The organism is Anaerotruncus sp. AF02-27 (assembly GCF_003465835.1).
Classification (GTDB): domain Bacteria; phylum Bacillota; class Clostridia; order Oscillospirales; family Ruminococcaceae; genus Anaerotruncus; species Anaerotruncus rubiinfantis.
This window is the reverse complement of the sequence record NZ_QSBX01000004.1, coordinates 1-115,343: the sequence shown is the minus strand read 5'-3', so window position 1 is coordinate 115,343 and position 115,343 is coordinate 1. Positions and strand designations below refer to the sequence as shown.

Here is a 115,343-nt window from a genome sequence, read left to right as displayed (position 1 = left end):
TATTCGTTCGACGAGACGATCTATGAGCACACCGCCGAAATCGCGGAGGAGATCGACGCGCCGGAAGCATTTGCGACCGTCCGGCAGGGGATGGTCGCGGCGTCCGGTGTGGGCGGCACCGCGAGCGGTACTTTTGCGAACTATCCGATCCAGGTCGCGTCCAAGACCGGCACGCCGGAACGCGGAGATGGACTGTTCAACTCGGTATTTATTGCCTACGCGCCGGCCAACGATCCGAAAATCGCGGTTGCGGTGGTGGTTGAAAAGGGCTGGGAAGGCTTCCAGGTCGCGCCGGTGGCACGGGATATTTTTGATGCATATTTCTTCTCACAGAACAGCAAGTCGTCGGCGGAAGCGGATTACGGCGTGCTGCTGTCCTGATTTTATAAGGAGGGCCCTATGGCACAGATGATACTGGTGACCGCCGGACGCGGCGGCGTTGGAAAATCCACAGTGACCGCGCTTCTGGGCGGCGCGCTTGCGCGCGCCGGGAAAAGCGTGCTGCTGATCGAAGCTTCGCACCGTTCGCTCGACGTGATGTTCGATGTGGCGGACAAGGTGCTTTTTGATCTTTCGGATATTCTGGAGGGCAGGTGCGAGGTAGCTGAGGCGATGCTCCAGGTCGGCGCGACAGAACGGCTGCAACTCATCTGCGCGCCGATGGAACCGTTTGATGAGATCCCGCTGGCGGTTTGTGAGGAGCTGATGCGGGCGCTTGATACGCATTTTGATTTTATCCTGGTTGAAGCGGACGGACATGACCGGGAGCTGCTGATCGTGCTGACGGCGGTGATCGACCGCGCGATCATTGTGGCCACGGCAGATCCGGTGAGCGCCAGGGACGGGCGCTCGGTATCGGATCTGCTGGCCGCGGCGGGCGTGATAGATATCCGGCTGTGCGTCAATATGCTGCCGGGCGATTTTCTCAAACAGCGGGCAATCCCGGATCTGGACTGGCTGATCGATCAGATCTGCGCACAGCTCATTGCAGTGATCCCTTACGATAAATCGATGGCCGTGTTGCATGGTCTGTCACAATCGATCAATTTGTCCAATATATCCAAAATGGTATTTGATAATTTTGCACAAAGAATTCTTGGAAACTATATTGATTTATTGATCCAATAAGTGCTATAATATAATATGTAATTTTGTCTGGAATTTCGTGGAAAGGGACTCCGTTTCTGTGGCTTTCGTGGATCCGCGGCAAAATACTTGATTTTTTCCCAAGGTTTGGATAATATAGAGGAGGCAACGCCCATGAACATCGCACTGATCGCACACGACTCCAAAAAGGAGCTGATGGTGCAGTTTTGCATCGCCTATTGCGGCGTCTTCAGCCGCCATAGCCTTTGCGCCACCGGCACCACCGGAAAGATGGTGGCGGAGGCAACCGGACTGGAAGTGTTCCGTTTCCTCGGCGGATCGCAGGGCGGCGACCAGCAGATTGCGGCGCGTATCGCCTGCAATGAGATCGACCTGCTGCTCTATTTCCGGGACCCGATCCGGGCCAATCCCGGCGAACCGGATGACGCGGGGCTGCTGCGCCTTTGTGATGTACACAACATCCCGGTCGCGACCAACATCGCCACTGCTGAAGCGCTTATCCATGCGCTGGAGCGCGGCGACCTCGACTGGCGCAACATTGTAAATCCAAAGCGTTGACCCGTTTTTGATAAAGAGGAAAGGCGTCGATGCGGGAACAGTACCAACAGCATGCGGACAGAGAAGCCGGACCTGGCTGAGAGCCGGCATACGCGGGATGCTTTTGGGAAGGACACCTGTATAGCCTGCCGTGAGAACGGCACGTAAAGCCTGCGTTAAAGGCCTTGAGTGGGATGCGTTCAAAGCATCCAACAAGGGTGGCACCGCGTGGAAAAAACCTCGTCCCTTTGCAATGGCAGAGCTTTGCATCGAGACGGGGATTTTTGTTTTTTCTGCGGCCCCATAGGCAGGCGCCTTCCAGCGTACCATCCGGTGGGAATTTGCTTGGGGGTGAAAAGATTGGACAGGCTCACAAAGGACCTGCTTTCGCTGGCAGCTGTGAGCGCGGTGGTTTTTTATGGGCCGTGGATTGCGGCCAGGACGGCGGAGGGATTTTCGTACAGCTTTCTGTTTCCCATTTTCCATGCGGGGAACGTGCTGTTCGGGTATCCTATCTTCTGCCTCGTTGCCGGGATGCTCTGCAGCGGGCGGCACGGGTTTTCCTGGTTGCGGGCGCTTCTGCCCGCGCTTGTTTCGCTTCGTTTCTGGGAGATGTTCCCGCTTTATGCCCTGGCGGGGCTGCTGGGCGCCTGGATCGGCGGCAGGGGGCGTAAAAAAGGCCCCTGATACATTTAATTCCCGTTTCAAACAACATTTCAGATATAGGAGGAACCTTCATGGCATTACTCACAAGCGCCCCGCGCGGAACGCAGGACGTTATTCCGGCGCAGAGCCGGAAATGGCAGTATATCGAACAGACCGCGCTGGAAGTTGGCAGGCTGTTCGGCTTTTCGGAGATCCGCTTCCCGACCTTTGAGCACACCGAACTCTTCAACCGTTCGGTGGGCGATACGACCGACGTCGTCCAGAAGGAGATGTACACTTTCAATGACAAAGGCGGCCGTTCGATCACCCTGCGTCCGGAAGGCACCGCGGGTGTGATGCGCGCCGTGCTGCAAAACGGCCTGCTCAATGACGGCATCCCGCTCAAGGTGAGCTACCTGACCAGCTGCTTTCGGTATGAGAAACCGCAGGCGGGACGGCTGCGCGAATTTCACCAGTTTGGCGTGGAGATGGTCGGCTCCGCGAACGCCGCCGCCGACGCACAGGTCATTGGTGTGGCCAAAGCGATCTTTGACAAGCTCGGAATAAAGGATCTGCGGCTCGAGCTCAACTCGATCGGCTGTCCGGAATGCCGCGCGAAATACCACGCGGCGCTCAAGGACTACTTTACCGCGCATATCGATGAGCTCTGCGAAACCTGCCGCGGCCGGCTAGACAAGAATCCGATGCGCATCCTAGACTGCAAAAGCCCGGTTTGCGCGGAGATTGCGAAGGGCGCTCCAGTCGTGCTCGATTATATCTGTGACGATTGCCGTACGCACTTTGAAACACTCAAGGGCAATCTCGACGCAATGGGTATTTCCTACCAGGTGAACCCGACTATCGTGCGCGGGCTTGACTACTATACCCGCACGGTGTTTGAATTTGTCGCGACCGGCATCGGCGCACAGGGGACCGTCTGCGGCGGCGGGCGGTACGATGGACTGATCGAGCTGCTCGGCGGCGCCCCCACCCCTTCGGTTGGATTTGCGATGGGGCTGGAACGGCTGCTGCTCGTGATGGAACAGCAGGGGTGCGCATTCCCGGACGCCAAGCCCTGCATGCTTTATATCGGCAGTATGGGAGAACCCGCTTCCCGGAAAGCGGCGGAGCTCTGCGCCGCGCTGCGCGAGGAGGGCTTTTACGTCGACTGCGACACCGTGGGGCGCAGTATCAAGGCGCAGATGAAATATGCGGATAAGCTGCATGCAAAGTTTAGCTGTATCATCGGCGACAATGAGCTTGCCGAGGGCAGCGTGAAAATCAAGCGGATGGACAGCGGAGAAAGTGAAACAGTCTTTCTCGACCCGAACGACCTGACTCGTTACATCTATGGCGAAACACTGAGTGACCTGAATGAATTCACCGACGGCACCATGGGTTCCGTTTTGCGCTACTGAGTGCAAGCGCTGTCCGATGCTGGGGATTGAAGGAAAAACCGATTGAAAAATGCGCGTTGGGAGCGCAAAACGCCGGCTTCAGCCCTGAGCTGACCGTGTGTTGGGAGCGTTTGCGGCGCGAGTTTTGGCAAGGCGTCCGCCGGGATTTCGCAAGGGGTCGGCTAGTCCCCTTGCGCGAACTTTTGGTTACTTTTCGTTCGTCCGAAAAGTAACCCGTGGAGCGCGGCGCACCGCGCCGGTCAGGCCGCAATACAATCTAAATTTACAGAAAAGGGAGACTATAAAAAAATGGATACCATGCAGGGACTTAAACGAACCAAATACTGCGGACAGTTCACCGCGGACGATATCGGCAAAGAAGTGGTAGCCTGCGGGTGGGTGCAGAAAACCCGTGATCTTGGCAACCTCATTTTCATCGATCTGCGGGATCGAAGCGGTATTGTGCAGCTCGCCTTTGATGACGGCACCGCCCGCGATGTACACGAAAAAGCCGCTTCGGCGCGCGCGGAATACGTGCTGATGGTGAAAGGCGTGGTGCGCCGCCGCGAATCGGTGAACCATGAAATCCCCACTGGTGAAATTGAAATCTATGCAGGAGATCTGCGGGTGCTCGCCAAGGCGCAGACCCCGCCGTTTGAGATCACTGACCACACTAACGTCAAAGAGGAGCTGCGGCTCAAATACCGCTACCTCGACCTGCGGCGCGGCGAGATGCAGGTCGCTTTGATGATGCGCCACAAGATCGTCAAGATCGCCCGCGACTATTATGATGAGAACGGCTTCCTTGAGATCGAAACCCCAATGCTCATCAAGTCCACGCCGGAAGGCGCGCGCGACTATCTGGTGCCCTCCCGCGTGAAACCGGGCTGTTTTTATGCGCTGCCGCAGTCGCCCCAGCAGTACAAGCAGCTGCTGATGCTTTCCGGCTACGACCGCTATATGCAGATCGCGCGGTGCTTCCGTGACGAGGACCTGCGCGCTGACCGCCAGCCGGAGTTCACCCAGATCGATATGGAGATGTCCTTTGTCGAAGAAGAGGACGTTATGGCCGTCAACGAGGGTTTCATGGCCCGCGTTTTCCAGGACGTGCTGGGCATCGAGGTGCAGACGCCGTTTTTGCGGATGCCTTACCAGGAAGCGATGGACCGTTTCGGCTCGGATAAGCCGGACACCCGCTTCGGACTGGAACTCTGCGACCTGTCGGATCTGCTCGCGAACTGTGAATTCAAGGTGTTCAAAGGCGCGTTGGAGGCGGGCGGCAGCGTGCGCGCCATCAACGTGAAGGGCGCGGCGGCAAACCTCTCCCGCAAAGAGATCGACAAACTTACCGATTTTGTCAAAACTTACAGGGCCAAGGGTCTTGCCTTTACCCGGCTGACTGCGGACGCGGAATCCTCCTCATATGAAAAATTTCTCACCGAGGACGAGAAAAACGCCATCCGCGCGCGCATGGGAGCCCAGACCGGCGACGTGATCCTGGTGGTGGCCGACGGCAGCAGCCAGGTCGTTTATGACAGCCTGGGCGCGCTGCGCTGTGAACTGGCACGCCGGCTCGATCTGATCCAAAAGGACACTTTCAACTTCCTGTGGGTCACCAAATTCCCGCTTTTCGAATACAGCGAAGAGGAGGACCGGCTGGTCGCCAAGCACCATCCATTTACCCACCCGGCGCTCGAGGACCTCGACAAACTCGAAAGCGACCCGGCCCACTGCAACGCCCGCGCCTACGATATGGTCCTCAACGGCTGCGAAGTCGGCGGCGGTTCGATCCGTATCAACAATCCGGAGCTGCAGGATCGGATGTTCAAGGCGCTTGGATTCACCGAGGAGCGCGCGCACGCGCAGTTTGGCTATCTGATCGACGCGTTCAAGTACGGCGCGCCGCCGCATGGCGGCATGGCCTATGGCCTTGACCGTTTGGTGATGCTGATGCTCCAGAAGGATTCGATCCGCGATGTGATCGCCTTCCCGAAGGTGCAGAATGCGAGCGAACTGATGACTCAGTGCCCGGCTGAGGTGGACGAGCAGGCCCTCAAAGAGCTTTCGCTCAAGCTCGACATCCAGAAAGAAGAATAAACCCGAAGTATTTTGCAGGGGAAACTTCATCCGGAAGTTTCCCCTGTTTTGGAGGAAGCAGATGAAAGAACGCAATTTTCCGCAGGCGCAGATCACCCGAAAAGGCCAGAACGCCCTGGAAGGCGGGCATCCGTGGGTATATGACACGGAGGTCGCAAAGCTTTCCGGCCCGTATGAAAACGGCGGGCTTGTCGATGTGGTAAGCGACAAGGGCCGGTATCTGGGCACCGGGCTGCTCAGCGAAAAATCTAAGATCCGCATCCGGCTCATCTCCCGCAACGCGAACGACCGTTTCGACGAGGCCTTCTGGGAGCGCCGGTTCCATTACGCATGGGAATACCGCAAGGCGGTCATGGGGGAACAGGATCTCTCCTGCTGCCGGGTGATCTTTGGGGAAGCGGACCAGTTCCCTGGCCTCACCGTCGATCGATTCGGGGATGTGCTGGTCACCCAAACCCTTTCGCTCGGCATCGAGCGGCTGAAACCGGTGCTGTTTCCCGCCCTTTACCGGGTGCTCACAGCGGACGGGCAGGCGGTGCGCGGTATCTATGAGCGCAACGATGTGGCGATCCGGGAGCTTGAAGGGCTGGAGCAGAGCAAGGGCTGGTACCCGCTGCCCGGCGTGACGCCCCCGGAAAACACCGAAACGATCATCACCGAGAATGGAATCGAATACCTGGTGGACTTCGAGAACGGACAAAAGACCGGTTTTTTCCTTGACCAGAAATATAACCGGCAGGCGGTGGCAAAGCTTGCGAAAGGCAAACGGGTGCTCGACTGCTTCACCCACACCGGATCGTTTGCCCTGAACGCCGCGAAAGGCGGCGCGGGACATGTCACGGCGGTGGACATCTCGGAAGCGGCGGTAGCGCTCGCGCGGGAAAACGCGAAGCGAAACGGCCTTGACGGCCTTATGGACTTTCAGGCGGCAAATGTATTCGACCTGTTGCCCACCCTCGAAAACAGCCCCCAGAAATATGACTTTATCATCCTTGACCCGCCGGCTTTCACCAAAAGCCGCAAAACGGTCGAGTCCGCGTCGCGCGGCTACAAGGAGATCAACCTGCGCGCCATGAAACTGCTGCCGCGCGGCGGATATCTGGCCACCTGTTCCTGTTCGCACTTCATGACCGACGAGCTGTTTCGGAAGATGCTGCACGCCGCGGCGCGCGACGCGGCGGTGCAGCTGCGGCAGATCGAAGCGCGCCAGCAGGCTCCCGACCATCCGATCCTCTGGAATGTGCCGGAGACCGACTACCTGAAATTCTACCTGTTCCAGGTGGTCTGACGGCGCAGAAGCGGGATGCCTGTCCCACTTTTTGCATGTGGGTGGTTTCATTCGTAAGCAGTATTTGCGGAAAGGAGAATCTTCCGTTATGAAAAAAACATTTGCAGCGCTTCTATGTGCCCTGCTTCTGCTCGTGGGCTGCCAGTCCCAGGCCGGAGTGCCGGATACCTCCGTATCCTCCGCGCCGCCGGTCCCCGGCGTTTCGTCCATATCCGAACCCGAAGCTTCCGAAGCGGTAGAACCGGAAACCTCCGTGCCGGAGACTGAAAAGCCGCTCACAGCGACGGACTGCGCGCCGCGTTTTGTGCCGGACGGCTGGCAGGTCTTTGTGGTGCGCCTTGCGGTCTATGACCAAGCGGACCGCAAGGAGATCGGCTATAACGGGCTGGCACTCGCTGTTCCGGCAGGCTGGACGAACGGCTCGGAGCCGGACGAAAACGGTATGACCAGCTCGATCAGCTTTTCGGATGAAAATGGCAGGAAGATGCTCGATATCTTCGGCGGGCGGAATATGGAATGGGAGGGCTTCCCGGACGAAAAGAACATCAGCGATTCGCCCGAAATGACCCCGCGCACCGACCTTGTGATCGATAGCCGCCCGGCCGCGGCATATATTGGGGAACCGTCCGTGATGGATGGCGGCGGACCGGAAATCCGGGTCACGGTGCCGCGCGTCTACGAGATCCTTTCGGGCGATTACCGGATTGGAATGAATGCCTATCCGGACGAAAACGACCTGGCGGCGCAGAGCGCGGTGCTGGAGCAGATCCTCGCAAGCGCCGCGGTCACGCCCGGAAATTTTGAAAAAACGTGATTTGGGTTTTGAGCATACGAGAGAATAAAAGAGAAAACAGGCGAAAATGGGAGTATCCATTTTGTAAATTAAATTTTTCTGAAAAAAGTGTTGACATGCCGTGCCCGGCAGGTTATAATACAAACTGTCGTCTAATGGAATTAGAATAATACTGAAGAAATTTGGAGGAAACGGTATGTCTACTACAATGCCTAAAGCAGCCGAAATTACCCGCAAGTGGTATATTCTCGACGCTGCTGGAAAACCGCTTGGACGTACGGCGGCCACCGCTGCCAACATCCTGCGCGGCAAACATAAGCCCGACTTCGCCCCGAATGTTGACTGCGGTGATCACGTCATCATCATCAATGTCGAGAAAGCGGTTCTGACCGGCAAAAAGCTCGAGCAGAAAATGTACCGCCATCACAGCGGATGGGTCGGCGGCCTCAAAGAGGTTAAATACAGAATCTTTATGCAGGAATCCCCGGAGAAAGCGATGCTGCTGGCTGTGAAGGGCATGATCCCTGACACCACGATCGGCCGCAAAGCGCTCACCAGATGCCGCGTTTTCAAAGGCGCAGAGCATAACCATGCCGCGCAGAAACCGCAGGCATGGACACTGTAAGGAAGGGGGATAAAAAGAATGTACGAATCGAGACCTTATTTTTACGGCACCGGCAGAAGAAAACAGTCGGTTTCCCGTGTACGGCTGTATCCCGGCACCGGCTCCATCACCATCAATGGCCGTGACATCGACGATTATTTCGGCCTTGAAACCCTGAAACTGGTTGTCCGCCAGCCGCTGAACCTGACCGATACAGTCGGCAAGTTCGATGTCGTCTGCACCGTTACCGGCGGCGGCGTTTCCGGCCAGGCAGGCGCGATCCGCCATGGCATTTCCCGTGCGCTGCTCCAGTCGAGCGATGAGATGCGCCCCATCCTGAAGAAGGCCGGGTTCCTTACCCGTGATCCTCGTATGAAAGAGCGTAAGAAGTACGGACTCAAAGCGGCCCGCCGCGCTCCGCAGTTCTCCAAACGCTGATTTCAGTATATTGCTTGTCAAAGGGCCTCCCGTTTTTCGGGAGGCCCTTTTTCGTCTTCGCGTTTTCTTGTCGGCCGTGTTTTGCAAATATGCCTCGCAAATGAATGTTAGAGCAGGAAAAATTGTAGTAAAATTTTTGTGAATATTTACCGCAAGCCCGACTTTGGATTGTAGAAAATTTGTCCAGATTTGTCACAAAACATTTTAAAAAAACAGATAAAGCGCCATTTGGGCGAAGATATTGCACAACCGGAATTTGACAAAACTGTGGATATTGAATATAATGGCAACTGCTCTGCTATACTAAGCACAGGGTGATTTTTCCAACATCAATTGCGCAAATCCAACTGACAGAGTACACCCTATGTAGGTCTCCGCGGGCTTGCCTGCGGATGGAAAAGCGAGAAGGAGTAACTATGATAAACCTATGGAACAAAGTCCGCGCGCTGGGCAGATTTATGCGCAGCCGGGCCTTTGCGGTAAGCATGTTGTCGGTGGTGCTGGCCTTTGTGGTATTCCAGATCACCACCCGTACCAACGTTGTTTACTACATGGATCAGGATCAGCGTACGATCACTTTTACCATGGAAGATCAGCCGGAAAAAATTCTGCAGCAATTTGGGAGCGGAATGCTTTCGTCAAAGGACATCAATTTTTCCGGGATATCCGGACACTTTGCACAGATCAATGCGGACCACCTGCTGGAAGCCAGCATCACCGTTGACGGTGCGACCACCCTTTATCAGGTCAAACGTGGTACGACCGTGGGGGAACTTCTTTATCAGCAGGGCATCACCTACGACGGCAATGACCTGCTCAGCCCCGCGTCCGACAAACCGCTGGAACAAGGAGATAAAATCCAGCTGCAGCGGGTGGAATATGAGCGGTATACGGTGGACAAACCGATTCCCTATAAGACGGTGCATAAAAACACCTCTCTGCTGCGCGTGGGCGCGACCCGGACCATCCAGCCGGGCATCGATGGGATCAACACCCAAACCTATGTGCGGCGCACAGTAGATGGGGTGAAAGAGGACGTGCAGCTGCTTGGTGAGCATGTGACCAGACAGCCGGTGACTGAAACCATTTTAATCGGATCGGTGGCAGCGGTTTCACCCCTGGATTTCGATTTGGATGTGGATGAACATGGAAAGCCGATGGAATATGCCAGACTGCTGACCGAACAGATCGCTACCGGCTATAGCGCCCGCCCGGGCGCAAAGACTGCCAGCGGACGCTATGCGGTTCCGGGGCATGTGGCGGTGGACCCACGGGAAATCCCGTACGGTTCCAAACTCTATATCGTTTCGCGTGACAACAGCTTCATCTACGGCTGTGCGATCGCGGCCGATACCGGGACAGGCTTGATGCAGGGGATCGTGGATGTGGACCTGTTCTACGACACCTATGCGGAAAGCGCGCTCAACGGGCGCAAAATTCTGGATATCTATGTTTTGGAATGATTTTTTCCGGCCGCGTCAAAAATATGGCGCGGCCGGAAAAAATATAAAATAATACTTGACTTCGCTTGGTAAATATAGTATTATAGTAGGGCTGACGAAAGCTCCGTAAGGGCAGGCTGGACAGGCTTGTTATGAAGCGGAAGCGCTCTCGTCGGATGCCGTTCATAGATGCGCGTGTAGCTCAGCTGGATAGAGTGACTGGCTACGAACCAGTAGGTCAGGGGTTCGAGTCCCTTCACGCGCGCCAAATGTTTGGCGGACCGCCCACACCTTTTTGGTGTGGGCGGTCTTTTTGTATTTGCAGAGTGTGCAAAGCTGAAGCCATGTGGATTCCATTCATAAACGGGTGCAAAGCGGGAGGGGAAAACCTACCGGATCGTGGCTCGTTTCCAATTTTACATACAATTAATTGGCTGGGATGATGGACTCCACAGATGCAGCTCACAATGAAAAGTGCTCTGGAGAGGACGTTTCCGGACAAGGACATCTCTGACAAACCTGATTTTATATTTGTTAAGGCCTGCTCTATTGCAATTCTGTACAAAAGGATTTCGGAATCTTTGTAAAGTCGATGGAATTTCCTCGAATGGTATTGACATGCCTTTTGGGGGATGCTATCATCAAGTTAATAAAAATTGCATGCAAAAATCCATTATTTATCGTAAGAAACGTTAAATTTAAGAAAATTTTGCGAATTTTGTATACAACGAGGTGTACTTGTGAAATCTGGTGATCAATTAATCGTGACTTCGATCGTCGAAGTACTACGCAAAAAAATTATCAGCGGGGAACTCCCGCCGGGCAAAAAAATGCGGGAGGTGGAACTGTCAGCCGAATTTTGCGTCAGCCGTACCCCCATCCGGGAAGCATTCCGTGTCCTGCAGTCCGAAGGACTGCTCACATATATTCCGCGCTGCGGGGTGATGGTAGCCGACGGGCTCGATGATCTGAAAGTATTTGAGATGATCCAGGTGTGGGGGCTTCTCTCTACCGAAGCGTCCTTTCTGGCTGCCATGAACGCCACCGATTCGGAGAAGGCGGAACTTTTGCGCATCCAGGACATCATGGAGCGGGATCCTTTTGAGCCAAACAAGATGGGGAATCTGGATCATCGGCTGCATGGCGCCATTGCGAAAATCAGCCGGAACTCCGCACTTTACGATTATGTCTGCGATATCCAGAGCCATCTGGGAAGCCTGGCTTTTGCGACCCAATTCAATGAACGCAGGTATGTAAATTCAGTGATGGAACACAAGAACATGGTAGATGCCATTGTCAACGGCCATGCCGAACTAGCGCGCGCCTACACCCAGATCCATTTCCAGCTGTCCGCGGCTTTCCACCGTGGCAACGTCCAAGAGTTCAATCAACGCCTTTCCGGGAAAAAAGGCCCGTGAGATACTTTGAAATCACAGTAAAAAAGAGGCTGCTGCGGACTGGTCCTCCGCAACAGCCAGATGGTTAATTACACTTGGGGAAGCGTAGCTTAACCGTTTTCCAGTTTACGCTGTTTCCTGATTTCTGTCAATTGTTTTTTCTAATTGGCACGGGAAATGGGTACGAACAGGAAGCTTTGGTTGCTGCTGGTTTGCAGAGGATCTTTCCGGCCTTTTTCATAAATGTCCATATACAATTATGAAGGAGGTCTCACAAATGGCAAAGAAAGTATACGATCTGACACAGGAACTCTACATGGGTATGCCTATCTGGCCGGGACATGTGCGTACCGTGGTCTGGACCCACGATACCCATGAAGGCACCTTAAAGGAGCCGGGTGGGTATTCCTGGGAATCCCGCGGCATCATGGTCAGTGATCACGGCGGCACCCATGTGGATGCGGTCACCCATATGACTGACGATCCAGCCGCACCGTCGATTGAACAGATCCCGCTCGACAAGTTCTACGGGACGGCGGTCTGCCTGGATGTCTCCGAAACCGACCGCGATGGCTTCATCACACCTGAAATCCTCGACAGGGCGGAAGAGAAACTCAGAGCCGCAGGGCAGGAGATCCGGCCGGACGACATTGTTCTGCTCTTCACCGGCGCCTGGGCCTATCATCATGACGACAAGGACTTTTTAACCCGTTACGCCGGACTCGATGGCCCAGGAACCGAATGGCTGGTCAATAAGAAGGTCAAGAATTTCGGTATCGACGCCCCCAGCACCGACAATCCCAAAGCACCGTGGTTCCCTTCGCATCTTGTAACCAAGGAACATTGGCTGATCCACATCGAATACCTGGCGGATCTGCGCCCGGTTGTCAATAAACGTTTCATGTTCTACGGCTTCCCGCTCAAAGTCAGAGGCGGCACAGGGTCCCCGATCCGTGCGGTCGCTGAAGTGGATGAATAACCGATACGGTTCGTGTAACCGCCACAGGTCACTTTGAGAAGGAGGGTAAAGCATGGAAAATATCCGTCGGAAATTACTCAAAAATGCGCTCGTCATGACCCTGAACGAAAAGGACGAGATTCTCGAAAATGGTGATCTTTTGATCGAAGACGACTTGATCAGTGAAATCGGCCGTGGGCTGAATTCACAGCCGGGCGACCAGGTCATCGACTGTACCGGCAAACTGGTGATGCCAGGCCTTGTCAACGCACATCTGCACTCACAGGAAAACTTATTCAAGGGCTATCTGGACAATCTGCCGCTCGAAATATGGATGCTCTACACCTATCCGCCGCTTGCGTATGGGCCGATTTCCCATCGGCTGATCTATCTGCGCACGATGCTAGGTGCGATTGGCATGCTCAAAAGCGGGGTCACCTCGGTACAGGACGACTTCCATGAGATTCCGTTCGCAACGCTGGAAGGGGAGAGCGCCGCCATTCAGGCGTATGTTGACGCAGGGCTGCGCGCGAACGTTTCTATGACCGAGACGACAAAACACCTGTGCGATATGATCCCCTATCTGCGGGAGATCTTCCCCAAGGAGGTACAGGACAGCATTCCCAACTCGCGCGGTTCGGACGAAATTTACCATACCCAGGAGGAGATCATCCAGGCATGGAACGGCAAGGAAGACGTGAAGATTGTCGTTTCTACCGGCGCGCCGCAGCGGTGCGATATCGCGCATCTGCAGCGGATGTTCAGACTGGCGGAACAATACGATCTGCCGTACCATATCCACATCTGCGAAACCCGTGCGCAACGGGTCACCGGGCATGAATTTTATGGATCCACCATCGCGCAGTTCGCCGAATCTGTTGGGATTCTCGCACCGCGCACAACCATCGCTCACAACATTTGGGTGGATGAAAAGGATCTGGAAGTCTATGCCCGCACCGGCATCAACGCGGTGCATAATACGGTGAGCAACCTGAAGCTCTGCAGCGGCGTCATGCCGATCATCAAGCTGCGGGAAGCCGGGGTCAACGTCTGTCTCGGCACCGACGGCATGAGCAGCAACGACAGCTACAATATTTTCGAGGTGATCAAGACCACCGCGTTGCTGCATAAGGTCACCCAGCCGGATTTCACAAAAGCCCCCACCAGCGGGGAGGTCCTTCAGATGGCCACCAAAAATGCGGCCCGCAGCCTGATACGCTCGGACGAGATCGGATCGCTCGAGGAGGGCAAAAAGGCCGACCTGCTGATTTTGGACCTCACGACCGATGCGTTCGGGCCGCTGACTACCCCGGAGAATCTCAAAAACCATCTGGTCTATTGCGAAAACGGCACTTCAATTGAAAAATCCATCATCCGCGGAAAAATTGTCATCGACGGCCACAAGATCGTTTCCATCGACGAAAAAGCGTTGCTTGCGGAACTGCGGAGTCTGATGCCCGCTTTCTGGGAGGACTACAAAAAGACCAAAGCGGCCTCCGACAAGCTGGTTTCGTACCTTCGGGAAATGTATTGGAAGTGCATCAACCATCCCGATCCGATGTGGCGATTTACTGCGCCAAAGTCCGAGTACCTCTGAAGGGGTGGTTATCCGTCTGAGGCACCCGAACGATGGGAGGGACTATGATGAAAATATTGGTGATCAATCCAAATATTGTCCTGCCGATGACCCGCGATATCGAGGCGACTGCCCGTACAGCAGCCGGCCCTGGCGTGCAGGTCGACGCGGTCAGCCCGCGGATCGGGCCGTCGGCCATCGAATGCTACCTGGAATTCAACTATGCGTCGATCGGTGTGGTTGACACAATTGCCAGAACGGAAAAAGAGGGCGGCGCGGACGCCTATATCACCGCCTGTTTCTGTGACCCCGGACTCGAAGCGGGCCGGGAGATCACCGAAAAGCCAGTGGTCGGCATCTGTGAAGCGGCCGTGACCTACGCGCGGATGCTCGCCCCCAATTTTTCCATTGTTACCGTGCTGGATGCAACCAGGAGGCTTAACGAATTTCGGATGGTCTCCTACCACGCGGAAAAGCTCTGCAAATCAATCCGCCCGACCCATGTGGGCGTTTTGGAATTTCGAGAGAACCCGCAGTGCGGGCTCGACGCGCTTTTTGAACAGAGCCGACTTGCGGTGGAGGAGGACGGCGCTCGATGCATCCTGCTGGGATGTGCGGGTTTTGCGGCGGCCGCCCGTGAATTCACCGAAAAACTCGGCGTACCGGTGCTTGACGGGGTGACCCTGGCGGTACGGTTGGCGGAGAGCTTGGTACAGACTGGGCATAAAAATGTAGCAACGCTGAGCCGCGCGTACCTCGAGACAAAAACCATGAAGGGCTTCGACATAACCTTTTAAGATGGAGGAGGGACAACATGATTAATTTTGATATGCCCGAGAAATGCGACCTCATCAACGACGATACGAAACCTGTCAATTATGCCAAACGCCAGGTCGGCATGATCTCGCTGATCACCCTGTGGGTCGGCATGGAAGTGAACCTCGGCGCAATGATGATCGCCGGGCAGCTCTATCCGACCCTTTCGGTGGGGCAGGTCTATGTCATCATCGTGCTGGGCATGCTGACCATCGGTGTGATTCTGGGCTGTGTACAGGATATGGGGCTCAAGTACGGCATTCCCTTCATAGTGGCGATCAAGGCCTCCTTTGGATACCGCGGGGCTGCTATCGTGGGCTTCTTTGAATGTATCCCACTGGTCTTTTGGCTGGGTATTAACACCTGGGCCGGCGGCGAGGCGCTTTCAGAAATTTCCCGGATGCTCTTTGGCGTGTCGAATACGCTTATCGGTGTGCTGGTATTTATGGCCATCCAGATGTATCTTTGCTTTTATGGTATCAAGTTACTCAAATACTGTAGCTGGGTCGCCACACCAATTCTGCTTGTGATGTGCGGTTACGCTTACTATTCGCTCGTACAGCAGTCAGGCATGAGCTTTGGACAGATTCTCACGCAGGGCGGCACCGCGTTCACCTTTTCCAATTTTCCGATCTTTGCGGCGGCCTTTGTCGCGTATGTGGGCGCTTGGGTGGGCGTCATGGAAAAGATGCAGGACGTCACCCGCGACGTCTATACCAGCGACGCGGTCTCAAAAAGTTGGTGGAAGTCGAATTTTAAATATGTGATTGCACAGATCATCGGCCTTCTGCCGACAGGTATGTTGGTCAACGGCCTGGGCGTCATCTCGAACGCCACCACTGGAAATTGGAATCCGATCATCATGTTCAGCAATGTTTTTGGCGCGAAATCCACCGCCTTGGCGGTGGCGGCACAGATATTCATCGTTTTTGCGCTGCTCTCCACCAATCCGGTCGCGAATATGTATGGACCGGCTATCACCATCTCCAATTTCTCTAAGAAGCGGCTCAGTATCCGGCAAGCGGCGTTCATTTTCGGCATCATTGCCATCCTGATCCAGCCGTGGAGCCTCATCAACTATCTGAATAACATCATCACCTATTTCGGCAGCTTTATGGGTCCGATCTTTGCCATTTCGGTGGTCGACTATTTCATCATCCGTCACCGCGAGTATACGCTTGAGGACCTCTACTGGTCGAAAGGCAAATACCGTTATGACAAGGGATTCAGCCTCGCGGCCATCTATTCCATGCTCATCGGCTTTGGTGTGGGCTGTATTCTCAGCAGCTTCATGTATTTTGCCAGTATCCTTGGGGCGGGTATCGCCTACTATTTCCTGATGACCAAATGGTATCTGAAGAAGCATCCGGAAGTGGCCGACCTGCCGTTACCTTCCGTCGTTTGATCAGATCCGCACCGGCAAATGGGCGGCCTGCAAAATGATCCGTTTTGCAGGCCGCCCAAAGAAGGAGAAGAAGTTATGTATCATATGAATGAAGGCGGAGGGTGTTCTTCTATGGTTGCGCTGCCGGAAGCCACGGCGGACGGCAGCACTATCTTTGGCAAGAACAGTGACCGTCCTTTAAACGAATCACAGCCGTTCTGCTTTTATCCCGCGCGGGATTATCCAGAGAGGGCGCAGGTGGAATGCACCTATATCCGCATCCCGCAGGCCTCCCACACCTATGCCTGCTTCGGCTCGCGCCCCTACGCAATCTTCGGGTTTGAAATCGGGGTCAACGAGCGGGGCGTTGTCATTGGAAACGAAGCGGTCTATGGCAGGGAGATCCCCGAGCGGCGCTGGGGACTTTTGGGAATGGATATCCTGCGGCTGGCACTCGAGCGTGCCGACAACGCGGCGAACGCCGTGACAGTGATGGGGGAACTGCTGGAAACCTATGGAACCGGCGGTAATCCGGCGACGCGCGACCAACGCTTCAACGGCAACTATATCATCGCGGATGCGAAGGATGCCTACCGCTTTGAATCGATGCAGCGCTGCTGGGTGGCAAAAAAGATCGAACACGTTGGCTATCTCTCGAACTGCTATTCCATCCGGGATGACTACGACCGCATTGGGCGGGATACGCTGCGAACGGCTGCTGAAAAAGGCTGGACGCTGCCCGGGGAACGCATCGACGCGGCCAACTGCTTCACCCGCAGCGATCTTGTTTTTGCCGATGTAAAAAGCTTTCTGCGCTTTCCGCGCCTGCGGTACCTGATGGAGGGCCGGGAGCCCTTTACCCCCAAGATGATGATGCAAAATCTGCGTGACCACTATGAGGGCACCCCACAGGAAAGTCTCTTCTATGGGCGCGCCGCGGCCAAGGTGCCAGGCGTCTGTGGACATTCAGGCGGGCTCAGCGGCAGTACCTCGGCGGCAAGCGCGGTTGTGGTGATCCGGGCGGATGCGCCGGAACCGCTGCGTTTTACCTACTGGAACAGCATGTCTCCGCCCTGCTGTTCGGTGTTCCGACCGTTTTATAATATCCACTGGTTGCCGGAGGATCTCCAGCACGCGCACGCGCTGTTCGATGAGCGTGACCAGTGGTGGGTATTTATTGCGCTGGAGCGCTACATTGCGCTCAATTATGACCGGTTCGCACCTGTGGTACAGGAACGCTTTCAGGCGTTGGAGGACGATTTTCTGCAGGAAGCGGCTTCCCTGGAGAAGTTCTTCGACGGAAACGTCGAACCGCTGCGCGCCTTTTCGCTGCATGCCTCCTGCCAGAGCGTGCAACTTGCCAAGGACTGCCTAAATGAAATCAAATCCAAGCTGAAGACGACTGATATCGACCGCCTGCTGCTTGACTATTTCCAATTGTCGGCCGAGGGGTGCGGGATGCCTTACGACCAGCGGGTAATCCGTTAGAAGGGGGCTTTTGCAGTGGCCTGCCTTTCGGCGACAGGGCTTCCAAACAGAACAAGGCCCTCCGCAGGAAACTGCGGAGGGCCGTTTTTATCACATGATAAACAATACAAAATCAGCCGCCAGCTGGTCCGGTGGTCTTGCGCACGATGAGCTGGGGATCATAGATCACACACTCATTCGCGCTGGACGGCGCGGAGATTTTCTTATGCAGAAGCTCGGCGGCACGCCTGCCCATCTCGCCCGACTTCTGACGCATGGTGGTGAGGTCGATGCCTGCCACAGCGGAAAATGGGATATCATCAAAGCCGATAATCGACATCGTTTCCGGGATAGAAACCTGACGTTTGCGGCATTCGTCCAGAAAACCGATCGCCATCAGATCATTGCAGCAGATGAGCGCATGCGGCAGCTGGTCGAGCCGCGGCAGATAAGCCTGGGCGGATCGGCGACCGCATTCCATCGTCAGATCTCCGGGAATGAGATAATCGTCCCGATAAGGAAGATTATAATTTTTGAGCGCCTGCCGGTAAGCATCGTAGCGGGCAATCATGGCGGGGGAATCTGCCGGACCCATCAGGAAAGCGATGTGCCGGTGGCCGAGCTCGATGAGATGACGCGCTGCGGTATAGCCGGCCTGGAAGTTATCCTGGATAACGACGTTGCCGTCGAAATCGTTGAGATGACGGTTGAGCAGCAGCACCATTGGGCAGGAGAACAGACGGACCGCTTCCTTTGCCTGTTCGGGGTCGGCGGGCGGCATCATAAGGACCCCGCCGAAACTCGATGGCACATCGGTTTTTGCCAGCTCCTGCAATTCCTGCAGGGTGCCCTTGAACGGCATTGCGACGGGGATATACCCATTTTCAAGCAGGGCCTCCTGCGCATGATAGATGATATCCGCGTAGAAAGGATTGCGCACATCGCGGATAAAAATTGCGACAATATTTGAAGAACGGGCCCTTCTGTTTTCATAGGAGGAACCGCTCGGCGCATAACCGAGAGATCGGGCAATTTCTAGAATTTTTGCCCGTTTTTCCTGTCCAACTCCAGCTGTTCCATTCAACACGCGGGACACTGTGGCGGGGGAAACCCCAGCCAATTCGGCAATATCCCGGGCGGTATATTTTTCCACACGACCACCCCTATTTGGTATTATTATAAGCAATCCGTCGCAATTGCGCAAGCGGTTTGGAATGTTTTCTATTTATTGGATGAAAACAAGTTGATTTTCCTGCAATATTTCATAGGCCGCTTGCCAGATGCGGTGAAATCCACTAAAATAAGAGACGTTCAGATTTTGACAGGCTTATTGTAGGCTTTTAAAGATTGTGAGGGGTTCTGATGCAGAAGATCAGATGGTATGTACTGGTGTCCGGACGCGTACAAGATGTTGGATTTCGTTTTTTTTCGCGCTGTCTGGCGCTGTTGGGCGGATTGACGGGTTGGGTGCGAAACCGGCCGGACGGCAGGGTCGAATTGGAAATCCAGGGGCCGCAGGACCGTGTGAATACATTCCTTCGCCGGATGAAAAAAGGAACCCGGCGCGTCCAAGTGGAAACGGTGGAGACTGAACCGCGGGAAACTCTCCCAAATGAAAAGCATTTCATAGTCCGGTACGACGATATCTGAATCCGTGTGAAAAAGGAGATCCCCTGTATGGATGTACCATACGGGGGATCTCCTTATTTTTGTTTCCGATCCGCAGGAAGGACGCCGGTAGTCCGGCGCACAATCAGCTGGGAATCCAGGATTACATATTCATTGCCGCTTTCGGGGCGGCTGATCTTTTTATGCAGCAATTCCACCGCCTGGAAGCCCATTTCGGCGGTGGACTGGCGCATTGTGGTCAGTGCGATCCGCTCGAGCGAGGCGCTGGGGATGTCGTTAAAACCGATGACCGAAATTTCCTCTGGAATTTTGATGCCGTTATGTTCGCATTCGTCCAGAAAACCGATGGCCATCAGATCATTGCAGCAGATGAGTGCGGTCGGCAACTCACCTTTGGCGATGCAGGCAAGCGCAGTCTTTCGACCGCGTTCCAGCGTAAAATCCCCTGGATATACCATATCTTCCCGGAAGGGGATATTGTAGTACCCGAGTGCCTGCCGGTATCCCTGCAGGCGCGCGGCGCTTACCGCGGAGCGCTCCGGCCCGGTCAGGAAGGCGATCTTGGTGTGGCCGTACTCGATGAGGTGGCGGGTTGCGGTGTAACCCGATTGGAAGTCGTCCAGGATGACCACGCTGCAGCTCATCTCGCTGCCGACCGAATAGTTGAGCAGAAGCACCGTCGGGATGGTCAGGGACTTGAGCGAGTCGAGAAATTCGGGCGGTTCGTCGACAGATATGAGGATGAGTCCGCTCAGTCTCTGTGGGAGGCATGGGGTGCTGGAGCGGGCCTGCGGTTTCTGAAAATTGGAAAAAGGGAACAGGACGGGGAGATACCCGTATCGTTTCAGCCGTTTCTCCATATGATAAGCAATTTCCGCATAGAAAGGATTGCGCAGATCTCCGCCGATCACGATGCCGATTATCGAACCGCAGTCTCCGGTGGCGCGGTTCATTGCGATTTTGGGCGCATATCCAAGCGATTTTGCAACAGAAAGGATTTTTCGGCGGCTTTCGCCGCGCACGCCCGGGAAATTGTTCAGCGCGCGGGAAACGGTCGCCGGCGATACGCCGGCGATCTGGGCAATATCCTGAATGGTGTGTTTTTGCATTGAAACTCCCCCTCTGTACTGATTATAGCGCTTTCTCACCTTTGTTTCAATGAGTTTTTATGAATGCCTAATAAAAATGTGAAAAAATTTCAAAAATAATTTTTTATAAAAGAAATTTTAGTCGCAATTTGTTTATGCAAATTTGCTAAGATTTCTAAAAAAACTTTTTAAACTGTGGTTATTGCATAATTATAATATAAAAATTTTTACATTAATATTTAATTTGATTATTTAAAAAGTATTGAAATTACTAAACACAGGTAGTATGATTCAATTACAAGAGAAATATTTCTAAATATATTTCGTTTATCAGAGAAATGGATTACGAAACAATATGAAACAAATCAGAAAAACAAGGAAAGAAGGAGCCAGCATGAAAATTGGAGTTGTCGGGGCTGGGATGATGGGCTGCGGAATTGCGGAGACCGCTGCGCAGGCCGGCTTCACGGTAATCAATGTGGACACCTTTTCGTCCGCCTTGGAAAATGCGCAAAAATGTGTGCAAAAGGATATGGAAAAGCTGGTCGCCAAAGGCAAACACACCCGCGGGGAAGCCGACGCGGTGATCGCGCGAATTGCCTATGGCACAGATATGCGGATGCTGGCTGATTGCGATGCGGTGATCGAGGCCGTCCCGGAAAATCTGGAGCTCAAAGCGTCGATCTTCGCGCAGCTTGACGCGATTGTAAAGCCGGAGGCATTTCTGGCGAGCAACACCTCCGCCATCGCCATTTCGGCGCTCAGCGCCAAAATGACAAATCCGGCGCGCTGCGTGGGTATGCACTTTTTCTGTCCGGCGCCGGTCATGAAGCTGGTGGAGATCGTGGACGGCCTCTATACCGCGCCGGAGACCACCGGGCGCGCCGTCGAACTCGCAAAGGCGCTTGGCAAGACGCCCGCCAAAGCACCGGAGATGCCGGGCTTCCTGGTAAACCGAATGCTTGTTCCAATGCAAAACGAAGCCGCTTTCCTTGTCATGGAGGGGGCCGATCCGAAGGATGTTGACACGGCGATGAAGCTTGGCGCGAATTTTCCGATGGGTCCGCTGGAGCTCACCGATTTTGTCGGTGTGGACATCATGTACAACACGATGCTCACCCTTTATGAAAGCTTCCACGACAGCAAATACCGCCCCTGTCCGCTGCTTGCGAACATGATCGCGGCGGGAAGGCTCGGGCGCAAATCCGGCCGTGGATTTTATGAGTATGGATGACGGAACCTGGGCTGGAAAGGCCTGAAAATATAATCATCAAGGAATAAGGAGAGAAAACTGTATGGCAAAAAAGATTATCGGCGCGGGCAAATGGAAAGCAAAAGTCCTTTTCTGCGGGGATCATTCCACCTATAAGGCGAACCTCACGATCGAACACGATCCGGACCTCTATATCAAGCTGCCGTATCTCGCCTTCCTGCTCACAGACGGCGAGATGAACGTCCTCATCGACAACGGCATGAACGACCGCTTCATCATCGACGGCAAAGCCTGGGCGAACTGCCCGTGCAATTCCGGCGCGCAGTATTTCCTCGATTCGCTTGCGAAAGAGGGCCTCAAGCCGGACGACATCGACCTGATCCTCTACACCCACCTGCACAACGATCATGCCGGCAACTGTAATTTTTTCCCCAAGACCAAATCGATCGCGCAGTATGACGAGTGGCAGAACCTGCTTGATCCGAACTTTTCGGAACGCCGCAGAAGAGACTATGACCTGGATGTCATCCCCTACCTGCGCAACAACCCGAACTTCTATAAGATTGACGGCGACGCGGAGATTCTCGAAGGAATCAAGCTGATCAAAACCCCGGGACACACCCGCGGCAGCCAGTGCATCGTGGCCAACACCGTGAACGGCGTGCGTATCTTTGTGGGCGACCAGTTCCATATGGGATGCAGCTTTTATCCGTGGCTTGAGGAGATGCCGGATGTCGACGGCGTGTCGCATAAGATCACGGCGGAACACGAATGGCCGACCATCCCCTCCAGCCTGATTTACGACTACCCGTCCTATTATAAGAGTGTGGAAAAGGTCCGTGCGTATGTCCCGGACATCACCGACACCCAGTATGTCATGTGCGGGCATGACCCCGCCCTGCTTTTCAGAGAGATTTAAGCTCCTTTCTGTCCCCTCCGGCGTTCCGGAAGGCCGTCCGCCGGAGGGCCCCTGGTTTTAAAGGGTTCCATCCCATTCGGTTTCCCTGCCGAAAAATCCAGCAGCTGGTCGTCGTGACGAAATCGAAACGGCGGTTCGATGCGAAAGAAAGGAGATATGCAGATTGATCCGGAAGTTCGACGCTTTTATGAATAAGCTGGCGTCTTGGTCCAGCTTCATTGGGGCAATCTGGATTTTTATTATTATGATATTCATCTGTGTCGATGTCAGCGGGAGGCTGTTTTTGCACCGCCCGATCATCGGCACGCCGGAAATTGTCCAGAATTCGCTGGCCGCCATCGCTTTCCTGATGCTGCCCTGGGCGACCCATCTCGGACAGCATGTCCGCTCCACCATGATCAAGGATAAACTCCCGGAAAGGGGCGGCTATATCATAGAGATCTTCGCTTTCCTGATAGGCGCGCTCCTGTTTGCCTTCATCGTCTATGCGAGCTGGGAACCAATGGTCTTCGCAACGCAGATCAAGGACTTCCAGGGCGAAGGCCTGCGTGTCCCAATTTATCCCGTCTGGTGGGTGATCGTTTTCGGCGCGGTGCAGAGCTGCTATCAGTGTATTTCCAAAATCGTCCGCGCGGTGCTCCTGTTCAAAGGGAAGAAAGGCGTGGAGGACCTCAATGAGGAAGGAGGCATCCAGATATGAGCGCAATCACGGTTGCAGTCCTTTCGATCTTCGCGCTGCTGGTATTGGTTCTTTCGGGTGTGCATATCGGCTTTTCGCTGGCTGCTATGAGCTTTGTCGGCATCTGGATGATGACGGCGAACCATGTCACCGCGTTTTCCATTCTGGCGACCACCTCGTTTGAGGCGATCCGCGACTATTCCTTCGCGGTCATCCCCTTGTTTGTCCTGATGGGCTGCTTTATGAGCCGGTCGGGCGTGGCGCGGGATTTATTCGATGCGGCGAACTATTTTCTCAAGAAGCTGCCAGGCGGCATGGGCATCGCCACGGTTATTTCGAACGCGGTCTTTGCGGCCGTGACCGGCGTGAGCGTCGCGTCCGCTGCGGTTTTCAGCCGCATCTGTTTGCCGGAGATGGACCGCTTCCACTATAAGAAAAATTTTGCGCTGGGCGCGGTGGCGGGAAGCTCGGTGCTCGGGATGCTCATCCCGCCGAGCCTTCTGATGATCGTCTACGGTATGCTCAGTGAGACCTCGATCGGAAAATTGTTCGTGGCGGGCGTCGTCCCGGGGCTGGTGCTCGCGGGAATCTACTGTATCGGTATCATCATCATGGTCACCCGACGCCCGGAGCTTGCTGGACAGCGGCGCAACGAACATGGTAAAATCATGCCGGTGAAGGTCGATTCGGACAAGAATGAAAGCTTCCTGAAGGTCTTTTTCCGCGCACTGCCAATCTTTGGCGTGGTGGTGCTGGTGCTCGGCGGCATCTGGGGCGGGCTTTTCACCCCGACCGAAGCGAGCGCGGTAGGCGCGCTGGCTTGCTGCATCCTGAGCATCTGCAAGGGGATGCGGCTGCAGGAACTCAAAAGCGTTCTGCTCGAATCGGTCGGCACGACCGCTTCGATCCTATTTTTGCTCATCACCGCGCAGATGTATTCCCGGATGCTGGCGGTGAGCGGCATCACCGTCCTTTTGGGCAATGCCATCGTAAATTCCGGCCTCACTTCCGGGTGGGTGCTGCTGATTGTCTGCCTTGTGCTGATCGCGCTGGGCTGCGTGCTCGATTCCACCTCGATTTTGCTGCTCACCGTGCCGCTGATCCTGCCGATCGCGGACGCGTTTGGATGGGACCGCATCTGGCTCGGGATCGTGATGATTATCGTGGTCGAGATGGGGCTTCTGACCCCTCCGTTCGGCATGGTGGTATTCTCGATGAAGGCGACGGTCGACGACGACAGCGTTTCGGTCGAGAGCATTTTCCGCGGGGCAATGCCGTTTTTATTCATGATGGTGATTGCGGTGCTGCTCGTCATCTTTTTCCCATCGCTTGCCACCTGGCTTCCCAGCCTGCAATAGAAGCCTGTACGTTCTGAGACCGGCCTGACGGCGGGTTTGCCGCAGGCCAACATGAAATGGAGGAGCAAAATGAAAGGCATCAAGAATATCGTCAGCATCCTGTTGGTTATCTGCATCGCAATGGGCCTGCTTGCCGGATGCGGCGGCAGCGCCGCTCCAAGCGCGGCGGCTCCGGCATCCTCCGCAACAGCCTCCGGCGCTGCTTCCGCGCCCTCGGCCGACCGGCAGAAGATCACTTTAAAGATCGGCGGCGGCCATCCGTCAAACACAATGGCCTATACCGCGGTCTGTCAGGATTTTTTCCAGTCGGAAATTTCCCGGCGCTGCGCGGAGGAAACCAACTACGACATCGAATGGATCGAAGCCTACGGCGGGACCATCGCGAAGCTCGCGGAATGCCTGACCGCCTGCCAGCAGGGCCTGCTCGATGTCATGTGCAGTTCCTACTCCTTTGACAACAAGAAGCTGTTCCTTATGAACATGCCATATTATATCCCGTTCTCCTCTCCGGACCCGGTGACCGTAACCCAGGCCGCCCGCAAAACGGTCGACCAGTTCCCGGAAATCTATGAAAATCTTTGGAGCACCTACAACCAGAAATTTCTGGCGTTCGGCCCGACCGGCCGCTACGAGCTCATCACCAACTTCCCGGTCAATTCCCTCAGCGACCTGAGTGGGCATAAAATCGCGGCGGCGGGCGCGACCCTGCCGTGGCTGGACGCGGGCAACTCGATCCCAGTGCAGTCGAACCTCAACGAGGCGTATACCTCGATCCAGACCGGCGTTTATGAAGGCTGGGTCATGTGGCCGGATTCCTCCTATCGCTACAAGCTGCACGAGGTTGCGCCATATTACACCTTTGTGGGCTTTGGCGCAATGCCGATTCAGGGTATCTCGATCAACCTGGATGTTTGGAACAAGCTTGACCCGTCGGTTCAGAAGATCTTTACAGAAGTAGCCGCCGAGTATGAGGTCAAGTCCGCGGAAACCGCGAAACAGTGGGATGAAGAGGCAACCGAGGAAATGAAAGCCGCTGGCGTTACGGTCACCGACCTGCCCGCGGCGGATGTCGAAAAATGGATTGAAAGCCTGCCCAACATCCCGCAGGAAAAGGCGGATGAAGCGACCCAGATGGGTTATCCGGGCGTGGAGATCTTCAACGCCTATATCGCCGCGCAGAAGGAACTGGGCTATACCTACCCGCGCGAGTGGGTTATCGAGTAATCCCGCAGTGAATTGGGCGGTCTGGAAGCGGGCAAACACCCGCTTCCAGATCGTTTCGCCGCATCTGTAAGGATGCGGATAAATGCGAATAAAGGAGGCGGCGCAATGAGCGTCTATGGAACCAGCGAAACAATTTTCAGCGTCAGGGGGAGGAAAGCGCTTGTGACCGGTGGCACCAAAGGGCTGGGCAGGGAGATGGTGACCTGCCTTTTGGAAAATGGGTGTGATGTGTTTGCCGTGAGCCGGCACGTGGACGGGAACGATGATTTGAAGACGCTTGCAGAGGAAAACGGCTGCAAGATCCATTTTTACGCATGCGATGTGACCGTGACCGAAAAGGTTGTGGAAATGGCAGCAAAGGCCGTCCAAACCATGGGACGGATCGATATTCTCATCAATTCAGCCGGAATCAACATCATCAAATTCCTCACTGAAATGGATGACGAATCCTGGGACAAAGTCCTCAATCTCAACCTGCGCTCGGTCTTTATCGTCACCCGCGAGGTGGCCAAGGTGATGAAAGCGCAGAAATACGGCAGGATCATCAACCTCTCCTCAATGAAAAGTGTCTTTGGGACCTCTGAGCAGGGATATACCGCCTACTGTGCGTCCAAGGGCGCCATCAATATGCTTACCAAGCAGATCGCCTGCGAATTGGCGGCGGACAACATCACCGTCAACGCGATCGCCCCCACCTTTATCCGCACTGCCATCAACGCGCACCAGCTTGACAATCCGGATTTCCGAAAAGCGCTTGAAGCGCGCATCCCGGTCGGCAGGGTGGGGCAGTTTAAGGATTTGATGGGACTGCTTTTGCTGTTCGCATCCGACGCGTCCGAATTTATCACCGGGCAGACGGTGCTGCTCGACGGCGGGATTGCAGCCAGGCAGTAGGAAGGGGATTTGAGATGAAAAAGATGAAACAGATCGTACACACCTGGATGTTCGGGGATTCCCCGCTCGAAGAGAATACCGCCAGCCTTGCGCGCGTTGGCGCGGATGGCGCGGATCTGAGCATCACCTATGAAGGCAGGCACACCACCGAACAAGCGCTCCGAAAGCTGGATATCCAGCGGATCATGGCGGACAGCGGCCTTAAAGTGATGGCGGTGACCCCGCTGTATATGCATCCGGATCTGGAGCTCTGTCATCCGGATGAAAGAGTCCGGCAGATTGCGATTGATTTTTCCAAAGCGGGCGCGGACATCGCCGCGCAGGCGGGCTGCGACCGTATGCTCATTTCCCCGAGCTGGATCTCGGTGCGCCATCAATATTACCGCTGCTATGAGGACGACTGGAAGCAGGCGGTGGATTCGCTGCGCATAATCGCGGAATACGCGGGAAAGCAGGGCGTTTCGCTGATGATCGAACCGATCAACCGCTATCGGGTCAGCCTGGTACATACGGTGGAGGAGGGCCTGCGGATGATGCGCGAGGTGGATATGCCCAAGGTTGGTCTGGTGCCGGATATTTTCCATATGAACATGGAGGAGCCGCTCCCGCTCGCGCAGACCCTGAGAGAAGCGAATGGGCATCTGCTCTGTCTGCATATCGGGGACAACAACCGGAAAACTCCGGGCGGCGGCTACCTCGACTGGAAGCCCATCCTCCAGGCAATTTCCGATATGGACATGGAGATTCCACTCTCCCATGAGCCGGTATTTCTCTATTTCAGCGAGCAGAAGGTTGCGCAGGACCAGTCCTGCCGCAAATTCTTCGAGGATCACCTCGCAAACGGAATCCGTCATCTGAACGCCGTTATGGAGGCGTAAAAATTCCGCTTCAGCTTCAAGGAGGGGAGCCGTATGGCCTCGTGGGGAAAAAACTGGCCCGAAGAGATGGAAAAAGACCTTGCCGCGCGGGAAATTGGCGGCAGGCAGGTTGTCACCTTCCCGGGCCTGCCGCCGAGCATCTATCATGCGCTGTCCGCGTCCGCCGCGCGGAATCCGGACAAAACCGCGCTTGTGGACAACTGGGGCAGACCGTACTCCTATGCCATGCTGCTCCGCTTGACCAACCAGTTTGCGGGGCTGCTGCACCACAACTTTGGCGTTCGTAAGGGCGACCATATCGGGCTGATGCTCTATAATTCGGTGGAATTTTGTATCAGCTTCCTGGCGCTTTGCAAAATCGGGGCGGTCACCGTGCCGCTGCCGAGCAAATATAAGCAGCCCGAAGTGCTTTCCCTGGCGGAAAAGGCAGACGTCTGCGGCGTCATCTGTGACGCGGACTTCTACAACTGGTTTTTGCCATGCCTGGAGCAGGGGGTCTGGCTCATAAAATCCACGGAAGGCGCCCGGGGTTATGGATTCGCCTCTCTGTTCCCGGAGGAAGCCGCCTCGGTCAAAGCTGCCGGGGAACCTGCCGACCCGGTCATCCTGATGTTCACCTCCGGCACAACCTCCCGCAGCAAGGGCGCGCTTTTGCGCAACTATAATCTTATGCATGCAGTGGAAGCCTACCGCCGGACATTGAGGATCAGCGAAGAGGACCGGACGATGATCTCGGTCCCGATTTACCATATCACCGGTATGTCGGCGCTTTTAAGCCTGTTTCTTTATGTGGGCGGCACCATCTATCTGCAAAAAAAGGTGGACGGCCCCCGGATGCTCGCCTGTATCCGGGAAAATGAGATCACCTTTCTGCATGTTTCGCCCACCGTGCTTTACCTGCTGCTCGACTGTCAGGAACGTTTTCCGCATATCCCCAGTCTGCGCAAGATCGCCTGCGGCAGCAGCAACACGCCGCCGGAAATTATCCGCCGGTACCATTCCTGGATGCCGCTCATGGAGTTTCACACCGTTTACGGGCTCACCGAAACCACCTCGCCCGCCACCGTCTTTCCCTATGACGCGGCGCTCAGCCCCCACATCGGTTCGGATGGTTGGCCGATCCCCGGGCTTGAATGCATCATCGTGGATGAGAATGGGCAAGAGCTGCAGCAGGGGGCGGTGGGAGAGGTTGCGCTCAGAGGCGCCGTGATCCTGGAAAGCTATTATCACATGGAAAGCGGCGCGTTTTTGCCGGGCGGCTGGTTTCGTACCGGCGACCTTGGGTATTTCGACCCGCAGGGCTACCTGTTTATCGTCGACCGCAAAAAGGATATGATCAACCGCGGCGGCGAAAAGATCTGCAGCTTCGATGTGGAAAATGAACTGTATGCGCTGCCGGGCGTGGCGGAAGCCGCCGTAGTGGGCGTCCCGGACGAAAAATACGGGGAAATTCCGGCCGCCGCCGTGCGGCTGCAAAAGGGCGCGGAACTTACGGAAGCGGAAATTCGCGCGGCACTGGCAAAACGGCTGGCGAAATACCAGATCCCGCAGCGTTTCCTGTTCTTATCCGAGATTCCCAAAACCCCGAACACAAAGACGGACAAAAAGGCCATCCGCCTCCTGTTCACCGAACTCCCTAAGCAATTGACGGAGGATTATATATGTTAAAAACGACTTTTATCACCGCACAGCAGGCGGCCGGCATGATCCCGGATGAAAAGACGGTCTGCACCATCGGCATGACGCTGGTCAGCGCGAGCGAAAGCATCCTCAAGGCGCTGGAAACCCGTTTTTTGACGTCCGGCCATCCTGCAAACCTGACTTTGCTGCATTCCTGCGGGCAGAGCGACCGCGACCGGGGCATCCAGCATTTCGCGCACGAGGGGTTTATCAAGCGGATCATCGGTTCCCACTGGGGGCTGCAGCCGCGCTGGATGGATATGATCGCGCAGAACAAGGTGGAGGCCTACTGCCTGCCGCAGGGACAGATCGCGCAGCTCTACCGTTCGATGGCATGTGGCCTTCCTGGCAAGCTCTCGAAGGTCGGGCTCGGCACCTTTATTGACCCGCGCCTCGAGGGCGGCAAGATGAACGACCGTACCAAATCTCTGCCGGACATCGTGGACGTGGTGGAGCTCAAGGGCGAGGAATATATGCTCTATAACGCTGTCCCGCTCGACTACTGCATCATTCGCGGCACCGTCTGCGACGAGATGGGCAACCTCACCACCGACGACGAAGCGATGAAGCTGGAGGTGCTTCCGGCGGTGCTGGCGACAAAGCGGTTCGGCGGCAAGGTGATCGCGCAGGTGCGCGAGGTCGCCCAGACCGGCACCCTCAACCCCAAGAACGTCACGGTGCCCGGTGTGTTTATCGACGCGGTCGTCGTCTGCGAGAATCCCTTCGAGGACCACCGGCAGACCTCCTCCTGGTACTTTGATCCCTCCTACTGCGGCAAACTGCGCACCCCACGGGGCAGCATGGAGCCGGTGCCGTTTAACGAGCGCAAATTTATCGCGCGCCGCGCCACGATGGAGATCTGCCGCGGCAACGTCATCAACCTCGGCACCGGAATCCCCAACGACATGGTCGGCAAGGTCTGCAACGAGGAAGGGGTGGCGGACGACATCATGATCACCGTTGAGTCGGGCATTTACGGCGGTGTGCAGGCCGGCGGGATCGACTTCGGCATCGGCAAAAACCTCTATGCGATGATCGCCCACCACGAGCAGTTCGATTACTATAACGGGGCGGGCGTGGACGTGACCTTCATGGGCGCGGGCGAGCTCGACCAATGCGGGAATGTCAACGCTACCAAGATGGGACCGCGCTGTACCGGCGCCGGAGGCTTCATCGACATCACCCAGAACGCGAAGAAAGTGGTTTTCTGCGCGACCTTCACCGCTTCCGGCGCGAAATATGACTTTTCCGGCGGGAAGCTGCGGATTTTGCAGGAGGGCAAAGTGCGCAAGATGGTGAAGCAGGTGGCGCAGATCTCCTTCAACGGAAAGATCGCGCGCGAGAAGGGCCAGAAGGTGGTCTTTGTCACCGAACGATGTGTCTTCGAGCTGGTGCCAAACGGCGTGCTGCTCACTGAGATTGCGCCCGGCATCGATCTGCAAAAGGACATCCTGGCCAATATGGATTTCCAGCCGATCATCAGCAAAAATCTCAAAACCATGGAAGCTTCCCTTTTTAACCGGGATGGCCTTTTCGGCCTGCGCGAAATGATGCTTGGGAAAGCTTAGAAAGATAGGAGGCAGCCTTATGAACCAGAAGATTGTACTTGTGAGCGGATGCCGCACGGCGGTCGGGGAATTCCTCGGCGGGCTTTCCACCGTGAACCAGATCGACCTGGGCGGCATTGTGGTGAAGGAAGCGGTGAAGCGCGCGGGGATTGATCCGGCAATTGTGGATGAAGTGATTGTCGGGAATGTCGGCCAGATCGCGGAGAGCGGATTTATCGGCCGCGCGGTCATGCTGAAAGCGGGTCTGCCAAAAGAAACGACCGCTTACAGCGTCAACCGGCAGTGCGGCAGCGGCATGCAGGCGATTGTTGACGGCATGCTCGAGATTCTGACCGGCAACGCGGAGGTGGTCGTGGCCTGTGGGACTGAAAACATGTCGCAGGCGCCCTATTATATCAAAAATGCCCGCACAGGGCTGCGCATGGGCCATCAGCAGCTGGAGGACGGCCTCATCGACCTGCTGACCTGGCCGCTTGGTCCATACCACAATGGCATGACCGCCGAAGCGGTCGCGGAGAAATTTGGCGTCACCCGCGAGATGCAGGACCGGTTCGCGCTGGAGAGCCAGAACAAAATGATCGCCGCGATGGATGCGGGCAAATTCAAAGAGGAGATTGTCCCGGTGCAGGTGAAACAGAAAAAAGAAACGCTGACAATCGACACTGACGAGCATCCGCGCCGCGGGCTTACGCTTGAGAAGCTCGCACGGCTGCGTCCAGCTTTCAAGGAAGGCGGATCGGTCACGGCGGCGAATTCCTCGGGTATCAATGACGGCGCGGCTGCCGTGGTGATGATGACCGAAGAAAAAGCAAGGGCGCTCGGCTGCAGGCCGCTGATGGAATTCGTTGGATACGCGGTAGCGGGATATGAGGACATCCTCATGGGTTACGCCCCATATTTTTCGACCCGAAAGCTGCTCAAAAAGCTGGATATGAACCTTGATGAGATCGACCTGGTCGAGCTCAATGAAGCGTTTGCCTCTCAAAGCGTTGCGGTGATCCGGGATCTCGGGCTTAACCCGGCAAAAGTGAACGTCAACGGCGGGGCGATCGCCATGGGCCATCCGGTCGGCGCGACCGGATGCATCCTCCCGGTCAAAATGATGTATGAGATGAAGCGCACCGGCGCGAAAACCGGCCTCATTACCATGTGCATTGGCGGTGGGCAGGGCATCTCCGCTATCTTCCGAAACCTTCAATAAGCCTTTTCTTCATCACTTTCCATAAACCGCGGGGGCGGGCCGGGAAATTTACTCCCCGGCCCGCCCCCGCGGCTCAGCGTGAAAGGTTTGCGTCAGAATCGCTTTTTCACCGGCAATTGAACCATATGGTCATTTTTTTCCATCATCCGCTCAAATAAGGCGTATTATATAGGGATAAAGAAGGCGGTAGAAAGAGGTATCGACAGAACTTCGACAAATCGTCTTGAAAAAGACTTTTATACGCAGAAACAGGAAGGGGTAAAATTTTATGCACACAAAGTTTGCGAAACGTGTCGGTCAGATCAAGTCCTCGGAAATACGGGAGATCTTGAAGGTAACAGAGCGGCCGGAGGTCATCTCGTTTGCCGGGGGGCTTCCCGCCCCGGAACTGTTTCCAGTTGAGGAAATGAGAGCAGCCTGTGACGCCGTTTTGAAAGAGTCCGGCGAGCAGGCGCTCCAGTACGGCATCACCCAGGGAAAACCTGCGCTGCGGCAGTGGATTGCCGAACGCATGAACGGCAAAGGCATCAAAACCGACGCGGACGGCGTGATGGTCCTCACCGGCTCCCAGCAGGGGCTTGACCTGACCGGTAAGGTCTTTATCGATGAAGGAGACGTCATCCTCACCGAAAGCCCGACCTACCTGGCGGCAATCAATGCGTTCAAGGCATATTCCCCGCGCTTCGTCTCGGCCGAGATGGATGAGGAAGGCATGATCATGGAAAGCCTGGAGGAAGTGCTGAAAAAAGAACCGGTCAAGCTGATCTACACCGTTTCGGACTTCCAGAACCCGACCGGCCGGACTATGAGCCTGGAAAGAAGAAAGAAGATTGTGGAACTGGCCAACCGTTACAATGTGATCATTGTGGAGGATAACCCGTACGGCGAGCTGCGTTTTGCAGGAGAAGCGGTCCCGCCGATCAAATCTTTTGACACCGAGGGCCGTGTGATCTATCTGAGCACCTTCTCCAAGATTTTCGCTCCCGGCCTGCGGCTTGGATGGCTCTGCGCCAGCCCGGAAATCCTGCAGAAATATATTGTCTTTAAAGAAGGTTCCGATCTGCATACCGACACCTTCTCCCAGATGATCGCCGCCCGGTACCTGCAGGACTTTGATATCGAAAAGCACATCGAGGAAATCCGCAAGGTCTATGGCTCCCGCCGCAACCTGATGCTCAAAACGATGGAAGAAACCTTCCCGGAAGGTGTGAAATTCACCCATCCGGAAGGCGGCCTGTTCCTTTGGGTGGAGATGCCGGAAGGCATCAATTCCCGGGATGTCTTTGCCGAGTGCATGAAGGAAGACATCGCGTTTGTTCCCGGCGAGCCGTTCTTTACCAACGGCAAAGGCCAGAACACCTTCCGTCTCAATTTCTCCAACATGCCGGAAGAACGGATCGTCGAAGGCATCACCAAGATGGGAAAGGTTCTGACCCGTGTGATCAAGGGCTGATTTTGGCCTTTAAGAACGTATTTTGCCGTGCCGTATCCAGATGGATGCGGCACGGTGTTTTTGTCTCCCGCATCGGGCACACAACCTAAACGAGCCCCGCCGCCCGAAAATTTCCCGGGCGGCGGGGCTCGTTTTGAGGTCCTTTATTCTTCAAAAAGGGGCGTGCTGAAATACCGTTCGGCGGTGTCGGGCAGGATGGTGACCACCGTTTTGCCCGGGCCGAGCTTTTCGGCCAGCCTCAGCGCCGCAGCCACATTGGTGCCGCTTGAAATGCCGCACATCAGGCCCTCCAGCCTTGCGAGATTGCGCGCGGTTTCGATTGCCTCACCGTCGGTGACGATGTAAATGTCGTCATAAATTGCCTGGTTGAGATTATCCGGGATGAGCCCGTCGCCGATGCCCATCTGCAGATGGGTGCCGATGTTGCCGCCCGCGAGGATTGCGGCGTTTTCCGGTTCGACTGCCCAGATGGTCATAAGGGGATTTTCCGCTTTGAGCACCTCCCCGATGCCGGAGATGGTTCCGCCGGTGCCCACGCCGGAGCAGAAGCCGTCGATGGGGCCGTCCACATCCGCGAGGATTTCGAGCGCGGTCTGCTGTTTATGTACCATCGGGTTGGCGGGATTTGTGAACTGCTGCGGGACATAGACCCGCGGATCTTCCCGCGCCATACGCAGAGCGGTATTAAGGCACTCCTCAATGCAGGCGCCGATATCGCCGTCGTCATGGATAAGAACCACTTCAGCGCCATAATGCCGCACCAGCTTGCGGCGTTCCTCGCTCACTGAATCCGGCATAATGATGATGGTATGGTAGCCCTTCACCGCGCCGATGAGCGCGAGCCCGATGCCCTGGTTGCCGCTGGTCGGCTCGACGATGATGGTTTCCGGGCCGATAAGCCCCTTTTGTTCCGCATCGGAGATCATATTGAACGCGGTGCGCGTTTTGATTGACCCGCCGACATTGAGTCCTTCATATTTGACGAGCACCCGCGCCATCTGCGGCCCGGCCATGCGGGAAAGCTGGATGATGGGCGTGCGGCCCATCGCATCAAGTACATTTTGATAGATCACTGCATTATTACCGCCTTACCTTGCAAAATCATTATCAGAACACAATAATACATTATATACCGAAAACCGAATTTGGGAAAGCGGTCTTTTGAAAAAAACAAAAGGTTTTTCCAATGGTTTTGGAGGATAAACAAAAACGGGCTGCCCGGATATTTTCCGGACAGCCCGCAAAGAGCTTGCGACTGCGCTTACAGGAAATCCTTGCGCACCGGCGTGAACACGTCGAGCAGCACCGCGTCGGTGACCGGGTAGGCGTTATGCAGCGCGTCCGACGGGACAACGATGCTGTCGCCCTCCTCCAGCACAAACAGATCCTCGCCGATCGAGTATTCGACCCGGCCCTTCTTGACATAGCTGACCTGATTGTGGGGATGGCTGTGAGGCGCGGTTTTTATCCCCGCTTTGAAGGTGAACTCCACCAGCATAATGTCGTCGTCATAGGCAAGAACCCGCCGCTCCTGGCCGGGCTGCAGTTCCACCGCCTTGACGTCCTGATAATGTACGGCCATATAGAATCCTCCTGAATGAAAAAATTGATTTGTTTTAGTGGTTTGCCGCCTGGTAGACGGCAAGAATGCCATTGTAATCGAGCTTGCGGAAAGACCCGATGGTGCGCTTGCCGAAGAAGGTGCATTTGACGCTCAGCTCGTCGAGCTCCTCGCTGGTGAGCGTCCGCCCAACCAGTTCCCCGATACAGGTCGGCATGCCGAGCGAAGCGAAGAACTGCACGGTGCGCGCGATACCCTCCAGCGCTGCCGTATTGTCGTCCATTTCGGTTACGCCCCAGACATTGCGCGCGTAACGGGCAAAACGGGAGGGATTGTCTTTATAAACATGGTGTGCCCAAGCTCCCCACATGGCGGCCAGAGTGGCGCCGTGCGCCTTGCCGAACATGGAGGAAAGCTCGTGGCCAAGCTGATGGGTGGCCCAGTCGCCCGCGTTGCCGAGCCCGGTGAGATGGTTGTGGGAGATGCTGCCTGCCCACATCATTTCGGAAGCCGCCTGGTAATCCTGCGGGTTTTCGAGCTGGAGCGGTCCAAAATGGATGGCTGTGCGCAGGAGCCCTTCGGCGATCTGGTCGGTCAGCTCGTTGCCGGTGATGGGGGAGAAATAGCGTTCCAGCGTATGCATGACAATGTCGGTGGCGCCGCAGGCGATCTGGAACGCTGGGAGCGTATAGAGCAGCTCCGGATTCATGAAAGCGACGACCGGACGGTTGAGTTCGGTATTGAGGCCGCGCTTGAGCATACCGTCCTCATTGGTGATCACCATGCTGGTGCTCATTTCACTGCCGGCCGCGGCGATGGTCAGGACCGAACCGACCGGCAGATGTTTTTGTGGGACAGCTTTCTGTTCAAAAAAATCCCACGGGTCGACCTCCGGCGCGGGCGCGGCCAGCGCGATTGCCTTGGACGAGTCGATGACGCTGCCGCCGCCGACCGCGAGGATGAAATCGACCTGTTCCTCACAGCAGAGCGCTGCCCCGGTGCGCACAAGGCTGAGCACCGGGTTGGGCTGGACGCCGCCGAGCTCAGTGAACGCGATTTCTGCTTCGGAAAGGGAATCCTTGACCCGGCCGAGCAGCCCGGAACGGATTACGCTGCCGCCGCCGTAATGGAGCAGGACCTTTTTTGCCCCGCGTTTTTTGAGATCCGCGCCGACCTTGCTTTCCGCGCCTTTTCCAAAGTGCACGCAGGTGGGGGAATAAAACTCAAATGCCTGCATAAACATTCCTCCTGTATCTTGCGTCCAGCACCGGTTTTGCGCACCGGGCCGGCGTTATTTTTTACCAATTTGACAATAGCACGCCAGGGGCTTTCTGTCAAGAAAACCGTGCGGCGAAAAGGCGCGGCGGATTGCCGCAAAATAATTTTGAACAAGCCGTAAAACCGGCGCAAATGCTCTTGCGTGCGCGGCTGGGTTGTAGTAAACTAGGTTAGAATATAAACCGGAAAGACGGAGGAGGGCTCTGATTGAAACATCTGATCGAACCGAAGGACCTCACCGACCAGGAAGTGGACGGCATTCTCGACCTGGCCGACCGGATCATTGCGGATCCGAAAACCTATGCCCACAAATGTGACGGCAAAAAGCTCGCCACGCTGTTTTATGAGCCGAGCACCCGTACCCGCCTGAGTTTTGAAGCGGCCATGCTCGAACTTGGGGGGAGTGTCCTCGGCTTCTCGTCGGCGGATTCCTCATCGGCCGCGAAGGGTGAAAGCGTGGCTGACACCATCCGCACCGTCCAGTGCTATGCTGACATCGTCGCTATGCGCCATCCGAAAGAGGGCTCCGCGAAGGTTGCTTCGCTGCACGCGGATATCCCGGTCATCAATGCGGGCGACGGAGGCCACCAGCATCCCACCCAGACGCTCACCGACCTGCTTACGATACGCAGGCTCAAGGGAAGGCTCGACAACTTCACAATCGGGCTCTGCGGCGACCTCAAATTTGGACGCACGGTGCATTCGCTTATCCGCATGCTGCTGCGTTATCCGAATATTTCCTTTGTGCTGATCAGCCCGAATGAACTGCGGGTGCCGGACTACCTGCGCGAGGAGCTCGAAGCCAAACAGGCAAAATTTAAGGAGGTCGAGCGGCTCGAGGAGATCATCGGCGAACTGGATATCCTATATATGACCCGTGTCCAGCGGGAACGCTTCTTCAACGAGGAGGATTATGTCCGCCTGCGTGACAGCTATATCCTCGACATGGACAAGATGAAGATGGCAAAGGACGATATGATCGTGCTGCATCCGCTGCCGCGCGTCAATGAGATTTCGGTCGAAGTGGACAGCGACCCGCGCGCCTGCTATTTCAAACAGGCCCTCTGCGGCAAGTATGTCCGGATGGCGCTGATGCTCAAGATGCTTGGGCTCGACTAGGAAAGGGGTTTCATATGAACGTAGACAGCATTAAACGCGGCTTGGTCATCGACCACATCAAGGCCGGCAAAAGCATGGATATCTATAAGTTCCTGGAGCTGGACAAGCTCGACTGCAGCGTCGCGATCATTAAGAACGCCCGCAGCAAAAAGACCGGCAAAAAGGATATTATCAAGATCGAGGACAACATCGACATCGATCTTGACGTGCTCGGTTTTATCGATCCGGATATCACCGTCAACATCATCGACGATGGCCGCATCATTGAAAAGAAGAAGTTAACCCTGCCCGTTGAGGTCACAAACGTCGTGAAATGCAAGAATCCCCGCTGCATCACCTCGATCGAGCAGGAGCTGCCGCAGGTGTTCCGGCGGGTGACGGGCGGCTCCAAAGCGGTTTACCGTTGCATCTACTGCGAGCAGGAATACGACCCGCACAAATAAAACTTACAAAAGAAAGAGTGGAGATTTCTCATGGTAACGATCCAGATGGAAAACGGAAAAGAGATCAAGATCGAGCTTTATCCCAACGTCGCGCCGGTCACGGTAGAGAATTTCAAAAAGCTGGTACAGGAAGGCTTCTATGACGGGCTGATCTTTCACCGGGTCATCTCCGGCTTTATGATCCAGGGCGGCTGCCCGGAAGGCACCGGCATGGGCGGCCCGGGCTACCAGATCAAAGGCGAATTTGCCCAAAACGGCGTCAAAAATGACCTCAAGCACACCCGCGGCGTGATCTCGATGGCGCGTTCAGCGCGTCCGGATTCGGCGGGCAGCCAGTTCTTCATCATGCATGCGGACGCTCCGCATCTTGACGGGCAGTACGCTGCGTTCGGCAAGGTGGTAGAAGGCATGGACGTGGTGGATGAGATCGCCGCTGTGCCGGTCGATTACAGCGACCGGCCGCGCACTGAACAGAAGATGGCCAAGGTCACCTACACGGAAGATTAACCACAGTCTCTCAAAACCAGAAGAGAAGGAAGGCCGCCGGCTTTTGCCGGCGGCCTTCCTTGAATTTCACATTATTTCGTAAGCGTGCCGTAGGGCGTTTCGAGCAGGAGCAGGATCTGCTCTTCCGCGCCGTTTTGCGCGTTCACATAGATGAGCAGTTTTTCGCCGTCCGGCGCGGTGGTGAGAAATTCGTAGGTGAGCACCTCTCCCTTGCCGCTTGTGGGGATGAGCGCGAGCCGGTTTGACAGTACGGCGAGGTCGGGGTTTACCGACGCCTGTGCCTGCTCCGCCGTGAGGGCGGGCGGTGTGATGGCGCGGTCATAATGGTTATTGATATAACCGCGCGCGTCGAAAAAGACGGTCCCGCCGTCGTCAAGGGCGATGCCAACCTTGACAAGATCGGTGTAAAGGGTGATGTCACCGTTCATCGCGGCGTAATTGATCGTGCAGACGCCGTCGATGGTCTCGTAGTAGGTTGCCCGCAGATTCTGAAGACCCATGCGTTCGAGGTAACGCCCGGCGTTTTCAAAAATGGAAGCTTTGTTGATACGTTCCTCATTCACATCGCGGGAGTTGACCATGTAGGCGGTAAGTCCGCCTGCCTTTGTCACAGCGGCGTTGATGCTCCCTTTTTGGAAAGTATAACAGGGCATATTGGAATTTTCATCATCCGCGCGGGTCAGATCGCCGGGGTTGACCATGGCGGCGCGGGCGGCAATTTGCAGGGCCTGTTCAGGCGTGACCGCAGCCAGGCCGCGCGTGAGCTTCGGCCGCTGGGTCAGCAGATGGTCGGAGAACGGACCGTCATAAATGAGGGTGGGATAACCGGTCATCGTCTGTTCGATATCCTCAAAGCCGGCGGAGAGACTGCGCGGCATGGTGCCCTCGGTGCCGTCCCCCTGGCTGGTGCGCATGGCCGAAACTTCAATCGCGCCGTCGCGCACCCGCTGCTGGAGGATATCGATATATTCGGTCAGGCTGAGCGCATACCGGCGCAGCGCCTGTGCGTTTTCCTTTTCTTCCTCGCTGAGCGTCCCGCCGGAAGCCACCTTTTTCGAGAGCGCCATCGCATAATCCCCCACCTGAGAGAGGAATTTATAGGTGGCGTCCATATGCAGGTCGCTGACAGGCAGGGTGGAAAGGGCGGATTTTGCGCCGCCGCTCTCCCGCCAGATGCGCGCGGACATCTGTGCGAGCTGGCCGCCGGTGCCAATATACTGCCCCTTGTCCAGATCGGTGGAGATATTCGTCAGATAACTTGACAGTTCTCCAAGCGAACGTTCATAGGTGTTTTCGAGCTGACCGCGGTAGTCGGCCGCTGCGGCGTTTTGCTGCCAGGCAACGCCGCCAAGGGTGAGCATCCCAGCAGTGGTATAGCTGATGACGCGCACCAATACGCGCCGTTCAATAAAGAGTTCCATAGGGCACCTCCGGATAAAATTCCTGCAATTCGATGGAAACTGTTATACGTAAAGTTATTTTGTGAATAAATATTGAAAATATTATGATCCATATGGGCATTTGGTTGAAAAGAACGGCGAATTCATGTATAATATAACAGATAATGGGTTGATATGACCTTCGCCGATGGGGGAACGATCAAAAATGGAACAGAAAATGGCATATCTTGACAATGCCGCGACCACGCGCGTCTGCCAGGCTGCCGCTGAAGCCGCAGCGCGGATGATGCGGGAGTGCTTTGGCAACCCGTCCTCGCTGCACGCTTTGGGTGTTGCCTCTGCGCGTGAACTTATGAAATCGCGGGAAGCGGCTGCGGCGCTTTTGGGCTGTCAGGAGGAATGTGTGGTTTTCACCTCCGGAGGCAGCGAATCGAATAACCTCGCCATTTTCGGTGCGTCGCAGGCAAAAATCCGCCGCGGCAAAAAGATCGTAACCACCGCCGCCGAACATTCTTCGGTCGCGGCGGCGATGAAACGGCTTTCAGAGACCGGTTTTCAGGTGACTTATGTCGCGCCGGATGCGTCGGGCTGTGTCGATCCGCAGGCAATCGCGGACGCGGTGGACTCGGAAACGACCCTCGTGAGCATGATGCTTGTGAACAACGAGACCGGCGCGATTTTCCCGGTGCAGGAGACGGCGCAGCTGATCCGCCGCAAAAATCCCGAAACACTCATCCATTGCGACGGGGTGCAGGCATTTGGCAAGCTGCCGCTTCGGGTGAGCCGGATGGATGTCGATCTGATGAGTGTGAGCGGGCATAAAATTTGCGGCCCCAAGGGTTCCGGCGCGCTCTATGTGCGGCGCGGCGCGCGGATACTGCCGCTCATCTACGGCGGCGGTCAAGAGCGGGGGCTTCGCTCCGGCACCGAAAGCCTGCCGATGATCGCGGCTTTCGGCGCGGCCTGTGCGGAGCTTTCCGGCAAGGTTCCGGAAAATCTGAAACGGGTGCAGGCGCTAAGCGGCATGCTGCGGGAGAAGCTCGCCGCCATCGAGGGCGTGCGGATCAATTCGCCCGAAGATGCGTCGCCCTACATCCTCAACATTTCGGTGCCCGGCTATCGGTCGGAGACGATGCTGCATTTTCTTGAGAGCCGCGGCGTCTATGTTTCGAGCGGCTCGGCCTGTTCAAAGGGCGCGGCCAGCCCGGTGCTTGAGGCGATGGGGCTTTCACCCCGCCTGATCGACAGCGCGCTGCGCGTCAGCATGATCTACGACACCACCCAGGAGGAGCTTCTCCAGCTCGTGCAGGGACTGCGGGAAGGCATCTCTTCGGTCGCGCACCGATGAACAAGAAAATACACAGATTGAAAATAGATTGGTTGGGAAAGAAATGAAAGAACTCATCCTGCTCAAATGCGGCGAGCTGGCCCTCAAAGGCCTCAACCGCCACACCTTCGAGGACGCGCTCATCAAAAACTGCCGCAGACGGCTGGAAAGCCTGGGAAAATTCCGCATCTACAAGGCGCAGTCGACCATCTACGTCGAACCGCAGGCGGACAATATCGACCTGGATGAGGCGGTTGACCGCCTGCAAAAGGTGTTTGGCGTGGCGGCGCTGACCCGGGCGGGAATCGTCCCGAAGGATTTTCCACAGATCCGCGCGTTTGCGGTGGAATATCTCCGGCGGGAGCTCTCGCAGGCGCGCACCTTCAAGGTGGAGGCCAAGCGTTCGGATAAGGCGTTCCCGATGAAGTCGCCGGAGATCTGTATGGAAACCGGCGCTGCGCTGCTTGAAGCGTATCCGCACCTGAAGGTGGATGTGCACCATCCGGATGTGACTGTCTACGTTGAAATCCGCGAGGTGGCCGCCTATGTCCACGTCGACCAGCTGCCCGGCGCGGGCGGTCTGCCGGTTGGAACAAGCGGCTCAGCCGCGTTGCTCATCTCGGGCGGCATCGACAGCCCGGTGGCGGGATACATGATGGCCAAACGGGGCCTGCGGCTGATCGCGGTGCACTTCGTCAGTCCGCCGTACACCAGCGAACACGCGCTCGAAAAGGTAAAAACCCTTTGTAGAAAGCTGACTCCTTGGTGCGGACGGATCAGCCTGTTTGTTGTACCGTTTACCGAAATGCAGGAGGCGATCCGCGACCGCTGCCCAGAGGAATATTTCACGATCATCATGCGCCGCTGCATGATGAAAATTGCGGAGCGGATCGCGCTGGAAAACGGTTGCGAAGCGCTCATCACCGGCGAAAGCGTCGCGCAGGTCGCGTCCCAGACGGTGCAGGCGATCGCCTGTACCGATATTGCCTGTCAAATGCCGGTTTTACGGCCGGCCATCGGCATGGACAAGGACGAAATCGTGAGGATCGCGTATAAGATTGACACCTTTGACACCTCGATTCTTCCGTATGAGGACTGCTGTACCGTATTCACCCCGAAGCATCCAAAAACCAAACCGCGTCTGGAACAGGTGCTCCAGGCGGAAGAACACCTGGAACTTGACACGCTCCTGCAGAAATGCATCGACGGCACAGAATCGGAAATGATCGGCTGATGACCCGAAGCCGGATACAAGGAGGTGGGGTATTTGATCGCTGAGATCATCGGCGTGGGCGCGGGCCTGGCGGCGCCCGGCATGCTCGACGAAAATACCCGCTTGATCGCCCGGGAACTGGAAGCGTGTGAAATCCGCGTCAACCATTCGGTTCCGGTGGGCGTGAACGTCCCGCAGCTGCGGCGCGCGATTGCGCAGGCGCTCGGGCGCAGTGACGTTGTGATACTTTTGGGCGGGCTTTCGGCCGGTGCGGACGGGATCACCAAGGAGACCGTCTGCGAGGGTTTGGGCAAACGCCTTGTTTTACATGAGGACAGCCTGCGGCGTATCCGCGAGGCCTATCAGCGCGCCGGGCGGCAGATGCCGCAGCAGGTGGCGCGGCTTGCAATGCTGCCCGAACAGAGCGTGGTGTTCCCGGGTGTGCGGGGCATCACGCCCGGCTGCGCGCTTTCCGCGGGCAGCCAGTATATCATTATGATCCCCGACACGCCAAAGGAATTTGTTCCGATGCTGCAGAACAGCGTTATCCCGTATCTGGCGCGTTTTTCGGAGGCGGCGGTCGTCACCCGGACGGTCAACGTCTTTGGACTGGATGAAACGTCCGCGGCGGAGAAACTTGGGGAGCTTTTGCGGTCGGAAAACCCTGCGGTGACGATCCACCAGAACAAAGGCGAGCTGTTGGTGCGGATCACCGCGCGCGGAAAAAATAAGCGCGAAGCCACGGCTGTCAGTATGCCAATGCTTCAGAAGGTGGTAAATTTCCTGGGCGAAGCGGCTTACGGAACCGACCAGAAAAATCTGCAGAGCGCGGTGGCAAACCTGCTTTTGGAAAGCCGCATGCGCGTGTCCGCGGGGGAATCGGGAACAGGCGGGCTGCTGGCCGACTGGTTCACGGCGCTTTCGGGCGCGGAAGGAATTTTGCGTTTCGGCGTTTCAGCGAATACCGGAAAGCTCAAAGAAGAATCGCTGCACGTCCCGAAAAAACTCCTCAGGAAATTTGGTCCGGTCAGTGCGCAGACCGCAGCGGCAATGGCCGCGGGCGCGATGCAGGAGGGCCAGTCGGAGCTGGGGGTGGGGATTACAGCCGGCGTGGGTGAGGAACCCAAAAAGACCGGGCTCATCTATGTGGCGGTCTGCGACCGGGAGAATGTCTGGGTCCAAAAGCTTGATCTGCCGAAAAAATCCGAGCCGGATTATATCCGGTATATGGCCTGCATGGCGGCGCTCGACCTCTTGCGGCGGTACATAATGGCGCTGCCTGGAAGGATGGAAGGCGCGTCCAGCCGTAAAGCGGCCGCGGCGGGAAAACTCGCGGCAGTTTTGGAACGGGAATCGGGAGACGGCCAGAAAAAGCGCAAAAATGGGAAAAAACGCCCGTGGTATGCAAAGATATTCCCGGTAAAAGGGGACGACGGAGCAGAGATTGTGCGCAAGCTGATCCTGCTTCTCGCAGTGGCAATTTTTCTCACATCGATTGGGTATCTCGGGAATTTCCAACTCCAGTCGAAGCGCAACAAATCTCTGCAGAGCGACCTGGAAACGATGTATGTGGAGGGTATGAGCGAACAGGACGCGACCGAACTGGAGATCCCCGACAATTATCCGGAAGGCTACCAGAAAAAATTTGCAAATCTTTATAAGCTCAATGAGGACGTTGCGGGCTGGCTCAAAATTCCCGGTACCAACGTGAGTTATCCGGTCGTGCAGTATGAGGACAATGATTACTACATGCGCCGGGACTTTAACCGCAAGCCGAGCAAATACGGCGTCCCGTGGCTCGAAGCGGCGGACGAGATGAACCCGCAGAGCGCGAACTATGTCATTTACGGCCACAATATGACCGACGGGCAGATGTTCGGGGAGCTTATGAACTATAAAGGCCAGAACGGCCTTACCTTCCTGCAGGAGCATCCGATCGTAGAGTTCGACGATGTCTACCGCGACAATACCTATAAGATTTTCTCGGTCTTTATCACCAATGCAAAGTCGCAGTACGGGGAAGTATTCTATTATAATGAAGCAACCGATTTTGCGGATGACGCGGCATTTACCGCATTTGTGCAGGAGGTCAAAGACCGCTCCTACTACGATTCCAATGTGGATGTGCAGCCCGGTGACCATCTGATCACCCTGTCGACCTGTTCGTATGAATTCGGCCCGGTTTCCGATGACGCGCACGTGCGCACCGTCATTGTGGCCCGCAAGGTGCGCCCGGGTGAAAAGGACGATGGCAGCGATGTCTCTTATCAGTGGAACCCGGACTATAAACTTCCACCGGGCTTTGTAACAGGCGGCACGGCGGCGGTGCAGGCCGCCGCGCCCGCGAGCATGCCAGCATCGGCGTCATCGACTCCGGCATCGTCCGCGCCGGTGACGGTGAATACCCAGACCGCCGCCGCACAGGCGGAAGCTGCGAGCAAGGCGGCGTCCGACGCGGCGGCCAGCAAAGCGGCAGCGGAGGCCGCGAGTAAGGCGGCGTCTGACGCGGCGGCCAGTAAAGCGGCAGCGGAGGCCGCGAGCAAAGCGGCGTCCGACGCGGCGGCCAGTAAAGCGGCAGCGGAGGCTGCGAGTAAGGCGGCATCCGACGCGGCAGCCAGCAAAGCGGCAGCGGAGGCGGCGCAAGCGAGCCGGCAGGCCGCCGAGGAAGCAAGCCGGAAAGCTTCTGAGCAGGCGGAGTCCAGCCGTATCGCCTCTGAAGAAGCGGAAGCAAGCCGCCAGGCTGCGGAAGAAGCGGCTCGCGCGGAAGAAGAGGAGGATGACGAAGATGAGGACATCCGGACTTCCGGCAGCGGCAGTGACAAGCTGACCATCGTTTCGGGCGGCAGGAAAGTGAGCGGCAGGGCGGACGATATTGTGGCCAAGGTCGTCATGAACGAAATGGGGACAGGCTTCAATGATGAGGCGCTCAAAGCGCAGGCGGTCGCGGCTTACACTTTTATCAAGCAGCAGAACGCCAGCGGCATCACCCCGGCGCTCGGGACAAAAAAACCATCCAGCCAGGTGCAAAACGCCGTGGATGAGGTGATCGGGGAAGCGGTCTACTATAAGAACAACCTCGCGTTCACTCCGTTTTATGCGACCAGCGCAGGGGTGACGATCTCGTCGAAGGACGTGTGGGGCGGCAGCTACGCTTACCTGGTGCCGGTAGACAGCGAAATTGACGAGCAGGCCCGCAACTATGAATATACCGTCACAATGACGGCGGATAAGGTGGCCGACCGGGTGGAGGATGTGCTGGGGGTGGACCTGTGGGACTTCAGTGACGACCCGGACGACTGGTTTGATATCCGCAGTTATACCGAAGGCGACCGTTACGTCAAGGAAATCAAGGTCGGAAAAAAGACAACCACCGGACGGGTGGTGCGTGAGCAGGTGCTTGGCCTGCGTTCAGCCGCGTTCGAGATTGATTACAGTGACAGCACGGAAAAGTTCACCTTTACGACCTATGGTTACGGCCACGGCGTGGGAATGAGCCAGACCGGCGCAAATCTTTATGCCAATGAGGAGGGCTGGGATTACGAGGAAATCCTGACCCATTATTATCCCGGCTGTAAGGTGAAATAAAAAGATGAAAAGAAGGCGGGGCAGCGGCCCCGCCTTCTTTTGTGCGCTTTTGGTGATGCGGATATTGCAGGGCAACAAAAAATGAATTTTCTAGAAATTTCCCCTCCACAAGGAAGGAAAGATGTGCTATAATTATAAACTGATGTTAGCAAGTTCATTTACATAAAGAGGATGGTTATGAACATATTGAAGAAACTTTTACGCGGCATTTATTATTTTTGTGTAGGGGTCAAATCCTCCTGCTGTGACTTTTACGAATGGTACATCGACAACCGAAGCATTCCTGGTTTCCTGCGCAACAAGGTAGCGCTCATCGTGATGGCCCTTGTGATCGTAGGTGCGGGATGGGGGCTTGTAGCGGCGATTGGCAGCGCTTCGAGCGGTGAACGGCATCAGCTGCCGTCCTCTTCCCAACAATCCTCTTCGTCCACAGTTTCCGACAGCGGGGAAAGCAGCGCTTCTGAACCTACTGCGTCCCATGAAGCGCCGTCAGATGCGGATTCAGCCGTTTCGGACGCGTCCTCCGAAGCTGTTCCTGCGCCTTCCGAGAGCACACCCGAAGCAATCGACGCGATGGCCAGTGCTACCCGGTATACCCCATTCACCGCGGAGGAGCTGACCGCCGCGCTTGCCGAACGCGCAAAGAGTTATTATGAGCATCCGGTATTTATCCCGCCGGCAGCGGGCGATATCGCGGGCTGGAAAGAAGTTAACCCAGATGTGGTCGGCTGGATTTCCATCTCGAACACCAACATCAACTACCCGCTGGTCATTGGCCAGTACACCGACTATTATACCCACCGCGGCTATTATAAGGAAGCCAGCCGCAACGGCGTCATCTGGTTCGATTCGGACACCCGTTTTGACGCGCAGGGCAATATCACCTCGACCAACGCGGTGCTTTACGGGCATAACTGGACCAACTGCTGGCGGCCCACCCGGGTCGGCAATCCGAACGATGTGATGTTCGCGCAGCTGGCCGCTTACGACCACGCCGACTTCACCGCCCAGAATCCGTATATCCGGATTGCGACGCTCGGAGGGGAAAGCCTCTATCAGATTTTTGCAGTCTTCTATACCGATCTGAGTTTTGGATACAACTATGCGGAACGTCCTGGCAACGGCATGATGAACATCATCAACACCGCGAAGGCCAAGAGCATCCACAAGCTGGATGTTCCGGTAACCGCATCGGATAAGATTCTGACCCTGTCGACCTGCACACGCGTAATGGGCGCGGGCGACAACCAACGCTTCGTGGTTATGGCCAAGAAGATTTCCTAGCAGGAAAAAACAGCAGAACGGCTCCCGATGCCTGACCGGGAGCCGTTTTTTGAAAAAGGAGGCGGGGACCTTGCTGAAAGAGATGATTTTTGGGCTGCTGCGCCCGTTTTTAACCTTTTATGCCATACTGCGTTACAAAAATATCTGGGGACTCAAACAGCATCTGCAAACCCATCCAGGTAAGCTCATGAAGCTCACCTACCTGCATTACTTTATGCGGCGCGGCAGCTTTGTAGGCCTTTCGAGTGAAATTGCGGGAACACCGTGTTTCCCGCATGGAATTCAGGGCATCTTCATTTCCAATTCCGCAAAACTGGGCAGGGATGTGGTGATCTTCCAGCAGGTGACGATCGGCTCGAATACCCTGCCGGACAGCAAGAACCCCGGCGCGCCGGTGATCGGGGACAATGTCTATATCGGCGCGGGCGCCAAGATCATCGGCGGCATCAGGGTGGGGGACAACTGCCGGATCGGTGCGAACGCGGTGGTTTATACGGATATGCCCGCCAATTCGGTCGCGGTCTGTGCGCCGACCCGGATCCTGCAAAAGGAAAATCTGGACAACACCTACATCACCCGGCTGGACGGGGAGGAATATTATTTTCGCGGCGGCCGGATGCACCGGAGTGAAAAAGCGGAATAAAAGTAAATAATGGGCCGCCAGCGAAAGCTGGCGGCCTATTTTGTCATTTTGCGTTTCGCTGGGAAAGCAGCAGGTCGATGAAACCGTTGATCAGCCGCCGTTCGGAAGGCGAGCAGGTTTCGAGTTTCTGGATGATGTCGCTGCTCAGATATTCCGGGCTGGCGGTGCCGGTTCCAAGCAGGATCTCATCCGGCGTGACCGAAAGCGCGTCACAAAGCTTGACGATGGTTTCAAGGCTTGGGATTGAACGGCAGGTTTCGATATGGGAAATGAAGTTGTTGGTCAGGTCGGCCATTTCCGCAAGTTTTTCTTGGGTAAGGCCGCGCTTTTTTCGGATTTCTGCGATGCGCCTGCCCATCAGATTGTAATCGATCGTCAAATCAATCCCCCCTCAATCAAATTTTACAGGAACTGGGTCTGATAAACACAAAATATAAGTACAATAGTACTTGTATTTATAATTATTCTAAGTTATAATACGATTATACTTTTGGTTATAATCAGAGGAGAGAAAAGACACCGGGAGGAGACTCCCGGCGGGGACAAAATTCGGGAGGCCAAACATGGTGAAATGGAAAAACACACAGCGCGGGCCCTTTTGCCGCGGCATCGGTTTCGCGGTTCTGGCCGCGCTTTTACTGTGTGCGGTGACGGTACAGGCTTCGCTTCCCGATACGTCTTTGTCCGCCGAGAAACGCGAAACGCCGCAAAATAGCTGTGCCGCGCTTTGCTCCATTGACAGTGAACCGGTCCGGCTGGCGGTTTTCTATTCGCGGGAGCGCGCCTCCCGTCCGGACAGCTTTCAGCTGTCGGGTGTTTCACTGGCGGACCGCCCGGACGGGAAGGGCTGGCTGATCGCGGTAAAGTTTTCGGTGCAGGAAGCAGGCGGGATGAGGGTGAACCGGGCGGACTACTATGATTACGATAAAAACGGCGGGAATATCACGCCGCGAGCATAAAAAAAGAGGCTGCCAGTCGATACGCAGCCTCTTTTTGATTCAGGAGAAACACAGGGAAAGAAAAATTTATTATTCAACGACCTTGCCCATGGCTTTGAGCGGATCGACCCATTTTCCATCCGACTTCATGGCGAAATGCAGATGCGGATCGAGGGAAATTTCGCATGGGATATCACCGATTACGCCGATGGCCTGTCCAACCTTGACTTTGTCTCCCTGTTTTACAGTGACATCTTTTGCAAGTCCGCAGTAAACAGAGGTGACGCCGTCCTCATGCAGGATTTCAATGGTCATGCCCCAGAGCGGATCGTCGCGCACAGCGGAAACCTTGCCGTCACTGGCGGCTTTGACCTGGGTGCCTTTGTCCGACTTGATGTCGATGCCGTCGTGGGTGCGCCATTCCTTCAGAGTGACGTTTTTCACAAGCTCACCGTTGCTGTACGGTGCGAAGATCTCTCCAGAGATCGGCAGAACGTAGGAGGAGGGCTGCGGCGCCGGCTGCGCGGCGACCTCTTCGGATTGCTTTTGCTCCTCGGAGGATGCTGCCTGCGAGGACGAAGATGCTGTAGCAGAGGAGGACGAGCTGGACGGCACTTTCACGTCGTTTTGTGCTTTTCCGGCCTCCTCTAAATCGGGGAAACCATATGCGGGCTCCTTGGAAGCAGCCGGGGCCTGTTGTTCGATGATCTGGCTGTTGCTGTCGTCGATTCGGGAAATGGTCTTGTCAACAGCGACCCACGCTGCGGTGCCGGCACCCACAACGCAGATTGCAAGGGCGATGTAAAAGCCTTTGCCAGCCATAAATTTACTGAATTTGCTTTTTGGATTATAGGAATCATTCATAATGTGGTTAACACCTCCGGTATTATTTTGAACGGGCGGGATTGCGTTTATACCATGCCAAACTTTTCTTTTGATCCTTTTTTGTCCATGATTTTCCTTTTTCTTTGCCTTGTCCGGGTCCTTCTGCAAAACCTCCCTTACCCCCACAAAAAACAGCAGGACGGCGAACAGCTTGGAGAGCCACTCGGTTCCGAGGAAGTTTCCAATCCAGACCCCCGCGAATACCATCGGAAGCCCGGCCGCGATCGAGAGCCCCGCAGCCTTCCAGCTGACGAGCTTGTTTTTCGCGTGCAGGATAAGCGACAGCACCGCAATGGGCAGAAAGAAGATCAGGTTGATCCCCTGCGCGGCGAACTGGTCGTAACCACCATAGACTCGCAGGTAGAGCAGCAGGACGGTCCCGGCGCCCATGCCGAGCGAACCGAGCAGCCCGCTTGCCAGCGAGACCACCCCAATAAGCAGCCAGCTCATTGGAAAAGCAGCCGTACGGCCGAATAGAGCACGATTCCCCCAAACACCCGGTGCAGCCAGACCGTTTTGATCTTCGGCAGCAGCCAGGCGCCGATTCCAGCGCCCAGAAGCCCGAGCGGCAGAAACTGTGCGGCGCTCATGAGATCCATGTGGCCGAACGAAAGGTAGAGCATGCTGCTCACGGCCGAAAGCGGCAGGATCACCGCGATCGAAGTGGCGTGGGACTTTTCAGCAGGCAGGCCGTCCTTGTGCAGCATCGGGACGACGACCATGCCGCCGCCCGCGCCAAACAGGCCGTTTAAAAGCCCGGCGGCCGCGCCGGTCAGGAGGAATTTGCACTTCTTCAGGGGGAACACTCCTTTTGCGGAAAAGTTGGCGGTAGAACTCTCAGCAGCATTTTTGCAACAAAAAAAGACGCTGCATGGAACTAGCATTCCATACAGCGCCTCTCTTATGCAGTTTTAAAATTTATTTGGTGCCGAAAATCCGGTCGCCGGCGTCGCCCAGGCCGGGCACGATGTATTTGTTTTCGTTGAGTTTTTCATCCAGCGCACCGCAGTAGATCTGCACATCCGGGTGCTTTGCCGTAAGCGCTTCGATGCCTTCCGGCGCGGCGATGATGCACATGAATTTGATGTTTTTGCAGCCGTGCGCCTTGAGCTGGTCGATCGCGTCAATCGCGGAACCGCCGGTTGCGAGCATCGGATCGAGCACGATGATATCCCGCTCTTCGATATCGGCAGGCAGCTTGCAGTAATATTCAACCGGCTCGCAGGTGTCATGGTCGCGGTACATGCCGATGTGGCCAACCTTCGCAGCGGGGACGAGCTGTAACAGGCCGTCCACCATACCGAGCCCCGCACGCAGGATCGGAACAAACGCAATTTTGCGCCCGGAGATGACATTTGCCTTTGCAATGCAGATCGGGGTCTCGATCTCGACCGTCTTGGTCGGCAGGTCACGGGTAGCTTCATAGCACATGAGCATCGCGACTTCGTTGATCAGCTCGCGGAACTCTTTGGAGCCGGTGTTCTTGTCGCGCAGGAGGGTGACCTTGTGCTGGATCAGCGGATGATCCATAATAAACGGTTTGTTTGCCATAATAAACGTCCCCTTACTTTCATGATTCAGATCGATTTATCGGTTCTCGATCACAGTCAGTTTATCAATGCGGCGCTGATGGCGGCCGCCTTCAAATGGAGTATGTAAAAATACGTCGACCAGTTCGATAGCAAGCCCCGCCCCGACCACACGACCGCCCATACACAGGGCGTTGGCGTCATTGTGGGCGCGGGTATATTTTGCGCTGAAATAATCCGAACAGCAGGCCGCGCGGATACCTTTCACCTTGTTGGCGGCCATCGAAATGCCGATGCCGGTGCCGCAGAAGAGCAGCGCCTTTTCACATTCGCCGGAAACAACCGCGTCGCATGCGGGAAGGGCCATATCCGAATAGTCACAGGAAGCTTCGCTGTAGGTGCCAAAGTCCTTATAAGCGATCTTCTGCTCATCCAGCCAGCGCCGGACCTCCTCCTTGAGGGCAAATCCGCCGTGATCGGCAGCCAAAGCTATCATTGTCTCCATCTCCTAATCCAATCTGCAGTTTTAAGCATTCTTTTGTTTTGCCAGCAGTTCCCGTTCCGCCTGCGGCAAACGCAGGTAGGCAGGGGCCAGCGCATCCGGCGCGACCGTGCCGCCCCGCGCGGCAATCCGCTGCGCGGCTAGCGCCACCGAAGCGGCGCGCGTGAAGCGCGCTGCGGGCGAAACGAGCCCCAGTCCGGGCAACTCGTCTTTGAGAATAGTATAGCACATTTTTGCGCCGTCTCCAACCAGCAAAACACAAGTTCCGAGATTTTTCAGCCGCGTGGAAAGCTCTTTAATGGTGATCGCCTCATCGGGCGCAAGGCGGATGAGCACGCCGTCCTTCCAGCGGAAGAGCGCGGTATAAACCTGTGAGCAGCGCGCGTCGAGCACCGGCGCGACCACGCAGTCCGGCCCGCAGAGGTTCCATGCGAGCGCCTCCAGCGTCGAAACGCCGGCACAGGGCTTTTCCAGCGCGTGTGCCATGCCCTTGACCGCGGAAAGCCCGATGCGCAGCCCGGTGAAGGAGCCCGGCCCTTCGGTGACGGCAAAGAGGCCGATTTCTGAAAGCGCAACGCGGGTCTGCGTAAGCAGGCTCTCGACCATCGGCATGATCGTCTGGGAATGGGTGAGGTTCACATTCCCGTAAAATTCCCCGAGCAGCTTGTCGTCCTCCAGGATGGCGCAGCTTGCCGACTGGGATGAGGTGTCCAGCGCAAGGATTTTCAAAACCGTTCCCCCTCGATGGTGATTTCCCGGGTGTTGTCGTCGATCCGCGCAAGGGTCAGCGCAATCGTCCCGGGCGGCAGCGCCGATTCAATGTTTTCGCTCCATTCGATGAAAAGCACACCGCCCTGGTCGAGATAATCGAAAAATCCAGTGGAGTAGAGCTCGTCGAAGCCGGAGACACGATACATATCGAAATGATAAAGCGGAATATTACCATTTGTATATTCGTGAACCAAAGCAAAAGTGGGGCTGGACACGTCGTCCACAAGCCCCAGTCCGCGAGCCAGTCCGCGTGCAAAGGCGGTTTTGCCCATGCCCATGCCGCCCCGGCAGGCGACGACGTCGCCCGGGCGCAGCTCGGCGGCAAAACCGGCCGCGAATTGTTCGGTTTCAGCGGTGGAATGGCTGGTGAAGGTGATCAATGCGCTGGCCTCCAAAAAATATAAAGTTTTCGCCCGCCTTTTTCAAAAAGCGGCAGGGCGGCGCCTTAGAATAGACCGGAGATGTGCCCGTCCGCGTCGACGTCGATGCCGAAGGCGGCGGGTGCTTTCGGCAGGCCCGGCATGGTCATGATGTCGCCGGTGAGCGCCACAATGAAGCCCGCGCCGGCCGAGAGCCGGATCTCCTTGACGTTGATGGTGAAGCCCTTCGGGCGGCCGAGCTTCGCCGGGTCGTCCGAGAGGGAATACTGGGTCTTGGCCATGCAGACCGGCAGGTCCGCGCAGCCGAGTTTATCAATTTCCGCAATCATCTTTTCCGCGGCGGCGGAGTAATTCACCCCGTCCGCGCCGTAGATTTCCTTGCAGATCGTCTCGATCTTCGCCTTGACCGGCAGCGCCGTGTCATAAAGGGTGTGGAAGTTGGCCGGGTCTTCGCAGGCGTCGATCACCGCTTTCGCAAGCGCGACACCGCCTTCGCCGCCCTTCGCGAACACTTCGGACAGCGCGAACCGGCAGCCGGTCTTGGCGCAGAAATCGGACAGCACCGCGATCTCCTCATCCGTATCGGTCCCGAAGCGGTTGATGGCGACCACGACCGGCACGCCGTATTTCTGCATGTTCTCAACGTGTGCTTCCAGGTTCACAAGCCCTTTTTTGAGCGCTTCCACGTTTGGCTCGGAAACCTGGGATTTCGGCACGCCGCCGTTATATTTGAGCGCACGCATCGTGGCGACCAGTACGATCGCACTTGGCGCGATGCCCGCGAAGCGGCATTTGATGTCGAGGAACTTCTCAGCGCCGAGGTCGGAACCGAAACCCGCCTCAGTGATCGTGTAGTCAGCCAGCTTGAGCGCCAGTTTGGTCGCCCGAATTGAGTTGCAGCCGTGCGCGATGTTTGCAAACGGGCCGCCGTGCATCAGGGCCGGAGTATTTTCGAGCGTCTGCACCAGGTTCGGTTTGAGCGCGTCTTTGAGCAGGGCTGCCATCGCGCCCTGTGCCTGCAGGTCACGGGCGTAGACTGGTTCATTACTATAAGTATAAGCAACAAGAATATTTCCTAAACGTTTTTTCAAATCTTCGAGATCGGATGCCAGACAGAGGATCGCCATGACTTCGGAAGCGACCGTGATCATGAAGCCGTCCTCCCGCGGCACGCCGTTGACTTTGCCGCCAAGACCGACGATGACGTTGCGCAGTGCACGGTCGTTCATATCGAGGCACCGTTTGACCAGAATCCGGCGCTGGTCAATTCCGAGCGAGTTGCCCTGCTGCATATGGTTGTCAAGCAGTGCGCAGAGCAGGTTGTTGGCCGAGGTGATCGCGTGCATGTCACCGGTGAAATGCAGGTTGATGTCCTCCATCGGCACAACCTGTGCATAGCCGCCGCCCGCCGCGCCGCCTTTGATGCCGAATACCGGCCCGAGCGACGGTTCGCGCAGCGCGATAATTGCCTTTTTGCCGAGCTTCTGCATCGCCTGGCCAAGGCCCACGGTGGTGGTGGTTTTGCCCTCGCCTGCCGGAGTGGGATTGATTGCGGTCACAAGCACCAGCTTGCCGTCCGGCTTGTCCGCCAGGCGGGAATAGATGGATTCTGCGAGCTTCGCTTTGTAGCGGCCGTATGGCTCCAGCTCGTCCGGAAGGATTCCGAGCCGCCCGGCAATTTCACTGACCGGCAGCATTTTGGCGCTTTGTGCAATTTCGATATCGCTCTTCATCAGATGACTTCCTTTCCTTCTGCTATTTACTGAATAGATTCTTTAATGTGTGCATATAGACCGACAGCACCAGCCCGATGCCCATATAGGAGGCGAGCACGGACGAACCGCCCGACGAGAGAAACGGCAACGTGATGCCGATGACCGGGAGCAGCGAGAGGCACATGCCGATGTTGACGACCACCTGGAAGGAGATCATTGAAAAGACCCCCACGCAGATGAGCTTGCCCTGAAGGTCCTGCGCCATCTGCGCGTCCGAAAGGACCCGGACGCAGAGCAGCGTGATCACCAACACCACGGCAAGGCTGCCGACAAACCCAAGCGACTCCCCGATAAATGAAAAGATGAAGTCGTTGTGCATTTCCGGTACATACCGGTGGCTGTCGGAAAAAATTCCCTTGCCCCAGACTTTACCCGAACCGATGGCAAGATTGGCCCAGTACTGCTGGTAGTAATCCCCCCGCGGGTCGGCGGCATGCGGCTGCAAAAGGATCAAAAACCGCTGCCGCTGGAAATCACTGAGGATAAAGAACCAGACAAGCGGAAAGGCGGCGATCGCCGCGGCGATTGCCCCAGCGATATATTTCCAGTTAATCCCCGCGGCAAAGACCATTCCGGCAAAGATCACGGCAAACACCAGTGCGGTGCCGTCATCCCCTTGGAAATGGACGAGCAGGATCGGCGCCGCTCCGTGGGCACAGACGGCGAGAATGTTTTGTGGGCGATTTAATTGCTCACGCAGGATGTATAAGTGGTAGGCAAGCGTGAGAATGAAGGAAATCTTGAGAATTTCGGTTGGCTGGAAGGTAAAGCCGCCGGGCAGCACAAACCAGGATTTATCATCCGGACGCAGCTCGGCTCCGACCCCAAAAAAGAAGGTCAGGATCACCAGCAGATAGGCGAGCGGCGCGTGCAGTTTCCACAGGCGGGCCATCTCGTGATAGTCGAGCTTGGAAAGGATGATCGCGGCAATGCCGCCCAGGCCGGTGGCGCCGATCTGGACGAGTATTTTGCGCAGGCCGATGTCGACCAGCCCGGAATAGGCGATCCCACAGATGAGCACGACGCTGAAAGCGGAAAGGGAAAGGCACAAAAACCAGAGCCATTTATCGGTCTGCCGGATATATGAGGCAATGGAACGAAAGAATTTTTTCATATGCAAATGCTTTCCGGCCTGAAGGAATTTCCCTGAGGCCTTGCGGGAGGACTTTTTTGTCGAATGACCAATCCCTATTATATAGAATCCTCCGGCAAATTACAACCGGCAGCCCCTGAAAAAAGCGGAAAACGGGGATGGGATTATCCGCTCCTGAAGGGCGTCCGCTTCCTTGACAGGAGACGGGACAACGCGGGTGAAAACAGATGGAAAAGCGAAAGCTGCTTGGTTAGGCAAAAATCTGCGCGGGACGAATCTTTTTACGCCGCGCATTTCGACATATATCGCCTGGTTAATTGACATTTTCCATTTTTTATGATAAACTTATTTGGTATAGGTACACAGATCGCTGCGCGCAAAAATATATTCGGACAAAGGATGAAACAGCCATTGCTTTTCTGATGGCTCAGCGGATATTTCTTGTCAGTTCCATCTGAAGAAATGTCCTATGAGGTAGAGATAAAATGAAATACGATAAATTTCAATATGACAGAATATTTGAAATTTTAAAGAACAAGATCGAATCCGGCTTGATGCCAAAAGGCACTGCGCTCCCCTCCTATGCCGATCTTTGCAGGGAGTACAAAGTCTCCAATAAAACGATACGCCGTGTGGTAGCAATGCTGATTGAAGCAGGGCTGATTGAGACGAAAGAGCGGCAGCTTTCTGTGGTTATTTTTGATCAGGCAAACCCGGAGAGCAATTCTGCGGACAATTTGGAAAAACCCGATATGCCGGTTATGACAGATATCCTAAAAACAGCGGAAATTCTCTGCTATCCGCTCATATGCCATGGGATTTCTCTGTGCGGCAAGAACGATTGGGATATTCCCGAAAAAATAGTTCGGCAATTGAATCCCAAACAGCCAAAACTCTTTTGGAAAAACTCGAAACGATTCTGGCGGTTTTTTATTGCCAGATGCGAAAATGAGTTAAGCCTTCATGCGGTTGACGCTCTCGGCTTTTTAGAACTGGAATATAGGGAAAGCAATTTTGGATCGCGTGTCGCGTATCAGCGGGCGCTCATCGATTTTATAAACAAAAGCAGAATCGCGACTCCTGCAAGCGATGTGATCAGAAATTTCCTTACAGAGATTCACAGGATTACGATCTCACGGCATGATTTTCAATGTTACGTTCCCGCCGATTCCCCCTTTCGTATCGGTGTTCAGGGCCTTGATAAATGGATGAAAACAGCGGAAGTGCGTTATTCCAGCATATATCTGGATATTCTGGGACTTATTGCTATCGGCTATTATCAGCCTGGAGACAGGCTGCCGTCTCATGCTCAGATGCAGAAACAATACGGCGTCAGTGTGAACACGACTACGCAGGCTGTCCAATGCCTGCAAAAATGGGGAGTTGTGGAAGCAACTCGAGGCAGAGGGATTTTTGTATCTGCCAATATACACGCGTTAAACGAGATCCCTTTGGACCCGCGGTTAATCGCCAGCCACATCAGAAGGTACTTTGAGTGTTTGGAGCTGCTTTCCCTTACGGTGGAAGGGGTAGCTTACCATGTTGCGAATCATGCCTCCCGCGCACAGATGCAGGATTTCATTCGGAATTTGGATGCCGCGAAAAAAAACATGGATTTATATCAGCCAGCGCCGATTATTCTGCTGGAATTTTTGACAGAGCAGATTCCATATGAAGCGCTGCAATCAATCTATCGGATTATACTCAAGAACTATCGAATTGGCCGAAAGATACCGGGACTGATAAACAGCGCCAATGCATCTGGAAAACTTGAGATACACCGCAAATGTGTAGAAGCTGCAAACACACTGCTTGTCGGAGATCAAAGCGCGTTTGCAAAACAAGCCTCGGAAATGTTCGCGTACACCCATCGGCTTATCATTCAAGAGTGCAAAAGACTGGACTACTGGAAAACAGTTAAGGATATCTATGACGGCTCTCAGCTATGGAAATAATTTTTTGGTGAACCCGGAAATATATCTGGTACAAATGTGGCGGGATTCTATGCCGAGGGGGCCGGAGGAACAAAATGAAAAGGGGAATGAACAGCAAAATCAAGAATGCCGGAGCGGAAGTTCTGCTGCGGCTCAGATGGGTGACCATTCTGCTGGCGGTACTTTTCATTTTTGAAACGTTGTTGTTTACCGCTACATATCGTCATTTGAACCAATCCATACAGAACGAGCGTGTCGAATCCATCAGTCAGATGAGCACCCTCATTTCAGAAAAGCTGCTTCTGCTGCGGCAAAATTATGAGGACAAGGTGAGGCAGGCGGCCCTGGTCATAGCGAACAACCATGTTCAATCGCTGGAGCAGGGGCGGGAGCTGCTCTTGGGCTTTGAGAACCTATACCTGCTGGCTGAGGACGGAACCTGCACTTCCCTTTCAGGAGAAAGAATCGTACCGCCCGAGTCGGAAGAAATCAAGAAGCTGAGAACCTCGGACGAAATCCGGACGGATTATTGCACCGTACAGACGAAAGGCGACTTTTGGGTCTTTATGGCTCCTCTGCGCAATGCCGCCATAGATAATAAAAAATTAATCGGCGTTTTAATGCTGGTGGATTCAAACACCTACGCAGAGATCGCAGCAACTGCGCTGTATGAGAATCTGGGAGCTTCCTATGTGGTGAATCAGCAGGGCGTGATTGAGCTGCGGCCAACCAAGGCAACCGCCAACGATTATTTTGGAGGATACAACCTGCTCCACACCCTGCGGGAAAAGAAGGTGGACGAGCAGCAGATACTTGCGCTGCAATGGGGGCTGGAAGAGCGGCAGGAAGTCGAAATTATAGCAAATATAGACGAAGAAACATGGCGGATACAAAGTTTCCCGGAAAGTGGGGGCAACAGCATCGTCATAGTAGTCCCCATTTCGATCACGGCCCGGACAACCTTTGACGCAATGCGCAGTGTGATCATTATGATTGGGCTTACCCTCTCAACCGTGGTGGCTCTGGCTCTGGTCTGGATTTTCTACTATGTGAAAAAGGGACAGCAAAGCGAGCTGGAGCAGGAAAAAACCAGATTGAAAAGCGATTTTATGAACAAAGTATCCCACGATATCAGGACACCGCTGACAGCCGTGATCGGATTAAACGATCTGCTGCTGCACAACGCGGACAAACCGGATATTGTGGTGGACTGTGCGCAAAAGGCGAAACAGTCCGGTGAATATCTTGTCTCCATTATCAATGACGTGTTGGATCTAAGCCGGATCGAAAGCGGAAAGCTGCGGGTTTCGCACACGGCTTTCGATATGAAGGAGCTGCTGGATACCGTTGTCCAGTTGGAAACTTATCCAGCGGGCGAGAAAGCGCTGAACTTCCGTCTGGTTTGTCCGGGTACATTCCACCGAGGTTTTTTGGGAGACGCCGTCCGCATCAAGCAGTGTCTCATCAATTTGATTTCCAATGCCATTAAATTTACGCCCGAGCAGGGAACCGTGACGCTTACATACCGGGAAGTACAGGAAAACGGGAATTACACCAGGGCCCGCTTTATCGTCGAGGACACCGGGATCGGCATGAGTGAAGCGTTTATGCGGCAGATGTTCCATCCCTTTGAGCAGGAAGAATCCTCTCTGATCTCCGCCAATGTGGGCAGCGGCTTGGGTTTGGCGATTGTGCACAGCCTTGTGACACTGATGAACGGCACAATCCAGGCGGAGAGTAAATTGAATCAGGGGAGCAGATTTATCATAGAGCTTCCCCTGGAGAAAACCGCGCTGAGCGAAACCAGCCCGGAAGATGGGCGCAACGGGGAGCTGCCCGCATATTTGCATGGCAAGAGAATCCTGTTGGCAGAGGATAACGAAATCAACCGTGAAATTGTCACAGCGCTTTTGACCGAGCTTGGCTTTGTGATCGACGGGGTGGAAAACGGCGCGGAAGCTGTGGAACGGTTTAAAAACTCCACCATGGGATATTATTCCATCATTTTGATGGATATCCAAATGCCGGTGATGAATGGCCTGGAAGCCGCTGCCGCAATTCGCGGATCGGCCCATATGGACGGACAGAGCATTCCCATTATCGCCCTGTCCGCAAACGCCTTTGAGGAGGATGTGGAGAAATCTCTCGCCTGTGGAATGCAGGCTCATATCAGTAAGCCGATAGAAATTGAGGTTATCAAGAAGTTATTTACCCGATACATACATTAAAGAGGAATTGACATATGAAAACGCTGCGTTTTTTCAGTCTGTTATTGGCGGGCGCCATGCTGCTGGGGTTGGCGGGCTGCGCCAACACGCCGCACAAATCGGAGATAGAGTCGCGTTTCTGCGCGGACAATGAGATTTTGACCTATGAGCCGGTGGATTTTGAGAAAACCGCCGTCACCATCGGCCTATATGCCCCTTGCAGTCTAGGACCGATAGAGCTTGCCATTGAGGCTGAATTCCCCGGCGTTGACGTCGTTGCGCTGAATCAGCCCAGCATTCCCGACATTCAGACGTACGCAAAACATCCCCGCGTTCAAAAGGACTTAACGGATATTATCATTACAGGGTTTGTAAAAGACGCGGCGGTAAGCGGCGAGATTTTTTACGATCTGTCTGCGGAGGATTTTACCTCCCGGTATAATCAATCCGTTCTGAACGATTTAAGCTCCGACGGGAGGCTCTATCAGCTCCCGATCAATAACTCGGTGCAGGGCATCTTTTACAACAAAAGCCTGTTCGAGGCGCACGGCTGGGAAATCCCGCAGACAATCGATGAATTTTACGCCCTGTGCGATGAAATTTCCGCGCAGGGAATCCGTCCCTTTGTCCCCTGCTTTAAGTACTCCATGGATGGGGTCGGGCTGGGATTTGGCAATCGCGCCGTCTTTTCCACCATGGAAAAGCGGGAGCAGTATGACCTGTTCTGCAATGGTCAAGCCTCCTGCAAAGGCTTGCTGGAACCGTATTTTGCAGTGCACAAAACGCTCTATGACCGCGGCATCGTGGTGGAGGACGACTTCTCCTCCAGCCTGACACAAAACCGACGCGCCCTCTACGCGGGTGAGATCGCCATGCTGCCGGAACAGTTGACGATGTTTTCCCTGTACGAGGACGAACAGCCGGCGTGTGAGATCGACTTTTTCGGCTACCCATCCGATATTCCCGGGGAGCGGTGGATGCAGATGTCGCCGGGGCGCAGTATGGCGTTGTCGAAATTATCCATGGAGGATCCTGATAAAAAGCAGATCCTGCTGGACATCTTTGCGTTCCTCAGCACCAATGAGGGACAGGAAGCCTTGCTGGAAGTCTTTTCGGGTCTGAGCAGCGTGAAATCCGCCCAGGCAAACTTGAGAGAAGAATTTTGGGACATACAAAACTGTATTGAAAACGGGCGGATCTTTTTTGCGGACAAAATTGGAAACGATCTTCATAACCAAACGATGAAGGCATACTTGGAAGGCAAGCTGACCCTGGAGCAGGTCATTGCTGAAACGGATGCTCTGATTAAAAATATTTCAGCCGCCCAGAAGCCGGAGGAGTCCATCGGAACCGCCACCGAGGACTTTACCATCCTGGAGACCAGCAGCTTTATTGCCGACGCCATGCGCAACGCAACCGGGGCGGAGATCGCCCTCATCCCCCACTGTGTTTACTACAAAGGAAATTTTGCGAAATTCTATGAGGGCGACGTGACCATGCTGTACCGCTTTTATCTGCGGGGGCTGGGCGCCGAGGACTATCTGACCACCTATGAAATCACCGGGGAAAACCTGAAGGCGCTTATGGAACATCCGATCATCAACGGCGAAGAAATAAACGCCATGTATGCATTTTCCGGCCTCGCGATGGAATACGCCCCCTGGCGTGATCAAAACGAAAACGTCATAAAACTGACTTTGGCGGACGGCAGTGAAATTGAAGATACGAAGCGCTACACCGTCGCCGCCTGGGCGACCTCCATTGATGAATCCTATATCGCTTCTGCTCTGGCTGTCCACAGCGAGCTTGGCAAAAACATTGATCTGGTCACTTCCGCCGTCAAACAGGAAGAAACCATCTCTCCTGCGAAGGATGGCCGGCTTACCCTGGTGTGGGATCGTGATTAGACGGTTTTAAAGCCCGTCCGGGTTTCGGGAGTCGTGTTCCCTTACTGTCCTGCTGGGACGGATTCACCCCATCGGCAGACTGTTTGAAAAGCATGCCCAGGGCATCAATCGCGCCACAGCAATCGGTATCGGCCCAATCAGGTCCATCCATAAATGCGTCACCATCAATTTCTCCGCCAAACTGGCTTCAAGGCAGAAAAGAAGAGCGTATTACCACCAATCCCATGATTTGTGGTAATACGCTCTATTATTTTATCCGCTTAGACAAGCGGTGATTTTATGCAGCGGTGTGCCTGAATTCCCTCAACTTTTACACAGGATTAATTCTCACTGGCCGCCTTTTGCTTGATGGCAGCCTGCGCCGCGGCGAGCCTTGCGATCGGCACGCGGAAAGGCGAGCAGGAAACGTAGTTGAGGCCGAGTTTGCAGCAGAATTCGACCGAGCTCGGGTCGCCGCCGTGTTCGCCGCAGATACCCAGCTTGATGTCCGGGCGGGTCTGACGGCCGAGCTTGCAGGCGCGTTTGATCAGCTTGCCAACGCCAGCCTGGTCGAGACGGGCAAACGGGTCGGACTCGTAGATCTTCTTGTCATAGTAGCTGTCGAGGAAGGAGCCCGCGTCGTCGCGTGAGAAACCGAAGGTCATCTGGGTCAGGTCGTTGGTGCCGAAGGAGAAGAATTCGGCTTCGGTCGCGATCTCGTCGGCGGTGAGCGCCGCGCGCGGGATTTCGATCATGGTGCCGACCTTGTAGGAAAGCTTGACGCCCGATTTTTCAATGATTTCGTCGGCGGTCTTGGTCACGATGCCTTTGACATAGGCAAGCTCCTTGACCTCTCCGACCAGCGGAATCATGATTTCGGGAATGAGCTTCCAGTCGGGATGTTTCTTCTGGACGTTGAGGGCGGCCTCAATGACTGCCTGGGTCTGCATCTCGGCGATCTCCGGATAGGAGACGGCCAGACGGCAGCCGCGGTGGCCCATCATGGGGTTAAACTCATGCAGCGAGGAGATGGTGTTTTTGAGCTCCTCCACCGGGATGTTCATCTCGCCGGCCAGCGCCTGGATATCCTCCTCGGCGGTCGGCAGAAATTCATGCAGCGGCGGGTCGAGGAAACGGATGGTGACCGGCAGGCCTTTCATCGCCTCGTAGATCCCTTCGAAATCGCCCCGCTGGTACGGCAGCAGTTTGGCAAGCGCCGTGCGGCGCTGCGCCTCGGTTTTCGAAACGATCATCTCGCGCATGGCCTTGATGCGTTCGCCTTCAAAGAACATGTGCTCGGTGCGGCAGAGCCCGATGCCCTCGGCGCCGAAGGAGAGCGCCTGCGCGGCGTCGCGCGGGGTATCGGCGTTGGTGCGCACCTGCATGGTGCGGTACTGGTCCGCCCAGCTCATCAGACGCCCAAAATCGCCGGAGATGTCCGCCTCGACGGTCGGGATGGCTTCACCGTAGATATTGCCGGTCGAACCGTCCAGCGAGATATAATCGCCCTCGTGATAGGTTTTGTCGCCAAGGGTGAACTGTTTATTTTCCTCGTCCATGATGATGTCGCCGCAGCCGGAGACGCAGCAGGTGCCCATGCCGCGCGCAACCACCGCCGCATGGGAGGTCATGCCGCCGCGGACGGTCAGGATGCCCTGCGAGTAGTTCATGCCCTCGATGTCCTCCGGAGAGGTTTCCAGGCGGACCAAGATGACCTTCTCACCGCGCTTGGCCCACTCGGTGGCGTCCTCGGCGGTAAAGACCACACGGCCGCAGGCGGCGCCCGGGGAAGCGGGCAGCGCGGAGCCGATCGGCTTCGCGGCTTTGAGGGCTTTGGCGTCGAACTGCGGATGCAGCAGCGCGTCAAGCTGTTTCGGGTCGATCATGCAGACGGCTTCCTTCTCGGTGATCATTGCCTCGTCGACCAGATCGCAGGCAATCTTAAGCGCGGCGGCGGCGGTGCGTTTGCCGTTACGGGTCTGCAGCATGAAGAGCTTGCGGTCTTCGATGGTGAATTCCATGTCCTGCATATCGCGGTAATGCTTCTCGAGACGGCCGCAGATTTCAACAAACTGGTTGTAGGCTTCCGGCATGATCTCCTTGAGCTGGTCGATCGTCTGCGGGGTGCGCACGCCGGCGACGACATCCTCGCCCTGCGCGTTCATGAGGAACTCGCCGAAGAGTTTCTTTTCGCCGGTGGCCGGGTTGCGGGTGAAGGCCACGCCGGTGCCGGAATTGTCGCCGGTGTTGCCGAAGACCATCATCTGGACATTGACCGCGGTGCCCCAGGAGGAGGGGATGTCGTTCATGCGGCGGTAATAGATGGCGCGGGGGTTATCCCAGGAGCGGAAGACCGCCATGATGGCGCCCATGAGCTGCTCTTTGGGGTCGGACGGGAAATCCACGCCTTTTTTGGCCTTATATTCGGCCTTGAACTGGCGGACCAGCTCCTTGAGGTCGTCGGTGGTAAGCTCGGTGTCGAGCTTGACGCCCTTTTTCGTTTTCATCTCGTCGATGAGCTTTTCAAAGTACGCCTTGCCGACCTCCATGACCACGTCGGAATACATCTGGATGAACCGGCGGTACGAGTCGTAAGCGAAACGGGGGTTCTGGGTCTTTTTGGCGACGACTTCGACGACTTCGTCGTTGAGGCCCAGATTGAGGATGGTATCCATCATGCCGGGCATCGAAGCGCGCGCGCCGGAACGGACCGAGACGAGCAGCGGATTTTCCATGTCGCCAAATTTTTTGCCGGCAATCTTTTCGAGCTTTCCAAGGCACTCGTAGATCTCGGCCTGAATGGCGTCGTTGATTTTCTTACCGTCCTCATAGTACTGGGTGCAAGCTTCGGTCGTAACGGTGAAGCCCTGCGGGACAGGCATTCCAAGACCTGTCATTTCTGCAAGGTTCGCACCTTTCCCGCCGAGAAGCTCACGCATTTTGCCGTTGCCTTCGGAGAACATGTAGACGAATTTTTTTCCCACTTTAAACCTACCTCCAAATAATTTTTTGGCCTTTACCATTTTTTTCTCGGATCAACCTGTATTATACCAGAGAATATGGGGCTTTTCCAGTGGTTCTATACAAAAATAATTGCCGATATTTTGACAAAATAACGGTTCCTTCTCTTGCAAACTGCCAAAAAAGTTGACATAATATATAAGTAGTAACTTCCTACATTTACAAAACCGGAAAGGCGGGGCGTTTTCCCCATGGATAATCGACGTACCTTTGCGATCATCCTCGCGGCGGGCGACGGCAAACGGATGAAATCCAGCCGTCCCAAGGTGCTTTGCGAGGTGCTGTTCAAACCGATGCTCCGGTGGGTGGAAGACGCCTGCCGCACGGCGGGAATCGAAGAAATTTACATCGTGGCGGGCAAAGACCCCGACTCCCTGCGCGCCGCGGTCACCCCCGCATGCCATTTTGTCCTCCAGCCCGAACGGCTTGGCACCGGCCATGCGGTCATGATGGCGCGCGACGCGCTTCTGCGGGGCGGCGATGTGGCGGTTTTAAACGGCGACGCGCCGTTTGTGAGCGCCGAGGTGCTTATCGGTGCGCTCAGCCAGCACCGCGCCGCGCAAAACGCGGTCACGGTCGTGACCGCCCGGATTGAAAATCCGGCCGGCTATGGCCGGGTTTTGCGCGGGGAGGACGGCGGGGTGCGCGCCATTGTGGAGGAACGGGACGCGACCGAAGCCGAACGCGCGGTGACGGAAATCAATTCCGGCGCGTATTGGTTTGACGCGGCGTTCCTCCGAGAGGCGCTCGAAAAGTTGCGGCCCCAGAATGCGCAGGGCGAATATTACCTGACCGATGCGGTTGGGATCGCGGTGCGGGAGGGGCTGCCGGTGGGCGGGTACCTCTGCGCCGACAGCGACGCGACGCTGGGCGCGAACGACCGCAAAGCGCTCAAGCAGCTCAATGAGATCGCGCGCCAGCGGGAGATCGACCGCCACCTTGAAAACGGCGCGGATATCCCGTGCGATGACGGGATTATCATCGCGCCGGGCGTCAAAATCGCGCCGGACGCGCAGATCCTGCCTGGAAGCATCCTACTGGGGACTACCGCGATTGGCGCGGGCAGCGTGATCGGCCCGAACAGCCGGATCGAAAATTCCACGATCGGCGCGGGCAGTAAAATTCTTTCCTCCTATGTCACTGATTCGACGGTGGGGGAGGACGCGCGCATCGGCCCGTTCACCCAGCTGCGCCCGGGAAGCCATGTGGGCGACCGGGTGAAGATCGGGGATTTTGTGGAGATCAAGAATTCCACGCTGGGCGAGGGCACTTCGGTGGCCCACCTGACCTACATCGGCGACAGCGATGTGGGGCGCTTCTGTAACTTTGGCTGCGGCGTGGTGACAGCCAATTACGACGGCAACCGTAAATACCGCACCGAAATCGGGGACCGGGCCTTCATCGGCTGCAACACCAATCTGATTTCTCCGGTGAAGATCGGCGCGGGAGCCTATACGGCGGCCGGTACGACGGTCACGGGCAAGGTGCCGGACGGCGCGCTCGCCATCGGGCGGGTGCGGCAGGAGATCAAGGAAGACTGGGCCGACAAAAATATCGGTTTCAAGAAGGATCAGAAGTGAGCGGAAAAAAGGATATGGAAAGGGGCCCGCGCAATGAATCTGCATGGGAAAGACATCAAGATTTTCAGCGGCAATTCAAATCCGGAGGTGGCGTTTCAGATTTCCCGCAGCCTGGGGCTTCCACTGGGCAAAAGCGAAGTGAAGCTTTTTTCGGACGGGGAGGTTTCGGTATCCATCAATGAGAGCGTGCGCGGGTCGGATGTGTTTGTCGTGCAGTCCACCTGCAGCCCGGTCAACGACCATCTGATGGAACTGCTCATCATGATCGATGCTTTCAAACGCGCGTCGGCCGGGCGGATTACCGCGGTGATCCCGTATTTCGGATACGCGCGGCAGGACCGTAAGGCGAAGGCCCGAGATCCGATTTCCGCGAAGCTGGTGGCCGACCTCATCTCGGCGGCGGGCGCCGACAGGGTGCTCACAATGGACCTGCATGCGGCGCAGATTCAAGGCTTTTTCGATATTCCGGTAGACCATCTGCTGGGCGTGCCGCTGCTCGCGCCGTATTTCGGCTCGCGTTTTTCCGGGAGGAAGGAGGAGCTGGTGGTTGTTTCACCCGATCTGGGATCGGTTACACGGGCGCGCAAGTTCGCCGAACGCATCGACGCGCCGCTCGCGATCATCGATAAGCGCCGCCCGAAGGCAAACGTCTCGGAGGTCATGAACATCATCGGCGATGTGCGCGGCAAACGGGCGATCATCATCGACGATATGATTGATACCGCTGGGACTCTCTGCAACGGCGCCCAGGCGATTTTGGAAAAGGGCGGCGCCACTGAGGTCTACGCCTGCGCTACCCACGGGGTGCTTTCCGGTCCGGCGTTCGAGCGGATCGAAAAAAGCTGCATCAAGGAACTGGTGCTGCTCGATACGATCCCGGTCCCGCCGGAGAAGCAGCTTGATAAGATCACAATGCTTTCGGTCGCGCCGGTTTTTGCGGAGGCGATCGCCCGAATCTATGAAGACAAGCCGGTTTCGCCGCTTTTCGGCTGAAACGGGCGCAAAACGACAGGAAAGAACGAGGCGGGATATGCTGCATATCCCGTCCTTTGGCATGGAGAATCAGAAATGTTTGGAAAATGGAAAACAAAATCTTCCGCCCCCGCCCCCACCGGGCCGGTGGAGTTTCTGGTGGTGGGGCTTGGAAATCCCGGCGCGAAATATGAGGCAACCCGGCATAACGCGGGTTTTATGGCGGTCGACTGTCTGGCGGAAAAGCTGGGGGTGAAAATCGACCGGCTCAAATTTAAATCCCTCACCGCCGACGCGATGATCGGCGCTCACCGGGTGCTACTGATGAAGCCGTCCACCTTCATGAACAATTCCGGCGAAGCGGTGCGCGAAGCCGCCAGGTTCTATAAAATTCCAGCGGAGCGGGTGTTGGTGCTTTTTGACGATGTGAGCCTTGAACCCGGGCGCATGCGTATCCGCAGGCAGGGCAGCGACGGCGGGCATAACGGGATCAAGAGCATCATATACCTGCTGGAGAAGGACACTTTCCCGCGCATCAAGATCGGCGTGGGAAAAAAACCGCATCCGGAATACGACCTGGCGGACTGGGTGCTGGGAAAATTCCCAAAGGAGCTTTCCGACACGCTGGACAAGACCTTCGAAGCGGCGGCCGAAGCGGCGATGCTCATTGTCGAAGGGAAAACCGATCTGGCGATGAACCGGTTTAACTCCTGAGAATACCCGAAAGGAAAGCGTAATGAAAGGTTTTGAACATCTCCTCGAAAACAGCGCGGCGTTCATGCGCGTCCGGAATGCGGTCGAAAAATCCGCCACGCCGGTGCTGGTGACCGGCCTTTCGGGGGCGCACAAGGCGCATACCATCGTGTCCATCGTAGGCCCGCTCGAAAAGAGCGGGCTTGTGGTCGTGCCCGACGAAGCGAACGCGGTGCGCATCTGTGAAGATATCAATATCATGGCGGGAGAAGGCACGGCGGCGCTCTTCCCTTCGCGGGAGATGACCTTCTACGATGTACAGGGCGTTTCGCATGAATATGAGCACGCGCGCCTGAGCGTGCTCGGCAGGCTCGCCGCGGGAAAGCTGCGGGTGGTGGTTGCCTCCGCGAAAGCGGCGCTCCAATATACCATGCCGCCCCCTGTGCTTGCAAAACGCACTCGAACCCTGCGTGCTGGGGAATCCTATCAGATGGACGAGCTGACAGCTTTTTTGGTTGGCGCGGGTTACACCCGTTCGGATCAGGTTGACGGCGTCTGCCAGTTTTCCCAGCGCGGCGGTATCCTTGACTTTTTTCCGCCGCATATGCCGGACCCGTTCCGTATCGAATTCTGGGGAGATGAGATCGACACCATCTCCACCTTCAAAATTGAAACTCAGCGACGGGAAGACACGGTGAAATCGGTGGATATCACCCCGGCTGCCGAAGTTGTGGCCGACAGCCCCAAACGCCTTTTGAAGCTGTTGGAAAAAGCGATCCCCGGTATCCGCGGCACCCAGGGGAAACTTGCAAAAGAAAAGCTGCGGCAGGAGATGGAAAAGATTGAAGGCGGCGTGATGCCGCAGAGCCTCGACCGTTTTCTGCCGCTTCTCTACCCGGAGCCGGCCACCATCTTTGATTATATGCCCGACGCGGTCTTTTTCCTCTGCGACACCGGAAACTGCCGCGAAGCGCTGAAAGCCGCGCAGGCCCAGCAAAACGAGGATATCAAAATCCTGTTTGAGGAGGGCGTGCTTTTTCGGGGATGCGACAAATATAACGGGGATTTTATAGATCTGCAAACGGCGGCGTCCCGCTCCAACACCGTGCTGCTTGACACCTTTGTGCGGTCGGTGGGTGACATTCCGCTGCGGGACATGGTTTCGGTCAACGCGGTGCAGCTCTCCTCCTGGAGCGGCGAGATTGCCACCCTGCGCGAAGAGGTCGGCCATTACATGGAGCAGGACTACTGCGTCGTGGTGTTCGCGGGCACCGACCGCGCCGCCGAAACGCTGACCGAGGATCTGCGCCGCGCCGGGATTGCCTCCCGGCAGGTGCGGGAGATCGGCCCGCTCACGCCGAAGCTCGTCTATGTGGTGGGCGCGAGCATGTCCGCGGGGATGGAATATCCCGATCTCCGGCTGGCGGTCATCTCCCAGTCGAAGGCGGTCTCACAGCAGAAGAAGGCCCGTAAGCCCCACCCGAAAGAAGGCAAAAAGCTCCGGGATATCAGCGACCTTTCGCCGGGAGATTATGTTGTGCACACCGCGCATGGTATCGGCGTATTCGAAGGGATCGTCAAGCGTGATATCCAGGGGATTGTGAAAGATTACATCAAGATCCGCTACGCCGGCACGGACACGCTGTTTGTGCCGGTCACCCAGCTCGACCTCGTGAGCAAATATGTCGGCGTACGGGAAGAAGCAAACGTCAAACTGAGCAAACTCAATTCGGTTGAGTGGCAGAAGACCCGCCAGCGGGTGAAAAAGGCCGTGGAAGACATGGCCAAAGAGCTGACTGAACTGTATGCGAAGCGCATGCAGGTGAAAGGCTATGCGTTTTCCAAGGATACCGACTGGCAGAACGACTTTGAGCGCCGCTTCCCGTATGAGGAAACCGATGACCAGCTGCGGTGTATCGATGAAATCAAGGCGGATATGGAGGCCACCGTCCCGATGGACCGGCTGCTTTGCGGGGACGTGGGCTTTGGAAAGACCGAGGTGGCGCTGCGGGCAGCCTTTAAATGCGTGATGGATGGCAAACAGTGCGCGCTGCTCTGCCCGACCACCATCCTTGCCTGGCAGCACTACAACACGGTGCGCCGCCGGATGGAGGGCTTCCCGGTTAAAATCGAGCTGCTTTCGCGTTTTCGCACGCCCAAGGAACAAAAGCAGATTCTGGACGAACTGCGCCGCGGGGAGATCGACATCGTCATCGGCACCCACCGCCTGGTGCAGAACGATGTGAAATTTAAGGACCTGGGCCTTTGCATCATCGACGAGGAGCAGCGTTTTGGTGTGCGGCATAAGGAAAAATTCAAGGAGATGCGCGCCACGGTCGACGTCCTGAACCTCTCCGCGACGCCCATCCCGCGCACCCTCAACATGGCGATGAGCGGCATCCGGGACATGTCGATCCTGGAGGAGGCGCCGCAGGACCGCCACCCGGTCCAGACCTATGTCATTGAGCACGACTGGGGGATCATCGCGCAGGCGATCGAGCGCGAAATGCGGCGCGGCGGACAGATTTTCTACCTGCATAACCGGGTTGAAAGCATCGACAGCTGTGCCTATAAGCTCCAGCAGCTTGTGCCGGACGCGCGGATCGTGACCGCGCACGGCAAGATGACTGAGGAGCACCTCTCGCGTGTCTGGCAGCAGCTGCTCGACTACGAGGTGGATATCCTGGTCTGCACCACCATCATTGAAACGGGCGTCGACGTGCCAAATTGCAACACCCTGATCATTGAGGACGCCGATTATATGGGGCTTTCTCAACTTTACCAGATCCGCGGGCGGGTCGGACGTTCTTCCCGCCGCGCGTTTGCATACCTCACCTTCCGCAAAGACAGGCAGCTTTCAGATATCGCAACCAAACGGCTTGCCGCCATCCGGGAATTCACCTCGTTCGGGTCGGGCTTCCGTATTGCGATGCGCGACCTGGAGATCCGCGGCGCGGGAAACATCCTGGGTTCGCAGCAGCACGGTCACATGGAGGCGGTTGGCTACGACATGTACCTGCGGATGCTTTCCGACGCGGTGGCCGAACAGCGCGGGGAAACCCCGACCGGCGCCGCGACCGAATGTATGGTCGACGTGCGGGTCGGCGCGCACATCCCGGAGGATTATATCGACAACCTTGCGCAGCGGATCGACATCTACAAGAAAATTGCGGGCATCGAGACCGAGGACGATGCGATGGACCTCATCGACGAATTGATCGACCGGTTCGGCGAGCCGCCGGAGGCGGTCAAGGGCCTGGTCGATGTGGCGCTCGTGCGCAATACGGCGTCGCTCATGGGAATCAAGGAGATCTCCCAGCGCGGCGACGCGGTGCTGCTCTACCCGGAGGTTATGGATATGTCCCGCGCGGGCAGCCTTGCGGTTAAACTGCGCGGCCGCGTGATGGTGAGCGCGGGCAATAAACCGTATATCACCGTCAAGATCGCAAAAGGCCAGACGCCGCTCGATACCATCCGCGAAGCGCTCGCCGCAATGAACGACGCTGCCCGCTGAGGGGGTACTTTCTTGCTTGCCCAAGAAAGTACCCAAAGAAGGGCATTCAAGGGGACCCCTGCGGCCCCCTTGAAAATCCCCCAGCCTTCCCTCGCAGAGCAGACGAAGCGTTCCGCGCTTATCGCACGGGACGGGTTTTCGCAACCGTTGCGAAAACCGGCTGCGCCGAAAGCGGACAAGCGGATTGAAAGAACGCTTCGCGTTCAAAAACCGGCGCGGCAAAACGGAATTTCCTGTCCAGCTATTTTGCAGATTATATTCCGGGTATAATAATTTTCGATGCGGTCAAATTTTTTGCAGGGAAAATTCATATGGACTTTTCAAATGGGAAGTAGTATAATATCAAAGTATGTAACGGGCGAACCCCCAATTAGGAGGAATTTGAAAAATGAATGTTGTGAAAAAGGGCCTTGCGTTTGGTATGGCGCTGATGATGGCAGGTTCCATGGCGGCATGTGCCGGCGGCGATACCACCTGGGCCGCAAAAGCGGGAGATCTGACCGTTCCGGCGGGCGTATATATTTCGCAGGTGATGAACGCCTACTATACGGTTGCGGCGGAGCTGCCGCAGGATACCAAAGATCCGCTCAAGGAGCAGATCGACGGAGTTTTGGCGTCGGATAAAATGATTTCCGATGCAAAGGCGAACCTCAATAAGTTCATTGCCGTGGAGCAGAAATTTAATGAGCTCGGCCTTACCATGTCCGATGCGGATACCACATTGGTCAACCAGATGGCAGATTCCTACTGGCAGTACCTTGGGGAAGCCTATCAGGCAAACGGTATCTCGAAGGACTCCTATGTCATGATGACTGCCAACGACCAGAAGCGCCAGCTCATTTTCAATGCGATTTATGGCGAAGGCGGCAGTGAAGCCGTACCGGAGCAGGAGCTCAAAGACAAGTTCTATAATGATTTTGCGAAGATTATTCTGATCCCGTTGAATTTCAGCCAGAGCGAGGATGCCGAACAGAAAGAATCCGACAACAAAAAAGCGCGCGAAATCGTGGACAAATACCTCAAGCAGGCCCAGGCGGGCAAGGATATGGAGGAGATTGTTTACGAAGCGCAGAAAGAAGTCACTGGCAATGAAGAACTCGAAAAACCGGAGCCCGGCACTTCTTTCAGCTTTTTGAGCAAAGAGAACACCAACTATGACCAGAAGGTGATAGACGCGGTGTTCGGCGCTGAAAATGGCGTGCCGACCGTGGTGGAAACCGAATCGAGCATCTACCTGTTCCAGCGGTACGATATCACGGAGAATGAAAATGACTTCACTTCACGCAAAGAGGCGCTGATCCAGCTTCTGCGCGCGGATGAATTCAATGCCAAGCTGGACGAGTGGGCAGCGGCTGTGAGCGGCGTGACCTATAACGACGCTTCGTTCAAGCGCTATACGCCGGATAAACTAAAACTGTAAAAGAGAAGATAAAAAAGCCTCCTGCTTTAAGCAGGAGGCTTTTTTCGGCTGTCCGTCTCCCTAACAACAGCCGGGCACACTTAAAAGTGCAAGTACATAATATCAGGAAATCTTCGCTTTGTCTGCCACCAGTCTGGTGTCAAAATGAATGAATCTGATACCAGGCTGACACCAGACTGATGGCATACAGGCAGGTGAAAAGATGCTAAACTGTCGTTGGAAAGGTGGTGACAGCATGGCGGTAATCAGAGGTTTATTCACCTTGAGAATTGACATACGGACACATGCAAAAATACGTAAGATTGCTGGAATGGAGCGCCGCTCTATGACAAATATCATTGAACTGATGCTGACGCGGGAGATCGAACAGTATGAATTGGAACATGGTGAGATCCGGCTTACAGACGATGATATCTATGGAAAACCTGACGAATAGCAAAACTGTCCGGGAAGCGCAAGAGTCGAGATGAACGGGCCTGCGGCCCGCTCTTGCGCGTCCCATCCCGTTTTGCAGCCAAACAGACAAGTGCTTTCCGCCCTATTTTTGAATCCGTTTGTCCGCTTTGCGCGCAGCGCATCGCCGCAATGGTTGCGGCGATATGCCCCGCGTGCTTTTTATCGCGCGGCTCACTTCGTGGCATCTAAGCAGATTGCGCACGATCTTTGCCGCAAAGCGGCAACAAAAGCGCGCGCAGGGCCGCGGGGTGTCCCCGCGCGTGTTCTTTGGGTACTTTCTTGCACGAGCAAGAAAGTACCTCGTGGTGCGCGGCGAAACGCGCAGGAGTGGTGCGCGGCGAAACGCGCGAATTTCAGGCGCGCGAAGGGCGCAATACCTGGGCGCGAACTCAGATTTTTTCAAAGAAGCTGGCGTCTTTCTTGCAGATGGGGCAGATAAAGTCCGGCGGCAGTTCTTCGCCCTCGTAGACGTAGCCGCAGACTTTGCAGCGCCAGCCGTGTTTTTCCGCGGTTTTTTTGTAGGACGGCGCATTCGGAGGCGTGGTGCCCTTGACCACCGTATGGTAGTAGTCATAGGTCATGACCGGTTCATCCGAAAGCTTTTTGGCTTCGACGGCCTCGCCCACAAAGAGCAGATGGGTGTCAAGGTCGAGCTTGTCAAGCACCTTGAAGGAAAAGACGGCAGCGGCATGCTGGGACGGGTAGCGCACGCCGTTTTCATCGACCGCGAAGGAGATGCCGTAATATTTTTCGGTGTCCCGGCCGCATTTGAATCCAAACCGGCCAATCATTTCCATATCGGCGGATTGGGTTAGCGGAACAGCGTTAAATACGCCGGATTTTTCGATGAGTTCGGTGGTGAAATTTTTTTTGGAGACGGCAACGGCAACTTTCGGCGGCTCTGCGGTCACCTGGGTGACTGTGTTGACGATGCAGCCGTTTTGCCTGCCGTCAAAAGCCGAGCTGAGCACATAAAGGCCATAGGACATTTTAAAGAAGGCTTGCAAATCCATTTTTCATTATCCTTTCTGTCACAATACAACAGCGCCGTATCGCGCGGCGACCTTTTCGAGATCTTCTTTTTCGATCTCACAGGAAGTGGAAACCACCAATGCTTTGCCATTGTAGTGAAGGAGTGCGTTTTCCAGCGCTTCGAGCGATTCCGATTCAAACGCAACCGGCATATCGATCATGTGGGCGTTGAGGGAGAAACGGTAGCCGTCGTCCGGCGTGTCCAAATGGATCAAGACCGCGTCGCAGCTTTCATGCGAAACGTCGAGCAGCGAATCGGCCATATCCACCTCACAGATGATCGGTTCGGAATATTCGAGGCCGTCGTCGAGGTAATAGACATTGCGTCCGGCCGCGATGATATCATAGTCGGCGGGCGGAATCTTCACCTTATCGATATCGAACGAATCCACCATGTGGCGCAGCGCTTCAATATATTCCGGATCGGTCCCGCAGCATCCGCCGATGATCGAGACCCCGCGGCGCATGAGCCGCGCGCATTTGTTGGCAAACTGAATGGGCGTAAGCGGAGGATTGCCCGCGTTTGGCTTGGCGATGAGCGGGATTTTGGCATACGGCGCGAGCTTTTCAAAGAGCGGCACCATATCCTCCGGCCCTTCGGAACAGTTCAGCCCAAAGGCGGCAATCCCCATGTCCTGCAGGGTGAGCATGCTGGCGAGCGCGTCGTCGCCCCACATCGTGTGGCCGTCCGCGCCGACCGTCATGGTGAGAAAGACCGGCAGCCCAGTCTGGCGCGCGGCGATGACCGCGGCGCGGCATTCGCAGAGCGAGGACATGGTTTCGATCACGAGCAGGTTGGCGCCCGCGTCGGCAAGCGCGGCCGCCTGTTCGGCATAGATGCCGATGAGATGCACGAATTCGGTTTCCCCGAACGGTTCGCACATCAGGCCGGTGGTGGACATATCGCCCGCGAGCAGGACGCCGCGCCCTTCAAGCGCTTCCCGCGCGATGCGGACAATTTTTGTGTTGAGCTCCTGCACCTGCTCGCTCAGGCCGTGCAGTTTCAGATTCCCCGCATTTGCAAGAAAAGTGGGCGCATAGACGATGTCACTGCCCGCTTGCACATAACCAAGCAGGGTTTTGCGGATGACTTCGGGATGCTCGCTGGCCCATTCTTCGACACAGACGCCGCTGGGCATCCCTTCCTTCATGTACTGGGTACCGGTCGCGCCGTCCAGAAGGAGCGGCAGCCGCAATCGATCTTTCCCATTCATGGCCATAAATTCCTTTCCGCCGTCGACCGGCAATTACATGGATTCTGGAACAGTAATTTTTAAAAGCGTTAATACATTGTGTAATACTGTTTTGACCGACATACAAAGGTTGAGCCGCGCCTGCATGACCGGCTCTTCCTCACCCTTGACCCGGCAGGCGTTATAGTATTTGTGGAAACTGGTCGCCACATCCACCGCATATTTGGTGAGCCGGGCGGGGTCGTAATTACGCGCCGCGTCGACGATTTCCTGCGGGAAGCGTGCCAGCGTGCGGATCATCGCGGTTTCTTCCGGGGTGGTGAGGTTTCGCAGCTCCGCGTCGGAGCAGCTGCGCGGAGTGATGCCCTCCTCGGCGAGCTTTTTGAGGATCGAGCAGATGCGCGCGTGCGCGTACTGGACATAGTAAACCGGATTCTGGCTCGACTGTTCGACCGCGAGATCGAGGTCGAAATCGAGGGTGGAGTTTGGCTCGCGCATATTGAAGAAGAAGCGGGCCGCGTCGACTGGGACCTCCTCAATGAGATCGGTGAGACTGATCGCTTTGCCGGTGCGCTTGCTCATCTTGACCGGCTGGCCGTCCTTGGTGAGCCGCACCAGCTGCATCAGCACAATATCAAGCTTGTCCCCATTGAGTCCGATCGCATCCATCGCGCCCTTGAGGCGGGCGACATGGCCGTGGTGGTCGGCGCCCCAGACATTGATGACCCGGTCGAAGCCGCGCACCGCGAACTTATTGTAATGATAGGCGATATCCGCCGCGAAGTAGGTCGGAAAACCGTTCGCGCGCACCAGCACCTCGTCCTTTTCACCGCCGTTCTCGGTGGCCTTGTACCAGAGCGCGCCGTCCTTCTCATAAGTCATGCCGCGCTCGGTCAGAAGCCGGATCGCGTCGTCGATCGCTCCCTGATGCAGCGTGCTTTCCCGGAACCACACATCGTAATGGATGCGATAGCTCTCGAGGTCGTTTTTAAGCTTTTCGATATTTTTCGGCAGCGCGTAGGCGGTCAGCGCGTCCTTACGCTCCTGTTCGGAAGCATCTAGGAATTTGTCGCCGTGGATGTCCGCGAATTCGCGGGCGCGCAGCTTGATATCCTCGCCATGGTAGCCGTCCTCCGGGAAGGGAACCGCGTCCTCGCCTTTATAAATCTGCAGGTAGCGGGCATTGAGCGAGCAGGCGAACTTTTCGATCTGGTTGCCCGCGTCATTGACGTAGAATTCGCGGGTCACGTCATAACCGGCCCAGTCGAGCGCCGCCGCCAGACAGTCGCCGATGGCGCCGCCGCGGGCGTTTCCCATGTGCATCGGGCCGGTGGGGTTGGCCGAAACGAACTCGACCTGCACCTTCTGGCCGCCGCCGAAATCGGTGTGGCCATAGCGGTCACCGCCTGCGCGGACCGATTTGACCACGTCCGCGTACCACTGCGCGCCCAGGAAGAAGTTGATAAAGCCCGGGCCCGCGATCTCGACCCGGTCGAAGGCGGTGCCTTCGAGGGCGATATTTTGGCAGATGGCTTCGGCGACCTTGCGCGGCGCGCATTTATAGGCGCGCGCGCCTGCCATGGCGACATTGGTGGCAAAGTCGCCATGGGAAGTGTCGGCGGGGATTTCCACAACAAAGGCGGGCAGTTCGCCGCAGACGGGCAGGCTGCCTGCCTGGGAGGCTTTTTCCAGCGCGGAACGCACCAGCCCCTCAATCGATTTTTTTGCGTCAGAAACCGGATTGGTCATGGGTTTTACACATCCTATTATTTATGATTTTCATTTATTGGGGTTGTTCGCGCACATTGATAAAAACAGCGTTTTCGCTGGCAAGCAGGGTGTTGACGTCGAGCGAATAGGCAAACTCCAGATTCCCACCGCTGTCGGTGAGGTCGGAAACGATCCGGTCGCCGGAAACGCCGATCATCATCGGACCGTAGCCGGTGTCATAATGGCACTGGTGGCGCACGCCGCGCTCTACGATGAGCTGGGAACGGGCGTGTCCTCCGGAACGGGTGAGGGTGACCTTCTCACTGTCCTCCACCTTGAGCACCGTCCGGGCGCCTTCAAATCCGGTGGCTTCCGATTCGTCATAAGCGATGTAATAATGCCCGTTGCGCTTATAGTAAGAGCCGGTCGTGAACAGTTCGACCTGGTCCTCGTCGCCGTCCTGGCGGTAAACGCCCTTGATTTTGATCACTACGTCTTTTTTCATATCCTGATTCCTCCCCGGGAAGGCGTTTCACACAGCGCTTTCTCGGATGTTTTTGGGATTTGCGGGCGGGGTCAGATTTCGACCGCGTCGATATCGATCTGAGTGACCTGCCCGGTCAGATCGCTGCCAAGGAAAATCCCGGCAATATCACTGAAGTTGTCGATTGAATCGGTCACATAGAATTCGCATTTTCCCGCTCCTTCAGCCAGCTGGTCCTCACTTGCCAGGAAGGACTGTGCCCAGCGGGCAACCTGCTTGCCCGGATCGATAAGGGTGACCTTGTAATTGAGAAGCTGGTTGAAGATGTCATAGATGATGGGAAAATGGGTGCAGCCCAGGATGAGCGTATCGACCTGCTCTTCGATGATCGGCTTCAGGTAACGCTCGGCCACCATGCGAGTGACCGGGTTGTCCGGCTGGATGAATCCATTTTCCACGAGCGGTACAAGCAGAGGACAGGCGCTGCCAAAAACCCGCATGTCAGCCGAAATATTGCGGATTGCGCGGCCGTAAGCCCCCGAACGGACGGTCGCGGGAGTGCCGACCACGCCGATGCGTCCGCCGGTGGAGGCCGCACAGGCCGCCTGCGCGGCGGGAAGCACAACGCCGGAAAAGGGGACCCCGATCGATTTGACCATCTCCGGCGTAATGGTCGCGCTGACCGTGCCGCAGGCGGCAATGATCATTTTGACGTCGAACTGCTGCAGGAAGTGAATGTCCTGTGCGGCGTATTTGCGAACGAGTTCCCGCCCGCGTGTTCCATAGGGCATCCGCCCTGTATCGCCGAAATAGATCAGGTGTTCGTTCGGCAGAAGCTTGCGCAGCTCCTTGACGGTGGTGAGCCCGCCGAGCCCCGAGTCAAAAATACCAATCGCCCTGTTGTCCATCGGGAAACCCTCCTTTCAGTATGGTGAATTTTTTTGCGTTTTAACAGTTTTTTTTCGCAATTGCAAGCTGGATCAGCCGGTGGATCAGTTCGGGATAAGGAATTCCAGACGCCGCAAAAAGCTTGGGGTACATCGAGATTGAGGTGAATCCCGGGATGGTATTGAGTTCGTTGAGGATGACGCCGCCGTCCGCCTCCGCGAAGAAATCGATCCGGGCAAGCCCGGTGCATCCCATGACCGCGAATGCCTTGACAGCGGTTTCGCGGATCTTTTCAGAGACTTCCTGCGGGATGCGCGCCGGGATATAAAGATCGGTCGAATCGTCGAGGTATTTGCCCTCATAGTCGTAGAATTCATGATGCGGGACGATCTCACCCACCACCGAGGCGGCCGCGTCGCCGTAGTTGCCGAGCACCGCGCATTCGACCTCGGCGCCGACGGCGGTCTTTTCGACCAGCACTTTGCGGTCGTACCGGAAGGCGCACTCGAGCGCCTCGCGCAGCGCCGCCGCGTCGCACGCCTTGCTCACGCCAACCGAAGAACCGGTGTTGGCGGGCTTTACGAACATCGGATACGCGAGCTTTTCCGCGAGCGCCGGCTCGATTTCACCAAAACGCGCACAGTCCGCCCGTGTGAGCGTGACCCATGGATTGGTGCGGATGCCGGCGCTCTCGAGCAGGATGTGGGAAACGTCCTTATCCATGCAGGCGGCGGAAGCGAGCACGCCGCAGCCCACATAGGGGATGCCAGCCATCTCGAAGAGCCCCTGGATGGTGCCATCCTCGCCGTGCTCGCCGTGCAACACCGGAAAGGCCGCGTCAATCTTTACATTCTCCGGGCCGCGCGGGGTGAAGCGGGTGATGCCGCCCGCCGCGCGGTCGGGGGAAAGGATCGCGGGGACAACATGGCCGCTTTCGAGCCATTTGTCCGGCTGGATGAGGCTTACGTCACCGGTGTATTCATACCAGCGGCCGTCCTTTGTGATGCCGAGCATGACGACGTCATAGCGGTCGCGGGGGATATTCTGCAGCACCGAGGTTGCGGAGCGCAGCGAAACCTCATATTCACTTGAAACGGAACCGAAAATGACTGCGACGGTTTTCTTTTCCAAAAGCGTTCCCTCTTATCTTAATCACATAATAATTCAATCTATATTCTAACATAATTCACAATAGACCGCAATTAGAATTATGAGGTGTTTCCAATGCGATTTTTGCATGTTTCGCCATGTTCGGGGCGGTGCGCGGGGGGATTTGCAACGGGCGGGATGCGCACGTTCCTGAAATAGTACCGTATGGTATTGGCACATCTAGTTCCGTTTGGTACTTACATAAAATATTCACAGGGGGGATCATTTATGTATTTCCAGCGGCTTAAGGACCTGCGGACCGACCATGACCTGACCCAGGAGCAGGTGAGCAAAATCCTGATGATCACGCAGACGGTCTATTCCCGGTATGAGCGGGGCTTTCGGACGATCCCGGTCGAGCACCTGCTGGTGCTGGCGGATTACTACAAAACCAGCACTGATTATCTGCTTGGACGCACCAATAACCCGGCGCCCCCGCAAAAGTGAACGCCCAGCGCCGGAAAACAAAAAAATATTCCCCAAAACCGCATAACAAAGGGCTTGACGAGCCATGCTCGTTATGATACAATAATTACACCTCTAAAAGGGTTATTTTTTTATGTCCAAAAACCAGTGTTTCCTTTACGAGGGAGGCAAAAAAATCCGGTAAAATCAGGAGGTGCCGAAAAATGAGAGTAAAAATTACTCTGGCCTGCACAGAGTGCAAGCAGCGCAACTACAACAAGATGAAAAACAAGAAGAACGATCCCGACAGGCTCGAAATGAACAAATACTGCAAATTCTGTCGGAAACACACCCTTCACAAAGAAACGAAGTAAGGATGAAAGGCGGGTCACATTATGGCAGATAACGCAGCCGCGAAAAAACCCGGCTTCATCGAAAGGGCAAAACGCTTTTTCAGGGACATTAAAGGCGAAGTCAAAAAGGTGGTCTGGCCCGGCAAAAGCCAGATTATCAACAACACCGGTATTGTTATCGTGGTTGTCCTGATTTCGTCCGTGTTCATCGGATGCTTCGACACGATCATGACCTTCCTCATCAAGCTTTTCCTTTCAATTCTGACGGGAACACCATTATCTTTTTAATGATGCCGGAGGAAACGGATCTTTTTGTGTGGGGAGGTAAAACATGTCTGACTCTATGAGATGGTACGTGGTGCACACCTATTCCGGCTATGAGAACAAGGTGGCCTCGAACATCGAAAAAGCGGTGGAAAACCGGAAGCTTCACGACCTGTTCGGCGAGGTGAAGGTCCCCACGCAGACGGTTACGGAGATTAAGGACAACAAAAAACGCGAAGTTGAACGCAAGATCTTTCCGGGCTACGTGCTGGTGAAGATGATCATGACCGACGACAGCTGGTATGTTGTGCGCAACATCCGCGGCGTGACCGGCTTTGTGGGCCCGGGCAGCAAGCCTGTCCCGCTCACCGAGGAGGAAGTCAGCCGTCTGGGCGTCGAGCAGAAGAATATTGAGGTCAACTTTGAAGTGGGCGATTCCGTCAGGGTCAACGACGGATACCTGGAGGGCTTCATCGGCACGGTCGACGAGATCGACCTGCCCAATCAGCTTGTCCGGGTGACCGTTTCGATGATGGGCAAAGATGTGCCCGTCGAGCTTGAACTTGATCAGATAGAGCCGCTGGATTAATCTTTTTTCAGAGGAAGCCGGTGAAAATCCGGCAGTGGCTCCGGCGCCACAACCCGCGCCGGACCGGTATGAGCCGGTGTGAACCGGCTTGTGGGAGGGGCGGCAATTTTTATCCGCCCCGAAATGAACCACTAATTTTGGAGGTGCTTTATCAATGGCTCAAAAGGTAGTCGGCTATATCAAGCTGCAAATTCCGGCAGGCAAAGCAACGCCTGCTCCGCCGGTAGGCCCTGCGCTGGGTCAGCACGGCGTCAACATCATGGCTTTCACCAAGGACTTTAACGAGCGTACCAAGAACGATGCCGGTCTCATCATCCCAGTCGTCATCACCGTGTACGCCGACCGTTCCTTCAGCTTTATCACCAAAACGCCGCCTGCGGCTGTTTTGATCAAGAAGGCGCTCAACCTGCAGAGCGGTTCCGGTGTCCCCAACAAGAACAAGGTTGGCAAGATCACCCGCGACCAGCTCGAGAAGATTGCGGAAACCAAAATGCGCGATCTGAATGCTGCCGATATCGATTCCGCGATCAGCATGATCGCCGGTACCTGCCGCAGCATGGGAATCGAAGTAGCAGACTAAGCGCCCGGGTGGGAGGAAAAATCCGCTAATTACCACTCTAAGGAGGAAATGATTCAATGAAACACGGTAAAAAATATTCCGACAGCGCAAAGCTTGTTGAAAAGCTCAAGCTGTACGATACGGCCGAAGCCTTGGAGCTTTGCACCAAGACCGGCAAAGCAAAATTTGACGAAACCGTCGAAGTCCATGTCCGTCTGGGCGTTGACTCCCGTCACGCTGACCAGCAGGTCCGCGGCGCGGTTGTCCTGCCGAACGGAACCGGTAAAAAGGTTCGCGTAGCCGTCTTTGCAAAAGGCGACAAGGCGCAGGCCGCCACCGATGCCGGCGCTGAGATCGTCGGCGCCGAAGACCTGATGGAGCGTATCCAGAAGGAAGGCTTCATGGAGTTCGACGTGGTCATCGCATCTCCTGACATGATGGGCGTCGTCGGCCGCCTCGGTAAAATCCTCGGTCCCCGTGGACTGATGCCGAACCCGAAGGCCGGTACGGTCACCCCGGATGTCGCGAAGGCTGTCACCGACGCGAAAGCCGGTAAGATCGAATACCGTCTCGACAAGACCAACATCATCCACTGCCCGATCGGTAAGGTCTCCTTTGGCGCTGAGAAGCTCCAGGAGAACTTCGACACCCTGATGGGCGCGATCGTCAAGGCGAAACCGGCCGCTGCGAAGGGCCAGTATGTCCGCTCCTGCGTGGTTGCCACCACCATGGGCCCTGGCATCAAGATCAATCCCGGACGTTTCGTCTAAACTTCTGAAAAAAGGAAATCCCCGCCGCTGGCGGGGATTTTTTTGTTGCGCCGGGACGGGGAGCGTTGATCCGTCCCGGTTTTTATTTCGGCGCATCGGGATGCTCCTTCAGATATTTGAGGCCAAGACGAATCAGTTCGGCAGTGGCCTCGGCGCGGGTCTGATATCGGTTACTGAAACGGAAGTCCTCAATCTGCTCAAACAGCGCCTCATCGACTGAGATCGTAAAACGCGGCTTTTCCGTTGCCATATCTTCACCTCCCATTTCATTATACAGAAGGATGTCCTTTTTGCAAGTGATTCACTGAAAAAAGCTTGACAGTGAACCGGTGAACTGATATAATGTAAATATGCAGTGAACCAATGAACCAAAGAGGGGATAGCATGACAAAAAAGCAAATTTTCGTGACATTGGACCCGGAAACCGAGTCCGAACTGGAAACGCTTCAAAAAGAGCAGTTCCCAAATATGACACGAGCTAAATTGGCTGAACTTCTCATCCGGCATGGATTGACCGGCTGGGATGGAGAACAAAAGAAAGAAACGCATATCCCCTGATAAATTGTTTTACCTGTGCTCCATGTTCGTCTCCCTGATGAACGGCGCAGCGTGATAAAAGCCGCCGCAGGGCGGCTTTTATTTTTGCCTTTTCAAAAATACTTGACATGCCCCCACAAAGATGCTAAAATATAAAAGCTGTCCAAAGACAGCAGGTGTCGTAAAGACATAAAGGGTTTGTCCCGCCTGCCGAGGAGATGCGCTCAATACCGTCATCGCGCTGCGCGTATGAATGTTTGATGCTCTTCCCGGCAATGGGAAGGGCTTTTTTGTTTCTTTATAGATTCGTGCAAATGACTTGGAGGTGAATAAATTGCCAAGCGAGAAAATTCTCGAACAGAAAAAGCAGACAGTTGCAGAACTGACTGCGAAACTCAAAAACGCTGCTGCGGGCGTCGTGGTCGACTACAAGGGCATCAATGTGGCCGATGACACCAAGCTGCGTAAAGAGCTCAGGGAAGCCGGCGTGGAATACGCGGTCGTCAAGAACTCGATGCTCCGCTTCGCTGCGAAAGAGGTCGGTTATGAGGCGCTCGATTCCGTGCTGGAAGGCACCACCGCGCTTGCGACCAGTGAAGGCGATCAGGTTGCCGCTGCGAAGATCCTCACCAAATACGCGGAGGACAGCAAGGGCAAATTCGTCGTCAAAGCGGGCTTTGTTGACGGCGGCGTGATCGACGCCGCGAAGGTCGCGGAACTGGGCAAACTGCCGAGCCGCGAAGCTCTGCTCTCGATGCTGTGCAGCGCGCTGCAGGGCAACATCAGAGGTCTGGCCGTCGCGCTCAATGCGATCGCCGAGAAATCTGGAGAGGCCGCTCCCGCCGAGGAAGCCGCTCCTGCTGCCGAAGCTCCGGCCGAGGCTGCTCCCGCCGCCGAATAATCGGACGGCACATCATTTTAAATCATATTTGAATTAATAGGAGGTAACTTATCATGGCTTCTGAGAAAATTTTGAAGTTTGTAGAAGATATCAAAACCCTCACAGTCCTCGAGCTCAACGAGCTGGTCAAGGCGATTGAGGAAGAATTCGGCGTTTCCGCCGCCGCTCCGGTTATGGTCGCGGGTGGCGCTGCCGCCGCTGCTCCTGCCGCTGAGGAGAAGAGCGAATTCGACGTCATCCTGACTGCTGCCGGCGCTTCCAAAATGGGCGTCATCAAGCTGGTCAAGGAGATCACTGGTCTCGGCCTCAAAGAGGCGAAGGATCTGGTCGACAACGCGCCGAAGCCGGTCAAAGAGGCTGTTTCCAAGGCCGACGCCGAAGAGATCAAGAAGAAACTCGAAGATGCGGGTGCTTCTGTCGAACTCAAGTAATTTATCCGTCTTTCAAACGCCTCCCGCAAAAGCGGGAGGCGTTTTTGTTCGCGTCCTCCAAAAAGGCGGCGGCCGCAGGAATGCGGCCGCCGCCTTTGGGTTTTATGCGGATAAAGTTAGCCTTGCGTGGGCGGAGTGGGTGCTGGGGGCTCTTTCGCGGCAAGTTTTTTCGCACGTTTGGCTTCGCGGCGTTTCTGCATGGTGCGGGTCAGCTTCACAATTGCGAGCACAATCACAAGGATGATCACCGCCCAGAAGAGCAGGACCGGGCCCGCCTCGATCACAAAGAGAATCAGCCCTTTGCAGGAACGGAGCAGATTGCTGACCGAACGCTGGAACGCGGCGGAGACCTCCTCGCCGAAAGTCTTGGGCGCGGTGGTCACATTTTTATATTCGACGACTTCCCGCAGTTCTATGTAGAGGTAGGAATAGGCGACCTGCTTATCCATCCGTCCCAGCTGCGCGGTGAGCGACTCGATCTGGTAGCGCACTTCGGCGAGCGCCTGTTGCAGGGTGATGACGTCCTCGAGTTTTTCCGCTTTGGCAAGGATGTCGAGCAGGGTCGTCTCCTGGACTTTAAGCGAATTGAGGCGCGCCTGTGCGTCGAAGTAGGTGTCGGTGATGTCGTCCATGTTTTCGCTGCGCGAGACGACGTTGCAGAGGGTCCCAAGGGTGTTCACTGTTTCGTCAAGCTTTTCCGCCGGGATGCGCGCGGTGATGTTGCCGTAGCGTTCATAGTAGTCGCCGCGGTAGGTCATACTGATGCCATCGGCGCTTTGACTCTCGATATAGCCGCCCTTTTCCTTGACGAGTGCGGTAATTTGTGTGATTGCGCTGTCAAATTCCTTGGTTTCCAGGGTGAGATAGCTGTTTTTGATGATTTTGCGGTCGGCAAGCACATCGCCGCCGCGCGCCGCGTCGTCCTCGGCGTAGTCCGCGTCGGCGGACTCAGCCACCGCCATTTCTTCGTCGTAAATATCCCCGGAATAGAACCCGTTGTCTGCCGCCAACGCCTGCGGAGCGGTGGAAGCCATGCTCATGGCGGCGGGCGCTGCGGATGCCGTCGCAGTAGAATCATAGCCTGAACCGCCGCAGGCTGAAAGCAGGAGCGTCAGCACGGTGAGCAGTACCAATGCGATAGAAGCATATCTTTTCATCATTTTTTCCTCCTTAACGATTGGGCCCTTCACCCATAGAGTGAAGATTTCCCGGCCATTTCCTGCATCTGTACAAAGAAAAAACTTCCGGCGGGTAAATGCGCGCCGGAAGTTTTCCATTTTATCACCTTGCGGGAGGCTTGCGGCGGCGCATCTGGTAACGGCGCCGGTTGCGGTTGCGGATGATCATCAGGACGATATACAAAACGACCAGCACAATGAGGAAGGTCAGCACAAACTTGAACAGGAAATTGCTGGTGAAAGATTTGACCTTATCCACATAATAGAGCCATTTGCTTTGCTCAACGCTTTCAGCAGCCACCAGACGCACCCGTCCGACTTCCTCGCCGGCGAGCATCAGTTTGACATGGCCGATCTCCTCGCCCTTCTTCACCGGCGCGTCGATGAACTTCTCAGTGTCGGGGCTGTTTTCGCCTTTTTTCCCTTTCACCGGGACCTCGGTGTACTTTTTGTCAATCTCGACGAAAGTCTCGAGACTGTCCTCAGTGGTTTCGTTGGGCACCAACGAGGCGAATTTATCCGCGGCCAGCAGCTTGATGTGGTCTTTGTCCCATGAGAGCCGCACACCGACCTCCGCGACCTCCTCGCCGATGTCCATCAGCGTCTTGACCCGGAAGGTTTCGAACGCCCAGTTGTAGAGCCGGTTGGTATCAAACCAGGCGAGGTTGGTCTTATAGCGCTCGCCGTCCTCATTGGTGATCGGGGCACCGAGTACGACCAGCAGGTAGCTGTAGCCGTCGCGGGTGGCGACCGATGCGAAGTTGCGCATATTGAGCTCGGTGAGCGCGCCGGGGATGACTCCTTTGAGTCCCTCGTAGTAATAATCGGTGTCGCTGGGGTTCTGCATCTGGTTGTTGGAAACCCAGGAGATGCCGTTGGGGTAATTGGGGGTTGGCTGTGAAGTGTAGGTGCGGGTGGTGACGATATCCACAAAATCCTGGTTCTGCATCGCGTACTGGACGATCAGCGCCAGGTCATAGGCGGTGGATTTATTCTCCTCCGCGTAAAGCCCGGTGGGATTGGCAAAGTTGGTGTTCTTTGCGCCGATCTCCTTGGCTTTTTTGTTCATCAGCTCGCAGAAATATGGAATGTCCCCGTCACCGATATAGTCGGCAATCATCATCGCGGCCTCGTTGGCCGACTGGAGCATCATGGCGTACATCAGATCCCGGATGGTCATCGGCTCGCCCATGTAGATGCCGCCCAATTGGGTGACGCCCAGGTTATAAAGCTCGTTTTGGATGTAGGCTTTTAGTTCGGTGGTTTCGGTGTCCGGGTCGGCGACCTCTTCGAGCGCAAGGATACAGGTCATGATTTTATTGAGCGAAGAGGGATTCATCTGCGCCTGTTCGTTTTTGGCAAAAACCTCGGAATTCGAATCGAGGTTCAGCATATAGACCGCCTGGCAGTAGAGCTCATCGGCGAAAGGCGGCGGGTAGTTGGCCGCTGCGGAAGAAGCGGACGCCGGAGTGAGCAGGGCCGTGCAAAGTATAATAACGGTCAGAAGGGACGCGATTTTTTTCCTCATATCCAAATACCAATCCTCCGCTGCCGGGGCGGGAATCAAAGACGCGCAGCCTTGCGGCGGGATTCAGGCGGCGCCAAAAGCGAAACTGCAATTGACAATCCCAATTGCAGGAACAGAAAAATTGTGCTAGAATAATACCCATACATATGGTAGAATAACCGATATCTACAAATAGTATACCAAAAACCCGTCCAAAAGAAAAGGGCATAAAGATGAATTTTGTCGAATAAACGGAGGGAATGTCAATGCTGGATTTCGCGGATAAAAATTATGGATTTGATACCCTGATGGTGCACGCGGGCACCGAGCCGGACCCGGTCACCCATGCGGTGAACCTGCCGCTCTATCAGGCGACCGCCTACACCTTTGACAGCACCGAACATGCCAAGGAGCTGTTCGAGCTGAAAGCGGCCGGGAACATCTACACCCGGCTTATGAACCCGACAGTCGATGCGATGGAGCGCCGTGTGGCGGCGCTTGACGGCGGCGTGGGCGCGCTCGCGATGGCGTCCGGCCATGCGGTCATGTTCAACACCTTTCTGAACCTCGCTTCGGAAGGGGACGAGATCGTTTCCTCGATCTGCATCTACGGCGGCGCGATCAACATGATGGGGATTACGCTGGGCAGGCTCGGCGTGAAGGTCAAATTCGTCGATCCGGACGATCTGGGCGCGTGGGAAGCGGCCGTGACCGACAAGACCAAAGCCTTCTTTGTCGAGGTGGTCGGCAACCCGAACGCCAATGTAGCGGATCTCGAGGCGATTGCCGCCATTGCCCACAAGCACGGGATTCCGTTCATCGTGGACAGCACTTTCACCACCCCGTACCTTATCCGCCCGATCGAATTCGGCGCGGATATGGTGGTGCATTCGGCCACCAAATTCCTGGGCGGCCACGGCACCTCGATGTGCGGCGTCATCACCGACGCGGGCACCTTCCAGTTCAAGGGGAACCCCCGGTTCCCGCTCTTCAACGAACCGGACGTGAGCTACCACGGCGTGGTCTTCGCGGACACCGACGCGCCGTTTATCACCCGCCTGCGCGTATTGATGCTGCGCGACCTGGGCGCCTGCTGCGCGCCGTTCAACGCGCTGATGATCATGCAGGGGATCGAGACCCTCTCGCTGCGCATGCGCCGCCATTCGGACACTGCGCTCGAAATCGCGGAGTATCTGGAACAGAACCCGAACGTTTCGTTTGTGCATTATCCGGGGCTTGCCTCGAATAAGTATTATGAGCGGGCGCAGAAATACCTGCCGAAAGGCGCGGGCGGCGTCTTTACCTTTGGGCTCAAGGGCGGCCGCGAGACCGGCGCGAAATTCATCGACTCGCTGCGGCTTTTCACCCATGTAGCCAACGTGGGCGACGTGCGTTCGCTGGTGATTCACCCGGCGACCACCACCCACAGCCAGCTTTCGGACGAACAGCTCGCGGAAAGCGGGATCACGCCGGAGACGATCCGCCTTTCGATCGGCCTGGAGGACCCCAAGGACCTGATTGCCGATCTCGAACAGGCGATCAACGCGGCTGTGGGAAAATGAGAAAAAATTGATCCTATGGAGGGGAACGGCGGATTGACGCCGGAGAGAATATGATCTATGTAACCGGAGACATGCATGCCGATGCGACCCGGCTGAAAAGCAGGGCGGCCAAACAGCTAAAAAAGCAGGACACCCTGATCGTCTGCGGCGATTTCGGGTTTGTGTGGGACGGCTCCAAAAAGGAGCAGAAGATGCTCAAGTGGCTTGGCAAACGGCCGTACAGCGTCCTGTTTGTCGAGGGAACCCATGACAATCTCGACCTGCTCGCGCAGTATCCCGAAGTGGACTACTCCGGCGGGAAGGCGCGCCAGATCAGCGGGAACTGTTATCAGCTGCTGCGCGGGGAAATCTATACGATTGAAAGCGACGCGATTTTCGCCTTTGGCGGCGGCGAGAGCATGGATATGGATACCCGCGTGCAGGGGGAGACCTGGTGGCCGGGGGAACTGCCCACCCAGGAGGAGCTCGGCCATGCCCGGGAGAATCTGGAGAAGCACGGAAACGTGGTGGACTACATCGTCACCCACACGGCCTCGTCGATTGTGAACAGCTTTCTGGATATGGACAGCGCCCATGTCAACCAGCTGGCGGCCTTTTTTGATGAGGTTTCCCAGCAGGTCCGCTATAAGCACTGGTTCTTCGGCAGCTATCATCTTGACAAGGTGATCCCGCCGAAATACCATGCGATGTATCAGGAGATTTTGCCGCTCAAGGCGCTGTGATTGACGCGGGAATGCGCCCTTCGCGCGCCCGGACCCCATTTCTTGCTCGTGCAAGAAATGGGGGAAAGAACACGCGCGGGGAGTTCCCCGCGACCCCCGCCGCCGCAAAGCAAAGCGGCGGCCGTGCCCTTAGACTTCGAGACTTGTGCCGCTGCCCGCTCCCCAATAAACGGTCAGCTCAGGACTGAATGCGGCGTTTTCCGCTCCCCGGTTATGGGATGGCGGAAAATGTGGGCCGCGCATATTGAACGGATGGTGGGAGAAAAAGGGTTGCCTTGCCTGGAGCTGTTTGCAGAGAAACCGAAAGCCCCCTGCTGAAAAGCAGGGGGCTTTGTTTTCGCCTTGACGGGTTTGCGCGGCGGCGGGGAAGGAGGACGCTTGGGGAGACGCCGGTCCCCCGCCGCCACGAGCCCGCAAGGCAAACAAAAAGACGCAGATACGGAAACTTTTCCATACCAGCGCCTGACCTTCCTAAAACCACCTCGATACCCGTGCCCCGGTAAAAAATTGTCTCCCTCTTGCGAAAAACCGAAAAAGCAGGTATAATAATGTGGCAAAGTGCGGTAACGTTGTATATGGAGGGCCTTCTCCGTGTACAGGCGGTACGGAGTTGCTGCTCCGTACCGCTGCTTTGCATATCTTGTTTGCCTTATGCCTATTATAGCGGAAGATAAAGGAAAATGCAAGTGGAAAAGGACGGGGAGGCCCGTCCTTTTTTGTGCTTTACCTGCTTTTGCGCAAACGCCGGAGGCATTCCATAATCCGTTTGCTGAAGAGCATCCCGCAAAGCCCCAGCGCCGCGGAGATGCAAAAAACGACCACCGCGCGCAGATAATTGCCGTCCATCAGCGCGTCGGACGCAAAGGTCAGACAGAGGATGGTCGGCACCCGCGCGGCGAGCGTGAGCGAAAGGTAGCGGCGCAGGGTGAGCGGGGTGAGCGCCGCGATGTAGGTAAAGACGTCCTTTGGCATCGCGGGGATGAGGTAGAGGATGAATACGATCATGCCCAGCCGGTCGGCGTCATAGAGGAAGGAGAGCTTCTGCTGTTTTTGAGGTGGAAAGACCTTGTCAACCAGCGGCTGGCCATATTTTTTGACCGCCGCAAAGACGAGCGTACTGCCGCAGAAGATGCCAAAAAGACAGATGGCCAGCCCGCCGAGCGCGCCGTAGGTGAGGCCGGCGGCAATCTGGATGGGCAGGGCGGGGATGATGCCGGAAATGACCTGCAGCACCTGGATGCAGAAAAGCGCAAGGATTCCGAAAACGCCGAAAGAGGAGAGCTTTTCACGGAACGCCGCCATATTTTCCGGCTGTGTGAGGTTCTGGATCACCGGATAGTATTTCCAGATGAGCCAGCCGCACACGCCGAGCAGCAGGACGGCGGCAGCTGCGCCGAGGATCAGAAGTGGTTTGCGCTTTTTCATGGACGCCTCCGAAAAATTCAGAAAATACCCGGGCCGCGCCAAACGGAAGTTTGCCGCGGCCCGAACTGCGTTTATGGTTATTTATAATATGCCACCGCGCCGCCAAACATGTTCTGGAATTTATTTCCGGATACGTTCTGGTAGAGGTCGGGGGCGGTGCGCTCGCTGTGGCCCATCTTGCCGAATACCCGTCCGTCCGGCGAGGTGATGCCCTCGATTGCGTCGAAAGAATTGTTCGGGTTAAAGCGGATATCGAGCGACGGTTTTCCGTCGAGATCGACATACTGGGTTGCGATCTGGCCGTTTTCAGCGAGCTTCGCAATCAGATCGCGCGGCGCGACAAACCGGCCTTCGCCGTGGGAGATGGGGATGGTGTGGATATCGCCCACCTGCATGCCGGACAGCCACGGGGACTTATTGGAGGCGATGCGGGTGCGCACCAGCCCCGACTGATGGCGGCCGATCGTATTGAAGGTGAGGGTGGCGCAGTTTTCGTCCATATCGCGGATCTCGCCATAGGGCACCAGGCCGAGCTTGATGAGCGCCTGGAAGCCGTTGCAGATGCCGCACATCAGGCCGTCACGCTTTTGCAGAAGCTCCATGACCGCGTCGCGGATCATGGGGTTTCGCAGGAACGCGGTGATAAACTTGGCCGAGCCGTCCGGCTCGTCGCCGCCCGAGAATCCGCCCGGCAGGGCGATGATCTGGCTTTTGGCGATGCTTTCGGCAAAAGCCTGCACGCTCTGGGCGATATCGGCGGCCGAGAGATTGCGCACGATGAAGATTTCGGCCTCGGCGCCGGCGTGCTCGAAGGCGCGGGCGGTGTCGTATTCGCAGTTGGTGCCCGGAAAGACCGGGATCAGCACGCGTGGCTTGGCGATGCTGGTTTTGGCGGTGATCCGCTCCTTCGCCTCGCAGCGGTAGGCAGGAACCTCCTGCTGCTCGGCGGGCAGCAGATAGGGAAATACTTTTTGTAATTTTTCCTCCCAAATCTCCTGGATGTCATCGAGCTGGATGAGATCAAAGCCGTAGCGGATGGCATACGCGCCCGAGACAGTGCCGATGCAGGGCAGGCCTTCGAGTGGTTCGTTGGCTTCGAGGATAAAACCGCCATAGAGCGGCTCGAAGAGCGCCGCGTCGTCGAAGGTGGCGGAAAAGTCGAAGCCGAGCCGGTTGCCGAAGCACATCTTGGTGACGCCCTCGCAGACGCCGCCGTAACCGAGCGTCCAGGCGGCGGCAACCTTGCCGCCGGCGATGAGCGATTCGACCGTATCAAAGACCTGTTTCACGCTGTCGAAGTTGGGCATCCGGTTTTCGTCATAACAGGGAGTAATGATATAGACGTTATGTCCGATTTGTTTAAATTCAGTTGAGACGATATTTCCGGTATAGGCGGTTGAAACCGCGAATGAAACGAGGGTTGGCGGCACGTCGAGCTGCTCGAAGCTGCCGGACATCGAGTCCTTGCCGCCGATCGAGCCGGTCCCAAGGCCGAGCTGGGCTTCCAGCGCGCCGAGCAGCGCGGCCATCGGCTTGCCCCAGCGTTTTGGATCATTTTTGGTGCGCTCGAAATACTCCTGGAAGGTGAGCCAGCAATGTTTATAGCTGCCGCCCGCGGCCACGACCTTTGCGACCGATTCGACCACCGCGCAGGCCGCGCCGTGGTACGGGCTTGCCGCCGAAAGGTCGGGGTTGAAGCCCCAGCCCATGACCGAGGCGGTGGTTGTCTCGCCGCCGAGCACCGGGATTTTGGCGGCCATCGCCTGCGCCGGGGAAAGCTGCGTTTCACCGCCGAACGGCATCAGCACGCTGCCCGCGCCGATCGTCGAATCAAAGCGTTCAACCAACCCCTTCTGGGAACAGACGTTGAGGTTTTGCATGGCTTTTGCCCATTTTTCCTTGATTGGGCGTTCCGAACGGAAACGTTCGAACTCGCGCGGGGAGGTGATTTCGATATCGGTGTACTTGGCCGCGCCATTTGAATTCAGGAAGGCGCGGGAGAGGTTGACGATGGTGTTGCCGTTCCAGCGCATCACCAGGCGCGGAGCCGCCGTGACCTTTGCCACGACGGTGGCCTCCAGGTTTTCCCGGTGGGCGGCGGCAATGAATTTTTCGACGTTTTGGGGCGCGACGACCACTGCCATGCGTTCCTGTGACTCGGAGATCGCCAGCTCGGTGCCGTCGAGGCCGTCATATTTTTTCGGGACCGCGTCGAGATTGATCTCGAGCCCGTCAGCCAGTTCGCCGATCGCGACCGAAACGCCGCCCGCGCCGAAGTCGTTGCAGCGGCGGATCAGGCGGGTGACCTCGCCGTCACGGAAAAGGCGCTGGAGTTTGCGCTCGATCGGCGGGTTGCCTTTCTGGACCTCGGCGCCGCAGCTCTCGAGCGACTGCAGGGTGTGGCTCTTGGAGGAGCCGGTCGCGCCGCCACAGCCGTCGCGGCCTGTCCGGCCGCCGAGCAGGATGACGATGTCGCCCGGGTCGGGGCATTCGCGGATGACGTTTTTGGCCGGCGCCGCGCCTACCACCGCGCCGATCTCCATCCGTTTGGCCGCGTAGCCGGGATGATAGACTTCAGCCACATGCCCGGTCGCAAGGCCGATCTGGTTGCCATAGGAGGAATAGCCAGCCGCCGCGGTGGTGGTGATCTTGCGCTGCGGGAGCTTGCCTTTCATCGTTTCGGAGAGCGGGACGGTCGGGTCGGCCGCGCCGGTCACCCGCATCGCCTGGTAGACGTAGCTGCGCCCGGAGAGCGGGTCGCGGATCGCGCCGCCCAGACAGGTCGCGGCGCCGCCGAACGGCTCGATCTCGGTCGGGTGGTTGTGCGTTTCGTTTTTAAAGAGCAACAGCCAGTCCTGGTCCTCGCCGTCCACATCGACCTTGATTTTTACCGTACAGGCGTTGATCTCGTCGCTCTCATCGAGGTCGGCGAGCTTTCCCTCGGCCTTCAGCGCCTTCGCGCCGATGACGGCGAGATCCATCAGGGTCATCGGTTTCTCTTTGCCCGCGTAAAGTTTTTCACGCAGCGCAAGGTATTTGTTGAAGCTTTCCTGAATATAGGGGGAATCGATCCGGACGTTTTGGATGTTGGTGAGGAAGGTGGTGTGGCGGCAGTGATCCGACCAGTAGGTGTCGATCATACGGATCTCGGTGATGGTCGGGTCACGTTTTTCCTCGTCACGGAAATACGCCTGCAAAAAGGCGATGTCCGCCTCGTCCATGGCAAGACCGTATCGCTTCACAAAGTCCGCGAGCCCTTTTTCGTCGAGCACGGTGAAGCCAGAGAGCGTCTCGACGGTGGTGGGGATCTCATATTTCACATCGAGCGTTTCAGGCTTGTCCAAGGAAGCGAGTCGGCTCTCGACCGGATTGACGAGATAGTGCTTGATGGAGGCGAGCGTTTCGGGGGAGATTTTGCCGCTCAGAACATAGACCCGCGCGGTGCGCACGAGCGGCTGTTCCCTGGCGGTGGAAAGGGAGATGCACTGCGCGCAGCTGTCGGCGCGCTGATCGAACTGGCCGGGCAGGTACTCGACGGCAAAGACCTGCGCATCCGGCCCGAAATCGGGCAGTCCGTCATAGGTCACATCGACCTGCGGCTCGGAGAAGATGGTGTCGCGCGCGGCGTCGAAGTCCGCCTTGTCAATCCCCTCGACATCGTAGCGGTTGATGACCCGCACGCCGGTCACACAGTCGAGCATCAGGGCGGTGCGCAGGTCACTGAGGACCCCGGCCGCTTCGACGGCGTATTCCGGCTTTTTTTCCACATAGATTCGATAAACGCTCATGTAATTCCCTCCAACTTCTGTATGTCCAGCCGCCGGAAACCGGCGGCCGTTTCATGCTTCCTTCTTTCAGTCAATCGGCGAGCGCGCCTTCACACCAGTCGGAATAAGCCGCGACAATGCTGACGGGGCGCTCCTGTCCGCGCAGGTCGCCGGGCGACAGGACCCGCACAGGTGTGTAATTTTCGGTATATCCTTCGTAAAATCCGTCTTTGAGACGGTTTTCAAACAGGACGGAGGCTGTCTGACCAACCTGCGTACGCAGAAACGCGGCGCGCGCGTCGTCGGTCGCTTTGATCATCCGGCTGCTGCGGGACTCCTTGTCCGGGCCCGGGACCTGGTCGGGCATCGCGGCTGCACGGGTGCCGGGCCGCACCGAATAGGCAAAGACGTGGACCTTTGCGAACCCGATTTTTTCCGCAAATGCGAGCGACTGCGCGAACTCCTCCTCGGTCTCGCCGGGGAATCCGACCATGAGGTCGGTGGTGATGGCACAGTTCTCGAAATGCCGCCGCAGATTTGCAACGATCGCGGCGTACGCGGCGGTGTTGTAATGGCGGTTCATCCGCCGAAGCGTCGCGTCGCAGCCGCTTTGCAGCGAGAGGTGAAACTGCGGACAGACTTTCGGCTGGCGGCTCATCCGTTCGATGTCGGATTCACTCAGCAGCTCCGGCTCGAGCGAGCCGAGCCGCACCCGGCTGATCCCCTCGGCCGCGCAGGCGCATTCAACCGCGTCGATCAGCCGCAGGCCGAACTCCTTGCCGTAACAGGAGAGGTTGATCCCCACGAGCACCACCTCCCGGTAACCGGCCGACGCAAGGCCGGAAAGCTCGTTTTGCAGGTCGGAAAGCGGCTTTGAGCGGACCGGCCCGCGCGCCGTTGGGATGATGCAGTAGGAGCAGTAGCGTTCGCAGCCGTCCTCAATTTTGACAAAGGCGCGGGTGCGTTCGGAAAAACGGTCGGCGTGCATCGTCTCAAAGGATTCGCCGCGTTCGTGCGGGGTGATTGCGACAATGCGTTCGCCGGTGGTGAGGTTTTGTTCGACCAGCCCGACGATCCGGCCGCGGGAGCGCGCGCCGGTGATGACGTCGGCTTCGGGGAGGCGTTCGGCCGCGTCGGGGAACGCCTGCGGAAAGCAGCCGGTCAGCACGATCCGGGCGGCGGGGTTCTGCGTTTTGAAACGGCGCAGCATCTGGCGGGTCTTTTTGTCGCCGGTCGCGGTGACGGTGCAGGAGTTGACAAGGTAGATATCAGCTTTCGCGGTATGCGGGACGATCTCGTAGCCGCCGGCCGAAAAAAGCTGGGTCAAAACCTGCGTCTCATATTGGTTGACCTTGCAGCCCAAGGTAAAAAAAGCAATTTTCATTGGTAACTCCATCTAAAAAAGTCAAATATTTCATATGCAAATTTCACAATTGAAAATTGATATTAAGCGGATTATACACATATTATAATGAATTTTTGGAACAAATACAATTAGCAGTTGACTTAAATAAACCGGACTGATATAGTGTATTTGTGGTAAAAATAGAAATAAGTATGTCTGGGAAGAAGGAGGACATCACTATGAAATCCGTAATGATCAAACTTGACACCATCAACGACGTGAAAAACTTTGTGAACACTGTTTCGAGATACGATTTCGACGTGGATCTGGTTTCGGGCCGCTATGCGGTTGACGCGAAATCGATCATGGGCATCTTCTCGCTCGATCTGGCAAAACCGATCAAGATGGAAATCTATTCGGACGACTGCCCGGAATTTTTAAGCGAAATCAAAAGCTTCGCGGTGGAAGAATAAGCGAGAAACGGAAAAAAGCACGAAAAAGCAGCGGCGCGGCCGCTGCTTTTTGTTTTTGCGGCATGCGGGCCGCCTCCGGCGGCATTTTTGCGGCTGGCACGCGCATACACATGTATTACTTTACAGGTGAGAGGTGTGCGCGAATGAAAAAACGGATCATGGCAATCCTATTATGCGTATTGATGGTGATAAATGGGACCGCTGTATTTGCGGAGGACCAAGCGGATCTGGGTGCGCTCGAGGCGGCCGCGAAAGCGGACGAAAGCCTGCCCGCGAAATCGGCCATCCTGATCGAGCAGCAGTCGGGGCGGGTGCTTTTTGAGAAAAACGCGGACGAACAGCTTCCGCCCGCTTCGATCACCAAGGTGATGACCCTGCTGCTTGTGATGGAAGCTTTGGATTCCGGGCGCATCCGGCTTGACGATATGGTGACCTGTTCGGAGCACGCCCAGTCGATGGGAGGCAGCCAGATCTGGTTCGAGGCGGGTGAACAGCTTTCGGTTGACGACCTTCTGAAGGCCGCCGCCATTTCAAGCGCGAACGACGCCTCGGTGGCTCTGGGTGAATACCTGGCGGGCAGCGAGGAGGCCTTCGTCGAGCAGATGAACGCGAAGGCGCAGGAGCTCGGCATGACCAACACCCACTTTGTGAACGCGACCGGCTTAGACGCCGAAGGCCATCTGACCACGGCGCGGGACATCGCGGCCATGAGCCGGGCGCTGCTTTCCCACCCGAAGATCACCGAATACTCAAGCGTTTGGATGGGGGAACTGCGCGGCGGAAAGACCCAGCTGGTCAACACGAATAAACTGGTCCGCTTCTACGACGGCTGCACCGGTCTCAAAACCGGAACGACCGACGGCGCGGGCAGCTGCCTTTCGGCCAGCGCCACCAGAAACGGCATGTCGCTCGTCGCGGTGACGCTCGGCAGCCCCACCTCAGCCGAACGGTTCTCAGCGGCGCGCGGCCTGCTCGATTACGGATTTGCGAACTTCGCGCGGGTGGAACTGCCGGTTGTGGAAGGGGTGGAACCGGTGAAAGTCAAAGGCGGAGTTGATCCGTTTGTCGAAGTGGTGAGCGAACAGCCCGAAGCGGTGGTGGTGCGCTCGTCGGATAAGGATAAGGTCGAGCAGCAAGTGGAGATCCTGCCGGATGTGCAGGCCCCGGTCGAGTCCGGGCAGCTGCTCGGCAAGGTGGCTGTCAGCGTGAATGGCGAAAAACTCTGCGAATATAACCTTGTGGCGGCCGATGCGGTTGAGGAGATGACGATTGGGCGGGCGCTGGCCCAGCTGCTGAACCGCCTTATCCAGATGTAACTTGTAAAAGCCCCGGAACAGGCGGGCCGCCCTGCCGCCCGGGGCAACCCTTTCATTCTGAACGATCCATGCGGAAACTTGCTGCGGATTTTTGAAAAAAGACAGAAGGCGACTTGAAATAACGGGCAAAATAGGGTACAATGTGTGCAAGAAGAATCCTAGCCAATCCACAATGGGTTGTGCGAATTGTACAATGTCTTCCCGGAAAGTCCAAAAGGAAAGGAATGAAGCGAGCATGGCAGTGAAGCTGAACACCAAGCATCTGAACGGCTTCGTCAGCGACCATGAACTGCAGGCGATCGCGCCGCAGGTCTCAGCCGCGCATCGGACGCTGACCGAAGGTACCGGCCTCGGCAGCGATTTCCTCGGGTGGGTCAACCTGCCCCGCGATTATGACAGGGAGGAATTCGCCCGCATCAAGGCGGCGGCCAAAAAAATTCAGTCGGATACCGATGTCCTGGTGGTCATCGGCATCGGCGGCTCCTATCTCGGCGCACGCGCCGCGCTCGAACTGCTGAAAAGCCCTTTTTACAACAACCGGAAAAAGGATACCCCCGACATTTATTTTGTCGGCAACAACATCAGCGCCGACTACCTGAACACCATTTTGGGGCTCTGCGAGGGCAAGCGGGTGTCGGTCAACATCATCTCGAAATCCGGCACCACCACCGAGCCCGCGCTGGCGTTCCGTGTTTTCCGCGAATTGCTTGAGCAGCGCTATGGCAAAGAGGAGGCAAAGGGCCGCATTTACGCCACCACCGATAAGGCGCGCGGCACCCTCAAGGAGCTCTCCGACCGCGAAGGGTATGAGACCTTCGTCATCGCGGACGATGTGGGCGGGCGCTATTCGGTGCTGACCGCGGTGGGCCTTCTGCCGATGGCGGTCGCGGGCATCGACATTGACGCGGTCATGGCGGGCGCGCGGGAAGCGATGGACGCGCTGGCGGCGGACGATCTCGAAAAGAACGACTGCTACCGCTACGCTGCGCTGCGCAACATCCTCTACCGCAAGGGGAAGAAGATCGAGCTGATGGTCAGTTACGAGCCCGCGTTTACCCTGATGAACGAATGGTACAAGCAGCTGTTCGGTGAAAGCGAAGGCAAGGACGGCAAGGGCCTTTTCCCGGCCTCGGTGGTCTTTTCGACCGACCTGCATTCGATGGGTCAGTTTATCCAGGAGGGCAGCCGGCTGATGTTCGAGACGGTCGTCAGCATCGGAAGGCCGCAGAGGGATTTCTTTGTGAAGGACGACCCGGAGAACCTCGACGGACTCAACTTCCTCTCGAACCAGAACATGTCAGTGGTCAATGAAAAGGCGATGCAGGGCACCATCCTGGCGCATACCGGTGGCGGCGTGCCGAATATGGTGCTCGAGATCCCTGAAATGAATGAACACGAGTTTGGCTACCTGGTCTATTTCTTCGAGAAGGCTTGCGGCATCAGCGGTTACCTGCTCGGGGTGAACCCGTTCGACCAGCCGGGCGTGGAAAGCTACAAGAAGAATATGTTCGCGCTGCTTGGCAAGCCGGGTTATGAAAGCCGGAAAGCCGAGCTGGAAGCGAAACTGAAGTGAAAAGCAAAGGAAAATTTGTAGGATTCGCCGCAGGGCGTTCAAATAAAAGCATTTGGAGGAATTTCACATGATAAAATTAATCGTCGGCAACAAAGGCTCCGGAAAAACCAAAACCCTGATCAATATGGCAAACGACGCGGTCAAAACTTCCAAAGGCAATGTTGTGTGCGTGGAGAAAGGAAACACCCTGACGTTTGATATCAGCCATCAGGCTCGGCTGATCGATATCGACCATTATGCGGTCAGCGGCTTTGACGCATTCTATGGCTTCTTCGCGGGCCTTTTCGCGGGCAATTATGATATCACTGAGGTTTTCGTCGACGCGACCTTTAAGGTTGGCGGCAAAGATTTCCTGGCGTTCGCGCTGATGGTGGAAAAACTGGTCAAGCTGACCGATGAAAACGGCGCGACCATGACCTTCACCGTTTCCTGCGACAAGGCGGACCTGCCGGAGCGTATCCACAAATATATCATCTGAGATTGACGCAACAAAGCGGCGCGGGGAAATCCGCGCCGCTTTTGCATGCGGGGCGGAGGGGTGGCCGCGCCGCTTTTGCACTTGATATGTGTCCGGAATGTGAATTCTGTTCAGGCCCATAGACATAGTAGGAAATAACTGTTATATTACAGATGGCGGGTCAACCGCCGTCCCAAATCGAAAAGGAGGAGTTCCGTGAAAAAACTACTGGCGCTTCTGATCAGCGCAATGACCATCCTGTCCTTCTGCGGATTCACCGCGGACACCGACCCGGCAAAGGTTTATCAGCAGGCCTATGAAAAGAGCGTGGCGGCGACCAAGCAGGAAGCGAAGGCTGTCATGGATATGCAGATGGAGCTGGGCGAGCTCACCATCCCGATGAAGATGGACATGGACATGAAATGGAGCCGTGAAGGCGGAAAATATCTGATGTCCGCCGCCGGAAGTATGACGGCGATGGGCGAGACCATGCCGTTTGCCTATTACTATACGGACGGCTGGTATTACATGGATATGATGGGCCAGAAGATCAAGGCGCCGATGGATATGGAGCAGATGATGGAGCTTTCCAAGCAGATGATGCTCCAGTCGCCCACAGCCGAGCTCTTTGATCAGGTGCATATGGACGAGGTTGGAGAGAACTACCGGATCACCTATAAGATTGGCAACTCGAAGATGAAGGAATTCATCGGCCAGGCAATGGGTATGGTGAACACGATGGGCGGCGTGTCTGACGCGGCAGCGGCGGACACGGCTGAAATCCTGCCCGGCACAATGAACGGCCAGATGACCGTCGACGGGAAAGCCAACATCCTGAGCGAGCGGATGTCGATGAACCTGTATATGAAGATTGCGGACGAAACGGTCAAATGCGCGATGCGGATGAAGGCGTCCTATGAGCCTGTGGGCAAAGATTTTGCAATCACCTTCCCGGACGACCTCGCAAGTTACCAGGAGCAGGTGGTCCCGGCCGCATAATCGCGGGCAAAACTGGAAAAGGTAAAACCGTGCCGGGCCATTCCGGCACGGTTTTTTACAATTTTCACAAATCTGGAGGAACTGCGGTTTTTGGCAGGTTTTGTATTGACAAGACGCAGCAAAACAGATATAATAAACTTCGTGACATTTGCAAGGGACAATTGCGCCCGGATTTGCAGATGCGGACCCGAAAAGCGAAAAACCGAATGGAGGCAAAGCATGATTGTCGATCTCTCCAAGCTGTTTGACGAACTGGGCGGGACAAAGGCAATCGAGGCTGCGCTCGACCTTGGCGAAGTAAAGCGCTGGGGTGAAAAGCTGTTCGCGGGGCCTGTCCATGTGACGGGCAAAGCGCAGAACCGTTCGGGAATCGTGACAGTCAGCTACCAGGCGGATTTCATCCTCGATGTGGTGTGCGACCGGTGTCTTACGCCGCTCACCAGGAAAGAGCAGATGGAATTCTCGCACATCGTGGTTTTATCCCTGAACCGTGAGGACAACGATGAGTTTATAGTAATACCGGACGGGAAGCTCGATTTGGCGGAGCTTGTTACGGCCGATATTCTCCTCGAGCTCCCCACCTCGATCGTGTGCGATGAAAACTGTAAAGGGTTATGCCCCATATGCGGAAAGAACCTCAACGAAGGCGCCTGCGGCTGTGACCGCACGGAGCGCGACCCGCGGTTAGACAAGCTGAGGGAACTTCTGCAGGAATCGTAACAAAAAGCGTGCCTGTGCTTTTATCAGGCACAAGCCGCCATCATCATAATATTTTGAAGGGGGTGCCACCAAATGGCAGTACCGAAGAGAAAAACATCCAAAGCGCGCAAAAATAAAAGACGTTCCAACGTTTGGAAGCTGGACGCCCCTGCATTTTCCAAATGCACACACTGCGGAGAGCTGAAAGCTCCTCACAAGGTTTGCGGCAACTGCGGTTACTACAAGGACAAAGAAGTAATCAAGGTCGAAGCTTAATTCCTGTGGTTTAGACGGAGGTGGATGGTATGCCACCTCCGTTTTTTCGTGATTTGTGATTTTTCTGCCAGTGTAACCTTCACCCAAGCTGAAAGGGGAAATCCATGCCGGTTCTCATCCAGAGCGTCGAGCGCCGTTCCTATGCCGAACGCGCGGGCATCCGTCCGGGCGATACGCTGCTCACCATCGACCAGAATCCGGTCAACGACGTGCTCGACTATCGTTTTTATATGACCAATCCTGTGATCGAGCTGCACCTCCTGCGTGGGGGCGCGGCTTATTCGGCGCAGATCAAAAAAGGCGAATACGACGACATCGGGCTGGAATTTGAGACCTACCTGATGGACAAGCAGCATTCCTGCAAAAATAAATGCATCTTCTGCTTTGTCGACCAGATGCCCAAAGGTATGCGCGAAACCCTCTATTTCAAGGACGACGACAGCCGGATGAGCTTCCTCTTCGGCAACTATATCACCCTGACCAACTTGACGGACGCGGATATCGACCGTATTATAAAGATGCACATCTCCCCAGTGAACGTCTCGGTGCACACCACCGACCCCGCGCTGCGGGTGCGGATGATGAAAAACCCCAACGCGGCCGGAAGTTTACGGTACCTGAAACGGCTGACCGATGCGGGTATCAAGGTGAATACCCAGCTGGTGCTCTGCCCGGGCTACAACGACGGCGAGGCGCTCGAAAAGAGCTTAAACGACCTCGGCGTGCTTTACCCAAATTTGCAGAGTATCGCCTGCGTGCCGGTCGGGCTGACCCGCCACCGGGAGGGCCTGCCCGCGCTGCGGCCGTTCGACGCGGCGGGCGCAGCCGACACGATCGAACGTATCCACCGCTTTGCGGGTCGGATGCAGGCGCTGCACGGCGAACGGGTCGCGTACCCGTCGGACGAATTTTTCCTCAAAGCGGGCCAGCCCATTCCGGACGCGGCCTATTACGGCGAATTCGCCCAGCTCGAAAACGGCGTGGGGCTCATCGCGCTTTTAAAAGACGAGTTCGAAGCTGCTTTTGCATCCGACGGATGCGCCGACGCCGCATTCGACGGCGCTGTCGTCACCGGGACGGCCGCCGCGCCGCTCCTGCGGGAGCTGGCCGGAAAGGTGTCCGAACGATTTTCGAAGGTGCATATCCGGGTCTACCCGATTACCAACCGTTTTTTCGGGGAGACTATCAATGTGGCCGGGCTGGTGACCGGCGGCGATATCGTTTCACAGCTCGCGGGAAAGCCGCTTGGGGAAAAGGTGCTGCTGCCTTCGGTAATGCTGCGGCACGAACGGGACAGATTTTTGGACGATATGCCGGTTGGGGAGCTCGCGGAAAAGCTGGGCGTCCCAGTTGAGCCGATAGACAACGACGGGTATCAGCTATATGATGCCATGACGGGAAGATAGAAAGGAAGTGAGCGGTATGGCAAAGCCGCTGATTGCGATTGTGGGCCGCCCCAACGTGGGGAAATCAACCCTGTTTAATAAGCTTGTGGGCGCGCGGATCTCGATTGTGCAGGACACGCCGGGCGTGACCCGCGACCGGATTTATTATGAATGCGAATGGCGCAGCAAAAAGGTGATGCTGGTGGATACCGGCGGCATTGAGCCGTATTCAGAGGATGTGATCCTCTCACAGATGCGCCGGCAGGCACAGCTTGCCATCGACAGCGCCGATGTGATTATCTTTGTCACCGACATCCAGACCGGCGTGACCGCTACAGATCAGGAGGTCGCCGTTATGCTTCAGAAGAGCGGCAAGCCGGTGGTGCTCTGCGTCAATAAATGCGACCGGCTCGGCGACCCGCAGCCCGAGTTCTACGAATTCTATAACCTGGGCCTCGGCGACCCGATCGCGGTGTCCTCCACACACGGACATGGAACCGGCGATCTGCTCGACGCCTGTTACGAGCATATTGACTTTGGTCACACGGAAGACTATGATGAAGAGTATATCAAGGTTGCTGTGATCGGAAAGCCGAACGTCGGCAAGTCTTCGCTCATCAACCGGATCGCGGGTGAGGAACGGGTGATCGTCTCGGACGTTGCGGGAACCACCCGTGACGCGACCGATACCGTCATCGAAAATGAAACGGGCAAATACGTCTTTATCGATACGGCAGGCATCCGCCGTAAATCCCGCGTCGACGAGGAGATCGAACGCTACAGCGTCCTGCGCGCGTATATGGCGGTCGACCGCAGCGACGTCTGCGTCATCATGATCGACGCGACGGTCGGGTTCACCGAGCAGGACAGCAAGGTGGCGGGCTACGCGCATGAGCAGGGCAAAGCGAGCATCGTCGCGGTCAACAAATGGGACGCGGTCGAAAAGGACGGCAAGACCATGCAGGAATTTCGCAAAAAGCTGGAGAACGACTTCTCGTTTATGTCTTACGTCCCGTTTTTGTTCATCTCGGCCAAGACCGGACAGCGGGTCGATAAACTGTTTGAGCTGATCCAGTTCGTGTCCAATCAGAACGCGATGCGCATTACGACCGGGCGGCTCAACGACATGCTCTCGTATGCGACGGCGCGCGTGCAGCCGCCGACCGACAAGGGCAAGCGCCTGCGGATCTTCTACTGTACCCAGGCGACCACCAAGCCCCCGACGTTTGTATTTTTCTGCAATAATAAGGAGCTGTTCCACTTTTCCTATCAGCGGTATCTGGAAAACCAGATCCGCGAGACATTTGGGCTCGAAGGCACGCCGATCCGGGTGATCGTGCGGGAACGCGGCGACGGGAAAGACTGACGCGGCTCTGGCAACTGTTTTGAGGATGATGGTTATGAGTGATTTTACAGGGAAATTCTGGCTGTTTTCCATACTGGTGGCGGTTATCGCCTATCTGATCGGGAGCGTAAGCTTCGCGGTGATTGTGTCGCGGCTGGGCGCGCAGGACGATGTGCGCCAGCATGGCAGCGGCAACGCGGGGATGACCAACATCCTGCGCAATTACGGCAAAAAATTTGCCGCCTTCACCGCCATTGGCGACTTTGGCAAGGGGATTGTCGCCGTGCTGCTTGGCCGGATGATCTTTTCGCTGGCGGGCATCTCCGCCTTTGACGGCGGTTACATAGCGGCGCTGTTCGCGGTGCTGGGACATCTGTTTCCGCTTTATTTTGGCTTCAAAGGCGGGAAGGGGGTGCTCACCGGACTTGGGGTCATGCTGATCCTCAATCCGCCGGTGGTCACCGTCATCATCCTGCTGACCGTCCCAATTGCCTGGTTCAGCAAAATTGTCTCGCTCGCGTCGGTGATTGGCTATGTTTCATTCCCCATCCTGACCGGGCTCTATGATTTCTGGAAACACAGCCCGGATATCTGGTTCAACCTGTTCTTCGCGCTGCTGATCAGCGCATTGGGGCTCATCATGCACCGCGATAACATCAAGCGTCTTTTGAACGGTACGGAATACCGTTTCGGACAGAAAAAATAGAACTGAAAAGACAAATCCCGCATAGGAGGTTTTAGAAAATGGCAGAGATCATGATCCTGGGCGCGGGCGGCTTCGGCACCTCGCTGGCAGTCATGTGCGAGAAGAACGGCCACCACGTGACGCTTTATTCCCCTTTTCAAAAGGAAATTGAAGTCCTTTCGGCCGAGCGGGAGCATAAAAAACTGCTGCCTGGCGTGCACATCCCGGAGACGATCAAAATGACTTGGCAGCTGCCGGAAAAGGTCGATCACGATCTGGTTATTGTTGCCACGCCATCCTTTGCGGTGCGCGGCGTATGCGCCTCTATCAAGGACCGTATTGTTCCCAAAACGGTGGTCGCCTGCGTGGCCAAGGGGTTTGAGCTTGAGACGCTCAAGACGCTTGACACGGTGATGGGCGAAGAACTGCCGCAAAATGGGATCGTTATGCTGTCAGGACCTTCGCATGCCGAGGAGGTCGGCCGCGGTGTGCCGACCACGATTGTGGCAGCATCCCGCAGCCGTGCGGCCGCGGAATTCGCGCAGGATACGCTGATGAACCCGGCGCTGCGTATCTATGTCAACGACGACGTAACCGGCGTCGAATTGGGCGGCGCGCTCAAGAATGTCATCGCGCTGGCGGCGGGCATCGTGGATGGTCTGGAGCTCGGCGACAACCCGAAGGCTGCGCTCATGACCCGCGGCATCACTGAAATTGCGCGGCTGGGCGTGGCGATGGGCGCCAAGACCGAAACCTTTGCCGGGCTTTCCGGTATTGGCGACCTGATCGTGACCTGCACGAGCATGCACTCGCGCAACCACCGCGCGGGCATCCTGATCGGTAAGGGGCGCACCGCGCAGCAGGCGATTGACGAGGTCGGCATGACAGTGGAGGGTTATACCGCCACCAAGTGCGCGCATGAGCTTGCGGACCGCACTGGCGTGGAAATGCCGATTATGCAGCAGGTTTACGCGGTGCTTTATGAAGGGAAAACCCCGGAGGATGCGATCCGTGACCTGATGGGCCGGCCAAAGCGCCACGAATCGGAGGTTATTTGGCTGCTGAGCCGTTGATTGCACATTGCGTTGTGCGGTCGCTTTTGCGCCTTCCAGGCGCCCCGGGGCCATTTCTTGCTTGTCCAAGAAATGGCCGAAAGAAGGACACGCGGGGACACCCCGCGACCCCGTGCACGCCGTGAAGGCTGCCTTCGGCAGAAACGGCGCGCAATCTGCTTAGGCATAACGTTGTGTCCCGCGTGATGAAAAGCACGCGGGACGGGTTTCCGCAACCATTGCGAAAACCGGCTGGCGCCGAAAGCGGACAAACGGATCGAAAGAACGCTTCGCGTTCCAAAAGATGCCGGTGGACCTTCTCCCTGTCCAGCAATGCGCGATAGCGCAATCGCCGCCGAAGGGCGGCGATTCATGGGCTTACTATGATAAGATTTTACGCCAGAATTCATGCCAAATCCGATCTCTTTAACCTGATTCAGGTTAGAATGGGAACATACGGAAGAAAACTGCTATCATAGGACTGGGAGGCGGTTGTATGTACCCAAGAATCAAAGACCTTCGAATTGAAAAAGGGATCGGGATTGCCGCGCTTGCGAAAAAAATCGGCATTCCCGCGACAAAATACTGGCGATACGAATCCGGGGAACGGGAAGTCACCATCCACGTGCTCATAAAGTTGGTACAATTCTATAACGTGCGCGCGGATTATCTTTTGGAGCTGAGCGATCGCAGATAAACGAAAAAAGCCGGTATCCATTCGGATACCGGCTCATTTTATCGGGAAATCAGATTGCGCGCGTCACTTTATTGGAACGCAAGCAACGGGTGCAGGCGTGGATGTGGCGGGGAGTACCGTCGACAATCGCCTTTACGCGCTGTACATTGGGTTTCCAAGTCCGGTTGGACCGGCGATGGGAATGGGAAACCTTAATTCCGAAAGTAACACCTTTTCCGCAGATGTCGCATTTTGCCATGTGTCTGCACCTCCTCTATCTGGAACAAATTAAAATTCTCTTTCGGGGTCAACATTAGCATTCTATCAGATTCCCAAAATAAATGCAAGCATTTTTTTGCTTTTTTTTCAGGAAAAGGAAGAGTCAGATCAAATTCCGGCGAAATCCGCTTGTAATTTTGGCGGGCACCCGGTATAATAATCCTATTGTACGATGAGATAGTAGCGCAATTTTCAGATAAAATCAAGAACAAGGAGTATTTTATGGGACTGTTTTCAATGGGCACACAGATGGCCATGTATGTAATTTTTGCAAGATTGATCGTTTTATTCACTTCCATGCCGGTGCATGAATTTGCCCATGGCTGGGTTGCGCATAAGCTGGGCGACGACACCGCCTATTATCAGGGCCGTCTCGATTTTAACCCGCTCGCGCATCTTGACCCGTTCGGCACCATCCTGCTGTTGTTTACCGGGTTCGGCTGGGCAAAGCCGGTGCCGATCAATCCCCGCAACTTCACCCGCAAGATTTCGCTGCGCGGCGGTGTGGCGCTTACTGCGGTGGCGGGCCCCGTGGCGAACATCATCCTTGCATTTTTCATCCTGTTGCTCTTTAAGATTCTCGCCTATTTCATCCCGATGGGCAACGCTGTTTCAATCATCGCGCAGATCCTTTCGCTGATGGTTTCGATCAACGTGTCGCTTGCGGTCTTTAACCTGCTGCCGATCCCGCCGCTTGACGGCTACAACATTGTGTCCTATTTCATTCCGGCCAAGTGGGAATACACCATCATGCAGTACCAGCAGTATATTTTCCTGGGTCTCATGGCGCTCATGATGTTCACGAATATCCTCAGCGGCCCGCTCAACATCCTCACCGGGCTGATCTATAAGCTGCTCAATTTCGCGACCGGCTTTGTCGATCTGATTGCAATGATGCTCTGAGCCGTATAAAACCCGGTCCATCCACCCAAAATGTCAGGGGAGCATAATGGAAAAATTATCGTTTAAAACTGCTGAATTTGAAGGGCCGCTCGACCTGATGCTCTTTTTGATCCAGAAGCACAAGCTGGATATCTACGACATCTCGATTTCCGCGCTGCTCGAGCAGTATCTGGAATATATCCGTTCCCTGCAGGACGCGGATCTGGAGGTGGCCAGCGAATTTCTCGAAATGGCCTCGCGGCTGGTGTATATCAAGACCGTCTCGCTGCTGCCCAGGCACGAGGAGGAAAGTGTCCAGCTCAAAGCCGAGCTGCAGGGCCAGCTGCTTGAATACCAGGTCTGCAAGCAGGTCGCGGCGAAGCTCGGCGAGCAGAACCGGCAGCACCTGACCTTTGTGCGCGTACCGATGAAGCTCCCGGCGGACACGACCTATAAGCTTACCCATCCCGCAAGCGACCTTTGGAACGCCTACCAGGACGCGATCGGAAAGGGCAAGCGGCGGCTTCCGCCGCCCGCGCAGGCCTTTTCCGGCATCGTTTCCCGGCGGGTGGTATCGGTCGGCAGCCGGATTATCTTTGTGCTCAAAAAGCTCTACCGCCGCGGAAAGGCCTCCTATGCGAGCCTGTTTGAAACAAGTACCGACCGCAGCGAGCTGGTTGCGACCTTTCTGGCGGTGCTTGAACTGATGAAGGCAAAACGTATTTCGGTGGACGAGGAAGGCGAAGTGCATTTCGACCGCACCCACCATGACAAAGAAATCCCGAAAGAGGAACTGACCTATGATTGACCTGCCGCAGAAACAGATCCTGTCAATCCTGTTCGCCGGCGGCGAGGCGGTGGAGATCGAACGGATCGCCCAGGCCATCGGCGCGGACGGGGATACGGTGATCAGATATATCCCGCATATCCGCGACGCTCTGGAGGATGCCGGGGTCCCGTTCAACGTGCTGCGGCTTGGGGACAAGCTCCAGCTCGCAACGCTGCCGGAATTTGCTCCGGTGATCCGCGAGGCGCTGGAACTGCGCCGAAACATCCCGCTTTCCCAGGCCGCGCTGGAAGTGCTGGCCGTCATCGCTTATAACCAGCCGGTCACCCGTTCGTTCATCGAGCAGGTGCGCGGGGTGGATTCCTCCGGCGTGGTCAATTCGCTGCTCGAAAAGGAGCTTGTGGAGGAGGCGGGGCGGCTCGATCTGCCCGGCCGGCCGATCGCCTACAAGACCACCTCAAATTTTTTGCGTTGTTTTGGGCTGGAATCGCTCGAAAAACTCCCGGCGCTGCCCGGTTCCGGGGATGAGGAAGCCGAACTGCTGCCGGACGACGTACTCGAAGGACAGGTCGCTTTCGGGGAGATCGAGGAAGACGGGGCCTGACCCCAAAGACGCAATCCGCAAAGGGGGTGTGACGCATGGCGGTTGTCGGTTATACGCTGCTGGGAATCCTCGCGGCGGTCCTGCTCCTGCTGTGCATCCCGGTACGGCTCGAAGTCCGATACAAAACCGGGCATGTCCCGGTTGCGGTGCTGCGCTGGCTTTTTCTGAGGTTTGACCTTGCGAAGCCGGAGGAACCCGCGGCAAGAAAGCCCGCAAAGCAAAAGAAATCCCAAAAGGAAAAGACCGAAGCCGCGCCTGCCAAGCGCCCGCCGATGGAATTTGCGGAGCTGCTGGGCATGATCCTCGACCTGCTTTCGTCGCTCAAGGGGAACACCGGGATGCTGGTGCGCAGCTTCAAGCTTTATAAGATCAGGCTCTCGATGGTGGTGGCCGAAGGCGACGCGGCCGACACGGCGATCACCTACGGAAGGGTCAATGCCGCCGTTTACGGCGCTTACGCGCTGGCGCAGTCGTTTTTGCGGCTGGGGCGGCCGGAGATCGAGATCCGGCCCGACTTCACCGCCGAAGAGGGCAGCGTCGATTTTGAGGTGGGCGGCAGGCTCACGCCGATTGCCGCGCTCGGCACGGCAATCCGGGTTGGGGTGGCTTTCCTGGTGAAAACCATCCGACGGAAAAAAGCAAAACAGACCGCCGAAGCGCCGCCGCGGCCCGCGGCGCCCGTCAAGACAAATGAACATCAGGCGCCTGCCGAATCCGAAAAGGAAGAGCAGGCGGTCAAATAGGAGGTTTTTCGTATGAGCAACGGCAATCATCCGATCAATGGGCTGATGGACAGCTCCCTGCAGAACCTGCGTTCCCTCGTGGACGCGGACACGGTCATCGGCGAAGCGATCACCACGCCGGACGGCACGGTGATCATCCCGGTGTCGAAGGTTTCGTTCGGCTTCGCATCGGGCGGCTCCGATCTGCCCACCACCAAGCAGGGCGACCTGTTCGGCGGCGGCGCGGGCGGCGGCGTTTCGGTGCAGCCGCTGGCTTTCCTGGTCATCAAGGACGGCCATGTCGAGCTTCTGCAGATCAACGACAACAAGAACACCGCCGACCGGGTGGTCGCAATGGTGCCGGAGATGGTCGACAAGCTCGGCGTGCTCTTCACCAAGAAGGATAAAAAGGACGGAGAATCTGCCAAAGCGAAGCCAGCCCCCGCTCCGGACCCGCTCGACGATATCCCCGGCCTGTAATTTTGGATGGGATTGCCGCATAAAATGACCTGTACGGATTCTATGAGACAAGGTGCAGGTGATTTTATGTTGCGCAGAATTGCGGCGGCCCTGCTGGCGCTGATGCTTGCGGGCGGGATGTTTGTGTGCGGCGCGCGGGCCGAAGAGGTTCCCGCGGCGGCGCAGACGATCCCGAATACCAGGGATTATGAAACCAAGGCAAAGGGCGCGGTGGTGATCGACGCGCAGACCGGCCGGGTGCTTTTCGCGCAGAACGCGAACCTTCGACTGCCGATGGCTTCCACAACTAAGATTATGACCGCGCTCATCACCCTTGAGCAGGAAAACCTGGACGAATACTTTACGGTGGACCCCGCTGCGATCAAGGTGGAGGGTTCCTCGATGGGCCTGCGGGAAGGCGATCAGGTTTCGCTTTCCGCGCTCGCTTACGGGATGCTGCTGCCGTCCGGCAACGACGGCGCGAATGCCGCCGCGGTGCGCATAGCGGGCAGCAAGGAGGCGTTCGCAAAGCTGATGAACGAACGCGCCGCCGAAATCGGCCTGGAGGACACCCATTTCGTCACGCCGTCCGGGCTTGACGACCCGGAGCATTATTCGAGCGCCTATGATATGGCGCTGCTCGCGCGCGAAGCGCTCGGGAATCCGCGCTTCGCGGACATCTGCTCCCAGTATAAGGCGGTTGCCCAGTACGGCAACCCGCCCTATAACCGCTGGCTGCAAAATCACAACAGGCTGCTGAGAAGCTATGAGGGCGCGGTCGGGGTCAAAACAGGCTTTACCGACACGGCGGGACGCTGTCTGGTGTCCTGTGCGATGCGCGGGGGCGTCAAGCTGATCGCGGTCACGCTTGGCTGCCCGGACGACTGGAACACCCACGCAAATCTCTATGACCGCTATTTCGAGCGGCTTACCCCAACCGATGTGGAACCGGCCATCCCGGAGGTAAACGTCCCGGTCGCGGGCGGCGAAACGCTTTCGGTGAAGGCGGTCTATGAACCGCAGCAGAAGATCCCGCTGTTCGAGGGCGAAAGCCTCACAGCGCAAACCGTCCTGCGTCCGCTTCTGTTCGCGCCGGTGGAAAAGGGGGAAGTGCTCGGCAGAGTGGTGCTCTCCTGCGACGGGCAGAAGCTTTCGGAGATTACGCTGGCAGCGGCAAAAAGCGTCCCGGCACGGGAAGACGACGGGAATTCACTGATCGGATTTTTCCAGAGGCTGATCGGGTTTTAATACATAACGTAAAAAAGAAGATAATATACACGAGACGTAGAAAGACAGGGAATTTATGGCACAGGCAAAAGGCATCCGTATCCAGAAGGTGCTCTCGGACAATGGGATCATGTCCCGCCGCAAGGCGGAGGAAGCGATCCAGCAGGGCCGTATCACGGTCAACGGACACCCGGCCGTGCCCGGCAACCCGGTCAACCCCATGCGGGATGTGATCGCGGTGGACGGCGTGCGCGTCAGGCTCCAGAAGAAAAAGAAAAATTATTACATCATGATGCATAAGCCCCGCGGGTATGTGACCACCACCTCGGACGAGATGGGGCGCAAATGCGTGACCGACCTTTTGGAGGACGCGCCTGCGCGGGTCTATCCGGTGGGACGGCTCGACCGCAACAGCGAAGGCCTGCTGCTGTTCACGAACGACGGCGACTTTGCCAACATGGTGATGCATCCCTCGAACCACATCACAAAAACCTATCGGGTCACCATCCGGCCGGACATCACCGACGAGCAGGCCGCGAAAATGTCCGCGGGGATCGAGCTCGACGGCAAGATGACCCTTCCGGCGACCGTTCTGGTGCTTGAAAAGGGAGAAGGCCGCGCTGTTTTGCAGATCACCATCCAGGAGGGACGCAACCGGCAGGTGCGCCGGATGTGCGAAGCGGTCGGGCTTACGGTGGCGCGGCTCAAGCGCACATCGGTCGGGCCGCTCAAACTGGGGATGCTGAGCCCCGGAGAGTGGCGGGAGTTAAAGCCCAGCGAATTGACCGCGCTGCGCAATGCCGTCAGCAAGAAGTGAGCGGGAGGATATAGAAATGTTTCTGATCAGACGGATCGCGGATCCGCGCCTTTCCGGGCGGATCTGCCAGAGCTTCGGGGTTGACGCGCCGGGCGCGTTCGCCTATGGCGCCTTCCAGAATGACAACGTGCTGGCAACCGCCGTGTTCCTCACCGGCGCGGGCGGAAATGTGACGCTCTGCGGTGTGGATACCGGCCGCCGGACGGATATCGGGCTCATCGATGGGATGGCGCGCGCGGCGTTTTCCGCGCAGCGCAAGTGCGGCGCGCGCACCGGTCAGCTTGGGGACAAGCTGACGGACGAGGTGCGGCTTGCGCTCACCAAACTCGGTTATGCGGAGCGGGAACCGTTCGATCTTGCGGCGTTCTTTGCGAAGAAGGCCTGCTGCGGCAGATAAAGCGGATATTATGAGACAGGCGGGCCGGCGGCCGGCCTGTTTTTTATCATAATGAGACGCTGATACCGGAGACGATCTTTTTTGTTCCGGATAACAGCGTAAATTATGTGAAAATATTATTTTTTCCCTTGTTATTTCCAGCACAAACGTGCTATACTTTAACGTGGTTACATTTTGAGATTTTCGTCAAGGGGAAAGATCAAAATGAAGGATTTTTGTGTTAGTTTTAGTTTTAGAATAGGAGGAAAACAACATGAGTGACCAGGCAATGTCACTGGCCGACGCACGCAAGGATGCGCTGAAGGCTACCGCCGCCCGTGAAAGGCTGACGGCCCTGTTCGACCCCGACTCCTTTGTCGAGGTCGGCGCTTTGGTGAAGACCGGGTGCGACGGCACAGGCGTGATCACGGGTTATGGCCTCGTCGAAGGCTGCCCTGTGTATGCGTTCTCCCAGGATTCCACGGTGAAAAGCGGTGCGGTGGGCGCCGCGACAGGCTCCAAGATCAGAAAGATTTATGATCTGGCCTACAAGACCGGCGCGCCGGTTGTCGGAATCTATGATTCCAACGGCGCGGCCGTCGATGAGGGCCTTGACGCAATGGCCGCATACGGAGATATGCTGCATTGGTCGAACAACCTTTCCGGCGTTGTGCCCCAGATCTCCCTGGTGCTCGGCGTCTGCGCGGGAAGCGCCGCGATGATCGCCGCTTCCGCCGATTTTGTCGTGATGAGCGGAAAAGGCGAGTTCTACCTGACCACCGCGGACGCGGCGAGCGCGAGCAGCGCTGAAGAGGCCGCCAAGACGGGCGTCGCCCATATTGTCGAGACGGAGGAAGCCGACGCCATCAAGGCGGCGCGCACCCTGATCTCGATGCTTCCGTCGAACAACCTTTCCGCTCCGCCGGTCTGCGATTTCTCCGCCGTTTCCGGCGCTGAAGCAGCGCTTTCCGCCGCCGCCGCGGACATCGGCGCCGCGGACATCTTCGAGATTGCGAAGAACGTCGTCGACGCGGACAGCCTGGTTGAACTGCAAAAAGAATATTCCACCTGCGGCGCGAAGGTCGGGCTTGCGACCCTGGCCGGTTCCACCGTGGGCGTTGTGGCAGCATCGAACGGCGGCACCATCTGCTCGGGCGGCGCTTCCAAGATCGCCCGGTTTGTCGCCATCTGTGACTCCTTCCAGATCCCGGTCGTGACCTTTGTCAACGCCGCGGCGTTCGCTCCGCTGCCGAATCACGGCTTCCGTGGCGGCGTGCGTGAGGTTGCCAAGCTCGCGCATGTCTATGCCGAAGCGACCACCCCGAAGATTGCGGTCGTGGTTGGCAAGGCTTATGGTTCCGCATATATCGCGCTGGCCGGGCGCGGCGCTTCGGCCGACCTGACCGTTGCGTGGCCCTGCGCCACCATCAGCGCGCTCTCTCCGGAAACCGCCGTTGCGTTTATGTATGGCGACCGGATCACCGCCGACAAATCCCGTGCGCAGGTTGAGGCCGAGTATGCCGCAAACGACGCGGGCGCGCTCGCCGCTGCCGCCAAGGGCCACATTGACGATGTGATCGATCCCGCCGAAACTCGCGGAGTTGTTCTTTCCGCGATCGATATGCTGGCTGGCAAACGGATTACCCCCCTGCCGAAGAAACACGCGAATATCCCGATGTAATAGAACCCCCACGGGCACAATACGCTAAAGAATTTGAAGGAGGAAACGATCTATGAAAAGGTTTAATATAACGGTCAATGGCAGAGCTTACGACGTCCAGGTGGACGAGCTGGCAGCGGGCGCTCCGGCGCCTGTAGCCGCGCCCGCGCCGGCCCC

Annotated in this window: 107 protein-coding genes, 1 tRNA gene, 1 pseudogene and 1 other annotated feature (1 of these 110 running past the window's edge); of the genes and pseudogenes, 80 read left to right on the top strand and 29 right to left on the bottom strand. The window is 56.4% G+C overall.

The window, feature by feature from the left end; genetic code table 11:
- The 18 genes from DWV16_RS05495 to DWV16_RS05410 all read left to right on the top strand — a co-directional run.
- Positions 1–381: the 3' portion of a penicillin-binding transpeptidase domain-containing protein gene (locus tag DWV16_RS05495; RefSeq protein WP_118478087.1), read on the top strand. Its footprint begins 1,728 nt before the window's first position; 381 of the gene's 2,109 nt are visible here — the last part of the coding sequence; the start codon falls outside the window, past its left edge; its stop codon occupies positions 379–381.
- 18 nt (positions 382–399) lie between these two features.
- The gene (locus DWV16_RS05490; protein ID WP_118478085.1) at positions 400–1,128 is read left to right on the top strand and encodes a P-loop NTPase; all 729 of its coding nucleotides are present in this window, start codon (positions 400–402) and stop codon (positions 1,126–1,128) included.
- A gap of 132 nt (positions 1,129–1,260) precedes the next feature.
- Positions 1,261–1,665: a methylglyoxal synthase gene (gene mgsA / locus DWV16_RS05485; protein WP_066452797.1), complete on the top strand. Its 405-nt coding sequence runs from the start codon at positions 1,261–1,263 to the stop codon at positions 1,663–1,665.
- A 339-nt stretch (positions 1,666–2,004) separates the two neighbouring features.
- Positions 2,005–2,331, top strand: coding sequence for a hypothetical protein (locus DWV16_RS05480; RefSeq protein WP_066452799.1), 327 nt, complete (start codon positions 2,005–2,007; stop codon positions 2,329–2,331).
- Positions 2,332–2,381: 50 nt separating this feature from the next.
- Positions 2,382–3,707, top strand: a complete 1,326-nt coding sequence (hisS, locus tag DWV16_RS05475; RefSeq protein WP_118478083.1) for a histidine--tRNA ligase — start codon at positions 2,382–2,384, stop codon at positions 3,705–3,707.
- A gap of 288 nt (positions 3,708–3,995) precedes the next feature.
- Complete coding sequence (aspS, locus tag DWV16_RS05470; protein WP_118478081.1) at positions 3,996–5,783, top strand: aspartate--tRNA ligase; 1,788 nt, start codon at positions 3,996–3,998, stop codon at positions 5,781–5,783.
- Between the two features lie 61 nt (positions 5,784–5,844).
- On the top strand, positions 5,845–7,071 hold the full coding sequence (locus DWV16_RS05465) for a class I SAM-dependent rRNA methyltransferase (RefSeq protein WP_118478079.1): 1,227 nt from the start codon (positions 5,845–5,847) through the stop codon (positions 7,069–7,071).
- Between the two features lie 88 nt (positions 7,072–7,159).
- Complete coding sequence (locus DWV16_RS05460; RefSeq protein WP_118478077.1) at positions 7,160–7,885, top strand: hypothetical protein; 726 nt, start codon at positions 7,160–7,162, stop codon at positions 7,883–7,885.
- Between the two features lie 175 nt (positions 7,886–8,060).
- Positions 8,061–8,489 carry a 50S ribosomal protein L13 gene (rplM, locus tag DWV16_RS05455; RefSeq protein ID WP_066452812.1) on the top strand — a complete coding sequence of 143 codons (429 nt, stop codon included), beginning with the start codon at positions 8,061–8,063 and terminating at the stop codon, positions 8,487–8,489.
- An 18-nt stretch (positions 8,490–8,507) separates the two neighbouring features.
- Positions 8,508–8,906: a 30S ribosomal protein S9 gene (gene rpsI / locus DWV16_RS05450; protein ID WP_066452814.1), complete on the top strand. Its 399-nt coding sequence runs from the start codon at positions 8,508–8,510 to the stop codon at positions 8,904–8,906.
- A 416-nt stretch (positions 8,907–9,322) separates the two neighbouring features.
- Complete coding sequence (locus tag DWV16_RS05445; protein WP_066452816.1) at positions 9,323–10,369, top strand: G5 domain-containing protein; 1,047 nt, start codon at positions 9,323–9,325, stop codon at positions 10,367–10,369.
- 170 nt (positions 10,370–10,539) lie between these two features.
- Positions 10,540–10,616: transfer RNA gene (locus tag DWV16_RS05440), tRNA-Arg, on the top strand.
- A 472-nt stretch (positions 10,617–11,088) separates the two neighbouring features.
- On the top strand, positions 11,089–11,766 hold the full coding sequence (locus DWV16_RS05435) for a GntR family transcriptional regulator (protein WP_079987981.1): 678 nt from the start codon (positions 11,089–11,091) through the stop codon (positions 11,764–11,766).
- A 256-nt stretch (positions 11,767–12,022) separates the two neighbouring features.
- Positions 12,023–12,724 carry a cyclase family protein gene (locus DWV16_RS05430; protein WP_066452819.1) on the top strand — a complete coding sequence of 234 codons (702 nt, stop codon included), beginning with the start codon at positions 12,023–12,025 and terminating at the stop codon, positions 12,722–12,724.
- A 52-nt stretch (positions 12,725–12,776) separates the two neighbouring features.
- Positions 12,777–14,300, top strand: a complete 1,524-nt coding sequence (locus tag DWV16_RS05425; protein WP_118478075.1) for an amidohydrolase family protein — start codon at positions 12,777–12,779, stop codon at positions 14,298–14,300.
- 47 nt (positions 14,301–14,347) lie between these two features.
- Complete coding sequence (locus tag DWV16_RS05420; RefSeq protein WP_066452821.1) at positions 14,348–15,076, top strand: aspartate/glutamate racemase family protein; 729 nt, start codon at positions 14,348–14,350, stop codon at positions 15,074–15,076.
- 17 nt (positions 15,077–15,093) lie between these two features.
- Positions 15,094–16,500 (top strand): cytosine permease, encoded by a 1,407-nt coding sequence (locus DWV16_RS05415; RefSeq protein ID WP_066452823.1) that lies wholly within the window; start codon positions 15,094–15,096, stop codon positions 16,498–16,500.
- Between the two features lie 75 nt (positions 16,501–16,575).
- Positions 16,576–17,967, top strand: a complete 1,392-nt coding sequence (locus DWV16_RS05410; protein WP_158572788.1) for a C69 family dipeptidase — start codon at positions 16,576–16,578, stop codon at positions 17,965–17,967.
- A gap of 112 nt (positions 17,968–18,079) precedes the next feature.
- Here the strand turns inward: DWV16_RS05410 and DWV16_RS05405 are convergent, their stop codons facing one another.
- A complete protein-coding gene (locus DWV16_RS05405) occupies positions 18,080–19,099 on the bottom strand; it encodes a LacI family DNA-binding transcriptional regulator (RefSeq protein WP_147349428.1) in 1,020 nt (339 codons plus the stop codon).
- 209 nt (positions 19,100–19,308) lie between these two features.
- Between DWV16_RS05405 and DWV16_RS05400 the strand changes: the two genes are divergently transcribed.
- On the top strand, positions 19,309–19,596 hold the full coding sequence (locus DWV16_RS05400) for an acylphosphatase (RefSeq protein ID WP_066452826.1): 288 nt from the start codon (positions 19,309–19,311) through the stop codon (positions 19,594–19,596).
- A gap of 53 nt (positions 19,597–19,649) precedes the next feature.
- Here DWV16_RS05400 and DWV16_RS05395 read toward each other — a convergent pair whose 3' ends face one another.
- Entirely contained in the window at positions 19,650–20,684 is a 1,035-nt protein-coding gene (locus DWV16_RS05395) for a LacI family DNA-binding transcriptional regulator (RefSeq protein ID WP_118478071.1), read from the bottom strand.
- A 373-nt stretch (positions 20,685–21,057) separates the two neighbouring features.
- On the opposite strand from DWV16_RS05395, the gene DWV16_RS05390 reads away from it, so the two are divergent.
- The 11 genes from DWV16_RS05390 to DWV16_RS05340 all read left to right on the top strand — a co-directional run bounded on the left by DWV16_RS05390 (position 21,058) and on the right by DWV16_RS05340 (position 33,730).
- Positions 21,058–21,897 carry a 3-hydroxyacyl-CoA dehydrogenase family protein gene (locus tag DWV16_RS05390; RefSeq protein ID WP_066452828.1) on the top strand — a complete coding sequence of 280 codons (840 nt, stop codon included), beginning with the start codon at positions 21,058–21,060 and terminating at the stop codon, positions 21,895–21,897.
- A gap of 61 nt (positions 21,898–21,958) precedes the next feature.
- Positions 21,959–22,795, top strand: coding sequence for an N-acyl homoserine lactonase family protein (locus tag DWV16_RS05385; protein ID WP_118478069.1), 837 nt, complete (start codon positions 21,959–21,961; stop codon positions 22,793–22,795).
- A gap of 163 nt (positions 22,796–22,958) precedes the next feature.
- Positions 22,959–23,495 (top strand): TRAP transporter small permease subunit, encoded by a 537-nt coding sequence (locus DWV16_RS05380; RefSeq protein WP_066452832.1) that lies wholly within the window; start codon positions 22,959–22,961, stop codon positions 23,493–23,495.
- On the top strand, positions 23,492–24,832 hold the full coding sequence (locus tag DWV16_RS05375; protein WP_066452833.1) for a TRAP transporter large permease: 1,341 nt from the start codon (positions 23,492–23,494) through the stop codon (positions 24,830–24,832). Before DWV16_RS05380 ends, DWV16_RS05375 begins: the two co-directional genes overlap by 4 nt.
- A 69-nt stretch (positions 24,833–24,901) precedes the next feature.
- Positions 24,902–26,056, top strand: a complete 1,155-nt coding sequence (locus tag DWV16_RS05370) for a C4-dicarboxylate TRAP transporter substrate-binding protein (RefSeq protein WP_158572787.1) — start codon at positions 24,902–24,904, stop codon at positions 26,054–26,056.
- 105 nt (positions 26,057–26,161) lie between these two features.
- A complete protein-coding gene (locus DWV16_RS05365; RefSeq protein ID WP_158572786.1) occupies positions 26,162–26,950 on the top strand; it encodes an SDR family NAD(P)-dependent oxidoreductase in 789 nt (262 codons plus the stop codon).
- A gap of 14 nt (positions 26,951–26,964) precedes the next feature.
- Positions 26,965–27,828 (top strand): sugar phosphate isomerase/epimerase, encoded by an 864-nt coding sequence (locus DWV16_RS05360; RefSeq protein ID WP_066452838.1) that lies wholly within the window; start codon positions 26,965–26,967, stop codon positions 27,826–27,828.
- A gap of 33 nt (positions 27,829–27,861) precedes the next feature.
- Positions 27,862–29,496 (top strand): class I adenylate-forming enzyme family protein, encoded by a 1,635-nt coding sequence (locus tag DWV16_RS05355; RefSeq protein ID WP_118478063.1) that lies wholly within the window; start codon positions 27,862–27,864, stop codon positions 29,494–29,496.
- Positions 29,490–31,076 (top strand): acyl CoA:acetate/3-ketoacid CoA transferase, encoded by a 1,587-nt coding sequence (locus DWV16_RS05350; protein WP_118478061.1) that lies wholly within the window; start codon positions 29,490–29,492, stop codon positions 31,074–31,076. The genes DWV16_RS05355 and DWV16_RS05350 overlap by 7 nt, the downstream gene beginning before the upstream one ends.
- A gap of 19 nt (positions 31,077–31,095) precedes the next feature.
- Complete coding sequence (locus DWV16_RS05345; protein ID WP_118478059.1) at positions 31,096–32,277, top strand: thiolase family protein; 1,182 nt, start codon at positions 31,096–31,098, stop codon at positions 32,275–32,277.
- 268 nt (positions 32,278–32,545) lie between these two features.
- On the top strand, positions 32,546–33,730 hold the full coding sequence (locus tag DWV16_RS05340) for a PLP-dependent aminotransferase family protein (protein ID WP_066452845.1): 1,185 nt from the start codon (positions 32,546–32,548) through the stop codon (positions 33,728–33,730).
- 143 nt (positions 33,731–33,873) lie between these two features.
- On the opposite strand, the gene cysK is transcribed toward DWV16_RS05340, so the two are convergent.
- The 3 genes from cysK to DWV16_RS05325 form a co-directional block, all read right to left on the bottom strand.
- Positions 33,874–34,803 (bottom strand): cysteine synthase A, encoded by a 930-nt coding sequence (gene cysK, locus DWV16_RS05335; RefSeq protein WP_118478057.1) that lies wholly within the window; start codon positions 34,801–34,803, stop codon positions 33,874–33,876.
- Positions 34,804–34,991: 188 nt separating this feature from the next.
- Positions 34,992–35,312 carry a cupin domain-containing protein gene (locus tag DWV16_RS05330; protein ID WP_066452848.1) on the bottom strand — a complete coding sequence of 107 codons (321 nt, stop codon included), beginning with the start codon at positions 35,310–35,312 and terminating at the stop codon, positions 34,992–34,994.
- Between the two features lie 34 nt (positions 35,313–35,346).
- Entirely contained in the window at positions 35,347–36,528 is a 1,182-nt protein-coding gene (locus DWV16_RS05325; RefSeq protein WP_118478055.1) for an iron-containing alcohol dehydrogenase, read from the bottom strand.
- A 248-nt stretch (positions 36,529–36,776) separates the two neighbouring features.
- Here DWV16_RS05325 and pyrB point away from each other — a divergent pair, with 248 nt between their 5' ends.
- The 3 genes from pyrB to DWV16_RS05310 are packed head-to-tail and all read left to right on the top strand — an operon-like array spanning position 36,777 to position 38,638.
- The gene (gene pyrB, locus DWV16_RS05320) at positions 36,777–37,688 is read left to right on the top strand and encodes an aspartate carbamoyltransferase (RefSeq protein ID WP_118478053.1); all 912 of its coding nucleotides are present in this window, start codon (positions 36,777–36,779) and stop codon (positions 37,686–37,688) included.
- Between the two features lie 14 nt (positions 37,689–37,702).
- Positions 37,703–38,131 carry an aspartate carbamoyltransferase regulatory subunit gene (locus tag DWV16_RS05315; RefSeq protein ID WP_066452854.1) on the top strand — a complete coding sequence of 143 codons (429 nt, stop codon included), beginning with the start codon at positions 37,703–37,705 and terminating at the stop codon, positions 38,129–38,131.
- A 30-nt stretch (positions 38,132–38,161) separates the two neighbouring features.
- Positions 38,162–38,638, top strand: coding sequence for a peptidylprolyl isomerase (locus DWV16_RS05310; RefSeq protein ID WP_066452857.1), 477 nt, complete (start codon positions 38,162–38,164; stop codon positions 38,636–38,638).
- Between the two features lie 71 nt (positions 38,639–38,709).
- Here the strand turns inward: DWV16_RS05310 and ypeB are convergent, their stop codons facing one another.
- Positions 38,710–40,059, bottom strand: coding sequence for a germination protein YpeB (gene ypeB, locus DWV16_RS05305; RefSeq protein ID WP_118478051.1), 1,350 nt, complete (start codon positions 40,057–40,059; stop codon positions 38,710–38,712).
- Between the two features lie 184 nt (positions 40,060–40,243).
- On the opposite strand from ypeB, the gene DWV16_RS05300 reads away from it, so the two are divergent.
- The 5 genes from DWV16_RS05300 (at position 40,244) to DWV16_RS05280 (ending at position 48,090) form a co-directional block, all read left to right on the top strand.
- Positions 40,244–41,386 (top strand): cysteine desulfurase family protein, encoded by a 1,143-nt coding sequence (locus tag DWV16_RS05300; RefSeq protein WP_242863530.1) that lies wholly within the window; start codon positions 40,244–40,246, stop codon positions 41,384–41,386.
- A 43-nt stretch (positions 41,387–41,429) separates the two neighbouring features.
- Positions 41,430–42,599, top strand: coding sequence for a tRNA uracil 4-sulfurtransferase ThiI (gene thiI / locus DWV16_RS05295; protein ID WP_118478049.1), 1,170 nt, complete (start codon positions 41,430–41,432; stop codon positions 42,597–42,599).
- A 33-nt stretch (positions 42,600–42,632) separates the two neighbouring features.
- Positions 42,633–46,163, top strand: coding sequence for a class B sortase (gene srtB / locus DWV16_RS05290; RefSeq protein ID WP_118478047.1), 3,531 nt, complete (start codon positions 42,633–42,635; stop codon positions 46,161–46,163).
- 177 nt (positions 46,164–46,340) lie between these two features.
- Complete coding sequence (locus tag DWV16_RS05285) at positions 46,341–47,447, top strand: class B sortase (RefSeq protein WP_158572785.1); 1,107 nt, start codon at positions 46,341–46,343, stop codon at positions 47,445–47,447.
- A 70-nt stretch (positions 47,448–47,517) separates the two neighbouring features.
- Positions 47,518–48,090 (top strand): serine acetyltransferase, encoded by a 573-nt coding sequence (locus DWV16_RS05280; RefSeq protein WP_243007273.1) that lies wholly within the window; start codon positions 47,518–47,520, stop codon positions 48,088–48,090.
- Positions 48,091–48,133: 43 nt separating this feature from the next.
- Here the strand turns inward: DWV16_RS05280 and DWV16_RS05275 are convergent, their stop codons facing one another.
- Positions 48,134–48,469 carry a helix-turn-helix domain-containing protein gene (locus DWV16_RS05275; RefSeq protein ID WP_118478043.1) on the bottom strand — a complete coding sequence of 112 codons (336 nt, stop codon included), beginning with the start codon at positions 48,467–48,469 and terminating at the stop codon, positions 48,134–48,136.
- Between the two features lie 184 nt (positions 48,470–48,653).
- Here DWV16_RS05275 and DWV16_RS05270 point away from each other — a divergent pair, with 184 nt between their 5' ends.
- Positions 48,654–49,049, top strand: coding sequence for a hypothetical protein (locus DWV16_RS05270; protein ID WP_066452871.1), 396 nt, complete (start codon positions 48,654–48,656; stop codon positions 49,047–49,049).
- 69 nt (positions 49,050–49,118) lie between these two features.
- Here the strand turns inward: DWV16_RS05270 and DWV16_RS05265 are convergent, their stop codons facing one another.
- From DWV16_RS05265 to DWV16_RS05230, 8 genes are all read right to left on the bottom strand, one after another.
- The gene (locus tag DWV16_RS05265; protein WP_079987988.1) at positions 49,119–50,363 is read right to left on the bottom strand and encodes a TSUP family transporter; all 1,245 of its coding nucleotides are present in this window, start codon (positions 50,361–50,363) and stop codon (positions 49,119–49,121) included.
- Positions 50,360–50,797, bottom strand: coding sequence for a sulfite exporter TauE/SafE family protein (locus tag DWV16_RS05260; protein WP_243007272.1), 438 nt, complete (start codon positions 50,795–50,797; stop codon positions 50,360–50,362). Before DWV16_RS05260 ends, DWV16_RS05265 begins: the two co-directional genes overlap by 4 nt.
- A gap of 34 nt (positions 50,798–50,831) precedes the next feature.
- Positions 50,832–51,464: a uracil phosphoribosyltransferase gene (gene upp / locus DWV16_RS05255; RefSeq protein WP_066452873.1), complete on the bottom strand. Its 633-nt coding sequence runs from the start codon at positions 51,462–51,464 to the stop codon at positions 50,832–50,834.
- Between the two features lie 36 nt (positions 51,465–51,500).
- A complete protein-coding gene (gene rpiB, locus DWV16_RS05250) occupies positions 51,501–51,947 on the bottom strand; it encodes a ribose 5-phosphate isomerase B (protein ID WP_066452874.1) in 447 nt (148 codons plus the stop codon).
- Positions 51,948–51,968: 21 nt separating this feature from the next.
- Positions 51,969–52,673 (bottom strand): tRNA (adenosine(37)-N6)-threonylcarbamoyltransferase complex dimerization subunit type 1 TsaB, encoded by a 705-nt coding sequence (tsaB, locus tag DWV16_RS05245; RefSeq protein ID WP_118478041.1) that lies wholly within the window; start codon positions 52,671–52,673, stop codon positions 51,969–51,971.
- Complete coding sequence (gene tsaE / locus DWV16_RS05240) at positions 52,670–53,095, bottom strand: tRNA (adenosine(37)-N6)-threonylcarbamoyltransferase complex ATPase subunit type 1 TsaE (protein WP_079987990.1); 426 nt, start codon at positions 53,093–53,095, stop codon at positions 52,670–52,672. Before tsaE ends, tsaB begins: the two co-directional genes overlap by 4 nt.
- A gap of 65 nt (positions 53,096–53,160) precedes the next feature.
- Positions 53,161–54,828 (bottom strand): formate--tetrahydrofolate ligase, encoded by a 1,668-nt coding sequence (locus tag DWV16_RS05235; RefSeq protein WP_066452876.1) that lies wholly within the window; start codon positions 54,826–54,828, stop codon positions 53,161–53,163.
- A gap of 22 nt (positions 54,829–54,850) precedes the next feature.
- Positions 54,851–55,984: an FtsW/RodA/SpoVE family cell cycle protein gene (locus DWV16_RS05230; RefSeq protein WP_118478039.1), complete on the bottom strand. Its 1,134-nt coding sequence runs from the start codon at positions 55,982–55,984 to the stop codon at positions 54,851–54,853.
- Positions 55,985–56,448: 464 nt separating this feature from the next.
- Between DWV16_RS05230 and DWV16_RS05220 the strand changes: the two genes are divergently transcribed.
- From DWV16_RS05220 to DWV16_RS05210, 3 genes are all read left to right on the top strand, one after another.
- Entirely contained in the window at positions 56,449–57,918 is a 1,470-nt protein-coding gene (locus DWV16_RS05220) for a GntR family transcriptional regulator (protein ID WP_118478035.1), read from the top strand.
- 74 nt (positions 57,919–57,992) lie between these two features.
- Entirely contained in the window at positions 57,993–60,125 is a 2,133-nt protein-coding gene (locus DWV16_RS05215) for an ATP-binding protein (protein ID WP_118478033.1), read from the top strand.
- A gap of 14 nt (positions 60,126–60,139) precedes the next feature.
- Complete coding sequence (locus DWV16_RS05210; protein ID WP_118478031.1) at positions 60,140–62,011, top strand: extracellular solute-binding protein; 1,872 nt, start codon at positions 60,140–60,142, stop codon at positions 62,009–62,011.
- A 320-nt stretch (positions 62,012–62,331) separates the two neighbouring features.
- On the opposite strand, the gene ppdK is transcribed toward DWV16_RS05210, so the two are convergent.
- Positions 62,332–64,974: a pyruvate, phosphate dikinase gene (gene ppdK, locus DWV16_RS05205; RefSeq protein ID WP_255420052.1), complete on the bottom strand. Its 2,643-nt coding sequence runs from the start codon at positions 64,972–64,974 to the stop codon at positions 62,332–62,334.
- 228 nt (positions 64,975–65,202) lie between these two features.
- On the opposite strand from ppdK, the gene glmU reads away from it, so the two are divergent.
- The 5 genes from glmU to DWV16_RS05180 all read left to right on the top strand — a co-directional run bounded on the left by glmU (position 65,203) and on the right by DWV16_RS05180 (position 73,190).
- Positions 65,203–66,591, top strand: a complete 1,389-nt coding sequence (glmU, locus tag DWV16_RS05200) for a bifunctional UDP-N-acetylglucosamine diphosphorylase/glucosamine-1-phosphate N-acetyltransferase GlmU (protein WP_118478029.1) — start codon at positions 65,203–65,205, stop codon at positions 66,589–66,591.
- A gap of 33 nt (positions 66,592–66,624) precedes the next feature.
- Positions 66,625–67,584, top strand: coding sequence for a ribose-phosphate diphosphokinase (locus DWV16_RS05195; protein WP_066452893.1), 960 nt, complete (start codon positions 66,625–66,627; stop codon positions 67,582–67,584).
- Positions 67,585–67,659: 75 nt separating this feature from the next.
- On the top strand, positions 67,660–68,277 hold the full coding sequence (pth, locus tag DWV16_RS05190; protein ID WP_066452895.1) for an aminoacyl-tRNA hydrolase: 618 nt from the start codon (positions 67,660–67,662) through the stop codon (positions 68,275–68,277).
- 22 nt (positions 68,278–68,299) lie between these two features.
- Positions 68,300–71,770, top strand: a complete 3,471-nt coding sequence (gene mfd / locus DWV16_RS05185) for a transcription-repair coupling factor (protein WP_118478027.1) — start codon at positions 68,300–68,302, stop codon at positions 71,768–71,770.
- Positions 71,771–72,158: 388 nt separating this feature from the next.
- A complete protein-coding gene (locus DWV16_RS05180; protein ID WP_066452899.1) occupies positions 72,159–73,190 on the top strand; it encodes a hypothetical protein in 1,032 nt (343 codons plus the stop codon).
- 845 nt (positions 73,191–74,035) lie between these two features.
- On the opposite strand, the gene DWV16_RS05170 is transcribed toward DWV16_RS05180, so the two are convergent.
- The 6 genes from DWV16_RS05170 to DWV16_RS05145 form a co-directional block, all read right to left on the bottom strand.
- Positions 74,036–74,659 (bottom strand): flavin reductase, encoded by a 624-nt coding sequence (locus DWV16_RS05170; protein WP_118478023.1) that lies wholly within the window; start codon positions 74,657–74,659, stop codon positions 74,036–74,038.
- An 18-nt stretch (positions 74,660–74,677) separates the two neighbouring features.
- Complete coding sequence (locus DWV16_RS05165; RefSeq protein ID WP_158572784.1) at positions 74,678–75,892, bottom strand: homocysteine S-methyltransferase family protein; 1,215 nt, start codon at positions 75,890–75,892, stop codon at positions 74,678–74,680.
- Positions 75,893–75,925: 33 nt separating this feature from the next.
- Positions 75,926–77,620, bottom strand: a complete 1,695-nt coding sequence (argS, locus tag DWV16_RS05160) for an arginine--tRNA ligase (RefSeq protein ID WP_118478019.1) — start codon at positions 77,618–77,620, stop codon at positions 75,926–75,928.
- Between the two features lie 34 nt (positions 77,621–77,654).
- Positions 77,655–78,086, bottom strand: coding sequence for a DUF1934 domain-containing protein (locus DWV16_RS05155; RefSeq protein WP_066452909.1), 432 nt, complete (start codon positions 78,084–78,086; stop codon positions 77,655–77,657).
- A gap of 71 nt (positions 78,087–78,157) precedes the next feature.
- Entirely contained in the window at positions 78,158–78,973 is an 816-nt protein-coding gene (gene murI / locus DWV16_RS05150; protein ID WP_066452911.1) for a glutamate racemase, read from the bottom strand.
- Positions 78,974–79,013: 40 nt separating this feature from the next.
- The gene (locus tag DWV16_RS05145; protein ID WP_118478017.1) at positions 79,014–80,084 is read right to left on the bottom strand and encodes a D-alanine--D-alanine ligase family protein; all 1,071 of its coding nucleotides are present in this window, start codon (positions 80,082–80,084) and stop codon (positions 79,014–79,016) included.
- A gap of 246 nt (positions 80,085–80,330) precedes the next feature.
- On the opposite strand from DWV16_RS05145, the gene DWV16_RS05140 reads away from it, so the two are divergent.
- The 6 genes from DWV16_RS05140 to rplA all read left to right on the top strand — a co-directional run bounded on the left by DWV16_RS05140 (position 80,331) and on the right by rplA (position 83,042).
- The gene (locus DWV16_RS05140; RefSeq protein ID WP_066452913.1) at positions 80,331–80,549 is read left to right on the top strand and encodes a helix-turn-helix domain-containing protein; all 219 of its coding nucleotides are present in this window, start codon (positions 80,331–80,333) and stop codon (positions 80,547–80,549) included.
- A 182-nt stretch (positions 80,550–80,731) separates the two neighbouring features.
- Positions 80,732–80,881, top strand: a complete 150-nt coding sequence (gene rpmG / locus DWV16_RS05135) for a 50S ribosomal protein L33 (RefSeq protein ID WP_016317424.1) — start codon at positions 80,732–80,734, stop codon at positions 80,879–80,881.
- Between the two features lie 21 nt (positions 80,882–80,902).
- Positions 80,903–81,148 (top strand): preprotein translocase subunit SecE, encoded by a 246-nt coding sequence (gene secE, locus DWV16_RS05130; protein WP_066452914.1) that lies wholly within the window; start codon positions 80,903–80,905, stop codon positions 81,146–81,148.
- 43 nt (positions 81,149–81,191) lie between these two features.
- Positions 81,192–81,713: a transcription termination/antitermination protein NusG gene (gene nusG, locus DWV16_RS05125; protein WP_066452915.1), complete on the top strand. Its 522-nt coding sequence runs from the start codon at positions 81,192–81,194 to the stop codon at positions 81,711–81,713.
- Positions 81,714–81,867: 154 nt separating this feature from the next.
- Positions 81,868–82,293, top strand: coding sequence for a 50S ribosomal protein L11 (gene rplK, locus DWV16_RS05120; RefSeq protein WP_066452917.1), 426 nt, complete (start codon positions 81,868–81,870; stop codon positions 82,291–82,293).
- Between the two features lie 56 nt (positions 82,294–82,349).
- A complete protein-coding gene (rplA, locus tag DWV16_RS05115; RefSeq protein ID WP_066452920.1) occupies positions 82,350–83,042 on the top strand; it encodes a 50S ribosomal protein L1 in 693 nt (230 codons plus the stop codon).
- A gap of 82 nt (positions 83,043–83,124) precedes the next feature.
- Here rplA and DWV16_RS19295 read toward each other — a convergent pair whose 3' ends face one another.
- Positions 83,125–83,292, bottom strand: a complete 168-nt coding sequence (locus DWV16_RS19295; RefSeq protein WP_195376704.1) for a hypothetical protein — start codon at positions 83,290–83,292, stop codon at positions 83,125–83,127.
- Between the two features lie 134 nt (positions 83,293–83,426).
- On the opposite strand from DWV16_RS19295, the gene DWV16_RS18980 reads away from it, so the two are divergent.
- The 3 genes from DWV16_RS18980 to rplL all read left to right on the top strand — a co-directional run bounded on the left by DWV16_RS18980 (position 83,427) and on the right by rplL (position 84,911).
- A complete protein-coding gene (locus DWV16_RS18980; RefSeq protein WP_158572783.1) occupies positions 83,427–83,600 on the top strand; it encodes a hypothetical protein in 174 nt (57 codons plus the stop codon).
- A gap of 124 nt (positions 83,601–83,724) precedes the next feature.
- Positions 83,725–83,880 (top strand) — a sequence feature (ribosomal protein L10 leader region).
- Between the two features lie 33 nt (positions 83,881–83,913).
- Positions 83,914–84,480 carry a 50S ribosomal protein L10 gene (rplJ, locus tag DWV16_RS05110; RefSeq protein ID WP_066452924.1) on the top strand — a complete coding sequence of 189 codons (567 nt, stop codon included), beginning with the start codon at positions 83,914–83,916 and terminating at the stop codon, positions 84,478–84,480.
- Between the two features lie 53 nt (positions 84,481–84,533).
- The gene (rplL, locus tag DWV16_RS05105; protein ID WP_066452926.1) at positions 84,534–84,911 is read left to right on the top strand and encodes a 50S ribosomal protein L7/L12; all 378 of its coding nucleotides are present in this window, start codon (positions 84,534–84,536) and stop codon (positions 84,909–84,911) included.
- A 116-nt stretch (positions 84,912–85,027) separates the two neighbouring features.
- On the opposite strand, the gene DWV16_RS05100 is transcribed toward rplL, so the two are convergent.
- Both DWV16_RS05100 and DWV16_RS05095 read right to left on the bottom strand, forming a co-directional pair.
- Complete coding sequence (locus DWV16_RS05100) at positions 85,028–86,071, bottom strand: DUF4349 domain-containing protein (protein ID WP_158572782.1); 1,044 nt, start codon at positions 86,069–86,071, stop codon at positions 85,028–85,030.
- A 121-nt stretch (positions 86,072–86,192) separates the two neighbouring features.
- A complete protein-coding gene (locus DWV16_RS05095) occupies positions 86,193–87,617 on the bottom strand; it encodes a serine hydrolase (protein ID WP_147349425.1) in 1,425 nt (474 codons plus the stop codon).
- Between the two features lie 245 nt (positions 87,618–87,862).
- On the opposite strand from DWV16_RS05095, the gene DWV16_RS05090 reads away from it, so the two are divergent.
- Together DWV16_RS05090 and DWV16_RS05085 are read left to right on the top strand one after the other, a co-directional pair.
- Entirely contained in the window at positions 87,863–89,158 is a 1,296-nt protein-coding gene (locus tag DWV16_RS05090; protein ID WP_066452931.1) for an O-acetylhomoserine aminocarboxypropyltransferase/cysteine synthase family protein, read from the top strand.
- Positions 89,159–89,208: 50 nt separating this feature from the next.
- Positions 89,209–89,880 (top strand): metallophosphoesterase, encoded by a 672-nt coding sequence (locus DWV16_RS05085; RefSeq protein WP_066452936.1) that lies wholly within the window; start codon positions 89,209–89,211, stop codon positions 89,878–89,880.
- A 723-nt stretch (positions 89,881–90,603) separates the two neighbouring features.
- On the opposite strand, the gene DWV16_RS05080 is transcribed toward DWV16_RS05085, so the two are convergent.
- The 3 genes from DWV16_RS05080 to mtaB form a co-directional block, all read right to left on the bottom strand.
- Positions 90,604–91,305, bottom strand: coding sequence for a TVP38/TMEM64 family protein (locus DWV16_RS05080; protein ID WP_066452938.1), 702 nt, complete (start codon positions 91,303–91,305; stop codon positions 90,604–90,606).
- A gap of 77 nt (positions 91,306–91,382) precedes the next feature.
- Positions 91,383–95,093, bottom strand: a complete 3,711-nt coding sequence (locus DWV16_RS05075; RefSeq protein WP_118478011.1) for a phosphoribosylformylglycinamidine synthase — start codon at positions 95,091–95,093, stop codon at positions 91,383–91,385.
- Positions 95,094–95,163: 70 nt separating this feature from the next.
- The gene (gene mtaB / locus DWV16_RS05070; protein ID WP_118478009.1) at positions 95,164–96,456 is read right to left on the bottom strand and encodes a tRNA (N(6)-L-threonylcarbamoyladenosine(37)-C(2))-methylthiotransferase MtaB; all 1,293 of its coding nucleotides are present in this window, start codon (positions 96,454–96,456) and stop codon (positions 95,164–95,166) included.
- Between the two features lie 200 nt (positions 96,457–96,656).
- Between mtaB and DWV16_RS05060 the strand changes: the two genes are divergently transcribed.
- From DWV16_RS05060 to DWV16_RS05000, 12 genes are all read left to right on the top strand, one after another.
- Positions 96,657–96,890, top strand: coding sequence for an HPr family phosphocarrier protein (locus DWV16_RS05060; protein ID WP_066452943.1), 234 nt, complete (start codon positions 96,657–96,659; stop codon positions 96,888–96,890).
- Between the two features lie 143 nt (positions 96,891–97,033).
- Complete coding sequence (locus DWV16_RS05055; protein WP_118478005.1) at positions 97,034–98,206, top strand: D-alanyl-D-alanine carboxypeptidase family protein; 1,173 nt, start codon at positions 97,034–97,036, stop codon at positions 98,204–98,206.
- A 235-nt stretch (positions 98,207–98,441) separates the two neighbouring features.
- A complete protein-coding gene (locus DWV16_RS05050) occupies positions 98,442–99,779 on the top strand; it encodes a glucose-6-phosphate isomerase (RefSeq protein WP_118478003.1) in 1,338 nt (445 codons plus the stop codon).
- A gap of 67 nt (positions 99,780–99,846) precedes the next feature.
- Positions 99,847–100,257: an ATP-binding protein gene (locus DWV16_RS05045; RefSeq protein WP_066452947.1), complete on the top strand. Its 411-nt coding sequence runs from the start codon at positions 99,847–99,849 to the stop codon at positions 100,255–100,257.
- 195 nt (positions 100,258–100,452) lie between these two features.
- On the top strand, positions 100,453–101,235 hold the full coding sequence (locus DWV16_RS05040; protein WP_066452948.1) for a DUF6612 family protein: 783 nt from the start codon (positions 100,453–100,455) through the stop codon (positions 101,233–101,235).
- Positions 101,236–101,454: 219 nt separating this feature from the next.
- Complete coding sequence (locus DWV16_RS05030) at positions 101,455–101,955, top strand: DUF177 domain-containing protein (RefSeq protein WP_066452952.1); 501 nt, start codon at positions 101,455–101,457, stop codon at positions 101,953–101,955.
- Positions 101,956–102,027: 72 nt separating this feature from the next.
- Positions 102,028–102,210 (top strand): 50S ribosomal protein L32, encoded by a 183-nt coding sequence (gene rpmF, locus DWV16_RS05025; RefSeq protein WP_066452956.1) that lies wholly within the window; start codon positions 102,028–102,030, stop codon positions 102,208–102,210.
- A gap of 104 nt (positions 102,211–102,314) precedes the next feature.
- Entirely contained in the window at positions 102,315–103,616 is a 1,302-nt protein-coding gene (locus DWV16_RS05020) for a DUF512 domain-containing protein (protein WP_118478001.1), read from the top strand.
- A 16-nt stretch (positions 103,617–103,632) separates the two neighbouring features.
- Positions 103,633–104,961, top strand: coding sequence for a ribosome biogenesis GTPase Der (der, locus tag DWV16_RS05015; RefSeq protein ID WP_066452959.1), 1,329 nt, complete (start codon positions 103,633–103,635; stop codon positions 104,959–104,961).
- Positions 104,962–104,995: 34 nt separating this feature from the next.
- Entirely contained in the window at positions 104,996–105,646 is a 651-nt protein-coding gene (plsY, locus tag DWV16_RS05010; RefSeq protein ID WP_158572780.1) for a glycerol-3-phosphate 1-O-acyltransferase PlsY, read from the top strand.
- 38 nt (positions 105,647–105,684) lie between these two features.
- Positions 105,685–106,698 carry an NAD(P)H-dependent glycerol-3-phosphate dehydrogenase gene (locus tag DWV16_RS05005; RefSeq protein WP_066452966.1) on the top strand — a complete coding sequence of 338 codons (1,014 nt, stop codon included), beginning with the start codon at positions 105,685–105,687 and terminating at the stop codon, positions 106,696–106,698.
- A 475-nt stretch (positions 106,699–107,173) separates the two neighbouring features.
- Complete coding sequence (locus tag DWV16_RS05000) at positions 107,174–107,374, top strand: helix-turn-helix domain-containing protein (RefSeq protein WP_066452967.1); 201 nt, start codon at positions 107,174–107,176, stop codon at positions 107,372–107,374.
- 49 nt (positions 107,375–107,423) lie between these two features.
- On the opposite strand, the gene rpmB is transcribed toward DWV16_RS05000, so the two are convergent.
- On the bottom strand, positions 107,424–107,612 hold the full coding sequence (rpmB, locus tag DWV16_RS04995; RefSeq protein WP_066452968.1) for a 50S ribosomal protein L28: 189 nt from the start codon (positions 107,610–107,612) through the stop codon (positions 107,424–107,426).
- A 242-nt stretch (positions 107,613–107,854) separates the two neighbouring features.
- Between rpmB and DWV16_RS04990 the strand changes: the two genes are divergently transcribed.
- From DWV16_RS04990 to DWV16_RS19520, 10 genes and pseudogenes are all read left to right on the top strand, one after another.
- Positions 107,855–108,535 (top strand): site-2 protease family protein, encoded by a 681-nt coding sequence (locus DWV16_RS04990; protein WP_118477997.1) that lies wholly within the window; start codon positions 107,855–107,857, stop codon positions 108,533–108,535.
- A 46-nt stretch (positions 108,536–108,581) separates the two neighbouring features.
- Positions 108,582–109,322, top strand: coding sequence for a ScpA family protein (locus DWV16_RS04985; protein ID WP_066452969.1), 741 nt, complete (start codon positions 108,582–108,584; stop codon positions 109,320–109,322).
- The gene (gene scpB / locus DWV16_RS04980) at positions 109,315–109,905 is read left to right on the top strand and encodes an SMC-Scp complex subunit ScpB (RefSeq protein ID WP_066452971.1); all 591 of its coding nucleotides are present in this window, start codon (positions 109,315–109,317) and stop codon (positions 109,903–109,905) included. Before DWV16_RS04985 ends, scpB begins: the two co-directional genes overlap by 8 nt.
- Positions 109,906–109,940: 35 nt before the next feature.
- Positions 109,941–110,648: a DUF2953 domain-containing protein gene (locus DWV16_RS04975; protein ID WP_118477995.1), complete on the top strand. Its 708-nt coding sequence runs from the start codon at positions 109,941–109,943 to the stop codon at positions 110,646–110,648.
- 12 nt (positions 110,649–110,660) lie between these two features.
- Positions 110,661–111,107 carry a GerW family sporulation protein gene (gene ytfJ / locus DWV16_RS04970; protein ID WP_066452976.1) on the top strand — a complete coding sequence of 149 codons (447 nt, stop codon included), beginning with the start codon at positions 110,661–110,663 and terminating at the stop codon, positions 111,105–111,107.
- A 66-nt stretch (positions 111,108–111,173) separates the two neighbouring features.
- A complete protein-coding gene (locus DWV16_RS04965; protein ID WP_118477993.1) occupies positions 111,174–112,334 on the top strand; it encodes a D-alanyl-D-alanine carboxypeptidase family protein in 1,161 nt (386 codons plus the stop codon).
- A gap of 55 nt (positions 112,335–112,389) precedes the next feature.
- The gene (locus DWV16_RS04960) at positions 112,390–113,130 is read left to right on the top strand and encodes a pseudouridine synthase (RefSeq protein WP_066452978.1); all 741 of its coding nucleotides are present in this window, start codon (positions 112,390–112,392) and stop codon (positions 113,128–113,130) included.
- Positions 113,131–113,146: 16 nt separating this feature from the next.
- On the top strand, positions 113,147–113,527 hold the full coding sequence (locus tag DWV16_RS04955; protein WP_118477991.1) for a hypothetical protein: 381 nt from the start codon (positions 113,147–113,149) through the stop codon (positions 113,525–113,527).
- 253 nt (positions 113,528–113,780) lie between these two features.
- Positions 113,781–115,187, top strand: coding sequence for a carboxyl transferase domain-containing protein (locus DWV16_RS04950; protein ID WP_118477989.1), 1,407 nt, complete (start codon positions 113,781–113,783; stop codon positions 115,185–115,187).
- Positions 115,188–115,239: 52 nt separating this feature from the next.
- Positions 115,240–115,343: pseudogene (locus DWV16_RS19520) on the top strand (acetyl-CoA carboxylase biotin carboxyl carrier protein subunit); the annotation flags it as partial.

What these genes read in the sequence shown, in the direction of transcription:
- DWV16_RS05060 (WP_066452943.1), top strand. Translation starts at nt 96,657, where the DNA reads ATGAAATCCGTAATGATCAAACTTGACACCATCAACGACGTGAAAAAC.
- pth (WP_066452895.1), top strand. Translation starts at nt 67,660, where the DNA reads ATGTTTGGAAAATGGAAAACAAAATCTTCCGCCCCCGCCCCCACCGGG.
- DWV16_RS05020 (WP_118478001.1), top strand. Translation starts at nt 102,315, where the DNA reads ATGCCGGTTCTCATCCAGAGCGTCGAGCGCCGTTCCTATGCCGAACGC.
- DWV16_RS05075 (WP_118478011.1), bottom strand. Translation starts at nt 95,093, where the DNA reads ATGAGCGTTTATCGAATCTATGTGGAAAAAAAGCCGGAATACGCCGTC.
- DWV16_RS04950 (WP_118477989.1), top strand. Translation starts at nt 113,781, where the DNA reads ATGAGTGACCAGGCAATGTCACTGGCCGACGCACGCAAGGATGCGCTG.
- argS (WP_118478019.1), bottom strand. Translation starts at nt 77,620, where the DNA reads ATGACCAATCCGGTTTCTGACGCAAAAAAATCGATTGAGGGGCTGGTG.
- DWV16_RS05270 (WP_066452871.1), top strand. Translation starts at nt 48,654, where the DNA reads ATGGTGAAATGGAAAAACACACAGCGCGGGCCCTTTTGCCGCGGCATC.
- DWV16_RS04975 (WP_118477995.1), top strand. Translation starts at nt 109,941, where the DNA reads ATGGCGGTTGTCGGTTATACGCTGCTGGGAATCCTCGCGGCGGTCCTG.
- DWV16_RS05285 (WP_158572785.1), top strand. Translation starts at nt 46,341, where the DNA reads ATGAACATATTGAAGAAACTTTTACGCGGCATTTATTATTTTTGTGTA.
- DWV16_RS05395 (WP_118478071.1), bottom strand. Translation starts at nt 20,684, where the DNA reads ATGCAAAAACACACCATTCAGGATATTGCCCAGATCGCCGGCGTATCG.
- DWV16_RS05090 (WP_066452931.1), top strand. Translation starts at nt 87,863, where the DNA reads ATGCTGGATTTCGCGGATAAAAATTATGGATTTGATACCCTGATGGTG.
- rplK (WP_066452917.1), top strand. Translation starts at nt 81,868, where the DNA reads ATGGCTCAAAAGGTAGTCGGCTATATCAAGCTGCAAATTCCGGCAGGC.
- DWV16_RS05330 (WP_066452848.1), bottom strand. Translation starts at nt 35,312, where the DNA reads ATGGCCGTACATTATCAGGACGTCAAGGCGGTGGAACTGCAGCCCGGC.
- DWV16_RS05420 (WP_066452821.1), top strand. Translation starts at nt 14,348, where the DNA reads ATGAAAATATTGGTGATCAATCCAAATATTGTCCTGCCGATGACCCGC.
- DWV16_RS05390 (WP_066452828.1), top strand. Translation starts at nt 21,058, where the DNA reads ATGAAAATTGGAGTTGTCGGGGCTGGGATGATGGGCTGCGGAATTGCG.
- DWV16_RS05325 (WP_118478055.1), bottom strand. Translation starts at nt 36,528, where the DNA reads ATGCAGGCATTTGAGTTTTATTCCCCCACCTGCGTGCACTTTGGAAAA.
- DWV16_RS05045 (WP_066452947.1), top strand. Translation starts at nt 99,847, where the DNA reads ATGATAAAATTAATCGTCGGCAACAAAGGCTCCGGAAAAACCAAAACC.
- glmU (WP_118478029.1), top strand. Translation starts at nt 65,203, where the DNA reads ATGGATAATCGACGTACCTTTGCGATCATCCTCGCGGCGGGCGACGGC.
- scpB (WP_066452971.1), top strand. Translation starts at nt 109,315, where the DNA reads ATGATTGACCTGCCGCAGAAACAGATCCTGTCAATCCTGTTCGCCGGC.
- DWV16_RS05000 (WP_066452967.1), top strand. Translation starts at nt 107,174, where the DNA reads ATGTACCCAAGAATCAAAGACCTTCGAATTGAAAAAGGGATCGGGATT.
- DWV16_RS05425 (WP_118478075.1), top strand. Translation starts at nt 12,777, where the DNA reads ATGGAAAATATCCGTCGGAAATTACTCAAAAATGCGCTCGTCATGACC.
- DWV16_RS05430 (WP_066452819.1), top strand. Translation starts at nt 12,023, where the DNA reads ATGGCAAAGAAAGTATACGATCTGACACAGGAACTCTACATGGGTATG.
- aspS (WP_118478081.1), top strand. Translation starts at nt 3,996, where the DNA reads ATGGATACCATGCAGGGACTTAAACGAACCAAATACTGCGGACAGTTC.
- DWV16_RS19295 (WP_195376704.1), bottom strand. Translation starts at nt 83,292, where the DNA reads ATGGCAACGGAAAAGCCGCGTTTTACGATCTCAGTCGATGAGGCGCTG.
- der (WP_066452959.1), top strand. Translation starts at nt 103,633, where the DNA reads ATGGCAAAGCCGCTGATTGCGATTGTGGGCCGCCCCAACGTGGGGAAA.
- DWV16_RS05490 (WP_118478085.1), top strand. Translation starts at nt 400, where the DNA reads ATGGCACAGATGATACTGGTGACCGCCGGACGCGGCGGCGTTGGAAAA.
- DWV16_RS05360 (WP_066452838.1), top strand. Translation starts at nt 26,965, where the DNA reads ATGAAAAAGATGAAACAGATCGTACACACCTGGATGTTCGGGGATTCC.
- ypeB (WP_118478051.1), bottom strand. Translation starts at nt 40,059, where the DNA reads ATGGAACTCTTTATTGAACGGCGCGTATTGGTGCGCGTCATCAGCTAT.
- DWV16_RS05385 (WP_118478069.1), top strand. Translation starts at nt 21,959, where the DNA reads ATGGCAAAAAAGATTATCGGCGCGGGCAAATGGAAAGCAAAAGTCCTT.
- rplM (WP_066452812.1), top strand. Translation starts at nt 8,061, where the DNA reads ATGTCTACTACAATGCCTAAAGCAGCCGAAATTACCCGCAAGTGGTAT.
- DWV16_RS04990 (WP_118477997.1), top strand. Translation starts at nt 107,855, where the DNA reads ATGGGACTGTTTTCAATGGGCACACAGATGGCCATGTATGTAATTTTT.
- DWV16_RS05265 (WP_079987988.1), bottom strand. Translation starts at nt 50,363, where the DNA reads ATGAGCTGGCTGCTTATTGGGGTGGTCTCGCTGGCAAGCGGGCTGCTC.
- DWV16_RS05345 (WP_118478059.1), top strand. Translation starts at nt 31,096, where the DNA reads ATGAACCAGAAGATTGTACTTGTGAGCGGATGCCGCACGGCGGTCGGG.
- upp (WP_066452873.1), bottom strand. Translation starts at nt 51,464, where the DNA reads ATGGCAAACAAACCGTTTATTATGGATCATCCGCTGATCCAGCACAAG.
- rpsI (WP_066452814.1), top strand. Translation starts at nt 8,508, where the DNA reads ATGTACGAATCGAGACCTTATTTTTACGGCACCGGCAGAAGAAAACAG.
- mfd (WP_118478027.1), top strand. Translation starts at nt 68,300, where the DNA reads ATGAAAGGTTTTGAACATCTCCTCGAAAACAGCGCGGCGTTCATGCGC.
- DWV16_RS05095 (WP_147349425.1), bottom strand. Translation starts at nt 87,617, where the DNA reads ATGAGGAAAAAAATCGCGTCCCTTCTGACCGTTATTATACTTTGCACG.
- DWV16_RS05050 (WP_118478003.1), top strand. Translation starts at nt 98,442, where the DNA reads ATGGCAGTGAAGCTGAACACCAAGCATCTGAACGGCTTCGTCAGCGAC.
- DWV16_RS05350 (WP_118478061.1), top strand. Translation starts at nt 29,490, where the DNA reads ATGTTAAAAACGACTTTTATCACCGCACAGCAGGCGGCCGGCATGATC.
- DWV16_RS05195 (WP_066452893.1), top strand. Translation starts at nt 66,625, where the DNA reads ATGAATCTGCATGGGAAAGACATCAAGATTTTCAGCGGCAATTCAAAT.
- DWV16_RS05340 (WP_066452845.1), top strand. Translation starts at nt 32,546, where the DNA reads ATGCACACAAAGTTTGCGAAACGTGTCGGTCAGATCAAGTCCTCGGAA.
- DWV16_RS04955 (WP_118477991.1), top strand. Translation starts at nt 113,147, where the DNA reads ATGTTTCTGATCAGACGGATCGCGGATCCGCGCCTTTCCGGGCGGATC.
- DWV16_RS05235 (WP_066452876.1), bottom strand. Translation starts at nt 54,828, where the DNA reads ATGAAGAGCGATATCGAAATTGCACAAAGCGCCAAAATGCTGCCGGTC.
- nusG (WP_066452915.1), top strand. Translation starts at nt 81,192, where the DNA reads ATGTCTGACTCTATGAGATGGTACGTGGTGCACACCTATTCCGGCTAT.
- rpmB (WP_066452968.1), bottom strand. Translation starts at nt 107,612, where the DNA reads ATGGCAAAATGCGACATCTGCGGAAAAGGTGTTACTTTCGGAATTAAG.
- DWV16_RS05410 (WP_158572788.1), top strand. Translation starts at nt 16,576, where the DNA reads ATGTATCATATGAATGAAGGCGGAGGGTGTTCTTCTATGGTTGCGCTG.
- plsY (WP_158572780.1), top strand. Translation starts at nt 104,996, where the DNA reads ATGAGTGATTTTACAGGGAAATTCTGGCTGTTTTCCATACTGGTGGCG.
- DWV16_RS04985 (WP_066452969.1), top strand. Translation starts at nt 108,582, where the DNA reads ATGGAAAAATTATCGTTTAAAACTGCTGAATTTGAAGGGCCGCTCGAC.
- mtaB (WP_118478009.1), bottom strand. Translation starts at nt 96,456, where the DNA reads ATGAAAATTGCTTTTTTTACCTTGGGCTGCAAGGTCAACCAATATGAG.
- DWV16_RS05415 (WP_066452823.1), top strand. Translation starts at nt 15,094, where the DNA reads ATGATTAATTTTGATATGCCCGAGAAATGCGACCTCATCAACGACGAT.
- DWV16_RS05370 (WP_158572787.1), top strand. Translation starts at nt 24,902, where the DNA reads ATGAAAGGCATCAAGAATATCGTCAGCATCCTGTTGGTTATCTGCATC.
- hisS (WP_118478083.1), top strand. Translation starts at nt 2,382, where the DNA reads ATGGCATTACTCACAAGCGCCCCGCGCGGAACGCAGGACGTTATTCCG.
- DWV16_RS05375 (WP_066452833.1), top strand. Translation starts at nt 23,492, where the DNA reads ATGAGCGCAATCACGGTTGCAGTCCTTTCGATCTTCGCGCTGCTGGTA.
- thiI (WP_118478049.1), top strand. Translation starts at nt 41,430, where the DNA reads ATGAAAGAACTCATCCTGCTCAAATGCGGCGAGCTGGCCCTCAAAGGC.
- secE (WP_066452914.1), top strand. Translation starts at nt 80,903, where the DNA reads ATGGCAGATAACGCAGCCGCGAAAAAACCCGGCTTCATCGAAAGGGCA.
- DWV16_RS05400 (WP_066452826.1), top strand. Translation starts at nt 19,309, where the DNA reads ATGCAGAAGATCAGATGGTATGTACTGGTGTCCGGACGCGTACAAGAT.
- DWV16_RS04960 (WP_066452978.1), top strand. Translation starts at nt 112,390, where the DNA reads ATGGCACAGGCAAAAGGCATCCGTATCCAGAAGGTGCTCTCGGACAAT.
- DWV16_RS05355 (WP_118478063.1), top strand. Translation starts at nt 27,862, where the DNA reads ATGGCCTCGTGGGGAAAAAACTGGCCCGAAGAGATGGAAAAAGACCTT.
- murI (WP_066452911.1), bottom strand. Translation starts at nt 78,973, where the DNA reads ATGGACAACAGGGCGATTGGTATTTTTGACTCGGGGCTCGGCGGGCTC.
- DWV16_RS05080 (WP_066452938.1), bottom strand. Translation starts at nt 91,305, where the DNA reads ATGAAAAAGCGCAAACCACTTCTGATCCTCGGCGCAGCTGCCGCCGTC.
- DWV16_RS05085 (WP_066452936.1), top strand. Translation starts at nt 89,209, where the DNA reads ATGATCTATGTAACCGGAGACATGCATGCCGATGCGACCCGGCTGAAA.
- rplL (WP_066452926.1), top strand. Translation starts at nt 84,534, where the DNA reads ATGGCTTCTGAGAAAATTTTGAAGTTTGTAGAAGATATCAAAACCCTC.
- DWV16_RS05215 (WP_118478033.1), top strand. Translation starts at nt 57,993, where the DNA reads ATGAAAAGGGGAATGAACAGCAAAATCAAGAATGCCGGAGCGGAAGTT.
- rpmF (WP_066452956.1), top strand. Translation starts at nt 102,028, where the DNA reads ATGGCAGTACCGAAGAGAAAAACATCCAAAGCGCGCAAAAATAAAAGA.
- DWV16_RS05140 (WP_066452913.1), top strand. Translation starts at nt 80,331, where the DNA reads ATGTATTTCCAGCGGCTTAAGGACCTGCGGACCGACCATGACCTGACC.
- DWV16_RS05005 (WP_066452966.1), top strand. Translation starts at nt 105,685, where the DNA reads ATGGCAGAGATCATGATCCTGGGCGCGGGCGGCTTCGGCACCTCGCTG.
- DWV16_RS04965 (WP_118477993.1), top strand. Translation starts at nt 111,174, where the DNA reads ATGTTGCGCAGAATTGCGGCGGCCCTGCTGGCGCTGATGCTTGCGGGC.
- DWV16_RS05220 (WP_118478035.1), top strand. Translation starts at nt 56,449, where the DNA reads ATGAAATACGATAAATTTCAATATGACAGAATATTTGAAATTTTAAAG.
- DWV16_RS18980 (WP_158572783.1), top strand. Translation starts at nt 83,427, where the DNA reads ATGACAAAAAAGCAAATTTTCGTGACATTGGACCCGGAAACCGAGTCC.
- ytfJ (WP_066452976.1), top strand. Translation starts at nt 110,661, where the DNA reads ATGAGCAACGGCAATCATCCGATCAATGGGCTGATGGACAGCTCCCTG.
- DWV16_RS05260 (WP_243007272.1), bottom strand. Translation starts at nt 50,797, where the DNA reads ATGCTAGTTCCATGCAGCGTCTTTTTTTGTTGCAAAAATGCTGCTGAG.
- DWV16_RS05170 (WP_118478023.1), bottom strand. Translation starts at nt 74,659, where the DNA reads ATGGATTTGCAAGCCTTCTTTAAAATGTCCTATGGCCTTTATGTGCTC.
- rpmG (WP_016317424.1), top strand. Translation starts at nt 80,732, where the DNA reads ATGAGAGTAAAAATTACTCTGGCCTGCACAGAGTGCAAGCAGCGCAAC.
- mgsA (WP_066452797.1), top strand. Translation starts at nt 1,261, where the DNA reads ATGAACATCGCACTGATCGCACACGACTCCAAAAAGGAGCTGATGGTG.
- DWV16_RS05310 (WP_066452857.1), top strand. Translation starts at nt 38,162, where the DNA reads ATGGTAACGATCCAGATGGAAAACGGAAAAGAGATCAAGATCGAGCTT.
- DWV16_RS05465 (WP_118478079.1), top strand. Translation starts at nt 5,845, where the DNA reads ATGAAAGAACGCAATTTTCCGCAGGCGCAGATCACCCGAAAAGGCCAG.
- DWV16_RS05230 (WP_118478039.1), bottom strand. Translation starts at nt 55,984, where the DNA reads ATGAAAAAATTCTTTCGTTCCATTGCCTCATATATCCGGCAGACCGAT.
- DWV16_RS05165 (WP_158572784.1), bottom strand. Translation starts at nt 75,892, where the DNA reads ATGAATGGGAAAGATCGATTGCGGCTGCCGCTCCTTCTGGACGGCGCG.
- rpiB (WP_066452874.1), bottom strand. Translation starts at nt 51,947, where the DNA reads ATGGAGACAATGATAGCTTTGGCTGCCGATCACGGCGGATTTGCCCTC.
- DWV16_RS05155 (WP_066452909.1), bottom strand. Translation starts at nt 78,086, where the DNA reads ATGAAAAAAGACGTAGTGATCAAAATCAAGGGCGTTTACCGCCAGGAC.
- DWV16_RS05315 (WP_066452854.1), top strand. Translation starts at nt 37,703, where the DNA reads ATGAACGTAGACAGCATTAAACGCGGCTTGGTCATCGACCACATCAAG.
- DWV16_RS05460 (WP_118478077.1), top strand. Translation starts at nt 7,160, where the DNA reads ATGAAAAAAACATTTGCAGCGCTTCTATGTGCCCTGCTTCTGCTCGTG.
- rplA (WP_066452920.1), top strand. Translation starts at nt 82,350, where the DNA reads ATGAAACACGGTAAAAAATATTCCGACAGCGCAAAGCTTGTTGAAAAG.
- DWV16_RS05100 (WP_158572782.1), bottom strand. Translation starts at nt 86,071, where the DNA reads ATGATGAAAAGATATGCTTCTATCGCATTGGTACTGCTCACCGTGCTG.
- DWV16_RS05210 (WP_118478031.1), top strand. Translation starts at nt 60,140, where the DNA reads ATGAAAACGCTGCGTTTTTTCAGTCTGTTATTGGCGGGCGCCATGCTG.
- DWV16_RS05445 (WP_066452816.1), top strand. Translation starts at nt 9,323, where the DNA reads ATGATAAACCTATGGAACAAAGTCCGCGCGCTGGGCAGATTTATGCGC.
- DWV16_RS05055 (WP_118478005.1), top strand. Translation starts at nt 97,034, where the DNA reads ATGAAAAAACGGATCATGGCAATCCTATTATGCGTATTGATGGTGATA.
- DWV16_RS05300 (WP_242863530.1), top strand. Translation starts at nt 40,244, where the DNA reads ATGGAACAGAAAATGGCATATCTTGACAATGCCGCGACCACGCGCGTC.
- DWV16_RS05365 (WP_158572786.1), top strand. Translation starts at nt 26,162, where the DNA reads ATGAGCGTCTATGGAACCAGCGAAACAATTTTCAGCGTCAGGGGGAGG.
- DWV16_RS05030 (WP_066452952.1), top strand. Translation starts at nt 101,455, where the DNA reads ATGATTGTCGATCTCTCCAAGCTGTTTGACGAACTGGGCGGGACAAAG.
- DWV16_RS05180 (WP_066452899.1), top strand. Translation starts at nt 72,159, where the DNA reads ATGAATGTTGTGAAAAAGGGCCTTGCGTTTGGTATGGCGCTGATGATG.